Consider the following 115,343-nt stretch of genomic DNA (forward strand, 5'->3'; position numbering starts at 1 on the left):
GGGTCCTTGGTGACGAAGACATCGCCCCCGGTCACCTTCGTGATCGACTCAAGCTCGGCCTTGCTGACGCCCTCGCCGATGCCGATCATGATGACCTGGACCGGTCGCTCCGGGTCGGCGATCTGCTTGAGCTTGGCGAGCAACTGCTGCTGGTTGAGGCCGTTGTCGTCCTCGTTCTTGCCGTCGGTGAACAGCACGATGGAGTTGACCCGACCGGGCTGCCAGTTTTCCTGCACCGCCTGGTACGCGGCAAGCATCGTGTCGTAGAGGCCGGTGTCGCCGCTGGACGGCTTCACCGTGGCGAGTGCCCCCTCCAACTGGGCCCGCTGGCTGGAGAGCGGCCCGATGGGGATCAGCTGGCGGTAGTCCCGGTTGCCGACCAGCTTGGTGGAGAAGGTCCACAGGCCGATCGACCAGGAGTCGTCGAAGAGGCCGAGGCCGCGGCGTGCCGCCTCCACGGTGACCTCCTCCCGGCTCCGGTTGTTGGCCGACGGCACCGGGTCCCTCATCGAGCCGGAGACGTCGATCACGGCCAGCATCCGGCCGGACTGGGTGGCGATCGACCAGCTGGACACGACCCGCTGGATCGCGGCCGGGTCCAACCCGCCCGCGGCGGTGCCGCCGTTCGCCGGTGCGGTCGGCGCGCCGCCGGACGGGCTCGGGGCACCCTGCGGTGCCTGGAAGCCGGCACCCCAGTTGCCGTCCGGCGCGCGCAGCGACTGCGCCGCGAGCCGGTCCCGGAAGTTGGGGCTGGTGAGCAGCTCGAACAGCACCCGGGCCGCCGACGCCTTACTCGGCTCGATGCCGGGCAGCACCGCGTACGGGTAGTCCAGCGGCATCGGGGCCGGCTCCATGTAGAGCGCGGCGAGCGGCACCGGCGGCTTCTTGCTGTTGTAGGCGATCACGTCCTCTTCGGACAGCGCCGCCGCGCCGAGACCGCTGGCGATGGAGGTCGCGTCGTTGGCGGTCGGGAAGCGTGCCAACAGGTCGTTGCGCAGCGAGGAACGCCCGGTGGCAAGTGCGCGGAGCGCACCGACGGTGTTGCGCTGGGCGTCACCGCCCGCGCCGTTGGCGGCGGCGGTCAGCGAGAGCAGGCCGGACAGGCCGGCGGCGTCGCGGGTCGGCTCGACGATCCCGGTACGCAGCGGCGCGTTCGTGTTGTTGAGCTGCTTGAGCAGGTCGGTCCAGTTGAACTTCTTGTCCGGCCAGCCCAGCCGGGTGGCGATCGGCTCGGGCATCGCGACGACGATGGGGCTGCGCGCGATGGACGCGCCGTTGGTCGGAGCGAACGCGGTCGCGTCCTTCTTCAACCGCAACAGCCAGGTCGAGGAGTCCGGCACCCACACGTCCGGGCTGACGGCCGTGCCGCTGGCCTGCCCCACCCCGGCGAGGACCGCGCCGTGCTTGGCCGCCACCACGGCCGCCACGTCGACCGGGTCGGACGCGGAGACATCGACCCGGATGCAGGTCGGGCCCACCGCAGCGCCGTCCTTGACCCACTGGGACGCGGCGGCGTCCACCGCGGGCGCCAGCTCGGAGGCGACAGCCACCGCGAGTCGGATCTCCCCCGAGCAGTTGGACTGGACCAACTCTCGGTAGCCGAACCACGCGCCAGTCGTGACGACGAGAACCGTCGCCATCGCAGCGGCGGCTGCTAGGTGGAGTTTCGAACGCATGCGATGGCGGCCTGCTGACACGGTGACCATCTTGCGTACAAGGTGCCGTCTCTGCCACATCCGTTCGGACGAAAGTTACGGAGGAGAAACAGTTAACCACTATTTAGCAACACAGCGTGACGCGCCAGCCCCGAGGTGTTGCCAAACCCTCACCGCAGCACACAGGTCGGACTCGGCACCAGCACCGGCTCCCCGACCGCCACCGGAACCCCGGTCACGACGTCGCGCCGGAAGATCCGCACCATGTCCGCCCGTTCGTCGGCGACGTAGAGGTGCTCCCCGATCAGCGCGAAGTGCCGGGGCCACTCACCGCCGGTGTCCACCTCTGCCACCAACTCGGGCAGCTCGCCGGCCAGGGTGAAGGCCGCAAGCGTCCCCACCCCCCGGTTGGCGACATAGAGAAACCGGCCGTCCGGGCTGACCGCGACCTCCGACGGTTGGACATGGCCGGACCGCTCGCTCGCCTCGACCCGACCCCGCTGGTGCAACGCGCCGTCCCCGGTCAGCTCGTAGGCGGTGACCGAGGCGTCCAACTCGCCGACGAGGTAACAACGTCGTCCATCCGGGTGCCGGGCCAGGTGCCGGGGCCCGGTGCCGGGCGTCGTACGGATGCGTGGCGCGCGGGGCACCAGCCGCCCGGTCGCGGCGTCCAGGTCGTACCGGTAGACCGAGTCGGTGCCGAGGTCCACCGCGAGCAGCGGCCCCCGGCCCGCCGCCGGGGAGACCATGTGGGCGTGTGCGTGGTCCTGCCGCTCCGGGTCGGGGCCGTGCCCCTCGTGCACCACCAGGTCGCTGCGCTCGCCGGGCACACCCCGCGGGTCGAGTGGGAAGACCGCGACGCTGCCGCTGCCGTAGTTGGCCGCCACGAGGTGGCCGCCGTCGGGCGACACCGCCAGGTGGCAGGGCTCGGCCCCACCTGTCGACCGGCTGCCCAGCGGATCCAGCCCGCCGTCCGGCGCGACCCGCCAGGCGCTGATCTCCCCGTCCGTCAACTCGTTGACGGCGTAGAGCACCGGGTGGGTGGGGTGCCGCGCCAGGAAGGAGGGGGACGGGGTGACCGCCACCGTGCCGAGCGGGGTCAGCGCCCCGGTCGTCGGGTCGCGGTGCGCGGCGACGATGCCGCTGCCCCGCCCACCGCTCTGCGCGGTGTAGCCCCCGATGTGGACGACCTCACCCTGACCACTCACGTCCCACTCCTCCGCCGGCGTCCTGCGCTGATCCAATCAGAGGCTGCCCGCATTGCCCGCCGGTTAACCGGCTTTGCCGACCGGACTTCAGGCCGTCGGCACCGGCTCCCCGCGCTGCCGGGCGACATGCTCGACCAGGGAGATCAACACCATCTTTCCGGACTGCCGGTCCCGGGCGTCGCAGAGCACCATCGGCACGTCCGGGTCCAGGTCGAGTGCCCGGCGTACGGTCTCCAGGTTGAAACGACGGGAGTCGTCGAAGCAGTTCACACCCACCACGAACGGGATGCCACGCTGCTCGAAGTAGTCGATGGACGGGAAACAGTCGGCCAACCGGCGGGTGTCGGCGAGCACCACCGCGCCCAGTGCGCCGAAGGCCAACTCGTCCCAGAGGAACCAGAACCGGTCCTGGCCCGGCGTACCGAACAGGTAGACCTGCAGGTCGTCGTTGATGGTGATCCGGCCGAAGTCCATCGCCACCGTGGTGGTCGACTTGCCCTCCACCCCGGAGATGTCGTCGGTGCCGACCCCGGCGCCGGTCAACACCTCCTCGGTCTGCAACGGACGCACCTCGCTGAGGGCACTGACCAGCGTCGTCTTGCCAGCCCCGAAGCCACCCGCGATGAGAATCTTCAGTGCCAGCGGGATGGTGGTGCTGGTGCCCGCATGGTCATAGCGCACGGAGTCCACTGACCACCGCCTTGAGGATGTCGTCGTCGGGAATGATTCCGGCGGCCGGGGGCTCGTGCACCGCGACCAGGCCCGCACCCAGAAGATCACCGAGGAGCACCCGGACCACACCGACCGCGAGGTCCAGTTCGGCTGCCAACTCGGCCACCGACACCGGCCGGAGGGCCAACGCGATCAGCCGTCGATGCTCCGGGAGCAGGTGCGGATGCTCCGCCGCGTCGACGTCCGATCCCGCCAACACGAACGCGACGAGGTCGAACCCATCGACGGCGGAGCGTACCCGCCCTTTGGTGAGCGTGTACGGGCGCACTACCGGGCCGGCCTCGCCGTCCAGCCACTCGTGCTGCGGCCCGGGCGGCTCAGCCCGCATCACCGGCTCCCGCCGACGATCGGGGCGGCGCGGCGAGGCTCTCCCCCACCCGGATGACGAGCATCGCCATCTCGTACGCGACCAACCCGATGTCCGCGTCGGCGTCGCTCACCACCGCCAGGCAGGCACCCTGCCCGGCGGCGGTGACGAAGAGGTACGCCGACTCCATCTCCACCACGGTCTGCCGGACCGGCCCGCCGTCCACGTGCCGGCTGGCGCCCCGGGCCAGGCTGGAGAAGCCGGCGGCGAGCGCACAGAGGTGCTCCGCGTCGGAGCGTTCCAACTCGGCCGAGCAGCCGAGCAGCAGACCGTCAGCGGACAGCACCACCGCCTCCCGGGCGGCTGGCACCCGTTGCACCAACTCGTCGAGCAACCAGTCCAGGCCGGCGCTCTGCTTCGTCGATTGCCGCACTAGGCGTCCCTCTCAGTCGCGGTCGGGGGTTCGGGGGTCGTCGCCGGGCCGGCAGTGCCGGCCGGCGCAGCCCGGTCGGCCGGCACTGCCGGCGTCGTCGGGGCGGGCGGGGTGGTGACGGTGGCGCGTCCCCGCGCCGTGCCGGCCTGGAGGGCCGCCATCACCCGGCGCACCTCCTCGGGAGAGCGGGGCGCCGGGGTGTCGGTGACCGTCGACCGAGGCTGGGCGACGGGGGTACGACGTCGTACCCGGCGGGGCAGGCCGTCCAGTTCCTCGTCCACGGTCGACCCCGCGTCGACAGTCACGCCACCCGGGGTGGGTGCTCCGGCGGGCGGTGCGGTGACGGCGCGGGAGGCCGTGGGTGGGCGGGTGCGGGACACGGTGCCCCGGCGAGCCGTCCGAGCCAGCCGCCGGGCCGGGTCGGCCGACGCGGCGACAGGTGTGGCGGGGTCGGGGCCGGGCGGTGGCTCGGCGGTGACCAGGTCGGCGGGGATCAGCACCACCGCGATCACCCCGCCCTGCTCGGAGGGGCGCAGTTCGACACGGACACCGTGTCGGGCCGCCAGCCGGGCCACGACGAACAGGCCGAGTCGGGCGCTCTGCGCCGGGTCGAACTCGGGCGAGCTGGCCAGCCGGGTGTTGGCGGCCTCCAGCGCCGCGGCGGACATGCCCAACCCCTGGTCGGTGACCTCCAGGGCGTACCCGTTGGCCACCTGCTCCCCGGTGATGGTGACCCGTGTGTCCGGCGGGGAGAAGGCGGTGGCGTTCTCGACCAGCTCGGCGAGCAGATGGATGACGTCGCCGACCGCCCGGCCCAACACACCGGCGGGCTGCGTGGCGGTGATGTCCACCCGGTCGTACGCCTCGACCTCGGAGATCGCGCCGCGAACCAGGTCGACGATCGCGACCGGGTTCCGCCAACCGCGGCCCGGCGCGGAGCCGGCAAGGATGACCAGGTCCTCGGCGTGCCGGCGGAGCCGGGTCGCCAGGTGGTCGACCTGGAACAGTTCGGCCAGCTCGTCCGGGTCCTCGGCGCGGCGCTCCATCCGGTCCAACAGGTGCAACTGACGGTGCACCAGGCTCTGGCTGCGTCGGGCGATGTTGAGGAAGACCTCGTTGAGCCCCCGACGCAGGGTGACCTCGTCCACGGCGGCCTGGACGGCGGTGCGCTGCACCTCGGTGAAGGCACGCCCGACCTCGCCGATCTCGTCGTGGCCGTACTCCAGTGGCGGTGCCTCCCGGGCGACGTCCACCTGCTCGCCTCGACGCAGGCGGGTCACCACGTCCGGGAGACGATGCTCGGCCAACTCGAGCGCGGCGGTGCGGACGCCGCTGAGTCGCTGGACCAGCGTGCGGCCGAGCCGCAGCGCCACCAGCACCGAGACCACCACGGCGACGAGCCCGAGCACGCCGGCGGCGGCGAGCCGCACCAGGATGCGTACCGCCATCGGCACCGAGCGGTCGGTGAGGCCGTCGGCCTCGGCAAGCTCGAAGTCGCGCAACTGCTGCTGCACCGTGTCATGGCTGGCCTGCCAGGCGGCCGCGTCGACAGGCGGTCGGCCGGACCGGTTGGCCAGGACCAGCGCGTCCTGCATCGTGCGCAGCCGGGTGAACGCCTCGCCCTCGGTCAACCGTTGGTACGCGACCCGGCCGGCCTCGGGCAGGTCGGCCACGGCGTTCTCGGTGAGCCACCGTTGGTTGCCGATGGCCTGTACGAGTTGGGTGTGCTCCCCCTCGGCGAACCGTCCGGCGCTCAGCGCGCCGGTCACCAACGCGTCGCTCTGGCCGAGCAGCTCCCGGGAGCGGCCCAACGCGGTGAGCGCCAGTGCCTGCCGGTTGAGGTCCGGGTCGTCGAGGGTCGCCATCGCGGAGAACGCCTGGAAAGCCGCGGTGACCATGCCGCTGTACAGGCCGATCGCGCCGCTGCGGTCCAGACTGCGGTCGTCGATGAACTGCCGGCCGGCCGGCAGCGCCGCCAGGGCGGAGACCAGGTGGTCGATCCGGGCCTCCAGCGGATCGTCGGCGGCGTCGCGCAGGGCTTCGCCGTCGACGCGGCGGCGCAGCTCGGCGACTGCCCGGTCGGTGCGGGCCCGTTGCTCGGCCAGGACGGGCAGCCGGGTGGTGCCCGCGAGTTGCACCACCGAGAGTCGGCGCTCCCGTTGCAGCTCGGTGACCACGACCTCGCCGGGGCGACCAAGGTCGTAGAGCAGGGTGCGGGCGGAGAGCAGGCCCAGGGCGGGACCGAAGGTCAGCGTGGTCGCGAAGATCCACAGCGCCAGGAGCGCGGTCACCGGCGCGACGACCAACGCGGTCAGCTTGGAGCGGATCGGCCAGTCGCGGGTTCTCATCAGACCTCGCCCGTACAGGGGTGGCAGGAGGGGTGCCGGCACCGCCGGGCAACGCGTCGGCCGGCGGTACGCCCGGCGTGACGCCGGACACCGGCGCGGGCGCCTTGGGCAGGATACGTAATCGTGGGCGGTTGCACTACCGCCCGTCGCGCCGACATCGACGCTCCGAGATGTGCCTCACAAGGCGACGGACGATCGACGCGTTTTCTGGACTGGCTCAGGTCTACGCCGGTGGGCGGAGCCGCGGCCCCTCCACAGCACCTCTTCCCGCTCTCGCCCGCAAGCCGCCCAGGAAAGTACCCCCGATCGGGATTGGCGATCAGTGCGCGGAGGGAATACCAGGTGACGAAGGAGGAGCCATGTCGCCCACGCAGGTAATCGTCATCGTGCTCGTCGTGCTCGTGATCGTCGCGGTGCTGGCGGTGGCCGTCCGGTCGCTCAGCCGCCGTCGCGCGCTGCGCGACCGGTTCGGGCCGGAGTACGACCGGGTGGTGGAGGAGCAGGACAGCCGGTCCGCCGCCGAACGCGAACTGCGCGACCGGGAACGCCGGCACGCCGAGCTCACGCTCACCCCGCTCAGCCCGGAGTCCCGGGCCCGCTACAGCGCCGCCTGGGAGGAACTCCAGGTGCGCTTCATCGACTCGCCCGGCGAAACGGTTGGCGACGCGGACGAACTGGTCACCCGGCTCATCGAGGAGCAGGGCTATCCGACCGGTGACTTCTCCGACCAGATTGCCCATCTCTCCGTCGAGCACGCTCGCACGCTCACCAACTACCGCGACGCGCACGACATCCACCTGCGCAACTCCCGGGGCGAGGCCAGCACCGAGGAGCTGCGGCAGGCCGTCGTGCACTACCGGGCACTCTTCGCCGACCTGCTCGGCGAGGAGCCGGTTGGCCGCCGTACGCCCGAACAGCGCCACCACCCGGACCACGACTCCACGAGCCGCTGAGGAGGCCACCGATGCGCCAGGAAGAACAGCAGGCGAGCAGCGATCACCCCGAGGCCGTCCGGTCCGCGCCCGTCCCGGTGCCTCCCACCGGCGACCGGGCCGGCCGCTCGGACGTCCCTGAGGACGCCCTGGACGACCGGGGCACCTTCGACGACCGGACCGCCCCGAACGAGCGGGACGCGTCGAACGAGTGGACCGCCCCCGACGAACGCGCCGACGACACCGCACGCGTCGACGACACCGAGCGGACCGACGCGACCGATCGGGCCGACGACACCGCACGTGCCGACGACACCGACCCGCGCCACCGGCGGGACGACCGGTCCGCCGACGAGGGCGGTTTCCACGAGCCGGGGCCACTGCCGACAGCGTTCGGCGCCACCACCGTCGCCGACGCGGTGGCGGCCTCGGCGCTGGCCAGCCCACACCCGCAGGATCAGCCGGACGCCCGGGCCGAGCGGACGGCCCAGCCGGGCGATGGTGCAGAGGACGGCGAGCGTGAGGGTCTGCGCGCCGACCCGACGGCCGACCTGCACCGCAGGGATGTCGCCCCGGGCACCGACCCCGACGCCGTGACCGCCGGCGCGGCCGGTTACGGCAGCGCGACGCCGGAGATGGTCGATCCGGACGCGGACGGCGAGCCGGTCGACAGCGAGGGCGACGGCACGCTGGGAGCCGCCGGGACGTCGCGACCCGCCGGGTCGACAGTCGCGGCCGAGCCGGCCACGCTCCTGGACAGCGACACCGCGCAGGGCTTCCGGGACCGCTGGCGAGACGTGCAGCTGCGTTTCGTCGACGACCCGCACGCGGCGGCCGGCGAGGCGCAGTCGCTTGTCGAGGAGGCCATCCAGGCCCTCTCCTCGGCACTGGCCGCGCAGAAGAACACGCTGGGCGGGTGGCAGGACGCCGGCTCGGCCGACACCGAGCAACTGCGGATGGCGGTGCGCAACTACCGGGACTTCCTGGACCGCGTACTGGGTCGCTGAGCGACACACGCAGGGCGCCCCGGCCGGTCGGCCGGGGCGCCCCCTCGCGCTGGGGGACCGGCCCGATTCACCCGAAACCACCTCCACGGACGTCGAGGCGTGAAACCGTCCGCACAGGGGTAATACGGCGCGCGCGGCTAACAGCGCGGACCGCGGGACGAGGGGTGACGGGATGGACGGCGACGGTCTTCGGCTCAGCATGAACGGCCTGGACTACCTGATCCTGGCGCTGTACTTCGTCACCGTCCTCGGGGTCGGCATCGCCGCCCGCCGGGCGATCCGGACCAGCGTCGACTTCTTCCTCTCCGGCCGGTCCCTGCCGGCCTGGGTGACCGGGCTCGCCTTCGTCTCGGCGAACCTGGGCGCGTTGGAGATCATCGGCATGGCCGCGAACGGCGCCCAGTACGGCGTCATGACCGTCCACTACTACTGGATCGGCGCGGTGCCGGCGATGGTCTTCCTGGGCATCGTGATGATGCCCTTCTACTACGGGTCGAAGGTCCGCAGCGTGCCGGAGTACCTGCGGCTGCGGTTCAACCGCCCCACCCACCTGCTCAACGCGCTCAGCTTCGCCGTCGCCCAGGTGCTGATCGCCGGGGTCAACCTCTACGCGCTGGCCCTGGTGATGCAGGCACTGCTCGGCTGGCCGCTCTGGACCGCGATCGTGGTGGGCGCGGCGATCGTGCTGGCGTACATCACCATCGGTGGTCTGACCGGCGCGATCTACAACGAGGTGCTCCAGTTCTTCGTCATCCTGGCCGGCCTCATCCCGGTCACCGTGATCGGCCTGGTCAAGGTCGGCGGGGTGAACGGCCTGATGGACGCGGTACGCGACTCCAAGCTCGGCGAGGCGGGTCTGCACGCCTGGCAGGACACCGGCAGCACGGCCAACCCGCTGGGCGCGCAGTGGATCGGCATCGTCTTCGGCCTCGGTTTCGTGCTGTCCTTCGGCTACTGGACGACGAACTTCGCCGAGGTGCAGCGGGCGCTGTCGGCGAAGAACATGAGCGCCGCGCGTCGTACGCCGATCATCGCCGCGTACCCGAAGCTGTTGATCCCCCTGGTCACGGTCATCCCCGGCCTGGTGGCCCTGGTGACGGTGAAGGGCCTGGGCGCGGAGAGCGGCGACCTTCAGTACAACAACGCGATCCCGCTGCTGATGCGCGACCTGCTCCCCAACGGCGTACTCGGGGTGGCCGTCACCGGTCTGCTCGCCTCGTTCATGGCCGGCATGGCGGCAAACGTGAGTGGCTTCAACACCGTCTTCACCTACGACATCTGGCAGGCGTACATCCGCCGCGACCGGCCGGACGACCACTACGTGCGGGTCGGTCGCTGGGCGACGGTCGCCGCTGTGGTGATCGGCATCGGCACGGCGTTCATCGCGGCCGGGTTCAGCAACATCATGAACTACATCCAGGCGCTCTTCTCCGTCTTCAACGCCCCGCTGTTCGCCACCTTCATCATCGGCATGTTCTGGAAGCGGATGAGCGCGCTCGCCGGCTTCTGGTCGCTGCTGCTGGGCACCCTGGTGTCGCTCAGTCTCTACCTGCTCTACAAGGGTGGCGTCATCGACTTCAACTCCGACCTGGAGGAGAGCTTCTGGGGCGCCGGTCTCGCGTTCGTCACGGCGGTGGTGGTCGCCGCGATCATCACCCCGCTCACCGCGCCCAAGCGCGACGAGGAACTGCGCGGGCTGGTCTACGGCATGGGCGGCGTCGACCTGAAGGGTGACGTGCTCGCCGGGGACGCCGTCTGGTACCGCTCCCCCGTGCTGCTCGGTGTGATCGCGGTGGCGCTCGCCGCCCTGTTCTACGTCCCGGTCTTCTAGGAAAGGAGTCGGCAGATGAGCGACGACGGCCAGCCGGCACAGGACCCGCTGATCGACGAGTCGCAGGCGGAGCAGCGCCGCTCCGCCGCGGCCCGGCTGTTCGACGTCCGCCGGGTGATCGGTGGCCTCTTCGTGGCGTACGGGATCATCGTGACGTTGATCGGCATCTTCGACAGTGCGGCCGAGATCGACAAGGCCCAGGGCGTCCGGATCAACCTGTGGGCCGGGTTGGTGATGCTCGTCTTCGGCCTGCTCATGCTGTTCTGGCAGTGGCGGCGCCCGGCGGAGCCGCCGGCCCCCAACGAGCAGCAACCCGGCGCCTGACGCCGGACCTGGCCGGCAGGAGCATGAGCCCGCCCCGAGAGGGTACGCGAGGGGATCAGGCACCGTGTCGGACACAGGAGGCACCACCATGACCGATCGCGATCGCCAACCGCCGTTGGAGGACAGCCTGGAGGTGGCCGCGGCGGTGGACGATGACACCACCGTCCCGCAGTTGCGTGGCGGGGGCGGCCCCGACCACGACTCCCCCGGCTTCGCCGAGCCCCGCGACCGGCCGGACGACCTCGCGCCGGACACCGACGAGCTGATCGGCGACCCCTACGCCGCCGGCTCGGGGGCGACCGGGACGGGCACCGGCGCCGGCGGCGACAACATCCGTACCGGGGCCGAGCAGCCCTGGGAGCCGGAGGACCTGGTGATGGCCCGCGGCCAGGACCTCACACCGGAGAATCTGGACAAGGCCCGCCGTGACCTGGCCGAGCAGGGTCGGGCGGCAATCGAGCGCACCGTGCCCTGACCAGGGCACAAGGGGGGGTCCCCGACCCGACCTGTGACGGTCGGGCCGGGGACCCGGGGGGACCTGCCGCCGGCAGTGCCTCACCTACTGCCGGTGGCGGGTGGTTGTTGACGCGTTCCGGTCAGAGCGCCGGGTACGCGTTTTGCATGAGCTGCCGGAACTGGGCGGAGAACCACGCACCGGAGATCGGCGCGTCTGGCAGGGCCCCGGACGGGTTGAAGCCGTTGCGGGCGTTGCCGCCGTACGTCGGGTCACACATCCGGTCGAAGCCCTTGCCCTCGTTGTTCGGGATCTCCTTGCTGGAGCCGTCCGACTCACCCGGCGGCTTCACCCAGACGTACGCGTCGATGCCCGCCGCCGGGTTCGCCCGGGGCCGCTCACCGAGACCGGCGCCAGCCTGGTTGCACCAGTTGCCGAGGTGGGCCCGGCGGTCGATGCGACCACCGTTGACGTAGGTGTCCACGCTGGTCATCGCGCCCGGCCCGGTGGGCCGCGCGGAGCCGCCCCAACCGTTGCGGGACGTGTCGATCAGCATGCCGATGTTCGAGTTGAAGCCCAACGAGACCAGCTTGGTCCGGAACGCCTGGGCGAAGGACAGCTCGTCGACGTAGTAGTTCCAGTCGACCCACTTGGCCTGCCGCACGGTCTGACCGTTCACGTTGTCGGTGACCTTGAAGTACGGCTCCTGCAACGCCGAGTAGTTGGAGGTGTTGGTGATGAAACCGTGCACGTTGTTGACAGTGCTGCCGGAGGCGACGGCGGCGGTCTTCATGATCTCGGCGCTCGGGCCGAAGTTGCTGTCCCAGCCGAGCCAGCCGTGGTGGCCGGCGTCGATGTAGTTGTAGACGTTGCCGATGGCGCCCAGCTTGGCCAGCGCGTAGCCGACACCGTTCACGTACGCGCCGTTGGCCTTGACCGTGTCACACATGACCGTGCCGCCGGGCTGACCCGAGGTGTTGGTCACGATGTTCGGCAGCGAGTCGATCTCGATGACGTTGATGATGCGCAGGTTGCGGTACTTCGCGTCGCCCTGGATCGCGGCGATCGGGTCGATGTACTGGGCCTTGTACTTGGGCAGCTCGTCCGGGCCCAGCTCGCCGTTGGAGGAGAGGGCGGAGCAGTCCCGGCCGGGCAGGTTGTAGATCACGAACTGGATGTAGCCCGCGCCCTGGCGCAGCGCCTCGTCCAGGTGGTCACGCACGCCGAACGCGCCGTTCGAGCTGCTGTCCGGGGTGCCGTTGATCGCGGCGATCCGGTCCAGCCAGATGGCGGTGGGGTTGTTGGAGATCCGGCTTCCGCCCGGCTCGGCGTCCGCCTTGGCCTTCCACTCCGGGTTCACGTAACCCGGGACCCCGACGTACGGGTTGTCCACCTTCTGCCCCGGCGGCGGGCTCGTCGGCGGCGCGGAGGTCGGCGGCACGTCGGTCGGCGGCGCGGACGTCGGCGGCACGTCAGTCGGCGGCGCGGAGGTCGGGGTGACACCGCCGTTGCAGACCACGCCGTTGAGGGTGAAGGAGGTCGGCTTCGGGTTGCTGCCGCTCCAGGCGCCGTTGAAGCCGAGGGTCGTTGACGCGCCGGCGGCGAGGGTGCCGTTGTAGGACATGCTCCGGGCGGTCACCTGGCTGCCGGACTGAGTGAACGTGGCCGACCAGCCCTGCTGCACCCGCTGGCTGGAGTTGGCGAAGGTCCAACCCAGCGTCCAGCCGTTGACCGGGTCGCCGAGGTTCTTGATGGTGATGCTCGCGGTGAAACCACCGGCCCAGTCGTTCGTCGTGTAGCCGATCTCGCACTGCGTCGCGGCCTGCGCCGCCGTAACCGGAATCGTTACCAACCCACCGGCGACCAGGGCACCCGCGCCGGCGAGCGCGAGGGCCCGGCGTGGGCCGGACAGCCTTCTCCACACATTCATGCCACTGATCTCCTTGGGCGAGACCGGGCCCACGTACGGCCCGGCGGGACGGCCCGGTGAACGTCCTGCACGGACGGTCGCCGGCGCCAACGGGGTTCTTTCGGGGATGCCCGACCCGGACGGGCGATGGTGGTGGTGGTGCACGACCGACACGGCGGCCGGTCGAACGGCGGCGGGATGTCGCCCCGGTGAACCGGGTGCCCTCGACTGCCTGCCTCGCGGCGTGGCTCCCCGAACCGCGTGCGCCGATTCTTACATGGGAGCGCTTCCATGGCAATGGCTCGATGCGTGGCGGCGAGGTCAGCGCGCGGCTCGGTTTCGGACGATACCCCCGAGTTCGCCCGTGCGGCACGTAGCGGACCGGTCCCGGCGCTACCGGATGGCCACGCCGGGTGCGGCACGACGGGCGAGGAACGCCCTACCACGCCCGGGGAAGCCCGGGGTGCCCGAGAAGACGTGCACCGCACGGAAAGCCGCGTAGCACCCCTTCACCTCTTACCCCTACCAAAGGTCAAAACGCGAATCTTTCACTTCATAAGTCATGAAACCGTCTAACGTCGGTCTTAGCTCGGTTGTCGCCGGGCGCAGGACAACAGGGATGGAGTGACGCAGGTCATGGCTAAGAAGATGCTCGGGAAGGTCGTTGCGGGTGCCGCGCTCGGCGGCGCATCGCTCCTGGTGTTCGCACCGGGGATCGCCTACGCCAACGGCCACGACGACGGTAAGGACCACGACGGCAAGGTCTATGCCAAGCCGCACGTCGTCAAGGCCGGCGAAGAGGTCAAGCTCCTCGAGATCTGCCCGGATCGGCAGGAGCACGCGTTCGTGTGGTCCAAGGTCACCGGCAAGGTCAAGCTCGACCCGGCGAAGGAAGACCGGGGCGAGGACCGCGAGTGGGGCGAGGAGGAGGACTCCTACGACCACGAAGACGGCAAGGACGAGCACGGCAAGGACGACGAGGGCAAGGACGAGCACGGCAAGGACGACAAGGGCAAGGACCACGAGGGCAAGGACGAAAACGGCAAGGACGACAAGGGCAAGGACGAGCACGGCAAGGACGACAAGGGCAAGGACCACGAGGGCAAGGACGAAAACGGCAAGGACGACAAGGGCAAGGACGACGAGGGCAAGGACAAGTCGCAGCCCGGCGGCCAGGGTGGCGGCGCTGCCGCCGACGCCTACGAGGACGAGGGCAGCAAGGACTGGAAGGGCGAGGAGCACGGCCAGGACGCGGATGACAACCGCGACGAGAAGGACTGGGGCTCCAAGGACGAAGGCAAGAAGGACTGGGAGTCCAAGGACAAGGACGAGTACGGCTCGGACGAGGGCCGCGACGAACACGGCTCCGACAGGAGCTGGGAGTCCAAGGACAAGGACGAGCACGGGTACGGCTCGGACAAGGGCCGCGACGAGCACGGCTCGGACAAGAGCTGGGAGTCCAAGGACAAGGACGAGCACGGGTACGGCTCGGACGAGGGCCGCGACGAACACGGCTCCGACAAGGGCCGCGACGAGCACGGCTCCGACAGGAGCTGGGAGTCCAGGGACAAGGACGAGGACGAGTACGGCTCCGACGACCGCCGCGACGAACACGGCTCGGACAAGAGCCGGGAGTCCAAGGACAGGGACGAGCGCGGCTCGGACGAGGACCGCTGGGAGAAGGAGCGGGAGTTCGTCTACTACGGCGAGGCCAAGATTGACAAGGACGCCAAGCCGGGTCGCTACGAGCTCAAGGGTTCGTGCGGCGAGGGCGAGCTGGTCGTGCTGCCGCACGGCGGTGTCGACGGTGGTGACGGTGGCGTCAGCACCGGTACCGACCGTGGCCTGGCCACCGGCGGGGCGGGTCTGCTCGGCGCTGCCGCGCTGGGCGGGATCGTGCTGATGCGTCGCCGGCGGACCGATGGTTCGCTCGTCTGACGTGACGACGACACGGGCCGGCGGCCGTCACGGGAGACCGTGGCGTGCCGCCGGCGCGGCCGTCGTCGTCACCATGGCCATGATCGGCGCTGGCATGATCGGCGCCGCCCTGAAGACCACGCCCCCGGCCCGACCGCCGCAGCCGCTGGCCCAGGCCGGTCCCACGGTGAGCGGGCCGGCCGTCACCGCCACCGCCAACCCGCCGGCCGACGGACAGTTCGCCGAGGGACAGCCCGCCGGCCAGGGGGACGTGCCGGCCGGGCTGGCGCGTTCCGTGCCGACCAGCATCGAGATCCCCCGGATCGGCGTCCAGGCGACGATCATGTCGCTCGGCACCAACCCGGACGGCACCGTCCAGGTTCCCCCGTTGGAGCAGGCCGACCAGGCCGGCTGGTACGAGCCGGGCGCGAGCCCCGGTGAGACCGGTAACGCGGTCATCGTCGGGCACGTGGACTCGGCGAAGCTCGGCCCGGCGGTCTTCTTCGACCTCGGCGCTCTCGTTCCAGGCGACACGATGACGGTGCGGCGGGCGGACGGCCGGCCCGCCACGTTCCGGGTCGACTCGGTGGCGTCGTACCCGAAGACGGCCTTCCCCACCGAGCTGGTGTACGGGCCCAGTGACCGGCCCGGCCTGCGGGTGGTCACCTGCGGCGGCCAGTTCGACCAGGCCGCCAAGAGCTACCAGGACAACATCGTCGTCTTCGCCACTCTGGCGGGGTGACCTGCGGCGAATGACGGCGGTCCGGCCGGTCGGGGGTGACCCGACCGGCCGGACCGCGTCCGGCGTACCTGACTCAGGCGGCTGCGGAGGTCCGCACCAGGGTGCGGATCTGGCGCAGCAGCACCGACAGGGCGGCGAGGTCCGCCCGCGACTCGTCGAACTCCCCCATCGCCCGCCGGGCGCGGTGGATCGAGGTGGCGTTCGACTGCTCCCACTGCTGCACCCGCTCGTGCGGCGGCAGGTCCTCCGGAGTGGAGCCGAGCACCTCCGCGGTGAGCGCGGCCAGCGCGGCGTACAGGTCGTAGCGCAGCGCCATCCGGGCCAACGTCTGCCAGCGGTCCTCCCGAGGCAGCAGGGAGATCTTCGACAGCAGCGAGTCCACCCGGAACAGGTCGGACAGCACGAAGTAGACCGAGGCCACCTCGCTGACGTCCCGCCCGCTGGCGTTCGCCGTCTCCACCACGTCCATCAGGCCGAAGCTGTACATCAGCCGGGTCGCCCGCTCGGCCAGCTCGCGGGGCAGCCCACGATCGGTCATCGAGTCCATGTGCGCGGCGATGCCCTGCCGCTCGTTGCCGTAGAACAGGTCCTCCAGCCCCGGCAACAGCCGGGTGACCCCGTCGCGCAGCCGGGCGATCTCCGCCGGTACGTCGATCGGCGAGCGCCGGTTGGACACCAGCCACCGCACCGCCCGGTCGAGCAACCGGCGGGTGTCCAGGTAGACGCTCGTCTGCAACTCGGGCGCGACCTTGTTGTCCAGCGCCTCGACCGCGTCCCACAGCTCACGCAGCCCGAAGACCTCGCTGACCACTACGTACGCCCGGATCACGTCCGCGGCGCTGGCCGCGGTCTCCTCGACCACCCGGAAGATGAACGAGATGCCACCCCGGTTGATCGCCTCGTTGACCAGCACGGTGGTGACGATGTCGCGGCGCAGGCGGTGCCGGCCCATCCGGTCGGCGAACCGCTCGCGCATCGGCGTCGGGAAGTAGTTGACCAGGACGTCGGTCGTCCACTCCTCGTCGGCCAACCCCTCGGTGAGGATCTCCCGTTCCAGGACGATCTTCACGTACGCCAGCAGCACCGCGAACTCCGGCGCGGTCAGGCCCGATTCGCTGCGGACCGCCAGCTCCTCGTCCGGAGGCAGCGCCTCCAGCGCCCGGTCCAGCCCACCCGAGCGTTCCAGCTCGTTGATCATCCGGCGGTGCACCGGGAGCAGCGAGGCGGCCTGGGCCTGGGCGTTGTTAATGGCCCGAGCCTGGTCGTAGTTGTCCCGCAGCACCAGCTCCGCGACCTCGTCGGTCATCCCGGCCAGCAGCTCGTCCCGCTCGGCCGTGGTCAACTCGCCGTCGGCCACCGCCGTGTTCAGCAGGATCTTGATGTTCACCTCGTGGTCGGAGGTGTCCACCCCGGCCGCGTTGTCGATGAAGTCGGAGAAGATCCGGCCACCGGTCAACGCGTACTCGATCCGGCCGAGCTGGGTCCAGCCCAGGTTGCCGCCCTCGCCCGCGACCCGGCACCGCAGGTTGCGCCCGTCCACCCGGATCGCGTCGTTGGACTTGTCGCCCACCTCGGCGTTGGTCTGGGTGGACGCCTTGACGTAGGTGCCGATGCCGCCGTTCCAGAACAGGTCCACCGGGGCGGTCACGATCGCCTTCATCAGCTCCTGCGGCGACAGGTGCGTCACGTCGTCGTCCAGGCCGATCGCCGCCCGGACCTGCGGCGTGATCGGGATGGACTTCGCGGTACGCGGGAAGATGCCGCCGCCGGCCGAGATCAGCTCCGGGTTGTAGTCCTCCCACGAGGACCGGGGCAGGTCGAACAGGCGCCGCCGCTCCGCGTACGAGGTGGCCGCGTCCGGCTCCGGGTCGAGGAAGATGTGCCGGTGGTCGAAGGCGGCCACCAGGCGGATGTGCTCGGACAGCAGCATCCCGTTACCGAACACGTCGCCGGACATGTCGCCGACACCGACCACCGTGAAGTCCTGGGTCTGGGTGTCCAGGCCCAACTCCCGGAAGTGGCGCTTGACCGACTCCCAGGCGCCCCGGGCGGTGATGCCCATCTTCTTGTGGTCGTAGCCGGCGGAACCGCCGGAGGCGAACGCGTCGCCCAGCCAGAAGTTGTGCGCCGTGGAGATCTCGTTGGCGATGTCGGAGAACGTCGCGGTGCCCTTGTCCGCCGCCACCACCAGGTACGGGTCGTCGCCGTCGTGCCGGACCACGTCCTCGGGCGGCACGATCTGCCCGCTGACGATGTTGTCGGTGACGTCCAGCATCGCGCCGACGAACTCCTGGTAGCAGGCGACCGCCTCGTCCCGGTCACCCGGCTTCTGCTTCAGCACGAAGCCGCCCTTGGCGCCCACCGGCACGATCACCGTGTTCTTCACCATCTGCGCCTTGACCAGACCCAGCACCTCGGTCCGGAAGTCCTCCCGACGGTCCGACCAGCGCAACCCGCCCCGGGCCACCGGCCCGAACCGCAGGTGCACACCCTCGAACCGGGGCGAGTAGACGAAGATCTCGAACTTCGGGCGCGGCGCGGGCAGGTCCGGAATGGCCTGCGGGTCGAGCTTGAACGCCACGTACGCCTTCGGCCGCCCGTCGGCGCGCTTCTGGTAGAAGCTGGTCCGCAGGGTCGCCTCGATCAACGTCAGGTACGAACGCAGGATCCGGTCCTGGTCCAGGCTGGCCACGTCGTCCAGCGCGCCCCGGATCGTCTCCACCAGCTCACCGCTGCGCTGCTGCCGCTGCTCGGCGCTCAGCTCACCCGGTGCGAACCGGGTCTCGAACAACTCCACCAGCAGGCTCGCGAGCTTCGGGTACGCGATGAACGTCTGCTCCATGTAGTCCTGTGAGAAGACCGTGCCGGCCTGCCGCAGATACTTCGCGTACGCCCGCAGCACCACCACCTGCCGCCAGGTCAGCCCGCCGCGCAACACCAGCTCGTTGAACCGGTCCACCTCGGCCTCGCCGCGCCAGGCCGCCGCGAAGGCGTTCTCCACGTGCGGGCGCACCTCGGCCAGCTCGTGGTGCCCCTCGGGCAGCATGAGGCCGAAGTCGTACAGGTAGACCCGCCCGTCGATCCGGTCCACCTCGTACGGGTGCTCGTCGACGACCCGCACACCGAGGGAGTGCAGCACCGGCAGCACGGCGGAGAGCATCATCGGCTCGCCGTACCGGTAGACCTTGAACCGGACGTCCATGGCCTCGGCCAGGTCCGCGCCGGGCACCCGGGTCCCGGGGCGGGGTGCGAGCTGCTTGCGGAACAGGTGCATCTCCAGCTGGCCGGGCTCCTCCAGCAGCTCCAGCTTCGCCAGGTCCTTCATCGCCTCGTACGGCGTGTGCCCGTCCTTGTAGCCCTCCGGGAACGCGTCGGCGTACCTGGTGAACAGGTGCTTGGCCTGCTCGTCGCCGAGCTTTCGCTCCAACACCAGCCGGTAGTCGTCGTCCCAGAGTCGGGTCGCGTCGGCCAGCTCCTCGGCCAGCAGGTCGGCGTCGATCTCGCCGGGTGGCCGGGTCGGGTCGGTACGCACGATGAAGTGCACCCGGGCCAGCATCGACTCGGTGACGCGGGTGGTGTAGTCCACCCCGACACCGTTGAGCTCGCGCAGCAGGATGTCCTGCATGCGCAGGCGGTTCTGGGTGGTGAACCGGTCCCGGGGGAGGTAGATCAGGCAGGAGATGAACCGCCCGTACGCGTCCCGGCGCAGGAAGACCCGCAGTTGCCGGCGACCGGCCATCCGCAGCACGCCGATCACCGCGTGGTAGAGGTCGTCGGTCTTGATCTGGAACAGCTCGTCGCGCGGGTAGGTCTCCAGGATCTGGATCAGATCCTTGCCGGAGTGGCTGCGCCGGCTCAGGCCGGAGCGGTCCAGCACCTCGGCCACCTTGCGGCGCACCACCGGCAGCTCCCGGACGCTTGTCCGGTACGCGGCGGTGGAGAACAGGCCGAGGAAGCGCCGTTCGCCGATCACCTCGCCGGCCTCGTTGAAGATCTTGAAGCCGATGTAGTCCAGGTACGCCGAGCGGTGCACGGTGGCCCGCGAGTTGGCCTTGGTGATGATGAGCAGGCGCTTCTCCAGCACCTTCTCGTGTGCCTCGGGTGTCATCGACGCCAGCGGCCGGGCGTCCGGCGCGTCGGAGCGCAGGATGCCCAGACCGGTGCCGAGAACCGCTTCGAGGGCCTTGCCGTCGACCGGGTCCGCCGCGTCGCCGCCCGGGGCGTCCACCAGCCGGTACTCGCGGTAGCCGAGGAAGGTGAAGTGGTCGTGGGCGAGCCAGCGCAGCAGCTCCACCGAGTCGGTGATGTCCTTCTCCGGCACCGGCGGGCGGTTGTCGGAGGTGCGCGCGGAGGCCAACTCGTCGGCGAGCGCGAGGGAACGCTGACGCATCTTCGGCCAGTCTTCCACCGCCTCCCGCACGTCGGTGAGCACCCGCTGAAGCTCGCGGCGCAGCCGGTCCCGCTCGGCCGCGTCCCGGACCGGGTCGATCTCGATCCGCATCCAGCTCTCGATGATGTCGCCGGCGATCGCGTCGTCCGGCTCCACGTCGGCGGAGACCTCGGTGAGGCGGCCCAACGGCTCCCGCCGGACCACCACCAGCGGGTGCACCAGCAGGTGCACGTCCAGGTGGTACGAGTTGAGCAGCGCGGTCACCGAGTCGACCAGGAACGGCATGTCGTCGGTGACGATCTCGACGACCGTGTGGTGCTGGTCGGCGTGCGGTTCGTGGATCCGCAGCTTCAACTCGCCCGGCACCCGCTGTTGGGCGAGGTCCCGGTGTGCCCGGGCCGCGTCGAGCATCTCTTCCGCCGTGAAGCCGACCAGTTCCTCGTCCGGTGCGAACCGCCAGAAACGGCCGACAAGTGTCGCCGCGTCGTGGTCGTCCCCGGCGAGCGCGACAGCCTGGGCCACCAGGCGCTCCGCGTTGGGAACGGGTTCGTCGAGCTCGGCGTCCTCCACGTCGTCGGCCAATGCCTCGGTCGGCAGGCCCAGATCGTAGATGGTGTCGATGCTCGACCCGGTCAGCCCGGTGACTCCCGTGTCGAGCCGGCCGTAGCCGTCCCCGTCGGTCGCCGAATCGAAGCTGTCGTCGTCCCGGCCGGAGTCATCCTGCCGGAGGTCGGGTTCCGGTTTGATCGCCGGACGCCGGTCCATCGGTGCCACTCCCCTCGACCCACCGCGTTGTGGGTCACTCTGCCGCCCAGCCTAGGCCCTGCCGTTGTACGCCTTCGTCGGCGGACCACTGGCCAGACGTCCGGATCGGGACTTTGTCCTTTCACCCGTTGCGGGTCCGAGGTTGGCCGGCTGCGGGATACCCCGCCACGCGATGTTCATCACACTGGCCCGGCCCGTCTTTGAGCGCGCCCACCACCGTGGGGGACGTTGGGGACGCCTTCGGCGTACTACCGTGCGAAGGCGCTCCGAGATCGGAAGGACCAGCTTCATGCCCTCGTCGTACCCCCGGCCCCACCGGCCGAACCCCGCCCGCCGCGCGCTCGCCGGCCTCACCGCGGCGCTGCTCGCGGCCGGTGTGCTGGCTGGCTGCTCGGGTGACGACGGGCCGGAGCGCACCGTGGACGCCTTCCTCGCCGGCTGGCGCAGCGGCGACCTTCAGGCGGTCGGCCTGATCGACCCGACCGGCGACAAACTGCCCTCGGCTGAGGTGAGTCGCGAGATCAAGGAACTCTCCGGTGAGCTGGCGGCCACCCCGCCCACACTGACGCGTCGCGGCGAGCCGAAGGTCACTGCGGACATCGCCACCACAACCGTGCAGGTGGAGTGGAACCTCCCCGGCCAGACCCGCTGGACGTACGACCGGGAGGTGCGCCTCGCCCAGGGCGACGGCGACCAGTGGCAGGTGATCTGGGAGCCGAAGGTGGTGCAGGAGCAGCTCAGCAAGGGTGACCGGCTGGCGGTGCGCCGCGACGCCAGCACCCGTGCGGGGGTGCTGGACGCCGCCGGGCAACCGATCGTGGCCCCCCGCCCGGTGGTGCGGGTCGGTGTGCAGCCCGACGGGGTCACCGACATCAAAAAGCTCGTGAAGGATCTCGACGCGGCGTTCCGGGCGATCCGCCCGGCGCTGGTCCCCGCTGTCGACCTGGCCGACCTGCCCGAGCGGGTCGCGAAGGCCGACCCGGGAGCGTTCGTCGAGGTGGTGTCGCTTCGCGAGGAGGCGTACCTACAGATCAAGCCCCGCATCTACGACCTGCCCGGCACCAAGTTCACCTCCGACAAGATCGACCTGGCACCGACCCGGGAGTTCGCCCGTGCGCTGCTCGGCACCGTCGACCCGGCGCAGGCCGACGACCTCGCCGCACACCCCGACCGGTACGTCGTCGGCGACCTGGTCGGGCACGGCGGGTTGCAGGGCCGCTACGACGAACGGCTGCGCGGCGCCCCCGGTCTGACCGTGGTGGTCGAGCGTCCCACCGAGGGCGGCAAACTCGAACCCACCGGCACCGAGTTGTTCCGCCGTGAGCCGCAGCCCGGTCAGGCGCTCAAGACCACGCTGGACGTCGCCGTCCAGAACGCCGCCGACGGGGCACTGCGCGCCGAGCCACAGCGGTCCGCGCTGGTGGCGCTCCGGATCAGCGACGGTGCGGTGCTCGCCGCCGCGAACGGTCCCGGGCCGGCCGGGGAGAATCTGGCCTTCGACGCTCAGGTGCCGCCCGGCTCCACGTTCAAGATGGTCAGCACGCTGGGCCTACTGGACCGGGGCGCGGTCACCCTGGACGGGCCGGTGGCCTGCCCGAAGACCTTCACCGTGGACGGTCGGTCCTTCAAGAACTCCGACAACTTCGAGCTCGGCTCGGTGCCGTTCCGCACCGACTTCGCCAAGTCCTGCAACACCGCGTTCGCCTCGCTTGCCCCGAAGCTCGGCGGCGACGGGCTGGCCGCCGCCGGCCGCTCGGTGGGCCTGGAAGGTCAGTGGGACGTCGGCACCGACGCCTTCACCGGCAAGGTGTCCACCGGCGGCAGTCCGGCCGAGCAGGCGGCGGCATCGTTCGGGCAGGGCACGACGCTGGTCAGCCCGCTGGCCATGGCCGGTGCCACCGCGGCGGTCGCCCGAGGCCGCTTCGAGCAGCCGAAACTGCTGATCGACCCGGCGCCGGCCAAGCCGGCCCCGCCGGGGGAGCAACTCAAGCCGGAATCGGTCGCGGCACTGCGCGCGATGATGCGCGAGGTGGTCACCACCGGCACCGCGAGCGCCCTGAAGGACGTGCCGGGCGAGGTCTACGGCAAGACCGGCACCGCCGAGTACGACGACAACCCGGCACACACCCACGCCTGGTTTGTCGGCTGGCGGGGCGACGTGGCGTTCGCCGTCTTCGTGGAGAAGGGCGGCGCCAGCACGGCGTCCGCCGTCCCGATCGCCGAGCGCTTCCTCCGCGCCCTCCCCCGGTCCTGACACCAACACCGCTCAGGCGTTGATCCACTCGGTTTGCTGAAAGGCGCGGTATCCCGGCCACTCCGACACCGCGACTTCATTGAAACCGAGTCGATCATGGCCCGGCCGGGCGGCATTCGGATCAGGCGGTGTCGGCTTTGTGGTGTTCCGGGGCGCTTTCTGCCGGTGGGACGGGTCGGCGGAGCAGACCTGGGCCGGCCGAGGCTGGTGGGCCGACCGGCTCCCGCTCGGCCGTGACCGGGAGATGAGCCACGCCCTCGGCGGAGTCACCGCCGAATCGGCCGGAAGCAGCAAGCGCACCGTCGGAGCGGTCGATGCCGGCCCGGTCGACGTCGGCGGCTCCCGGGTCGGAGGACCCGGCCTCCGTGAGCGGCGTGGCGTCGACGGCCGAGTGCCACGAGGTGGCATCGGCGAAGGACGCCGCGCCGCCGATCACGCCAGCCACCCCACCGACCCGCTCGGCACGGTCCACCCCACCGGGCCGCTCGCCCCGGTCGGTGGGCGCGCCGCGCCGGGGGCCGGGAGTCGGCCGGGACGACAGCAGCCGGGGCGGCACCGCCTCCGGGGCGGTGACCGGGGCCAGGCCGGCGACCACGGTGTTGACGATCTCGGCCGCGTACGAGCCGTCGGGGTCGTAGTCGGGGTCGAAGACCGTCAACTCCACCCCGAGGCAGTGCGGGGTGTCGACAAGGCCGGCGAGCAGGATCTCCAACTCGGCGAAGGCGATCCCACCCGGGTCGGGGGCGTCCACGGCGGGCATCACCGCGGGGTCGAGCACGTCCACGTCGATGTGCACCCAGTAGCCCGCGCAGTCGGCGAGTTGCTCGTGCGCCCACTGGGCCGTCCGGGCGGCGCCCTCGGCCCGCAGCGCCGGCACCGGCCGGGTGGTGATCCCGGCGGCCTGGAGGTCGAGCCGGTATTCGTCCTGGGCTCGGATGCCGAGCACCACCACGTCGATGTCACGGAAGTAGGGCCGTCGCCCCTCGATCGCGGCCAGGTCGGCCTGCCCCCGGCCGGTGACGAGGGCCAGGTCCTCCCCGGCGGCCGCGCCGACGTACGAGGCATTGCCGGGGTGGCGGAAGTCGGAGTGCCCGTCGACGAAGACCAGCCCGATCCGCCCGCCGACGGCCTCACCGAGGCGGTGCATGGCCAGCGCCGAGCCGAGCAGCACCGAGCAGTCGCCGCCCAGCACCACCGGGAACTCGCCCCGGTCGATGATCGAGCCGATCCGTTCGGCGAGGGCCAAAGAGTAGTCGGCGATCTCCCGGGCGTGGCACACCCCGTCGCCGGGGCGCCAGTCGCCCGGGTCGTACCGGGCCGGGGTGACGCAACCGGCGTCGCGGGCCCGTAGCCGGGCCAGCAGTTCGTGGTCGCGCAGCGCGCCGGGCGCCTTGGCACAACCCGGGACCGACGTGGTCGTCGGTGGCCGCAGACCGAGATTTGTCGGCGCGTCGAGGACGGCGATCCGGCGCATCATGAGCTCCCGTCCTCGTTGGTCGGGCGGGCCGGCCGGAACGCCGGCCCGCGCTGGCGTGCTACGAACTCAGAACAGGGCGCTGGCCAGTGCCCGGCGTGCCGAGGCGACGGCCGGGTCGTCCGGGCCGGCGATGGAGAAGAGCGAGACCAGGTGCTGGCGGGCCGTCTCCCGGTCCTCACCGGCGGTGCGCCGGACCAGCCCGACGAGCCGGGCGTACGCCTGCTCGGCCAGGCCGCTGAGCACCTCGATGTCGGCGGCCAGCAGTTGGGCGGCCACGTCGTCGGGGGCGCTCTCGGCGGCGGCCAGCGCGGCGGCCGGGTCCGCGCCGGCTACCCGGCGAGCCACGCCGACCTGGGCCAACCCCGCCGTGGCAGCGGCGTCCGCCGGGGCATCGGCCAGAATCTTGCGGTACGCCTGCTCGGCGGCGTCCAGATCGCCACTCATCAGGGCGTCGTCCGCCTCGTCGAGGCGGGGATCCTCCGGCTCGGCCACGGTCACGCCGCCGGCCTTGAGCACGGCCTGGATCCACTGCCGCAGTTGCGCCTCGGGCACCACCCCGGAGAAGGCGTCGACCGGCTGACCGCCGACGACCGCGTAGACCATGGGGATGCCCTGGACCCGGAACATCTGGGCGATGCGCGGGTTTTCCTGCACGTCGACCCGTGCCAGCACCCAGGTGCCGCCGCCCTCGGCGTTCAACTGCTCCAGGACCGGGGCGAACTCGTCGCTCTCCGGGAAGCCGGCCGCGCCGAAGAACACGACGACGGGCACGGCCATCGACCGTTCGAGCACCTCGGACTGGATTGTCGCCTCGGTGACGTCGACGATTGCGGTGCTGCCGCCGGCGGCGGGCGCGCCGGGAGTGCCGTTGGATGGGCCGCCCTGCGGGGGCGTGCCGGGGCGCGTACTTGCTGGTGCGGGGCCACGCAGCGTGCTGAGGTCGACCGCGCCGCGGGTGAAGATCGACGAGGTGATCCGTGGGTCGCTCATGGTTACCTAGTCTCGCACGTGAGCCCCCGATCTCAGGTCACCCACAACCCCGACGTTGCAACTCTCACCCCGCCCCAACCCCCCGCCCCCCACCCCCGCGATCTTGCACTTTCTGTCGCCCATACGCGGCATTCACCCCTTTTACGGGGACAGAAAGTGCAAGATCGCGGGATTAGTGGGGGCGGGTTAGAAGCGGGCGGGCTCTCGGTGGGTGCCCCATTCGGCGCGTAGGGCGTCGCAGATCTCGCCGAGGGTCGCCTCGGCGCGTACGGCGTCGAGCATGGCGGGGATCATGTTCCCGTCGGTGCGGCTGACCTCGACCATCCGGGCCACCGCCGCGCGGACCGTCGACTCGTCCCTCGCGCTCTTGCGCTCGGCGAGCACCCGGCGCTGCTCCAGCTCCACCTCGTGCGAGATGCGCAGGATCTCCAACTCCTTGGCGACCGTGCCGGTGTGGCAGTTGACCCCGACGATCTTCTTGTCGCCCTTCTCCAGGGCCTGCTGGTAGACGAAGGCCGACTCGGCGATGTGCCCGGTGAACCAGCCGTCCTCGATACCGCGCAGGATGCCCGAGGTCATCGGGCCGATCTGGTGCGGCCCGTCCCCGCCGAGTTGCCGGATCCGGGCGAAGATCTCCTCCGCCTCGGCCTCGATCTTGTCGGTCAGCGCCTCGACGTACCAGGAGCCGCCGAGCGGGTCGGCCACGTTGACCACACCCGTCTCCTCCATCAGCACCTGCTGCGTGCGCAGGGCGATCTCGGCGGACTCGTCGGTGGGCAGTGCCAGGGTCTCGTCCAGTGCGTTGGTGTGCAGCGAGTTCGTGCCGCCGAGCACCGCGGCGAGAGCCTCGACGGCGGTGCGGACGACGTTGTTGACCGGCTGCTGCGCGGTCAGCGACACCCCCGCGGTCTGCGTGTGGAACCGCAGCCAGAGGGCCTTCTCGCTGGTGGCGCCATAGACGTCGCGCAGCCAGCGCGCCCAGATCCGGCGGGCGGCGCGGAACTTGGCGATCTCCTCGAAGAAGTCCAGGTGCGAGTCGAAGAAGAAGCTCAGGCCCGGCGCGAACACGTTCACGTCCAGCCCGCGCGAGAGGCCCAACTCCACGTACCCGAAGCCGTCGGCCAGGGTGTACGCCAACTCCTGCGCGGCGGTCGAGCCGGCCTCGCGGATGTGGTAGCCGGAGACCGACAGCGGCTTGTAATGCGGGATCTCGGCCGCGCAGTATTCCATCAGGTCGCCGATCAGGCGCAGGTGCGGCTCCGGGTCGAAGAGCCACTCCTTCTGCGCGATGTACTCCTTGAAGATGTCGGTCTGTAGCGTGCCGTCCAGCTTGGACAGGTCGGCGCCCTGCCGCTCGGCGGCGACCAGGTACATGCAGAACACCGGCACGGCCGGGCCGGAGATGGTCATCGAGGTGGTCACGTCGGCCAGGTCGATGCCGTCGAAGAGCGCCTGCATGTCGGTGGCGGTGTCGATGGCGACGCCACAGTGGCCGACCTCGCCGAGCGCCTGCGGGTCGTCCGAGTCGCGGCCCATCAGCGTCGGCATGTCGAACGCGACCGAGAGGCCGCCACCGCCGGCACCGAGGATCATCTTGTAGCGCTCGTTGGTCTGCTGGGCGTTGCCGAAGCCGGCGAACTGCCGGATCGTCCAGGTCCGGCCCCGGTATCCGGTCGGATACAGACCCCGGGTGTACGGGTACTCACCCGGCCAGCCGATCCGCTCGAAGCCCGGATACGCGCTGCCCTCGGGCGGCCCGTAGACCGGCTCCACCGGCATCCCGGAGAGCGTGGTGAAGTCCGCGTCGCGCTTGCGCGCGGCATCGTACCGGGCCTGCCAGCGCGCCCGTCCGGCGTCGATCTCGTCGGCGTCCATGAGCAGGGCTCCTCCTCGGGTCCTCGACTGCACGTCGAGTGTAGGACCCTCACCTGAACGATCGCTAAGTCCCGTCGTACCGACGGGTAACCAGCGACCGGGACGCCCCGCCGCGCGCTAGGCGGTCGGCCCGCCCATCGCCACGTCGTCGACCCGGATGTTGACCTCGTCGACCCGCAGCCCGTACGCCTCGACCGCCTCGGTGACCCGGGCCCGCACCTGACCGGTGATCTCCGGTACCGGCTGGCCGGCCTGGATCACCAACACCAGGTTGACCACGGCCGCGTCCCCGGTCACGTGCGCCGAGCAACCCCGCCGGGCATCGCCCACCTGGTCCAGCCCGACCCGGTCGAGCACCGAGTTGAAGAAGCGGGCCACGTCCCCGCCCAACTCGGCCACGCCGGGCACCGCGCGGGCGGCCGCGACGGCGATCTTCTCGACCACCTCGTCGGAGACCTGCGTCGTTCCGCCGACCCCCGCCGACGCCGTGGTCAGCTCCTGCGTCGCCTCGTGCTCCATCGCAACTCCCCTGGTCCTCGCGCCACCGCCCGGCCCCACCGCCGTGGGGCGCTGCGAGCCTACAAGGACGACCTACCGCCAGGGTGTCCCCGGTGGACGGTCAGCGGGCGAGCTGGGCGAGCAACTCGTCCGCCGCCGTGTACGGGTCGATCGCACCCTCGGCGACCCTGGCGGCGAGCGTGCTCAGCTCCGTACCGTCGCGCAGGGAGCCGATCCGGGCGCGGAGGGTGCCGAGCGCGATCGCCTCGACCTCGGCGGCGGCCCGCGCCTCCTGGCGGCGGCGCAGCTCGCCGTGCTCGACCAGCCAGCCCCGGTGCTTGTCGATCGCCGCCGCGATCTCGTCGATGCCCTCGCCACGCGCGGCGACCGCGCGGACCACCTGCGGCCGCCACTGCCCCGGGCCGCGCTCGCCGAGGGCGATCATGCCCTGGATGTCACGGACGGTGGCGTCGACGCCGTCCCGGTCGGCCTTGTTGACCACGAACACGTCGGCGATCTCCAGGATGCCGGCCTTGACCGCCTGGATCGCGTCACCCATGCCGGGGGCGAGCAACACCAGCGTGGTGTCGGCAAGCGAGGCGACCTCCACCTCGGCCTGCCCGACGCCGACGGTCTCCACCAGCACCACGTCGCAGCCGGCGCCCTCCAGGACCCGGACCGCCTGCGGCGTCGCCGCGGCCAACCCGCCGAGGTGACCCCGGCTGGACATGGACCGGATGTAGACGCCCGGATCGGTGGCATGGTCCTGCATCCGCACCCGGTCGCCGAGGATCGCTCCCCCGGTGAACGGACTGGACGGGTCGACGGCCAGCACACCGACCCGGTGCCCCTGCGCCCGCAGCGCGCGGACCAGCTCGTTCGTGGTGGTCGACTTGCCCACCCCGGGCGAACCGGTCAACCCGACGACCTGGGCCTGCCCGGCGTACGGCGCCAACGCGGCGGCGATCGCCGGCAGCAGCGCGTCGCCGTTCTCCACAAGGGTGATCAGCCGGGCCACCGCGCGAGGATCACCCGCGCGGGCCCGCTCGACAAGCATCGGTACGTCCCGACTGCGGCGCACCGACGTGGTGCCCCCGGACGGGACGTGCGCGGCCGCCTCGCTCACCGGGCTGACTCAGCCTTGCCCGGCACGTGGATGATCAGCGCGTCGCCCTGGCCACCGCCACCGCAGAGGGCCGCCGCGCCGGTGCCGCCACCGCGCCGCTTCAGCTCCAGCGCGAGGGTGAGGACGAGACGTGCGCCGGACATGCCGATCGGGTGCCCCAGCGCGATGGCGCCGCCGTTGACGTTGACCCGGTCCGAGCTGATGCCGAGGTCCCGGCTGGACTGCACACCGACCTGCGCGAACGCCTCGTTGATCTCGACCAGGTCCAGGTCGGCGACGCTCAGCCCACCCTTCTTCAGAGCGTGGTTGATCGCGTTGGACGGCTGCGAGTGCAGGGAGTTGTCCGGCCCCGCCACGTTGCCGTGCGCGCCGATCTCGGCCAGCCAGGTCAGCCCCAGCTCGGTGGCCTTGGCCTTGCTCATCACCAGCACCGCCGCGGCGCCGTCGGAGATCGGCGACGAACTGCCGGCGGTGATGGTGCCGTCCGCGGCGAAGGCGGGGCGCAGCTTGGCCAGCGACTCGACAGTGGTGTCCGGGCGGATGCCCTCGTCCTCGCTGATCACCAGCGGGTCCCCCTTGCGCTGGGGGATCACCACCGGGGCGATCTCGTCGGCGAAGTGGCCGTTCTTCTGGGCGGCGGCGGCCCGCTGGTGACTGGCCGCGGCGAACGCGTCCTGCTCCTCGCGGCTGATGCCGAGCCTGGTGCCGAGCCGCTCGGTGGACTCGCCCATCGAGCAGCAGTCCCACGCGTCGCTGAGCCCGTCGTGCGCCATGTGGTCCTTGACCACCACGTCGCCGTACTTGTAACCGGTGCGCTGACCCATCAGCAGGTGCGGGGCGTTCGTCATCGACTCCATGCCACCGGCCACGACGATGTCGAACTCGCCGGCACGGATCAGCTGGTCGGCCAGGGCGATCGCGTCCAGACCGGAGAGGCAGACCTTGTTGATGGTCAGCGCCGGCACGGACATCGGCACGCCCGCCTCGACCGCGGCCTGCCGCGCCGGGATCTGGCCGGTGCCGGCCTGCAGCACCTGCCCCATGATCACGTACTGGACCTGGTCGGGGCTGACCCCGGCACGCTCCAGCGCGGCCTTGATGGCGACCCCGCCCAGCTTGGTGGCCGGGAGGTCCTTGAGGTTGCCCAGCAGCCGACCCATCGGGGTCCGCGCGCCGCTGACGATCACCGAAGCCATGCCTGCCTCCGAGAGGGGGTGCCGTGCTGTACGCCTGAACGATGGTTCGGCCAGACTAGCGCCATGACTGAGAACTCCCCCGCCGAGCCCGGTGCCGACTCCGTCACAGACATCGGGCTTCGCAAGATTGACCACGTCGGGATCGCCGTGGCCGACCTGGACGCCGCGATCGACTTCTACCAGCGCACGTTCGGGATGCGCTGCGTGCACGTCGAGACCAACGCCGAACAGGGCGTACAGGAGGCGATGCTGGCCGTCGGGCCGACCACCGAGGGTGGCTGCGTGCAACTGCTGGCCCCACTCACCCCGGAGTCGACGATCGCCAAGTTCCTGGACCGCAACGGGCCGGGAGTCCAGCAGGTCGCGTACACGGTGGTGGACATCGACGCGGCCTGCGCGGCGCTGCGCGCGCGGGGGATGCGGCTGCTCTACGACGCACCACGGCGCGGCACCGCGGACAGCCGGATCAACTTCGTCCACCCGAAGGACGCGGGTGGCGTCCTCGTCGAACTCGTCGAACCCGCCCCCACCCTCCACTGACCTCCCGCGCCTCACCGGCGCCGGCAAGATCCGCACAACTTCAGGGATGTTGCTGCCTCCGCCGCACTTGAGGCAGCAACATCCCTGAAGTTGTCGCCTCGCGCGCCGCGCCCCGCGGGGGCCCGCGCGCGTCCAGCCCTCGCGCCCGTCGGCCGCGCGCGTCGGTGCGCGGTTGGCGGGGTGGGCGGGCACCTTCACGCATCGGCGGATGCAGTTTTTCACAGAGGACTTCCCGGCTTAGCTACCGTTCAGTAACGTCCGCCCCCACCGGAGCACGACCGGTGCCGGATGTGTCGAATGCCGACATGGCGGTCGTGCCCACCGGCCCCGACGATGGCAGCACCCGGGCCCGTGCGGGTGCGGACGAACCGGAGGTCACCGTGCAGGACATCCTCGATGTGATCATGGCGGCGGAGGAGTCGAACGATCCGGACCGCGAACTCGCCGGCGTCGCCGGGCTGCCCGTACCGGAGAGTTACCGAGGCGTCGTGGTCCGCGCCGAGGAGGCCCGGATGTTCGACGGCGTGCCCACCCGGGACAAGGACCCGCGCAGGGCGCTGCACGTGCAGGAGGTGCCGACGCCGGAGTTGGCACCGGGCGAGGCGTTGGTCGCGGTGATGGCGAGCGCGATCAACTACAACACGGTGTGGACCAGCATCTTCGAGCCGCTGCCCACCTTCACGTTCCTCCGGCGCTACGGCCGGGTCTCCGAGCTGACCCGGCGGCACGACCTGCCGTACCACGTGGTCGGCTCGGACGCGGCGGGCGTGGTGCTGCGTACCGGCCCCGGGGTGACCCGGTGGGCGCCCGGCGACGAGGTGGTGGCGCACTGCCTCTCCGTCGAGCTGGAGGACGCCGCCGGACACGACGACACCATGCTCGACCCGCAGCAGCGGATCTGGGGCTTCGAGACCAACTTCGGTGGGCTGGCCGAGCTGACCGTGGTCAAGGCCAACCAACTGATGCCCAAGCCGCGTCACCTGAGCTGGGAGGAGGCGGCCAGTCCCGGACTGGTCAACTCCACCGCGTACCGGCAGCTCGTCTCGCACCACGGGGCCAACATGAAACAGGGCGACGTGGTGCTGATCTGGGGCGCCTCCGGCGGCCTCGGCGGGTACGCCACCCAGATGGCACTCAACGGCGGTGCGATCCCGGTCTGTGTCGTCTCCTCGCCGGAGAAGGCGGAGCTGTGCCGCCGGATGGGTGCGGACCTGGTCATCGACCGCGCGGCGGAGGGTTTCCGCTTCTGGAAGGACGAGGTGACCCAGGACCCGGACGAGTGGAAGCGTTTCGGCGAGCGGATCCGCGAGCTGACCGCCGGCGAGGACCCGGACATCGTCTTCGAACACCCGGGGCGGGAGACGTTCGGCGCGAGCGTCTACGTGGCCCGGCGCGGTGGGACGGTCGTCACCTGCGCCTCCACGAGCGGTTTCCAGCACCAGTACGACAACCGCTACCTCTGGATGCACCTCAAGCGGATCGTCGGCAGCCACTTCGCCAACTACCACGAGGCGTGGCAGGCCAACCGCCTGGTCGCGCTCGGCAAGGTGCACCCGACGGTGTCCCGCACCTACTCCCTGGAACAGACCGGGCAGGCCGCGTACGAGGTGCACCGCAACGCCCACCAGGGCAAGGTCGGCGTGCGGTGCCTCGCACCGACGGACGGCCTGGGCGTACGCGACGGAGAGCTGCGGGCCCGGCACGAGGACGCGATCAACCGGTTCCGGGGCCACTGACCGGCACCGCCGGCCTTCGGGGCGCTGAGCCCGGCCACCGGCCGGACGGGTGAGCCCTCGATGACCATTGCGGTGATCGGCCATTGTTCTTCCGCTCCCATTAGCGGAAAACCCGCCCGGACTGAACAAAGGACCTCGGGGTAACCCCGGGGCCCTTTTTCACGTCACGCTGCGTGGCGTCCGACCCGCCCGGGACCTGCCAAGATCGCCGATTGGCCCCACCCCGTCGATGGTGGCAGTTGACCATGTAAAGAGGCCACGAAAGCTGCGCACCGCTCTTGCGAAGCACCCTGGGGCGTCTGCCAGTATGTCCCAATGCCCCAGCAGCAGTCCTCCCCTCTCGCGTTCTTCGATAACGCGAACTCGCAGCCAGACTTCACCGTCGGCCTGCGCGGTTACAACACCCACCAGGTCGATGACTTCCTCGGCCGGATGACCGCCGCGCTGACCCAGTCCGAGCAGGCCCGTGCCGAGGCCGAGCAGCGGATGAACGACGCCCAGCGTCGACTCCGCCAAGCCGAACAGCGCATGAGTGCGCTGGAACAGAAGCTCACCGACACGAACAAGCAGCTCGAAGAGAACAGCCGACCGACCCTCTCCGGGCTCGGCACCCGCGTCGAGCAGATCCTCCGGCTCGCCGAGGAGCAGGCCAACGACCACCGCAACGAGGCCAAGCGCGAGTCGGAGGGCATCCTCTCCGCCGCCCGCCTGGAGGCCCGCGAGATCACCGACAAGGCCCGTGCCGAGGCCGCGGCCATGAAGGCCAGCGCCGAGCGCGAGGCGGGCAACCTGCGCACGGCCGCCGAGCGCGAGGCCGCCGAGGTCCGGGTGCAGGCCCGCCGCGAGGCTGACACGCTGCGCGCCGACGCCGACCGCGAGACCAAGCAGCTGCGTACCGTCACCGCGCACGAGGTGGCCGAGCTGAAGTCGACGGTCGAGCGGGAGGTGGCAACCCTTCGGGCCACCGCCGAGCGGGAGATCACCCAGCAGCGGGCCAAGGCCGCGCGTGAGGCCGAGGAGAAGCGCGCCGAGGCCACCAAGCTGCTCACCGACGCGCGGGACAAGCGCGACAAGGACCTCCAGGCCCTGGAGCTGCAGCTGGCCGAGCGCCGCGAGAAGGCCGAGCGCGAGGAGTCCGAGCGGCACGCCGCCCAGGTCGCGCAGACCCAGAAGATGGTCAGCGAGGCCGAGCAGCGCGCCCGCGCCGCCCAGGAGCGCGCGAAGGAGATCGAGCAGCGCGCCGAGGCCCGCCGGGTCGAGTCGGAGCGCAACGCCGCCGAGACGATCGACAAGGCCAAGGCGCACTCCGAGAAGACGCTCAACGAGGCCAAGGCCGAGTCGCAGCGCCTGCTCACCGAGGCGCGCACCGAGGCGGAGCTGACCACGCAGGCCGCCCGCCGCGAGGTCGAGGACCTCACCCGGCAGAAGGACGCGGTCACCTCGCAGCTGGGCCAGATGCTCTCCGGGCTCGCCGGCATCGTGCCGGGGATGCCCGCGGCCGCTCCGGCGGCCAAGCCGGAGGCCAAGAAGACCGAGGGCGGTCAGGACCGGGTGCCGGCGGAAACCGCCGGCTGACGCGCGGCGTCAGGTCGGGGCATCGACGGCGCGAGGTGACACCGGGTAACCGGTGTCACCTCGCGCCGTATGCGTTTCCCAGCCCGTGGTATCCCGCGCTCGCGACGGAGTGAAGTAGCTCGCACAAGGCGCGTCCGTATCGCCCCAGCAGGCCCTGTTGCGTGTGAGGATGGGGGCATGTCGCACGGCGAGGAACTGTTCGCTCTCGGCGGGGACGTGACGACGGAGCCCAGCTTCGAGTCCGCTCTGCGGGGGTACGAGAAGAAGCAGGTTGATCGGTATGTCGCGCGTGCCGAGCACGAGATCGCGACCCTCGCGTCCGAACGGGAACAGGCGTATACACAGATCCACAAGCTCGCCGGCCAGGTCGAGGTGCTCCAGCGTGACCTGACCCAGGTGCGCAAGCAGATGAACGTGGTCGACCGGGCCTCGTTCAAGCATCTCGGCCCGCTTGTCGACTCGATCGTCACGCAGTCCGAAGAGCTGGCCGAGAAGATCGTGGCCGATGCGAACGTGGAGATCGAGGCCCGTCGTGCCGCGGCCGAGCACATCATCGAGGAGGCCCGCGAGCAGTCCGCGCGGGCACTGAAGGACTTCGAGATCGCCCTCGCCGCGCGGCGCTCGGAGGAGGAGCGGCACAGCGCCGCCCGCCGGGCCGAGGCGGACGCCACCCTGCGGTCCGCCAAGGACGAGGCGGCGCAGTTGCGCAAGGCGGCGCAGGACGCGCTGGCGAAGGCGCAGCAGGAGGCCACCCAACTACGGGACACCGCCAAGGAGATCCACACCCGGGCCCAGCAGGAGTCGACCAAGCTGCGCGAGTCGGCCCGCGAGACGTTGGCCAACGCCCGGCAGGAGGCCAGCGACCTGCGCGAGGCCGCCAAGGAGGTGCACGCCAAGGCCCTCCAGGAGGCCAAGCGGCTCACCGACACCGCGACCGAGGCCGGCCGGGCCACGCACGCCAAGGCCCAGCAGGAGGCCAAGCAGATCATCGACGACGCGTCGATGGCGGGCCGGGCCACCCGCGCCAAGGCGCAACAGGAGGCGGAGCGACTGACCACGCAGGCCTCCGAGGCGGCCAAGCGCAGCCGCGCCGAGACCGAGGCGTACGTGCAGCAGACCCGTGCGCAGACCCAGCAGGAGCTGGGCGCGTGGCGGGCCGGCGTGGAGCAGGAGGTCAACTCGCGTCGCGAGGCGGCCGACCGGGAGTTGGCGCAGCGACGGTCCACTGCCGAGCAGGAGTTCGCCGAGCGCCGCGATGAGCTGGACCGGCAGCACGAGTCCCGCCAGCAGGAGCTGGAGACCGGGTTCGCCAGCCGTCAGCAGGAGTTGGAGGCGGGTTTCACCACCCGCCGCGACGAGTTGGAAACCGAGTACACGAGCCGCAAGAACGAGCTGGAAACCGAATACTCCACGCGCAAGAACGAGATCGAGCAGGGCGCGGCCGGGGTTCGCCAGGCGGCCGAGCAGGACGCGGCGGCGCTCCGCCAGCGTTCCGAGGCGGAGGCCGCCGAGTTGCTGAGCCGGGCCGAGACCGAGGCCAGCGACAAGCGCCGCGAGGCCGACGAGCACGTCGCGGCGTCGCGTCGGCAGTTCGAGGAGTACGCGGCCACCACGCAGCAGCACCTGGCCACCACGCAGCAGCACCTGGCGGCCACCCAGCAGGAGTCGGCGGCGGGGCGGCAGCAGTTGGCCCAGGTGATGTTGGAGATCGCTCAGGCCCAGCAGCAACTCGCTGACCTGCGGCAGGAGACGTGGAAGTCCCGGCAGGAGTCCGACGAGCTTCAGCGGCGGATGGCCGAGCTGCGGTTGCAGAGCGTCGCCGGCCCGATCGACGGCCCGACCGCTGGCGATGGGGTGAGCAGGGGCGCGGCCGACGATGGTGACAAGCGCACGACCGCCCCCGACACGGGCACGACCGTCTCGGGCACGGCGACCACCGACACGGGCACGACCGCTCCCGGCACGGCGACCACCGACACGGGCACGTCGTCCGGGTCGGGTGCGGCCACCGGCCTCAAGACCGAGCCCGCCGACACCCGGCAGCCGGTGAACGCCGCGGCCGAGGGGCAGTCCACGACCCGGCCGGTGGCCGAGCCGGTGACCACCGTCGACGGAGGCGCGGCCAGTGCCGGGGTGGACGGGGAGCCGACCGTGGCCGCCGTTCCGGGCGAGGGTGGCCGGGGCGCCAAGCCGACCAAGATCACCAGCACCGGTGAGAACGGCAAGCGACCCAGCAAGCCGACCACCGACGAGCGCAGCGCCAAGCCCAGCAAGGTCACCATCGAGAAGGACTGACGGGTACGCCGCCAACCGCATGATCGACACGACAGCAGTGAAGTCGGGGTGTCCGGGTTATCCGGACACCCCGATTTCGTGAAAGGCGAGTGGATCAGCGTCCCGGCCGGAGCTGGGCCGCCCGTCGGCCTTTCCGGACCGTTCAATCCGGCCCGAGGTGCCGACGGTGGTTGGGTGGGGCACGTGGAACACCAGATTGACGGTCTCGTGGTCGGTGGCGACCATGAGGTGGCTACGCTGCTGGCGCGCTGGGCCGATGATCAGAAACGGTGCGTTGTCCCGCCGCCAGTCGATCGAACTGATGAAGGAAGTTGTGACCTCATGGACCTGACCGGTGCACGCTGGCGCACGCCCAGCCGTGGCGGCAACGGAGAGTGTGTCGAGGTGGGGATGCGGGACAGCAGGGACCCGACCGGCCCGGTGCTGGTGTTCGCGCCGGCCGTGTGGCGGGCGTTCGTGACCGCCGCCCGTCGCCCCACCCCCTGAGCCGGGAGGTCCCTGGTGCCGCAGCACGACCCGTCCGGCGACAACCCGGACCTGACCACCGGTCCCCTACCGGCGGAGACGCCGCCCTCGGCGGAGACACCACCGCCGGTGCCGGTCCCCGCTCCGGGCACCGACCCCGATGAGGCGCTGGCGGTCCCGTCCGGCAAATTCGGCACACCTGGGCGCCCGCTGCGCCGCAACAGTTTCCTGATCGGCTTCACCGGCGGGCTGGGCGTGCTGCTGGCGTACACCCTCTATCTGGGGATTCGCAATGCCGGCGGCATCCTGGTGCTTGTGGTGATCGCGCTCTTCCTGGCGGTCGGCCTCAACCCGGCGGTGGTCCGGCTACGCCGCTGGGGCGTGCCGCACGGCCTGGCGGTGGCGGCGGTCGCGCTGACCGTGGTGCTGCTGCTCTGTGGGGGCGTGTGGGCGCTGGTCCCGCCGATCGTGACGCAGTCGGGGCAGTTCATCGACCAGATCCCGAACCTGCTCGCGGAGTTGCGGCGCAGTCCGACGGTCAGTGACCTGATGGAACGGTACGACGTGGTGGAGCGCGTGCAGGGCGCCGCCAACGCGGACACCGTCGGCCGGGCGCTCGGCGGGGTGCTGGGCGGCGCTCAACTGATCTTCGGCACGGTGTTCCGGACGCTGACCGTGCTGGTGCTGACCATCTACTTCCTGGCCTACTTCAACAAGCTGCGCTCCCTGGGCTACTCGTTGGTGCCCCGGTCGCGGCGGGAGCGGGTGCAGCTGATCGGCGACGAGATTCTGGCCAAGGTCGGGGCGTACATGGTGGGTGCGCTGAGCATCGCGGTGCTGGCCGGCGCGACCACGTTCGTCTTCGCGCTGATCGTCGATCTGCCGTACCCGTTCGCGCTGGCCGTGGTGGTCGCGGTGACCGACCTGATCCCGCAGATCGGCGCCACCCTCGGCGCGGTGATCGTGAGTCTGGTCGGCTTCGCCACCGACCTGCGGGCCGGCATCGCCTGCGCGGTCTTCTTCCTCATCTACCAGCAGGTGGAGAACTACCTGATCTACCCGAAGGTGATGCGGCGTTCGGTGGAGGTCAACGAGGTGGCCGCCCTGCTGGCCGCGCTGCTCGGGGTGGCGTTGCTGGGCGTGGTGGGCGCGCTGATCGCCATCCCCACGGTGGCCGCGCTACAGCTGATCCTGCGCGAGGTGGTGCTGCCCCGGCAGGAGACCCGCTGACCCGCACGCCGCGGGGCAGACCCGCCGCGCCGCCGCGCCCGCCGCGCGACGGTCAGTCGGCCTTGCCGGCGGCGGGGCCGGGGACGGCCGTGTCGGCGAACGAGGCCACCGTCCGGTCGGCGTACGCGCTGACGTCGCCGGACTCCATGGGGCCGTCCCAGGTCGTCGGCAGTGGCACCTCGACGGCCGGGTTGACCCGCCGGACGATCTCGTCGAGCACCGTCTCCGCGTCGCCCACCCAGAGGTGCTTGGCGCCCGGCACACCGACCACCTCGGCCTGCGGCACCGCGGCGAACCGCTCCCGCGCCTCGGTCGGACGCAGGTAGTCGTCGAACTCCGGCACCAGCGCCGTCAACGGCCGACCCGAGGTGGCCCAGGTGGCCAGGTCCGCAGGTGTCGAGAAGCGCAGCGGCGGGGAGAGCAGGATGGCCCCGGCGATCGCCGGGTCGCAGCCGTACCTCAGGGCCAGGTCGGTGCCGAACGACCAGCCGACGAGCCAGATGTTGGGCAGCTCGGCGAACTCCGCGTACTCGATGGCGGCGGCCACGTCGTACCGCTCGCCCACCGCGCCGTCGAACGCTCCCTCGCTGGTGCCGCGCAGGCTGCTGGTGCCCCGGGTGTTGAACCGCAGCACGGCCAGGTCGGCGAGGGCGGGCAGCCGCCAGGCCGCCTTACGGAAGACGTGGCTGTCCATCATTCCGCCGTGGGTGGGCAGCGGATGCAGGCAGACCAGGGTGGCCACCGGCGGCCGGTCGGCCGGCAGGGCCAGCTCACCGACCAGCCGCAGACCGTCGGCGGTGTGCAGCTCGATGTCCTCCCGGCGGCCGGGCAGGATCGACGACGCGCGAATCGCTGTGCTCACCGCCCAAGTCTGTCGCGAAGTCACCGCCGCCGCCCGCCCAGGCGCAAACAGCGTGATCCAGGTCGCTACGCCGCGGCGTGCGGCACCCCGGCGGGCCACCGGGCCGTCGCGCGGGACACCCCGGCCGAGTCGCTCAGTAGCGAGGCGTGCCCCGGCCGCGTTGCACCGCCGGCCCGCGCCGGTCCCGGGCTCGCCAGCAGCCGCTGTGCCAGTGCCGTCGGTCGGTCAGGTCACCCAGGCCGTCGGCCGGCCAGGCCACCAGGTGCGCCACTCCGGGTGGGATCTCCTGGTCACAGCCGGGGCAGCGGTACGTCTTGACGGACGCCCCGGCGCCGATCCCGCGTACCTGCCAGGCGCCGTCGGCCCACTGCTGCACCGAGGCGACACCCTGCCGGACCCGGTCGGCGTCCAGGTTGGCGTTCTCGTCCCGGCGAGGGCGATTGCGACGGGGGCTCACAGTCACCAAGCGTACGGTCCGTCTGGCGGAGCGGCCCGGCCGGTCACCAGGACGTGGGCTCGTCCAGCGGCTCGGCGACCTGCGCCCCGCCCAGCACCGTCGCCGCGTCCTCCTCGTCGTACCCCTGTGCCGGCCAGCCGAAGTTGGCGGTCAGGTGGGCCTTGGGAAAGCCGAGCAGCTCGAGTTCTCCGCTCCGGCGGTCGACATGCGCCGGTTTGCCACCGACGGTCCGGTTTCCCTCGGTGCGGGCCCCGGCGATGCCGACGGCGTACTGCAACTCGACCTGGATCGCGCCCGGGCTGCCCCCGGAGACCATCATCTGCACGCCGAACGCCGCCGGGAACGGTGCCACAGTCACCTCGCACCTCGTGAGCCGTGTGCCCGCCGGCAGCGTGGTGAGCCGCAGCGGGCCACCGCAACGGTGCGCCTGGTCGAGCCGCAGCGCGTCGGCCACGGCGAACAGGTCCCGCTCGTCCGGGCCGCTGCCGCTGGCCCGCGCGTACACCCCGGGGGCGGGTTGCCAGTGTCGCAGCCACGCCAGCACGCCGTAGGGCCCCTCGGCGTGCGACACCGACCCGTCGTAGACGCCGTCCTTCACCAACTCCGGCACCAGGGCCGGCAGGCCCTGGGCGCGCAGGGGCAGGGCGTCCGCGGAGGCGGCCAGTTCCAGGGTGACGGCGCGCCCGTCGATGTCGAGCCGCGCCATCTCCACGCCGCTCTGCACCGACCAGGAGATGTATCGGGGGCCGTCCGGGGCGAACCCGAAGTGCAGCACGTCCGGGTCCGCGCCGACCAGGTCGGGTCGGGCGGCCGCACCCGCTACGCCGTCGAGCCGGGGCGGCGTCACGGCCTGCACCGCGTCACCCGGCAGGCCCAGCCCTGGAATGACGACGTCCAGGCCGGAGCCGGAGAGGTTCACCGGGCCGAGGGCCACACCCGCGCCGAGTACGACCACCCCCAGCACCGTGGCAGCGGTGGTGCGGCGGCGGCGGCGGATCCGGGCCCGGCCCCGGGACACCGCGACGGCCAGCAGCCGATCGGTGTCCACGGTGCCCTCGGCGTGCTCGCGCAGCGTCTGGTCGATCCGCTGGTCGAGGTCTGTCACGGTCGGCTCCCGTTCGTGGCCGGGGCACCGCAGCGCTCCCGGAGGTTGGCGAGCGCCCGCATCGCGTGGGTGCGGACGGTGACCGGTGAGCAGTCCAGGATCTGGGCGATGGTCTGGTCGTCGAGGTCCTCGTAGTAACGCAGCACCAGCACCGCCCGCTGACGGTCGGGCAGGCCGAGGATCAGCCGCCACATCTCGTCCCGATCGGCCGCCTCGCCGCCGAGGTCGCCACGGTGCGCCCGCTCGGCGAAGGACCCGACGACCAGCTCGCGACTCGATCGTCGGCGCCACCAGGAGTTGTTGGCGTTGACGAGCATGCGACGCACGTACACGTCGGGCCGGTCGGCGCGGGCGATCCTGCGCCACCGCACGTACGCCTGGGACAGCACCTCCTGGGTGAGGTCCTCGGCCCGGTGTTCGTCACCGGTCAGCAGCCGGGCGAGCCGGACCAGCGCCGGTCCCCGGCTGCTGACGTACTCCTCGAAGGTCACACCCTGCAGACGCCCTGGGTGCCCCGTGGCGTTTACCCGCTCAACGGTGCGAGTGGTCGCGGAAACCGCGACGGGCCTTGCGACCCAGGTAGCCGGCGGTGACCAGATGCTCCAGCAGCGGCGCGGGCGCGAAGCCCGGCTCGCGCAACTCCAGGTACAGCTCGCGCTGGATCGCCAGCGCGACGTCCAGCCCGACCACGTCGAGCAGCTCGAACGGGCCCATCGGGTAGCCACAGCCCAGCTTCATGGCGTGGTCGATGTCGTCGGCCGTCGAGTAGCTGGCCTCCAGCATCTTCACCGCGTCGTTGAGGTAGGGGAAGAGCAGCGCGTTGACGATGAACCCGGACCGGTCCTCGCAGACCACACCGGTCTTGCCGAGCGTGGCGCAGACGGCGCGGGCGGTGGCGGTGGCCTCCGGGGAGGTGCGGATCGTGCGGACCACCTCGACCAGGGGCATGACCGGCGCCGGGTTGAAGAAGTGCAGCCCCACCACGTCGGCCGGTCGGTGGCTGGCCATCGCCACGTCGATCACCGGCAGCGAGGAGGTCGTGGTGGCCAACACCACGCCCGGCTTGCAGATCTCGTCGAGGCTCGCGAAGAGCGCCTTCTTCACGCTCAACTCCTCGACGACCGCCTCGACCACCAGGTCGACGTCGGCGAGGTGGTCGAGCGCCGCCGACCAGCTGATCCGGCCGAGCGCGGCGTCCCGGTCGGCCTCGGCGAGCCTGCCGCGCACCACGCCCTCGTTCAGCGAGGTCCGCACCGCCTCGCGGAGCGTCGCGGACTTCTCCAGGCCACGGGCCACCGACACGACCTCGTAGCCGGCCTTCGCGAAGACCTCGATGATCCCGGTGGCCATCGTTCCGGAGCCGACAATGCCCACCTTCGCGATGGCGCGCGCGCCGTCGGCGAGCGCCGACTCCGTGGCCGGCGGCGTCGCCTCATCCGGTACGACCACCGGCGAGCCGGGCCGTTCGTAGGTGTAGAAGCCCCGACCGGACTTCCGGCCGAGCAGCCCCGCGGTCACCATCTGCTTGAGCAGCGGCACCGGGGCGTGCCGGCGGTCCCGCCCGCCGCGCCGGTACATGGTGTCCAGGATCTCGTACGCGGTGTCCAGGCCGATCAGGTCCATCAACGCGAGCGGGCCCATCGGCAGGCCGCAGCCGAGCTTCATCGCGGCGTCGATGTCCTCCCGGGCGGCGTAGTGCGACTCGACCATGGCGACCGCGTGGTTGAGGTAGCCGAAGAGCAGCGCGTTGGCGATGAAGCCGGCCCGGTCGTTGATGGTGACGTCGACCTTGCCGAGGCGGGTGCAGAGCGCCTCGACGTCGGCGACCACCTCGGGTGCGGTGACGACCGTGCGGACCACCTCGACAAGCTTCATCACCGGCGCGGGGTTGAAGAAGTGGATGCCGATCACCTGGTTGGGCCGGGTGGTGGCCACCGAGATCTCGGTGACGCTCAGCGACGAGGTGTTGGTGGCGAGGATGGCCTGCGGCCGGCAGACCCGGTCCAGCTCCGCGAAGATCCGCTGCTTGAGGTCCAGGTGCTCGGGCACCGCCTCGATGACCAGGTCGACGGAGTGCAGCGCGTCCAGCCCGACCGCGAAGTGCACCCGCTCGTGCAGGGCGTCGCGGTCCGCCACGGCGAGCTTGCCCTTGGCGACCGCCCGGTCGGTGGAGCGGGTCAGGGTGGCTCGGCCGCGATCCAGCGCCGGCTCGGAGATCTCGACCGCCACCACGTCGATACCGTTGCGGGCGAAGACCTCGACGATGCCGGCACCCATGGTGCCCAGCCCCACCACGCCCACGGTGCTGAACTCGCGCGCCACGATCGGCCTCCCCAGACACTCCGCACGGCCCCTGAACGGCCGCTAAGGCTATGCGCGCGAGTCTGCCACGCGACGCATGGTTGTCGAGACGCCGTGGCCTATTTCACCGCGGCGACGTGACGCGACCCTACGCGGCGGGACCGGTGGTCAGGGCCAGCAGTTCCGCGACGAACTCCGCCGGGCGCTCCAGGTGCGGGCTGTGCCCGCACCCGGGCAACACCACCTCGTGGTACGTGCCGCCGGCCGCCGCGTACCGCTCCAGCACCGACCGGGTCTGGCCGATCATCGGCTGCGGCGGGCAGACCTCCTCGCCGGGCCAGCCGGGCACGAGACCCAACGAACCCAGGTACCCCAGGTCGAACAGCGAGGTGTCCGAGACGATGACGTCGGCGTCGCCGCGTACCCAGGTGATCGGAGGCTTCGCGGCGACGGCCACCAGCTCGTCGGCGAGCCGGAAGTGGGTCGGCGCGAGCGCGTTGAGCACCCCGCGCGTGCCCGGGGCGGTGCCCGGCCAGTTCTCCGACGGCTCCGCCGTGCCCGGGTAGTTGTCGTCCCCGGTGGCGGTGGAGAGCACGGTGTCCAGCAGCAGGTCCTCGTCGTCGCCCAGCGCGGCGGGATCGGCCACATAGGTGGCTCGCAGGACGGCGCGTGGGCTGGCCGGAGTGTCCGCGCTCCGGTCGCCGGCGGCGAGCAGGGCGACGAAGTCCGGATTTGCCGTGCCGGCGCCGGTGCCGGCGAAGTCGGGGGTGGTCGGCGTGCCGGTCAGGTCGCGGGTGCCACCGAAGCCGTACGGGGAGACCGGCGCCGCGAGCAACAACGCGCCCACCCGGTGTGGGTTGTCGACGAGCAGTCGCATCGCCACTCCCCCACCGAGGGAGTGACCGACCACCACCGGGCGGGTGTCGCCGGCACCGAAGAGCGTCGGGTCGTCCAGCAGGGCGGCCACGTCGTCGGCGAAGTCCCGCAGGCCGCGGGTGGCGTCCACCGGGGCCGTCGCGGAGTCGCCGTACCCCCGCAGGTCGGGGGCGACCACCCGCAGCGTCGGCGGCAGCCGCCGGACCAGCGGCTCCCAGAACAGCGCGGACGAGCAGTTGCCGTGGATCAGCAGCACCGGGGTGCCGTCCGGCGGGCCGGCCACCCGGACCGCCTGGGTGATGCCGTTGGCCGTCACGATCCGCTGCTCGGTTTCCATCCGCGGCATGCTGCCACGCCCGCCGGGGCCGGTCCAGGTGCCGAGGAGCCACCCCGGGTGCGGCCCAGGTGTGGGCCGCACCCGGGTCTCCGGTCAGCGCCGGGCGCCCGGCTGCGTGGCCAACGGCAGCGGAAGGGTCGGTCGGACGTCCCGCCGGGACGGCCCGAAGCTGAGCCCCACCGGGTCGGTGTGTGCCACCCCCGGGTCGAACAGGCGCAGCTCGGTACGGCCGAGTCGGATCACGTCGCCGTCGGAGAGCCGCTCCACCTCGGTTATCCGGCGGTCGTTGAGCCAGGTGCCGTTCGTCGAGCCAAGGTCCCGCAGCGACGGGCCCTCCGGGGCCAACCACACCTCCGCGTGGCGGCGGCTCAGATGCGGGTCGCTGATGACGACGTGACCGGTCGGCGCACGGCCGACCACCTGCGGTTGGACTCGAAGTCGGAAGCTCGCTCCGCGCATCGGCCCACCCGCCACCGTCAACAGCGGCATAAGTTCCGGAAGTTCCTCCATGGACACTCAGCCCTCCACCCCACACCGTCACTCCGCGCGTCAGCCTGCCACCAGACGGTAATCATCGATACCGACCGGCCGGTCAGCTCCTCGTCACCTCCCGGCCACCTGCCGTTCGACGGTTCGGGCGGACCGCGCTCGTCACCAACGGCCTGACCTGCCCTGATAAACGACCAGGCGAAGCGGCCCGATGGTGGGCCGGACGGTTACGATCCGGACCTACCGGTGAGTAATCCTCGGGTCTAGACTTCCGCCATGACGGCTGTGCGTGTCCCGGGTCTTCCGATCATCGAGGCGGGTCGGCTCGTCTCCACCAGCCCGGCCACCGGCGCCGAGGCCGGCCGCTTCCCCGTCGCGACCGAGGCCGACGTGCGGCGGGCCGTCGAGGACGCCCGCGCCGCCGGCGGGTGGTGGGCCGGGCTCGGCTTCACCGACCGCCGCGAACGGATGCTGCGGTGGCGTGCCCTGCTGGCCAAACGCATCGAGGAGCTGGCCGAGCTGGTGCACGTCGAGGGTGGCAAGCCGGTCGCCGACGCCATCGTCGAGGTCGTCACCGCGATCGAGCACATCGACTGGGCCGCCCGCAACGCCAACCGCGTGCTCGGCCCGCGCCGGATGCGGTCCCGGCTCATCCTCGCCGAGTTCTCCGCGCACCTCGAATACCAGCCGTACGGCGTGGTCGGCGTGATCGGCCCGTGGAACTATCCGGTCTTCACGCCGATCGGTTCCGCCGCGTACGCGTTGGCCGCCGGCAACGGCGTGGTGCTCAAGCCCAGTGAGTACACGCCCGCCGCCGGCCAGTGGCTGGTGGACAGCTTCGCCGAGGTGGTGCCCGAGCAGCCGGTGTTCGCCGCCGTGCACGGGCTGGGCGACGTTGGTGCCACACTGTGCCACTCCGGGGTCGACAAGCTGGCCTTCACCGGCTCGACCGTCACCGCCCGCAAGGTGATGGCCGCCTGCGCCGAGACGTTGACCCCGGTGCTGATCGAGGGCGGCGGCAAGGACGCCATGATCGTCGACAGCGACGCCGACTTGGACGCCGCCGCCGAGGCATGCGTCTGGGGCGGCATGACCAACGCGGGCCAGACCTGCATCGGCATCGAACGGGTCTACGCCGTCGACTCGGTCTTCGATGCCTTCGTCGACAAGGTGGTCACCCGCGCCGGTCGGCTGACCGTCGGGCCGGAGGGCACCGACCTCGGCCCGATCACCATGCCCCAGCAGATCGACATGATCCGCCGGCACATCGACGCCGCGATCACCTCCGGCGGACGCGCGGTGCTGGGCGGCCCGAGCGCGGTGCAGCCGCCGTACGTCCACCCGACGGTGCTCGTGGACGTCCCGGAGGAGTCGGCCGCCGTTCGCGAGGAGACCTTCGGCCCCACGCTGACCATCAGCCGGGTCCGCGACGCCGACGAGGCCGTCACCCGCGCCAACGCCCTGCCGTACGGCCTGGGAGGTTCGGTCTTCGGCCGGCGGCGCGCGGTGTCCATCGCGCGGCGGCTACGCTCCGGAATGGCCTCGGTCAACTCCACCCTGACCTTCGCCGGCATGTCCACCCTGCCGTTCGGCGGGGTCGGCGACTCCGGCTTCGGGCGGATCCACGGGGAGGACGGGCTGCGCGAGTTCGGCCGGGCCAAGGCGGTCACCCGGCGGCGGGCCCGATCGCTGTTGCCGTCGATGACCTTCGAGCGCACCCCGACCGACGTGGCACGACTGGTCAAGGCCATCAAGCTGATGTACGGGAGATGAGTGTCGGATAACCGATCTCGGCGAAGATCAGCGTATCGGCATGTTTATACGCGGTGTCGACGGCGGTACATTGCGTTAAATGGGCCCCAATCGATTGCGCTACCGCCTTGTCGACAGCGACCAGTCGTGGAGTGCGCGGCGGCGTCGGCACCGCTCGGACTGGTTGGCACGCACCTTTCCCGAGATCGGCGACATGCACGTGGTCGATCTGGGCGGTCGGCTCGGCACCTGGCACCGCGCGACAGTCCGGCCGGCCCGGGTGACGGTCGTCAACCTGGAGCGGCCGCCCGCCGTCGTGCCGGACTGGGCCCACGTCGAGCAGGCCGACGCCTGCAACCTGCCTCCGCGCATCGCCAAGGGTGACTACGACCTGGTCTTCTCCAACTCCGTGCTGGAGCACGTGGGTGGGCACGAACGACGGCTGCGCTTCTCCGCCGCCGCCCGGGCGATGGCCGACCGGCACTGGGTGCAGACGCCCTACCGCTATTTCCCCATCGAGCCACACTGGATCGCGCCCGGGATGCAGTTTCTCCCGGTGCGACTGCGCACCGCGTTGGCCCGGCGTTGGCCGTTGGGGCACAAGCCGACCCGCAGCCACGACGCCGCCATCCACCAGGTGCTCTGGACCGAGCTACTGGACCGTTCGCAGATGCGCCACTACTTCCCCGACTCGACGATGCTTGTCGAGCGGGCGTTCGGCCTGCCCAAGTCGTTGATCGCGGTGCGTAACGCCGGGTGAGCCGATCAGAAGAGCGTCAGTTCGTCCTTCTCGATGCCCCGCAGCCGGTCGTAGTTCACGACCACGCACCGGATGCCCCGGTCGGCGGCGAGCACCCGGGCCTGCGGCTTGATCTCCTGGGCGGCGAAGACCCCGGCCACCGGGCTGAGCAGCGGGTCACGGTTCATCAACTCGAGGTAGCGGGTCAACTGCTCCACACCGTCGATGTCGCCCCGCCGCTTGACCTCGACGGCGACCGCACCGGCGTTGGCGTCCCGGCACAGCAGGTCGACCGGGCCGATCGCCGTCATGTACTCGCGGCGGACCAGCGTGAACCCCTCACCCAACGCACTCGGGTTGGCGGCCAACAACTCCTGTAGGTGCGCCTCCACCCCGTCCTTGCGCAGGCCCGGGTCCACACCCAGTTCGTACGAGGTGTCCTGGAAGATCTCCTCCAGGGTGATCCGCAGCTCCTCGCCGGCCTTGTTGACCACCCGCCACACGCCGGGGGCCTCCTCCAGCCGACATGGCGGGCTCATCCAGTTCAACGGCTTGTAGGCCCGGTCGTCGGCATGGATCGACACCGACCCGTCCGCCTTCACCATCAGCAACCGGGTGGCCGGCGGCAGGTGAGCCGAGAGCCGTCCGACGTAGTCCACCGAGCACTTCGCAATGACCAACCGCACCCGACGAGGGTAGCCGAGGACCGACCGGTCGCCACCGAGCGGCACTGGCGCGTCGATGCGATGCTGAGTTCGTGTTCGAAGTCCTCACCGGCACCGGCCTCGCCGCCTCAGCGGGGTTGAACGCCTACATACCCCTGCTCGCCCTCGGCCTACTCGGTCGCTACACCGACCTGATCGACCTTCCCAGCGGCTGGACCTGGCTCGGCAACGGCTGGGTCATCGTCATCCTGGCCGTGTTGCTCGCCGTGGAGATGGTGGCCGACAAGGTGCCGGTGGTCGACCACGTCAACGACGTGGTGCAGACCCTGGTCCGACCCACCGCCGGCGGCCTGGCCTTCGGCGCCGGCTCCTCGTCGGAGACGGTGACGGTCAGCGACCCGGGGAGCTTCTTCTCGTCCCACCAGTGGGTGCCGGTCGCCACCGGCGTGCTGCTGGCCCTGGGCGTGCACCTGCTCAAGTCCGCGGCCCGTCCGGTCATCAACGCCACCACCGCCGGGTTCGGTGCGCCGGTGGCCAGCACCGCCGAGGACGCCACAAGCGTGGTGGTCTCCCTGGTGGCGATCATCCTGCCGGTGCTGGTGCTGGCGTTCCTGCTCGGCCTGGTGGTCTTCGTCTACTGGTTCCTCCGCCGGCGCTCCGAACGCCGCCGGGAACGCGAGGCGGCCCGCGCCGCCGGCTTCCGCGTCTGATGCTCGATCGCTGGGCGGCGGATCGGCGGTCCGCCATACCGAGGCGGCCCGGGATGACAAAAGCCTAGGATCGGGGCAAAGACCTAGAGGAGGCTGGCATGACCGCAGCGTTGGAGATGCCCCGGGTCCAGGAGTGTGTGGTCGCCGCGTGCGCGTACAACCAGTCGGGTGACTGCCACGCCTTCGCGATCACGATCGGCAGCATGGACCACGCCCACTGCCACACCTTCGTCGAGTCGCCCGTCCGGGGTGGCGTGGACGGCCTGACCGCCCAGGTCGGCGCCTGCCAGCGGGCCGACTGTCGGCACAACGAGCAGTTGGAGTGCCACGCGCCCTCGATCAGGGTCGGCCCGGACAACGACCTGGCCGACTGCATGACCTACGCCGGCCGCTGACCCACCGACAGCAGTCAGGGCAGGTCGTTGGCGCGTCGGATGACAGTCACCAGGTCGTCGATGATGCCGGTGAGGGCGAAGTCCTTCGGGGTGAACACCCGGGCCACACCGGCTGCCCGCAGGGTGTCGGCGTCACCGGCGGGGATGATGCCCCCCACGACCACCGGCAGGTCGTCCCGGCCGGCGGCGCGCAGCCCGTCCAGCACGGCGGGCACGGCGGCCAGATGCGATCCGGAGAGCACGGACAGCCCGACCAGGTCGACGTCCTCCTCGACGGCGGCGGCGACGATCTGCCCCGCGGTCAGCCGGATGCCCTGGTAGACGACCTCGAAGCCGGCGTCGCGGGCGCGTACCGCGATCTGCTCCGCGCCGTTGGAGTGCCCGTCCAGCCCGGGTTTGCCGACCAGCAGCCGCAGCCGGCCGCTGCCCAACTCCCGGGCGGTGGCGGTGACCCGCTCGCGGACGGCGGCCAGGCCCGGGTCGCCACCGCTGCCGGCGGCACCGGCCAGGCCGGTCGGCGCCCGGTACTCGCCGAAGACCTGCCGCAGCGCCCCGGCCCACTCGCCGGTGGTCACACCGACCCGCACGCACTCCAGGGTGGCGGGCATCAGACTGGTGGTGGTCGCGGCGTCCGCACGGAGCCGGGCCAGGGCCGCGTCGACGGCGTCCGCGTCCCGGTCGGCACGCCACCGGTGTACGCCGGCAGCGGCGGCCGCCTCGACCGCGGGGTCCACCCGCTCGACGGCCTGCGCACCGGCGGCGGTCAGCGGGGAGGGCTCGGTCTCGGCGTACCTGTTGACGCCGACGACCACGTCGGCGCCGGACTCCATCCGGCTGCGGCGCTCGGCCAGCGAGGCGACCAACGCGCTCTTGAGATAGCCGGACTCCACGGCGGCGACCACACCACCCGACTCCAGCACCTTGTCCAACTCGACCCGCGCTCCGGTGACGATCTCGTCGACGAGCGCGGTCATCACGTGCGAGCCGGCGAAGAGGTCGGGGTATTCGAGCAGATCCGACTCGTACGCCAGCACCTGCTGCATCCGCAGCGACCACTGCTGGTCCCACGGGCGGGGCAGTCCGAGCGCCTCGTTCCAGGCGGGCAGTTGCACGGCGCGGGCCCGCGCGTCGCGGGACATCGTCACCCCGAGCATCTCCAGCACGATGCGCTGGATGTTGTTCTCCGGCTGCGCCTCGGTGAGACCCAGCGAGTTGACCTGGACGCCGTAGCGGAACCGCCGTTGTCTGGCCTCGGTGACCCCGTACCGGTCCCGGGTGATCTCGTCCCAGAGCACGCCGAACGCGCGCATCTTGGCGATCTCCTCGACGAAGCGCACACCGGCGTTGACGAAGAACGACACCCGCTGCACCACGTCGCCCATCCGCTCGGCCGGGACCTGACCGGAGTCGCGGACCGCGTCGAGCACGGCGACCGCGGTGGCCAGCGCGAAACCGACCTCCTGCACGGGCGTCGCGCCGGCCTCCTGGAGGTGGTACGAGCAGATGTTGACCGGGTTCCACCGGGGCATCTCCCGCAGCGCGTACGCCACCACGTCGGCGGTCAGCCGCAGCGACGCGGCCGGCGGGAAGATGTACGTCCCCCGGGACAGGTACTCCTTGACGATGTCGTTCTGCGTGGTGCCGGCGCAGCGGGTCAGGTCGGCGCCCTGTTCCAACCCCACGGTGCCGTAGAGGGCGAGCATCCACATCGCCGGGGCGTTGATGGTCATCGAGGTGTTCATGTCGGCGAGCGGGAGACCGTCGAAGAGCGCCCGCATGTCGCCGAGGTGGGCCACCGGCACGCCGACCCGGCCGACCTCACCGGCTGCCAGCTCGTGGTCCGGGTCGTACCCGGTCTGGGTGGGCAGGTCGAAGGCGACCGAGAGACCGGTCTGCCCCTTCGCCAGGTTGCGGCGGAAGAGGGCGTTGGTCGCGGTGGCCGACGAGTGGCCGGCGTAGGTGCGCATCACCCACGGCCGGTCCCGCTCCGGCAGCCGCCCCGGATATGCCGTCTCATCCATGGCCGGAGTTTAAGTTACCCCTCGGTAAAACGGGTTGTGGAAAACCACACACGTCCATGTCGGGGTTGTCCGGGTGGCAAACGCCCGAGATGGCGCGCACCGCCACACCCCGGGGCACCGGGCCGGCCTGGTCAGGCGCACACTTGGCGACATGGATGACGAGCTGGCCATCTCCGTGCGGGGGCTGCGCAAGGCGTACGGCGACAACGTCGCGGTGGCGGGCGTGGACCTCGACGTCCACCGCGGTGAGGTGTTCGCGTTGCTCGGCCCGAACGGCGCCGGCAAGACCACCACGGTGGAGATCCTGGAGGGTTACCGACGCCGCGACGCCGGCGAGGTCACCGTGCTCGGCACCGACCCGGCGCACCCGGACGCCGACTGGCGCTCCCGCGTCGGCATCGTGCTCCAGGGCACTGGCGAGTTCGACGAGCTGACCGTGGCCGAGGTGATCCGGCACTTCTCCGGCTTCTATCCGGACGCGGACGACCCGGACAAGGTGATCGAGCGCGTCGGGCTGGCCGACAAGGCGACGGCCCGTACGCACAGCCTCTCCGGTGGGCAGCGGCGTCGCCTGGACGTGGCGCTGGGCATCATCGGTCGCCCCGAGCTGCTCTTCCTCGACGAGCCGACCACCGGTTTCGACCCGGAGGCCCGCCGCGAGTTCTGGGAGCTGATCCGCGACCTCGCCGCCGCCGGCACCACCATCGTGTTGACCACCCACTACCTGGACGAGGCGGAGGCGCTCGCCGACCGGGTCGGCGTGATCGCCGGCGGCCGGCTTGTCGCGGTGGCCGCCCCCAACGAGCTGGGCAACCGGCAGGAGGCCCTGGCGACGGTTTCCTGGCGTACCCCGGACGGGGTGCTGGAGAGCACGCAGAGCGCGACGCCGACGGCCCTCGTGGCCGATCTGGCCGCGCGCCACGGCGGCGAGGTTCCGGGGCTCACGGTGACCCGGCCGACCCTGGAGGACGTCTACCTCACCATGATCGGACACGCGCGATGACGACCACGACGAAGCCGGCGACGCCGGTCGCCGCGACCCGCAGCCGTCGGCCCGGTGCCGGCGCGCTCGCCCTGCGCCAGGGCCGGCTGGAGATCACCCAGTTCCTGCGCAGCCGGGAGTCCGTGGTCTTCACGATGGGTTTCCCCATCATCATGATCCTGATCTTCGCGTCGATCTTCGATGGCACGATCGGCGGCGGGGTCAAGTTCACGCAATACTTCATCACCGGCATGATCGCGACCGGCCTGATGACGGTGAGCTTCCAGAACCTCGGCATCTGGATCCCGATCGAACGGGACCGGGGCGTGCTCAAGCGCTACCGGGGCACCCCGATGCCCAAGTGGGTCTGGTTCGCCGGCAAGGTGATCATGGTGGTGGCGATCGGCATCGCCGAGACCGCGCTGCTGCTGGCCGTCGCGGTGGCGCTGTTCGACCTCGACCTGCCGGGCACCGCCGGCAAGTGGTTGACCTTCGGTTGGGTCGCCGTGCTCGGGGTGACCGCCTGCACGCTGTGCGGCATCGCCATCTCGTCGCTGGCCCGCACCGCCCGCAGCGGCTCGGCGGTGGTCACTCCGGTCGCCCTGGTGCTCCAGTTCATCTCCGGGGTGTTCTTCGTCTTCACCGACCTGCCCACCTGGATGCAGCAGGTCGCGGCGCTGTTCCCGCTCAAGTGGATGTGCCAGGGCCTGCGATCGGTCTTCCTGCCGGAGAGCTTCGGCGCCCAGGAGCCGGGAGGCTCGTTCGAGCTGGGGCGGGTCGCCCTGGTGCTGGCCCTGTGGTGCGTGATCGGTGTGGTGCTCTGCCTGACCACCTTCCGCTGGACCACCAAGCGCGACGGCTGACCTGCCGACCGGGGCGGGCGCCCGCCCCGGTCGCCACGGTTCAGTACGTGTAGAAACCCTTGCCGGTCTTGCGGCCCAGGTCACCGGCGGTGACCATCCGCTGGAGCAGCTCCGGCGGGAAGAACTTCTCGTCGGCCGTGTCGGCGTAGATGTTCTTCATGGCGTGCAGCAGCACGTCCACGCCGGTCAGGTCGATGGTGGCCAGCGGGCCCATCGCGTGCCCGAAGCCCAGGCGGCAGGCCGTGTCCAGGTCCTCGGCGGACACCACACCGGACTCCACCAGCTTGGCCGCCTCCGCGACCAGCACGGTGATCAGCCGGGTCGTGACGAAGCCGGCGGTGTCCCGGTTGACCACCACCACCGTCTTGCCGACCTCCTCGGCGAAGGCCCGTGCGGTGGCCAGCGTGGCGTCGCTCGTCTTGTAACCGCGGACCAGCTCGCAGAGCTGCATCATCGGCACCGGGGAGAAGAAGTGGGTGCCGACCACCGCCTCCGGCCGCTCGGTCACCGCGGCGATCTGGGTGACCGGAATGGCCGAGGTGTTGGTGGCGAGCACCGCGTCGGCCTTGCAGATCTTGTCGAGGGCGCGGAACACCTCGTGCTTGATCTCCAGCCGCTCGAAGACGGCCTCGACCACGATGTCCGCGTCCGCCGCCGCTTCCAGGTCGGTGGTCGGGGTGATCCGGGCCAGCGTCGACTCGACCTCGGACGCCTCGATCTTGCCCTTCTCGGCGAACTTCTCCAGTGACTTCCGGATGCCGCCGAGCCCTCGGGTGGTGGCCGCGTCGTCCAGGTCGCGCAGCGTCACCTGCCAGCCCGCCTGCGCCGCCACCTGGGCGATGCCGGAGCCCATCAACCCGGCCCCGACGACCGCGAGTCGACCCGCCATCTACTTCTCCCTCGCTGCGATTGAGTGCCTGCCTGCACCCTAGTCGGCGAGCCTGAACGATGGCTAAGCCCGGTGGGCGTCAGATCTCCAGCGACGGCTCCTCCGGCGTGGTGCCCCGCTCCACCGCCACCCCGAGCGCCCGCAGGTCGGCCACGAAGTCCGGATAGCCCCGGTCGACGTGATGCACGTGCGAGACCTCGGTGACCCCCTGCGCACACAACCCGGCGATGATCAGCCCGGCACCGGCCCGGATGTCGGTCGCCTGGACCGGGGCACCGGAGAGCCGGCCCCGCCCACGGACCACCGCGTGGTGCCCGTCGGTCTTGATGTCCGCGCCGAGCCGCATCATCTCGTTGGCGAACATGAACCGGCCGTCGAAGATGTTCTCGGTGATCAGGGAGGCGCCGTCGCTGACCGCGGCCAGCCCGATCGCCATCGGCAGCAGGTCGGTGGCGAAGCCTGGATACGGCAACGTCACCACGTCCACCGCCCGGGGCCGGTCGTCCATCCGTACCCGGAAGCCGTCCCCCCGGGTCTCCACCAGGCCGCCGGCCGCGACCACCTTGTCCAGCGCGACCTCCAGGTACGCCGGATCCAGCCCGGTCACCGTCACGTCGCCCCGGGTCATCGCCGCCCCGAACGCCCAGGTGCCGGCGACGATCCGGTCCCCCACCGTGGCGTGCCGGACGGGGTGCAGACCCGGCGCTCCGGTGATCCGCAGGGTGGACGTGCCCGCGCCGGAGATCCGGGCGCCCATCTGGTTGAGCATCGTGCAGATGTCGACGATCTCCGGCTCCCGGGCCGCGTTGTCGATCATCGTGACGCCCTGGGCCAGCACCGCCGCCATCACCAGGTTCTCGGTCGCGCCAACGCTGGGAAAGTCCAGCACGATCTCCGCCCCACGCAGCCCGTGCGGAGCGGAGGCGATGACGAAGCCGTGTTCACCGGAGATCTCCGCGCCCATCCGGGTCAGCCCGGAGATGTGCATGTCCAGCCCCCGTGACCCGATGGCGTCGCCGCCGGGATGGGCCACCCGCACGAACCCCCGGCGGGCCAGCAGCGGGCCGAGCACACAGATCGACGCGCGCAACCGGCGGACCAGGTCGTAGTCGGCGTCCGCGCCGGGCTGCTCGGGCACGTCGATGGTCACCGAACGGGACCGGGCCACGCCGCCGCGGGCGACCATCGGGTCGACCGGGTCGTCCGCGTCGAACCGGACGTCGCAGCCCAGCCGACGCAGCACCTCACCCATGATCGCGATGTCGGTGATCCGGGGAACGTTCGTGATCACGCTGCGGCCCGGGGCGAGCAGCGCCGCCGCCATCAACTTCAGTGCCGAGTTCTTGGCACCGACCACGTGCACGGTGCCGGCCAGCCGGACGTCACCGTGGACCCGAATGACGTCGACGTCGTTGACCGCCGGGTCGCCCGCGTCGCCGGGGCCCACCACCACCGGCCAACTGGGGGCGCTGTCCGGCCGCGCCGGGATCGTCAGGTCGGGAATCCGTAGGCTGTGCGTCATGGCCGTCCACCTCACGCGCATCTACACCAAGGCCGGCGATGCCGGCATGACCAGGCTGAGCAACAACGAGCAGGTGCCGAAGACCGATCCACGGATCGCCGCGTACGCGGATGTCGACGAGTGCAACGCGGCGATCGGCGTCGCGCTCGCCCTGGGCGGGCTCGACCAGGAACTGCGGGCCGTGCTGGGGTCGGTGCAGAACGACCTGTTCGACGTCGGCGCCGACCTGTCCACCCCTGTCGAACCGGAGCCGAAGTACCCGCCGCTGCGGGTCACCGAGGAGTACGTCGAGCGCCTGGAGGGCTGGTGCGACGAGTACAACGCACGCCTGAGCAAGCTCGACTCCTTCATCCTCCCCGGCGGCACCGCGGGCGCGGCGCTGCTACACGTCGCGCGGACCACCGCCCGGCGTGCCGAACGGGCAGCGTGGGCGCTGGTCAGCCACGATCCGGAACGAACCAGCACGCTCCCGGCAAAGTATCTCAACCGGCTCTCCGATCTGCTCTTTATCCTGTCAAGAACGGCAAATCCGGCGGGAGACGTGCTATGGGTGCCGGGCGGCAAGCGCTAGACCGTAGGCGCACCGCGCCCCGTCGAGGTGCGGGTTCCCAATCTGCCCGCCCCCACGCGTAGCCAGCGCCGACTCCTCGCCGAGCAGGCCGCTCCTCGGCCCGAGCCTCAGTGGGCCAGCCCGACCACCACTCCTCGCCCGCAGCCTCGGTGGGCCAGGCGGGCCTTGGCGGGCCTGGGCGGGCCTGGCGAGCCTCGGCGGGCCTCGGCGGGCCTTGATCAACTCCGGTTTCATGATGTCGGGGTGTTTCAGCTACCAGGACACCCCGACATCAAGAAAACCGAGTCGATCAACCAGCCCCGACAGCCGGGAGGGCGGGACTCGGCTGCATCGGCAACGGCAGGTGTTGAGAAACCGCGCCAGACCGACGCACAGCGACAAGAACGGGTTTCCGGGGGAGCCCGCCCGGCGCAGGGATCAAGCCTGACCGCCCGGAGCCGGGTGGGTTCCCCCGGAAACCCCAAGCACAACTCAGGCAACCCCAAGCACAGCTCAGGCAGCCGGCCAATCCTGGGAGGCCATACGCGGCGAGACCGCCCCCGGAGGGGCGGCCTCGAGCCAAGACAGGAAACCGGTCACGGTCGACCGCGCCATGGCGATCTCCACCGGTGCGTGGTGACTGGTACAGCGGAGGATCACCCAGTCGGCCGGCATGGAGAGCCGTTCCTGACCCTCCGGCAGTCGGCGGCGCTCGACCGCCAGCCCCTTGCGGGAGAGAACCCGCTTGGGCCGGATCGCGAAGCTGAACATCCTGTACCACCGCAGCTCGTCACCGGCGAACCGGCCGAAGCCGGGCGACCAGCCACGGCCGTCGAGCATGGTGGTGACTCGGACGCTGAGCCGGATGATGCCACCGCTGCGGGTGACGAGTGCTCGTCGGACGAAGAGGGTGAGAAGCGCGCCGAGGATGACGACAACGCCGATCCCGATTCCTTCGACGATGTCCATCCCCGGTGTGGCTCAGCGGCTCTGCGCGGAGACCGGGGTTGCGCTCTCGGCCAGCACGATGACGCCGTCGGCGCTCACCGAGAGGAAGCCGCCGGCCACCTCGTAGGAGACCTGCTCACCGCCGGCGAGCTTGATGCGGACCTGACCGGGCTCCGCGAGCTGGCCGAGCAGCGGCGCGTGTCCCGGCAGGACACCGAGCTCGCCTTCGGTCGTCCGGGCGACGAGCATCTCGGCGTCACCGGACCAGACCTTCTCCTCGACGGCGACGAGCTCGACGTGAAGCTGCTTTGCCACGCTGTCTCCTTGCTGCGGCGACGGATTGTCGAAAGTCTAGCCTGACGCGCGGGCGCTCCCAACGCGGGTGGCGAGAACCGCGTCACGACTACTTGGTCTTGTTGACGAAGTCCGGATGCTCCAGCAGGAAGGGATCGAGCTGCTCGCTGTGCAGGGCGGTGAAGAAGTCCGCAACTTCCGGCTGGAACTGCTCGCCGAGATAGGCGCCTCTGCTGTTCGTGAGTCCACCACCGGCAAGCTTGATCATTTGGATGGTGTTGGGGCGGATGTCCTTCAGGGCGAGCCCGAAGTCGACAACGCTGCTCCCCCGACCGTTGAAGATCAGCGACTGGCCGGCGGCACGGAGCACCTTGTCCAACTTGAGCGGGTTGGCCACGACGTCGGCGCTGAACGCCTGGCCGACCATGGCCTTGACGAACTGCTGCTGGTGGCGCTGCCGGCCGTAGTCGGAGTCCGGGACGCCGTTCTTCGGGTAGCGCTGCCGGACATAGTCGAGGGCCTGCCACCCGCTGAGGTGTTGGTTGCCCTTCTTGTAGACCGCCTGCGGGCCGACGTAGCCCTCGCCGTAGGTCTTGCCCGGCCGCGGCTTACCGTCGGGCTGCTTGTGCTCGGACTTGACGTCGCGCTCGATGTACATGTCGACGCCGCCCATGGCGTCGACGATCTTCTGGAAGCCGGAGAAGTTGATGATGGCGCCGGCGTCGAACCGCTTGATGCCCGTCACGTTCTGCACGGTGGTGGCCAGCAGCTCGAAGCCGCGGGCCGCGTCGGGGTTTCCTCCCGGCACCTGGCTGCCGAACGACATCGCAGCGTTGATCTTCGTGGTCTCGCCGGGGAAGTCGGCTCTCTTGAACGCCGGGATCGGCACGTAGAGGTCGCGCGGCAGAGAGAACAGGTAGGCCCGGTCCATCGACGCCGGCACGTGCAACACCATGATCGAGTCGGCCAGCGGCGCGGCCGTCGGCGTACGCGGGTCGATGCCGACGAGCAGGATGTTGAGGGGGCCCTTGATGTCGCTCTTCTTCGGCTGGGCGCCGGCGGCCTGGTCGCCGAAGAGGTCCGCCTTGCCGACCGCGCCCTCGTAGCGGGCCATCAGGACCTCCGCGCCGACAAGCACCGCACCGCTGAGCACGACCAGCACGGTGCCGAACACGGTGCAGAGCCTGGCCCAGCGCGGGACGCCCCGCCAGACGGACGACTTGCGGCCACGCTTGCCGGCCTTACCCACGAGCAGCTCCGTTCGTTACGCCCACACGAGGGAAGACGGGCGCACCTCGTCGAAAGGTTCGAAGATCAAACGCTCGTTCGGGTGAGCGTGCGGATCGACCGTATCTCGGGTGCACGGAACGAACGACCCCGAGTAACGGACCGCGACGATGGTAAGGCGCGAAGGTGAACAAAAGACTGCCCCGGCATTGCCGGGGCAGTCTTTTTGTTACGGGTCGAATCGGGGCTTGTCAGCCCTTCATCAGCTCCTCAGCCTTGCGCTCCAGGTCCTCGAGACCGCCGCACATGAAGAACGCCTGCTCGGGGAAGTGATCGTACTCACCCTCGCTGATCTTCCGGAACGCCTCGATGGTCTCCTTGATCGGGACCGTCGAGCCCGGTACGCCGGTGAACTGCTCCGCCGCGTAGGTGTTCTGCGAGAGGAAGCGCTCGATCCGCCGGGCCCGCGCCACGGTGATCTTGTCTTCCTCGGAGAGCTCCTCGATACCGAGGATGGCGATGATGTCCTGCAGGTCGCGGTAGCGCTGCAGGATCCGCTTCACCTCGGTGGCGACCTGGAAGTGCTCGTTGCCGACGAACTCCGGGGCGAGGATCCGGGACGAGGACGCCAGCGGGTCCACGGCCGGGTAGATGCCCTTGTCGGAGATCGACCGCTCCAGGTTGGTGGTCGCGTCCAGGTGGGCGAACGTGGTGGCCGGGGCGGGGTCGGTGTAGTCGTCCGCCGGCACGTAGATCGCCTGCATGGAGGTGATGGCCTGGCCCCGGACGGAGGTGATCCGCTCCTGGAGCTCGCCCATCTCGTCGGCCAGGGTCGGCTGGTAACCCACGGCGCTCGGCATACGGCCGAGCAGGGTGGACACCTCGGAACCGGCCTGCGTGAAGCGGAAGATGTTGTCGATGAAGAGCAGCACCTCCTGCTTCTTCACGTCCCGGAAGTACTCCGCCATGGTCAGCGCGGAGAGCGCCACCCGCAGCCGGGTGCCCGGCGGCTCGTCCATCTGGCCGTAGACAAGCGCGGTCTTGTCGATGACGCCGGACTCGGTCATCTCGGCGATGAGGTCGTTGCCCTCACGGGTGCGCTCACCCACGCCGGCGAACACCGAGGTACCACCGAAGTTGCGGGCAACCCGGGTGATCATCTCCTGGATGAGCACCGTCTTGCCCACGCCCGCGCCGCCGAACAGGCCGATCTTGCCGCCCTTGACGTACGGGGCGAGCAGGTCGATGACCTTGATGCCGGTCTCCAGCATCTCGGTCTTCGGCTCCAGGTCCGCGAAGGCCGGGGCCTTGCGGTGGATGCCCCACCGGTCGTCGGCCTCGAACGTTTCGCCCTCGGTGAGGTTGAGCACCTCGCCGATCGCGTTGAACACCTTGCCCTTGACCGCGTCGCCCACCGGCACCGTGATCGGCTCGCCGCGGTCGCGCACCTCGGCGCCACGGACCAGGCCGTCGGTCGGCTGCATCGAGATGGCACGGACCAGGTTGTCACCCAGGTGCTGGGCGACCTCCAGGGTCAGCGTCTTCTCACCGCCGGACAGGTTCACCGTGACGTTGAGGGCGTTGAACAGGGGCGGCATGGCGTCGCGCGGGAACTCGGCGTCGACGACCGGGCCGATGACCCGGACCACGCGACCCGTGGCCGTCTTGGTCTCTACTGGTGCAGTCATCACACTTCACTTCCCGACGCGGCCAGCGCGTTGGCGCCGCCGACGATCTCGCTGATCTCCTGGGTGATCCCGGCCTGGCGAGCCGAGTTCATCTCGCGCGTGTACTTCTCGATCATCTCTTCGGCGTTGTCGGTGGCGCTCTTCATCGCCCGCCGCCGTGCCGCCGACTCACTCGCCGCCGACTCGATCAACGCCGCGTAGATCCGCGTGTTGATGTACCTCGGCAGGAGCGCGTCGAGCAGCGCCTCCGCCTCCGGCTCGAACTCGTACGCCGGCAGCAACCCCTCGGAGCGCGGCCGGTCCTCCACCTGCATCGGACCAATGATCTTGGTAACCGGGTTCTGCGTCATCAGCGAGTGGAACTCGGTGTAGACGATGTGCAACTCGTCGACGCCGAGCACCCCGTCCGCTCCGGCGCTGCCGTCGGCGTCGTCCGCACCGGCCGTGAACGCCTTGATCAGCGTCTCACCGACGGTACGGGCGTCCTCGAACGACGGCTGCTCGCTGAAGCCGGTCCAGTTCGCCTCGATCGGCCGGTTGCGGAACCGGTAGAACCCGACGCCCTTACGCCCGATCACGTAGAGCACCGGCTCCTTGCCGTCCGCCTTGAGCCGCGCGATCAGCGACTCCGCCATCCTGATCGCGTTGGAGCTGTAGCCGCCGGCCAGACCACGGTCACTGGTGACCAACAGGACGCCCGCCCGCCGCACCCGCTCGCGCGGGGTGAGCAGCGGGTGGTCGATCCGAGCGTTGGACGCCAGCGCCGTGAGCACACCGGTGATGGCCTGGGCGTACGGCAGGGACGCCTGCACCCGGGCCTGAGCCTTGGCGATCCGGCTCGTCGCCACGAGCTCCATCGCCTTGGTGATCTTCTTCATCGACTTCGCCGAGCGGATCCGTTGACGAAGAACGCGTACCTGGGCGGCCATCAGATCAGCTCTCGGCCGGGCGGTCGGTCGCGCTGTCGCGGAAGCGGGTCACCGTCTCGCGGTTCTCGTCGCCCTCAAGCGGTGCGGCCGGCGCGTCGTTGACCTTGCGCTCGTCGTCCTTGTTGAGGAAGACCTGCTTGAACTCGGTGATCGCGGCGTCCAGGGAGCCGACGATGTCGTCGCCCCACTGGTTGTCGGCGATCCCGGCCAGCACGCCCTGGTGCTTGTGCCGCAGGTACTGGAGGAACTCCGCCTCGAAGCGACGGACCTCGCCCACCGGGATGTCGTCCAGCTTGCCCTCGACACCGGCCCAGACCGAGACGACCTCCTGCTCGACCGGGAACGGCGAGTAGTTCGGCTGCTTGAGCAGCTCGACGAGGCGTACACCGCGGTCGAGCTGGGCCCGGGAGGCCCGGTCCAGGTCGGAGGCGAAGGCGGCGAACGCCTCCAGCTCGCGGTACTGGGCGAGGTTGAGCCGCAGCGAACCGGCGACCTTGCGCATCGGCTTCACCTGCGCGGCGCCACCGACCCGGGAGACCGAGGTGCCGACGTTGATCGCCGGACGAACGCCCTGGTTGAACAGGTCGGTCTCCAGGAAGATCTGGCCGTCGGTGATCGAGATGACGTTGGTCGGGATGAAGGCCGAGATGTCGTTGGCCTTCGTCTCGATGATCGGCAGACCGGTCATCGAGCCGCCACCCAGCTCGTCGGAGAGCTTCGCGCAGCGCTCCAGCAGGCGGGAGTGCAGGTAGAAGACGTCACCCGGGTACGCCTCACGGCCCGGCGGGCGACGCAGCAGCAGCGACACGGCCCGGTACGCCTCGGCCTGCTTGCTCAGGTCGTCGAAGACGATCAGGACGTGCTTGCCGCCGTACATCCAGTGCTGCCCGATGGACGAGCCGGTGTACGGGGCCAGGTACTTGAAGCCGGCCGGGTCGGACGCCGGGGAGGCCACGATGGTCGTGTACTCCATCGCGCCGGCCTCTTCCAGCTGGCCCTTGATCGAGGCGATCGTGGAGGCCTTCTGACCGATGGCGACGTAGATGCAGCGGACCTGCTTCTTCGGGTCGCCGGTGCGCCAGTTGTCCCGCTGGTTGAGGATCGCGTCCAGGGCGACAGTGGTCTTACCGGTCTTCCGGTCACCGATGATCAGCTGCCGCTGGCCCCGACCGATCGGGGTCATCGCGTCGATGGCCTTGATGCCGGTCTGTAGCGGCTCGAACACCGACTGGCGGGACATCACGTTCGGAGCCTGCAGCTCCAGCTCGCGGAAGCCCTCGTTGGCGATGTCGCCGAGCCCGTCGATCGGCTTGCCGAGCGCGTCGACCACGCGGCCGAGGAAGGCGTCGCCGACCGGAACGGAGAGAACCCGCTCGGTGCGCTTGACGCGCTGCCCCTCCTCCAGCTTGGCGGAGTCACCGAGAACGACGACACCGATCTCCCGGACGTCGAGGTTCAACGCCACGCCGAGCGTGCCGTCCTCGAACTCCAGGAGCTCGTTGGTCATGGTCGAGGGCAGGCCCTCGACGTGGGCGATACCGTCGCCGGTGTCGGCGACGGTGCCGACCTCCTCGCGGGAGACGTCGGACGAGTAGGAAGAGACGTAGCGCTCCAGGGCGCCGCGGATCTCCTCCGTCGAGATGGTCAGCTCGGCCATCCTCTGCTTCCTTAAAATTCAGGGGCCCGGGATACCTAGTACCGACCGGTCCGAATGGCGTCTGTCATTCCGGGCGCTGAGCGGTCCAGCCACCCCAAAGCTGGGCGGCGAGGCCGCTCAGCTACTGGGCGGCGAAGCCACCGCATTGCTGGGCGGCGGGCCGCTCAGCGCTTCGCGAGCGCGTTGCGGGTCTCGTTGAGGCGACGCAGGATGGTGCCGTCGTACAGGTCGGAGCCGACCCGAACGCTCACTCCACCCAGGACGTGGGGGTCCACCGTCTGCTTGACGGAGACCTCTCGACCGTATATCGCGCTGAGGCTCGCACCCAGCCGGCGCTCGTCCTCGTCACTCAACGGGGCCGCGACTGTCACGTACGCCACCTGCCGGTCACGTCGCTCGGCGGCGAGCTCCACCAGCCGGGTGAGCGCGCCGGTGAAGGAGCGCCCTCCGTACCCGCCGAGTGCGACCTCGACGAGGCGGACGGTGACCGGACGGGCCTTGTCGGCGAGCAGCTCGCGGGCCAGGGTGGCCCGCTGCTCGACCGGGGCGACCGGGTCGGCGAGCGTGTTGCCCAACGCCGACTGACCGGCCACGACCTGACCGAAGCGGAACAGCTCGTCCTCGACCTCGCCCAGCTCGCCGGCCTTGTCGGCGCTGGCGAGCAGCGCCTCCACGCCGAGGCGCTCGGCGCCGTCGAGCAGCTCCGATGGTGCCGACCACCGGCCGGCGACGAGCGACACGAGCAGGTCGAGTGCGTCCGCGCCGATCCGCCCGCCCAGCATGTCGCCGAGCAGGGCACCGCGGTCCTCGCCGGACCGGGACGGCTCGGAGAGCGCCCGACGCAGCCGCGGCTCACGCCGCAGCAGGGTCGCCACGGAGAGGATGGCGTCGGCGGTGGAGGTCACCGCCGACGGCTCCGCGCCGCGGACGTACGCGTCGAGGCGCTCGGCCGCGACCTTGTACGACTCCCGGCTGGCGGCCTGCATCAGCGGGCCCCCGTGCTCTCGAGGCCGCTCAGGAACCGGTCGACGGTGCCCTTGCGTCGCGCCTCGTCGGCCAGCGACTCGCCAACGATCTTGCTGGCCAGGTCCACCGCGATGGTGCCGACCTCGGCGCGCAGCTCGCGCACGATGGTGGCCCGCTCGGCGGCGAGTGCGTCCTTGCCCGCCTGGATGACCCGGTCGGACTCTTCCCGCGCCTTGGCGAGGATGTCCTGTCGGATCCCCTCGGCGTCGGCCCGCGCGTCGTCACGGATCTTGGCGGCGTCGGTCCGGGCCTCAGCGAGCTGGGCACGGTACTGCTCGAGCAGCTGGTTCGCCTCGGCCTGGGCGGCCTCGGCGCGCTTGATGCCGCCCTCGATCGCGTCAACCCGGGCCTGGAACGTCTGCTCCATGCGGGGGAAGACGAACTTCATCAGCACGAAGCAGAGCACGGCGAAGGCAACCGAACCGACGATCAGCTCCTGCCAGAGCGGGACGATCGGGTTGTGGGCCGTCTCACCACCCTCGGCGGCAAGGAAGTGCATGGGAAACCTCCCGGTCAGAGGGGCTGGATCAGCCGGCGGTGCCGGACCAGACGAAGCCGAACGCCACACCCAGCAGCGCGAGGGCCTCGATGACGGCGAAGCCGATCCAGACGTACGGCAGGGTCATCCGGGACGACTCCGGCTGGCGGGCGGTCGACTGGATGTAGGCGGCGAAGACCAGGCCGACGCCGATGCCCGGGCCGATAGCCGCGAGGCCGTAGCCGATGGCGGCGGTGCTGCCGGTTACTTCGGCGAGAACGCTAGCGTCCATTGGTGGTTCCTCCTGGTAATCACGCGTGACTGTCACGCGGGACGACAACGGTTGGTGCGAGGTGGATCAGTGCCCGTCGGCGAGCGAGCCCTGCACGTAGCTCGCGGACAGCACCGTGAAGACGTATGCCTGTAGGACGATGACCAGGAACTCGAGGAAGGTGAGCGCCACGGTCATCACCCAGGACAGCACCGACACCGGCGCCAGCCAGGCGTTCGCCTGGATCATCGCGAACCCGCCGAGCGTGAAGACCAGCAGGATCATGTGACCCGCGAACATGTTCGCGAAGAGACGGACGGCCAGGGTGAACGGCCGGAAGAGGAAGGTCGAGGCGAACTCGATCGGAATCAGGATCGGCAGGATGTACCACGGAGCCGGCGGGATCATTGCCGACTTGAAGTACTTGAAGAAGCCGTGCTTGCGGATGCCGATCCAGATGAACATCACGTAGCTGATGGCGGTGAGGATCACCGGGAACGCGATGTGCGAGTTCGGAGAGATCTGGAACACCGGCACGATCGCGAACAGGTTCGTCACCAGGATGAAGCAGAACAGGGTAGTGAAGTACGGAGCGAACCGCACACCCGCGTGCCCGATCATGTCGACCGCGATGTTGTTCCGCACGAAACCGTAGATCGACTCGGCGAGCCACTGCTTCTTGGTCGGCACGAGCTGCGGCTTCCGGTACGTCGCCAGGAAGAAGATGATCAGGACGCCGACCGCGATCCAGACCATCGCCGTGATCTTGGTGAACCAGTACGATTCGTGCGCGCCCCAGGGCAGGATGCTGGGCAGGTAAAAGTCTTCCACGCTGGGTGGGAATACCGCCTGGCCCGCTGCCAGAACGTTCGCCTGTCCGAACACCGCGTCCCTTCCTAAGTAGGCGTGCCGAGTCGGCGGACGACCAGGATGATGCCCCCGGTCATGCCGAGCACGACGCCGATCCCGGTGGCGATGCCGCCGGTCTCGAGCCACTGGTCGACCAGCCAGCCGACGAAACCCCACACGAGCATGCCTCCGATGAGGTAGCTGAGCGCAGTCCAACCCTGACCGGCGCCGGACGGAATGTCGTCCGGTTCGCCGGCGGGACGGGGGGTTTGGTCACCAGCCATGACGGGGCGAACGATATCAGCCGGGAAGACGAGGCTGTGCCTCACCCCCCGCACAACCGTCGTTGTGTGGGCACTTCGTGGGCTCCGTCGTCTGTGGGCACGGTACTCCCCTTCCGCCCGTCGCAAAATGACCGGAGGCCGACACGTTGCCACGCGTCCGACAGGTGGGACGGCCGGGTCGTGGCCAGGTCAGTCCCGCGGTCGGCGAGCGTGCACCGTGGTCAGCCACCAGATGTGCACCGCCGTCCACACTGCCACCCCGGCGACGATACCGAGGCAGAGCGGGATCAATCCGGCCCAACCGGCCGAGGCCACCGCCACCATCACCACACCCAGAAGGGTGAACTTCACCGCGTACAGGCCCAGCCCCAGCGGCAGCAGCAACTGTGGGTTGATCTGGTCGGCCCAGGCCAGCACCACTGTCGTGAGGGTGTAGCTGAGCACCGTCACGCCCACGCCGGCCGCCGCGCCGAGCGCGGCCGTCGCGCCGTCGGTCACCCCGCCCACCACCGCGGCGACCACCGCCAACGCCGCCGACGCGCCCAACAGGACCGGCAGGTGCCGCAGCCGCCACCGCCGGTCGGTCTCGGGCGCGACCACCCCGGGCTCAGCCACGGGGGTACGCCGGAAACGCCGCGACCAGCTCGGCCACCTCGGCCCCGATCCGGGTCAACTCGTCGGCGCCGCCCGGTGCTCCGGGATCGGCGCGTACCGCGCGGGTGATGAGGGTGGCCACCTGCCGCAGCTCCCCCTCCCGCATGCCCTGGGTGGTCACGCTCGGGGTGCCCACCCGCAGGCCGGAGGCCACCATCGGCGGCTGCGGGTCGTACGGGATGGCGTTCTTGTTCAGGGTGATCGACGCGGCGTCGCAGCGTCGCTCGGCCTCCGCGCCGGTCACCCCCACCTCCCGTAGGTCGATCAGGGCGAGATGGGTGTCGGTGCCACCGGAGACGGGGCGCATCCCCTCGTCGGCCAGCCCGGCCGCGAGCGCCTGGGCGTTGCTGACCACCTGCCGGGCGTACGTCTGGAACTCGGGCTGGGCGGCCTCGCGCAACGCGACCGCCTTGGCCGCGACGGCGTGCATCAGCGGGCCGCCCTGGGTGAACGGGAAGACCGCCTTGTCGATCCGCTGGGCCAGCGACTCACGGCAGAGGATCATGCCGCCGCGCGGGCCGCGCAACACCTTGTGGGTGGTCGCGCAGACGACGTCCGCGTACGGCACCGGGGACGGGATCGCCCGGCCGGCGACCAGGCCGATGAAGTGCGCGGCGTCCACCATCAGGTACGCCCCGACCTCGTCGGCGATCTCCCGGAACCGGGCGAAGTCGATCAGACGGGGGTACGCGGTCGCGCCACAGATGATCAGCTTGGGGCGGTGCGTCCGCGCCAGATCCCGTACCTCGTCGTAGTCGATCAGTTCGGTGTCCGGGCGGACCGGGTAACCGACCGGGTGGAACCACTTGCCGGAGAAGTTCACCCGGCTGCCGTGGGTGAGGTGCCCACCGTGCGGCAGGTCCATCGCCAGCACCGTGTCCCCCGGCTGCACCAGCGCGGCGTACGCGGCCAGGTTGGCGCTCGCCCCGGAGTGCGGCTGGAGGTTGGCGTGCTCGGCACCGAAGAGCTCCTTGGCCCGGGCGATGCCGATCTCCTCGGCCCGGTCCACCTCGGCGCAACCGCCGTAGTAGCGCCGGCCCGGATAGCCCTCGGCGTACTTGTTGGTGAGCGTCGAACCGAGCGCGGCAAGCACCGCCGGCGAGGTCAGGTTTTCGCTGGCGATGAGCTGCAGGCCACCCCGCAACCGGTCCAGCTCGCCGAGGACCACCCCGGCGATCTCCGGGTCGGTGGCCCTGAGCTGGGCGAAATCCGGCCCCCAGAAGGTGCTCGTCTCGGTCTCCACAGCGAACGAGTCTAGGGGGCCGCACACTGGGACCTGTGAGATGCCTGGTCACCGGAGCCACCGGATACATCGGCGGGCGGTTGACGCCGCTGCTGCTCGCCGACGGTCACACCGTGCGGTGCCTGGCCCGCAAGGCGGTCCGGCTGCGCGATGTGCCCTGGGCCTCGGCGGCCGAGATCGTCGAGGGGGACCTGAGCCGGCCGGACACGTTGCCCGCCGCCTTCGCCGACGTGGACGTCGCGTACTTCCTGGTGCACTCGCTCGGCCGGCCCGACTTCGAGGCGGCCGACCGGGCGGCGGCGACGAACTTCGCGGCGGCGGCCCGCGCGGCCGGCGTACGCCGAATCGTCTATCTGGGTGGTCCGGAGCCGGCGTCCGACGCGGAGGTCCCCTCCCCGCACCTGCGGTCCCGCGCCGAGGTGGGCCGGATCCTGCTGGTCAGCGGTGTGCCCACGGCGGTGCTCCGGGCCGCGGTGATCATCGGGTCCGGCTCGGCGTCGTTCGAGATGCTGCGCTACCTCACCGAGCGGCTGCCCGCCATGGTCACCCCCCGCTGGGTGCGCAACCGGATCCAACCCATCGCGGTCCGCGACGTGCTGCGCTACCTGGCCGGCTGCGTCGACCTGCCGCCGGAGGTCAACCGGGGCTTCGACATCGGCGGACCGGACGTGCTGACCTTCCGCGAGATGATGCAGCGCTACGCCCGGGTGGCCGGGCTGCGCCGGCGGATCATCGTGCCGGTCCGCCCGCTCACCCCGTCGCTGTCCGCACACTGGGTCGGCCTGATCACCCCGGTGCCGAACGCGATCGCCCGGCCCCTGGTGGAGAGCCTGATCCACGAGGCGGTAGCCCACGAACACGACATCGTCCGGTACGTTCCCGACCCGCCCGGCGGGCTGACCGGCTTCGACGACGCGGTGGCGCTGGCGCTCGCCAAGGTCCGGGACGCCCAGGTGGAGACCCGCTGGTCGACCGCGAGCGGCCCGGACGCGCCGGCCGAGCCACTGCCCAGCGACCCGGGCTGGTCCGGCGGCACCGCCTACACCGACGTCCGGGAACGAACTGTGGACGCGCCGGCCGCCGCGCTCTGGCGGGTCATCGAGGGGGTCGGCGGCGAACACGGCTGGTACTCGTTCCCACTCGCCTGGTCGGTGCGCGGCTGGCTGGACCGCCTGGTCGGCGGGGTCGGGCTGCGGCGCGGCCGACGGGACCCGCACCGCCTCCAGGTCGGTGAGGCGCTGGACTTCTGGCGGGTCGAGGAGATCGTCCCCGGCGAGCTGCTGCGCCTCCGCGCCGAGATGCGGCTGCCCGGACGGGCCTGGCTGGAGATGCGGGCGCTGCCGGCCGAGGGTGGCCGCAGCCGCTACCAGCAACGCGCGGTCTTCCTGCCCCGCGGCCTGGCCGGACACGCCTACTGGGGCTCGGTGGCGCCCTTCCACGCGCTGGTCTTCGGGGGGATGGCCCGCAACATAGCCCGCAACGCCGAACAAACTCCCTGATCGGCAGTCGGGTCGGGTTGGTCCCTGTCGCGCGGCGAAGGGGCACGGCAGACCACCCCCACCCCTGCCCCCTTTGCTCTGCACCCCGATATGCGCCGGTCACGTAACGTAGCCGTCGCATCCGCGGGTGCAGAGCAAAGGGAACGGTGGAGGTTGGTCCCTGTCGCCTCTTACGTACGGTTCGCTGTCGAGTCAGTTGCCGGTGCGGGCTTTGGTTACCTGGTAGGCCGTGCGTTCGCTGGGGGGTACGAAGTCGCGGATCGGTTGGTCGCGCAGGGCGGTGGCGAGCACCTCGCCGACCGCGTCCACCATTCGCGCCTGGACGGCCTGCCCGACCGCGTCCCGGGGGTCGTCCGGGTTCGCCGCCATCGAGGCGACCGCGAGCTGCGGTGTGAACGCCACGACCGTCTCCGTCTCGTACCGTTCCGAACTGCCGGTCTTGCCCGCCACCGGTCGGCCGAGCCGCGCCCGTAGACCGGGTGCGGTGGCACCGTCGCAGCGCCCGTACATCGACTGGTCGCCGACCGGACAGCGGGCCGCGTCGGTGGCGGCCCGCGCCACGTCGGCGTCGAGCACCTGTCGGCAGTCCGGCTTGGCGGCGTCGACCGGCCGGCCGCCCGAATCGGTGATCGACACCACCGGCAGCGGCGCGCACCGGATCCCCTCGGCCGCCACCGTGGCGTACGCGGTGGCCAGGTCCAGCGGCGTGGTCGCGGCGACGCCCAGGGTGAACGGGCCCCAGTCCTTCGCGCCGTAGCGGGCCAGCCGGGCGTCGGCGTCGGCCCGGAGCACGATGCCGAGTCGCTCGGCCATCTCCACCACCCGGTCGGCGCCGACCTTCTCGGTGAGCCAGGCGAAGTACGTGTTCACCGACCGGCCGAACGCGCTCCACATGGTGCGGGGGCCGTCCATCGCCGACGGGCTGGCGTTCGTCGGACACCAGTGGCCGTCACAGCTCGCCTCCCCGGTCACTGGGAAACGGGTGAGCAACTGGGTGGGGGCCACGAAGTCGGTCGACAGCGGCAGGCCCGCCTCCAGTGCGGCCAGCATGGTGAAGAGCTTGAACGTCGAACCGCCCTGGTACCCCTCGATCGCACCGCCGCCGGCGATCAACTGGTTGACCGTGTTCGGGCGGTTCTTCTGCCCGACCGGGTTGTCCCGCACGCTGTAGGCGCGGTTCACCGACATGGCCAGCACCCGCCCGGTGCCCGGTTGCACCACAGCGGTCGGCACCGTCTCGGCATCGGTCGGCTGGTAGATCTTCTGCACCTGCTCGGTGGTGGCCCGCTGCACCCCGGGGTCCAGCGACGACACGATGGAGAAGCCGCCCCGGCGCAGCGCCCGCTGCCGCTCGTCGGCCGTCGCCCCGAACGCGGACTGGCTGCTCCACCATCGGGTGAACCAGTCGCAGAAGAACCCCCAGTCGTTGTGCGTCTCGGGCACCGCCGTGCAGTCGTTCGGGGTCTCGCTGGGCCGTAGCTGCAATGGCTCGGCCCGCGCCGCCGCCGCCGCGTCCGCCGGCACCTGCCCGGACTCCACCAGCCGCTCCAACACGTACTGCCGCCGCGCCAGCGCGCTGTCGGCGTCGCCGTTAATCGGGTCGTCGCTGTCGGGCGAGCGGACCAGGCCGGCCAGCAGTGCCGCCTGGGCCAGGGTCAGCTCGGCGGGAGACCGGGAGAAGTAGCGCTTGCTGGCCGCCGCGATGCCGTACGCCCCGGCGCCGAAGTAGGCGATGTTGAGGTAGCGGGTGAGGATCTCCTCCTTGTCGAGTTCGCGTTCCAACGCGAGCGCGTACCGCATCTCCTGGAGTTTGCGGGCGGTGGTGACCTCGGTGGCCGCCACGCGCTGCGCCTCGGTCAGCCGGGGGTCGCTGCTGAGCACGTTGCGGACGTACTGCATGGTCAGCGTGGAAGCGCCCTGCCGGGTCTGACCGTCGCGCCGGTTGACGGTGAACGCGCGTACCACGCCTCGCAGGTCCACACCGCTGTGCTGGTAGAACCGGACGTCCTCGGCGGCCACGATCGCCTGGCGCATCACCGGGGCCACCTCGTGCAGCGGCACGTCCACCCGGTCCTCCTGGTAGAAGGAGGTGATCAGGGTGGTGCCGTCGTTGGCGTAGAGGTTGGAACGCTGGGCGGTGGGCGGCGTGCGGAGCGTGTTCGGCAGTTCCGAGTACGGCGTGGACAGGGCGCTGAAGCCGATCCCGAACACCAGCGCCGCCGGCAGGGCGGCCGCGGCCAGCACCAACCCGGCGAGTACGCCGGCGATCACCACGGTCAGCAGTTTGTTGAGATGGGCCCGGATCATCAGCTCTCCCCGCAGGAGCCGGTCACGCTAGGACCCGTTCAGAATGACCCGCAACGCCCCTTTCGCCCCGGGTTTTCCCCAAACCCGGAGGAAACTCGCACCGCGCTCAGGGCAGCAGCGCGCCGGCCAGCGGGTGAACCGTCTCCTCGATCTCGTCGGCGACCCGGCTGAAGCACTGGTCACCACGACCCCACGGGTCGTCCAGATCGTCTGTCGGCAGCGCCGAGGCGCCCACCCGGGCGTCGTGAGCCGCGGCCACCAGGGCCACACCCCGGGCATACACGGCCTCCGGGGTCGCCTCGCCCGGCGGCAGCGCGGCGGCGTCCACCGCGGCCAGCAGCCGACCGAACTCACCCAGGACGAACGTGCGGGCCGCCGCGTCCGGTCGCAGCGCCACCACGTACTCCTGCTGGTCGGCCGTGGCGGTCAGGACCAGGTCGGCGGCGTCGATGTGGTCCGAGCGCAGCTTGCGCGCGGCGAACCCCTCCACGTCCCCACCACGGCCGGTGACCTGCCGGGCCGCCGGCGGGTTCATCTCCTCACCCGCGTGCCAACCACCCGTGCCGGCGCTGTGGCTGTGCACCAGCTCGTCGGCCTGGGTCGGGTCCTGCGCGCGCCGGGTCAACCGCTCCCGCACCGCGAGGGCGAGCAGCCGTTCCGCCATCGGGGAGCGGCAGATGTTGCCCATGCAGACGTGCAGGACCGTGAACGGGGGCACTCAGACCCCCCGGACGTCGACGAGGTCCGGCACCACGTCGCGCAGTTTCTCCAGCGGGATCGCCCCGGCCCGCAGCAGTTGCGGCACCTCGCCGGTCAGATCCACGATCGTGCTGGGCACCGGGTCCGGGCACGGCCCGGCCTCCAGGTAGGCCCGCACCGAGTAGCTGAGCTGGTCCCGTGCTTCCTCGGCGGTCACCGCGGCGGGCTGACCGGTCTTGTTGGCCGACGAGACCGCCATCGGGCCGGTCTCGCGCAGCACCTCGAGGGCCACCGGGTGCAGCGGCATCCGCACCGCCACCGTGCCCGTCTTGTCACCCAGGTCCCACTGCAGGCTCGGCGAGTGCTCGACCACGATCGTCAGCGCACCCGGCCAGAACGCCTCCACCAGGTCCCGTGCGGCGGTGGGCAGCGAGAAGACCAGCCCGTCCAGGGTGTGCCGCGAGCCGATCAGCACCGGCGGCGGCATCTGCCGATCCCGGCCCTTGGCATCCAGCAGGGCCTTGACCGCGTACGGGGTGAAGGCGTCGGCGCCGATCCCGTAGACGGTGTCGGTGGGGAGGACGACAAGCTCGCCGTTCTTGACCGCCTCGATCGCCGCGGCGATGCCGCGGTCCCGATCGGCGGGCGACCGGCAGTCGTAGAGCATCACGAGGAGTCAGTCTGCCACGCCGCCCCGGCCGGGGCGTGCTGGCCGTCCGCCCGTCGGGACGCGGTGGCGTAACGGGGGCGTCCGGTGAGGTCCAGATGCTCCGCGACGGCGGTGAATCCACAGTCCTCGGCCAGCAGGCCGGGGACCGCCGCGCCGTGGGTGTCGTCGTGCTCGACCCCGAAGACGCCGCCCGCGCGCAGCAGCACCGCCGCCCGGCCGACGACCGGACGGATCACCGTCAGGCCGTCCGCGCCGCCGAAGACCGCCTCGGCGGGGTCGTGCCCGGCCACCTCCGGCGGGACCACCACGTCGTCGGGCACGTACGGCGGGTTGCAGAGCAGCACGTCCACCGAGCCCACCAGCGCCGCCAGCAGGTCCGGGGCGGTCACGTCGGCCTCGACCACCTCGATCGGCCGGTCCCCCGCCCCGGCCCGCTCCGCCGCGTTGCGCCGCAGCCAGACCAGCGCCTGCGGGGACCGTTCCACCGCGATCACCCGCGCCCCCGGCACCTCCTGTGCCACCGCCAGCGCGATCGCGCCCGAGCCGCTACAGAGGTCGACCACCACCGGGTCGACCCGCCCCCGGGCCTGCTCGATGCCCCAGCCGGCCAGCAACTCGGTCTCCGGCCGGGGCACGAAGACACCCGGGCCGACCGCCAGGTCGAGGTGCCGGAACCCGGCCCGCCCGGTCAGGTGCTGCAACGGCTCGCGCGCGGCACGCCGACGCGTCAGGCCGTCGAGCCGCGCCACCTGCTCGCCGCTGAGGTCGTCGGCGAGCGCCAGCCGACCACGGGGCACCCCCAGCACGTACGCCGCAAGCACCTCGGCCTCCACCCGGGCCGAGCCGACCCCGGCGGCGGCGAGGGCACGGGCCGCTCGGGCCACCGCGGCCGACGGGCGGACGGGGCCTGTCCCTTCGGGGGGGTGTTGCGGCAGAGTGGTCACGCGATAATCATGATGCGTCGCGGGCGGCGCGACCAACGGGTGCGCGGACGGCGCACACGACAGGAGGTTGGCGGGTGGGCTGGCTCGACCGGGTCGATGACCAGGTTGATGCCCTCACGCGCGCCCGCGCGTTGCAGGAGGCCAGCCGCTCCGCGGAGTCGTACGTGCTGCTGGAGCGTGTGATCCGCAGCACCACCGACCCGGCGGCTCGGGCGGACGCGATGGTGCAGCGCCTCTCCGCGCTGATCAATCTCGGTCGGACGGCGGAGTTCACCCGGGCCATCGAGGAGGCGTCGGCGGCCGTCCGTGATCTCGCCGAGCCGTACCTGCACGGGCACCTCAACGCACTCGCCGCCCTCGCCGCACACCACCAGGGCGCACTGGACCGCTGCGTCACGCACCTCGTCCGAGCCGCCCGGGCGCTGGGGGCCGTCGAGGACCCGGACCGGGACACCGCGTGGGGCTGGCACGACCTGGCGATGGCGTACAGCTACCTCAGCTTCCACGGGTACGCCCTGGGGGCCATCGAGCGGGCCCGGCAGCTCGGGCTCACCGCCGGGATCCCCGAGGAGACGTTCGCCGCACCGGGCATCCGACTGCGCAACGCCGTGGCACTCGACCACAACGGCGACAGCGACGGCTGCCTGCGGGTGCTCCGGGACGTGGCCGCCGACCTGGCCCGCTTCGTGCACTCCGGGCGGGCCGGCCGGCTACGCCCGAGCAGCCTCGCCGCGTACGGCTACGCGGCGGCCCGGCAGGCCGCGCTCGGCGACCAACTGGAGACCGACCGGAAGACCGAACCGGCCCGCCTGATCAGCCACGGCGGGGACAGCGCCCGCGCCCGCGACATGCGTCAGCTCGGGCAGGTGTGCCTCGCCGTCGCCGACGGGCGTCCGATCGAGGCGGTCACCCGGCTGGACACCATCCACGTGTCGAACGAGACGCTCGGGGCGGCCGAGCCGGCCCGTCTGCGCAGCATCGCGCTGGCCTGTGCCGGGGACCACCCGGCGGCGCACCGGGCCGACCGGCTGGCGTTCCGGCTCGCCGCCCAGCGCAACGACCGGCTGCGTGACGTCTACATCGACGGCATCGCCGCCCGGATCGACCACGAGGAGATGCGCCGCGAGGCGGCACGGTTCGAGGGCGAGGCGTTGACCGACCCGCTCACCGGGCTGCCCAACCGACGCCGGCTGGAGCGCTACATCACCGCGGTGGTCAGGCGGGGCGAGCGGGTGGTGATCGGCGTCTGCGATCTCGACGGCTTCAAGGCGGTCAACACCCGTCACGGGCACCACTCCGGTGACCTGGTGCTCCAACGCATCTCCGGGGTGATCAACCGGGTGATGCGCCGGGGTGACTTCGTGGCCCGCTACGGCGGTGACGAGTTCGTGGTCGTCCTGCCGGACACCGGCATGACCGAGGCCGCCGAGGTGGCCCGCCGGATCGAGGCCGCCGTCCGACTCGAAGACTGGGAGTCGCTGGTGCCGGGGACCCCGGTCGGGGTGAGCATCGGCTTCGCGGAGGTCTCCGGCGGCGGGCTGCGGGACGCGCTCAGCGTCGCCTTCGAGCAGGCCGACCGGGAGATGCTCCGCGCCAAGTCCCGCCCACGCGCGAGCTGATCGCCCGCACGCCCGCGGCGGCGCGTCCGGCCGGATGGCCGCCGGGTGCGGTCAGCGGCGGGTCAGTTCGGTGTCGCCGGCCAGCCGGGCCGCGCGGTCGGCCTCGGCGAGCGCGTCCAGCACCCCGTCCAGGTCGCCGGCGAGCGCCAGATCCAGGTTGTACGCCGTGTAGCCGATCCGGTGGTCGCTGATCCGGTTCTGCGGGAAGTTGTAGGTGCGGATCCGCTCCGAACGGTCCACGGTACGCACCTGCGCCTTGCGGGCGTCCGAGGCGGCGGCGTCGGCCTGCTCCTGGGCGGCGGCGAGCAGCCGGGCCCGTAGGATCCGCATCGCCTGCTCCCGGTTCTGCAACTGGGACTTCTCGTTCTGACAGGAGACGACGATGCCGGTCGGCAGGTGGGTGATCCGCACCGCCGAGTCCGTGGTGTTCACCGACTGGCCACCCGGGCCGGACGACCGGAACACGTCGATACGCAGGTCGTTGGCGTCGATGGTGACGTCGACGTCCTCGGCCTCGGGCAGCACCAGCACGCCGGCGGCGCTGGTGTGGATGCGGCCCTGCGACTCGGTGACCGGGACGCGCTGCACCCGGTGCACGCCGCCCTCCCACTTGAGCCGCGACCAGACGCCGTTGCCGCCCTCCGGCACACCCTTGGTCTTGATCGACAGCGAGACGTCCTTGACCCCACCGAGGTCGGAGTCCTGTGCGTCGATCACCTCGGTGACCCAGCCGTGCCGCTCGGCGTAGCGCGTGTACATCCGCAGCAGGTCAGCGGCGAAGAGCGCCGACTCCTCACCACCCTCACCGGCCTTGATCTCGACGATCACGTCCTTGGCGTCGTGCGGGTCACGCGGGATGAGCAGCTCGGCGAGGCGCTCCTCCAGCATCGGCAGGGACGCCGCGATCGCCTCGGTCTCGGCCGCGAAGGACGGGTCCTCGGCGGCCAGCTCACGGGCCGCGGCCAGGTCGGCGCGGGCCTGCTCCAGCTCACCGGCGGCCTTGTGCAGCGGCACCAGCTCCGCGTAGCGGCGACCCACCCGGCGAGCGGTGGCCTGATCGGCGTGGATGGCCGGATCGGCCAACCGCTTCTCCAGCTCCGCGTACTCGTCGAGGAGGCCGGCCAGACGCTCGCTGCTCATGCTGCGGATGCTCCTTCGACGGTGCGATGCCGGCATGGTCGGGCCGAAGGCCGGCCGCCGGGTGCGTAACAGGGCACAACGCGGACGGCGCCCGCGCCCGGTGGGAAACCGGACGCGGGCGCCGAACGAGGAGTTACTTGGCCTTCTTGGCCTGAACCTTGGCGTACTTCTGCTGGAACTTCGCGACCCGGCCGGCGGTGTCGAGAACGCGCTGCTTACCGGTGTAGAACGGGTGGCAGGCGCTGCAGGTCTCGACGTGGATCGCCCCGCCCTTGGCGGTGCTGCGGGTCGTGAACGTGTTGCCACAGGAGCAGCTGACCTCGGTGGTCACGTACTCCGGGTGGATGTTTGCCTTCATCTCGCCTCGGTCCTCTCGTTGGTGGTCGCCGGGTCGCCGTCATCACTCGTCGCGCCGTACACGACGGGCTCGGGCGTGAACCGGAACCGGTGGCCGATTGACAAGTGTGCCATGGGCCTGAGCCGACCCGGTAATCGGGCCGCACACCTCGTCCGGGATCGTCAACACGTGCTCCCCCCACCGCATTCCCGCCGCCCGACGGGGCATTCGCCCACCCGGCGGGCCGCCGCCACGTGACCCACCGGGGGTACGCGCAATCCCGTACCTCGGTCTGCGCCTGCGTGCCGGCGGCGCCCTCTGAGGGCCGCCTCTCGGGTACGACGAAGGGGCACGGCCGCGCTGGCCGTGCCCCTTCGTCGTCGGTCATCCGGGACCTGTTACTCCCCCGGCGTCGACTTCGCGATCTGCATCAGGAACTCGATGTTGGTGCGGGACTGCTTGAGTCGGTCCAGCAGGAGATCCATCGCCGCCTGCGAGTCCAGCGAGTGCAGCACCTTCCGGAGCTTGTGGATGATGGCCAGCTCCTCGGGTGCGAGCAGGACCTCTTCCTTACGCGTACCGGACGGGTTGATGTCGATGGCCGGGAAGGTCCGCTTGTCGGCGATCTTCCGGTCCAGCTTCAGCTCCGCGTTGCCGGTGCCCTTGAACTCCTCGAAGATGACCGTGTCCGCCATGGACCCGGTCTCCACGAGCGCGGTGGCGATGATGGTCAGCGACCCGCCGTTCTCGATGTTGCGGGCCGCGCCGAGGAAACGCTTCGGCGGGTAGAGCGCCGTGGAGTCGATACCACCCGACATGATCCGGCCGCTGGCCGGAGCCGCCAGATTGTACGAGCGACCGAGCCGGGTCACCGAGTCGAGCAGCACGACCACGTCGTGGCCAAGCTCGACCAGGCGCTTGGCCCGCTCGATGGCCAGCTCGGCCACGGTGGTGTGGTCCTGCGGCGGACGGTCGAACGTGGCCGCGATGACCTCGCCCTTGATCGACCGCTGCATGTCGGTGACCTCTTCGGGCCGCTCGTCCACAAGCACCACCATGAGGTGGCACTCCGGGTTGTTGCGGGTGATCGCGTTCGCGATCGCCTGCAGCACCATCGTCTTACCCGCCTTCGGCGGCGACTGGATGAGTGCCCGCTGGCCCTTGCCGATCGGCATGACCAGGTCGATGACCCGGGTGGTGAGGATGTGCGGCTCGGTCTCCAGGCGCAGGCGCTCCTGCGGGTAGAGCGGAGTGAGCTTGTAGAACTCCGGCCGGCGCCGCGCCTCCTCCGGCTCCATCCCGTTGATGGTGTCCAGCCGCATCAGCGGGTTGTACTTGTCGCGCCGCTGGTCGCCGCTGTTGCCGCCCTCGCGGGCCGCCCGCACCGCACCGGTGATCGCGTCACCGCGGCGCAGGCCGTACTTCTTGATCTGGGACATCGAGACGTACACGTCGTTCGGGCCGGCCAGGTAGCCGGTGGTCCGGACGAAGGCGTAGTTGTCGAGCACGTCGATGATGCCGGCCACCGGGACGAGCACATCGTCCTCGCTGACCTGCGGCTCGCGGCCGCCGGTGTCGGTGCCGGTCTCGGTGCGCTCGCCGCGCCCGCGGCGACGGTCCCGGAAGCGGCTGCGCCGGCCACGCCGGCCGCCGCCCTCGCCGTCATCGTCGTCGCTGTCCCGCTCGACACGCTGACCACGGTCGTTGCGGTCGTTGCGGTCAGCGCGGTCGTTGCGCTCCGGACGGTCGTTGCGCTCGGCACGCTCGCCCCGGTCGGAACGCTCAGCGCGGTCGTTGCGCTCGCCCCGATCGGCACGGTCGCCCCGGTCGTTGCGCTCGGCACGGTCGGCGCGCTCGCCCCGGTCGGCACGCTCGCCCCGATCGGCACGGTCGCCCCGGTCGGGACGCTCGGCGCGGTCGGGACGCTCGGTGCGCTCGGCGCGCTCCGGACGCTCGGCCCGGTCCCGGCGATTCTCGCCGCGGTCGGTCCGCTCGCCGGTGCCAGCCTCTTCGGTACGCGCCTCTTCGGTGCGGGCCTCGGCCGGACGTGCCTCAGCGGGACGCGCCTCGGTCGGACGGGTCTCGGTCGGACGGGTCTCCGCTGCCGCGGTCCGGCTCCGCCGGGTGCGAGTGCGGCCTTCGGTCTCGGCGGCCGGCTCGGCGGGCGCCGGCTCGGCGCCACGCCCTTCGGCTGCCGGCCGGTCGGCGGTCTCCCGCACCTCGGCACGCACCCCCTCGCGGGTCGGGGCGGCCGCGGCCGCGACCTCGGCCCGCGGTCGAGGGGTCCCGGCGGCGTTGCCGCCCTGCCGCTCGGAGATCGCGGCGATCAGCTCGCCCTTGCGCATGCGAGCCGTGCCGGAGATGCCGAGCGACGCAGCCAGGCTCTGCAGCTCTGGCAGCAGCATCGCCGACAGACCGGTGCCGCTACGCCGCCGACGGGCGGGAGCGGCGGCGGTGGCATCGCCAGCGACGTTGGAAACATCCGACGTCACGTCGGTGGTGTCGCTCAATGGATTCCTTCCCTCGATAAAGGCCGGGACTGCCCGGAGTCGGAGCTCAGGTGGCCGGGCGGCCTCGGTGCACCCGCCTCGCAAGGACGCGTCGCGGGAGTCTGTGACACAGCAGCCGGTCGGTATCCCGACTCACCAACGTCGGTGAGCAGGTCTCGCCGTCTGCGGCGACCTGTGGAATCTGCGGTGCGGCGTGGGCCTTTGGCAGGGGTGTGACGGGCTGACCGCCGAGTAGCTTCGGGGGTGCGCCGCCTCGCAGGAGATCGCGTGCTTCGCGGCTGTGCTAGGTCTAGAGCGTAATCAACTCTTCCGACCTGCGGCAACAGGGTCCCGCTCGGCGTGTCCCAGTCTACCCCGAGCCACCCGCGCACCGCTGACGTCTATCGGTAACTGCCAAATCTGCCAGTCTGTTCCCACCGGGAAGCCCGCCGGAGGCTCGCCGAACGCCAGCACGGTGGGGCCGGCACCACTCACCACAGCCGCCACATCCGCCGCTCGCAACGCTCTGACCAGGGAAGATGTGCCTGGCATCCCGGGTGCGCGATAGTCCTGGTGGAGCCGGTCGACGGTCGCCGGCAGCAACAGGGTCGGGTCGGCGGTGAGCGCGTGCACCAGCAGCGCCGCCCGCCCCGCGGTCAACGCGGCGTCCTGATGCGGCACGGTGGCCGGCAACGCGGCCCGCGCGGCCGCGGTCAGCCCCCGCTCCGCCGGGACGAAAACGGTGGGCCGGACCCCGTCCGCGACTGGCAGGGACACCGCCCGCGCGCCCCCCGGCTCGGACCAGGCCACCGTGAAGCCTCCGAGCAGGCACGGCGCGACGTTGTCGGGATGGCCCTCGATCTCGGCGGCCAGCCGGAGCGCGGCCGCGTCGTCCAGCCGGTGCTCCCCCTCGGTGACCAGGGCACGGGCCAGCAGCACCCCGGCGACGATCGCGGCGGACGAGGAGCCCAGACCGCGCGCCTGGGGGATCCGGTTGACGCACTCCACGCTCAGGCCCTCGGGGTGGGCGCCGAGCACGTCGAACGCGGCCCGCATGGCCCGCACCACCAGGTGCTGGTCGTCGGCCGGCAGCTCACCGGCGCCCTGCCCGGTCACCGTCACCCGGACCCCGCCCGACGCGACCTCGGCGGCCACGTCGTCGTAGAGCCCGAGGGCGAGACCCAGCGCGTCGAAGCCCGGGCCCAGGTTGGCGCTCGTCGCGGGAACCCGGACACGGACCGGCCCGGCGGTGAAGTTCGTCGGCACGCGCTCATGCTAGGGCGTGTGTCAAAGTCCTCGGTCGAGCCGCGGCGGAGTCCAGGCGGCGGTCCGGCGGTCGTCGTCTCGTCCCGCCGCAGGCCGGCCAGGGGCTTTGCCACACACCCCAGGGCTCGGCACCGACGGTCCGACGGCTGTCCGCAACCTGGGATCGACAGACTCAGCCGGCCGGGCTCGGCACCGGGTCCGCAGCCGGGTCGCTGAGCGTGAGTCGGCGGGTGGCGATCCGCCAGCCGACCGCGTACACGAGGGTGATCAGCCCGCAGCCGGCGAGCACCACCCGTTCGTCCACCACGTCCACCACCAGGGCCACCGCCAGTTGGCTCACCGAGATCGCCAGCGTCGCGAGCATCATGTCGGTGGCGAAGACACGCCCCCGCAACCGGTCCGGGACTTCGCCCTGCAGGGCGAAGTTCGACATCACCCAGTTGCTGCCACCGGCGAAGTGCGCCACGAAGACCAGCAGCAGCACCAGCGGAAACCAACGCGCCACCGACGCGCCCAGATAGGACAGCCCGTAGAGCGACATCGACAGCGCGAGGCCCGGCAGCAGCCACGCCCGCCTGGTGAGCACCCGACGCATCAGGATCGGCCCCACCAACGCACCGGCCCCGCGCACCGCGAAGAGCAGGCCGGCGCCGAGCGAGCCGACACCGTACACGCTGGCCAGCAACGGGAAGACGGTAAGCACGCCGTTGCCCAGGCCCACCGCCGACTTCACCGTGACCAGCGCGAGCACCCGGGGGCGATGACCGATGTAGCCGAGCGCCTCGCGGACCGCGGCCCAGGTCCGCTGGGGCGGCAGGTCGGTGTCCCGTGGTGCCTGCAACGGCCGGCGGATCCGCGTGGCGAGGGCCGCGGCCAGCACCAGGCCCGCCGCCGCCACCCAGAAGCAGGCGTACGGGCCGGCAGCGGTGCTCAGGACACCGCCGAGCGACGCACCGACCACGGTCATGGTGCCCCAGGCCGAACCGGCCACCGCGTTACCGGCGGCCAACTCGTGCGGCTCCAACACGTTGGGCAGTGCGGCCTGGGCGGCCGGCGAGTAGAACGCCTTGGCCACCGCGACCACCCCGATCGCGACGAGCGCCAGCCACGCCGTTCCGGCACTGCGCACGCCGAGCAGGAGCAACACACCCACCAGGGTCGCCACGTTGGCGCCGATCATGATCTTCCGGCGGTCGACACGGTCGGCGATGGTTCCGGTGTACGGCAGGAGCAGCGCCACGATGCCGGTGTCCACCGCCAACACCAGCGCGCCCCAGACCCCGCTGCCGGTCAGCTGCGGCAGCAGCACCAGAAGCGGCACCATGACGAACCAGTCGGCGCCGAAGACCACCAGTTCGGCCAGGAAGAGATTGCGGAAACTCCGATTGCCGGTCAGGACCGAGAGGGTGGACGCCACGGAGCGGGACCCTACCGGGTCGGTGCGGGTGTCGGCCGCACACCCGCTGCGAGCAGCGCGGAGACGGTGACGAAGGTGAAGCCCCGCTCCCGCAGCCCGATGATCATGTCCGGCAGGCCGCGGAGCGCGACCAGACGTCGATGGTCGCCGACGTCGTGCCCGAGCACGATCGTCCCCGGCCGGACCTCGGTCGTGATCCGCCGGGCGTGGCCGGCCGGGTCGTCCGGAAACTCGCGCTCCACCATCTGCAGCGACCAGAGCACCAGTCGATAGTTGAGCCGCGCCGCGGCGTGCAACACCGCCCCACCCAGGTGACCGTACGGCGGGCGGACCAGTTGGGGTGCGCTTCCGGTCGCGTCGGTGATCGCGTCGTGGCTGCGGCTCAGGTCGTCGTACACCTCGGCGGCGTCCATCTGCGCCAGGTCACGGTGTTGCCAGCTGTGGTTGCCCACCTCGTGGCCGCCGAGCCGACCGCGGACGACGTCGGCGTGCCGCTTGGCCTGCGCCCCGACCAGGAAGAAGGTGGCCGGCACCTGGTGCTGGGCCAGGGCGTCCAGGACCATCGGGGTCCACTGTGGCGCCGGACCGTCGTCGAAGGTGAGTGCCACAAGCCGTTGCCCGGTCGGCACCGACCAGATGACCGCCAGCTCGCCGGAGCCGACTCCCCGCCCGTTACCGAGCGTGGCGCTGGCCGGGCCTCCGGCGAGCGGCAGCCGGCGATGGGTGCTCCGCCACCCCTCGGATGCCCCCACGCCGACGGCCACGCCGCCCACCAACAGGGCGCTCCGGCGCAGCACGTCGCGCCGGGACCAGCCGCGCGCGCCTTCGCTCATCCGTCCGCCCCACTCTGCACAGCACGTCCACCAGACCACTAGGAGTATGCAAGACGTGACACAAAGTGTAGGTTCAGATCCCCCATCGGAGTGTCCCCGTGCCGGGTAGCCGCAACGCCCCCGGCGGAGACCGCCGGGGGCGTTGCGCAGTGCCTGTCGGAGTCGGTCCCTACTCGGTCGACTCCGACGGGGGCAGCGGCGAGGTACGGCTACGGGGCAGCCGCAGCACCTCGAACTGGTCCGTGCCGTCCACCAGCGCACCCGACGGGGCCCCTTGCCCGGCCGACGGTGCGGTCCCGGCCGTCGCCGGGACGGACACGTCACCGGGCACCGCCACCTGGTTCGGGCTCGTCGCCTCGTCGGTCTCCGCCGCCGTCACCGCCGCCCCGCCGGAGCGCCGCCGGTCGCGGCGGGCGCGCAGCGACTCCTTGGTGTGCTCCACCATCGTGTAGAGCGTCGGCACCAGGATCAGGGTGAGCAGCGTGGAGCTGAGCAGACCGCCGATCACCACCACCGCCAGCGGCTGCGAGATGAAGCCGCCCTCGCCGGTCAGCCCGAAGGCCATCGGCAGCAGCGCGAAGATGGTCGCCACGGCGGTCATCAGGATCGGGCGCAGCCGACGCCGGCCACCCTCGACCACCGCCTCCCGGACCCCCATGCCCTGTGCCCGGTACTGGTTGATCAGGTCGAGCAGCACGATCGCGTTCGTCACCACGATGCCGACGAGCATCAGCACACCGATCAACGCCGGCACGCCGAGCGGCGTCCCGGTGACCAGCAGCAGGCCGATCGCGCCTGTCGACGCGAACGGGATGGAGATCAGCAGGATCAGCGCCTGGGTGAGGCTGCGGAACGTGGCCACCATGATCAGGAAGACGATCGCGATCGCCACCAACACCGCCAGGCCCAGATCACCGAAGGCGTCCGCCTGGTCCGCGCTGACGCCACCGATCGTGAAGCTCGCGCCCGGCACGTCGATGGCGTCCAGCCGCTTCTGCAGCTCCTTGCTGGTCGCGCCCAGGTTCGAGCCGGTCGCCGCACCGGTCACCGACACGCTGCGCTCACCGTCGATCCGGGTGACCTGCTGCGGTCCCTCGCCCTGGGTGACATCCGCGATGTCGTCCAGCTTGACCGAACCCACCGGCAGCGCCCGCAACTGCTCCACCGTCATCGGCGGCTGCGAGCCCAGCCGGAGGACGACGTTCTGCTGCTGCCCGTCGAGCGCGACCTCACCCAACGGCGCTCCCCGGAACGCCTGCGACACGAGCTGCCCCACGGCGGCCTCGGTGAGCCCGGCCCGACCGGCGGCGACCCGGTCGACAGTCACGTCGACCCGCGGCACCCGCTCGGCCAGGCTGGTGGAGACGTCCTCGACGTCCGGGACACCGGCCATCGCCGCCCGCGCCTCCTCGGCGGCCCGGGTCAGCGCCTCCGGGTCGCTGGCCTGGACGATCACCTCAAGCTGGCTTGTCGACGCCTCCTGACCGCCACCGAAGCTGATCTCACCCACCCCGGCACCGAGCCTGTCGAACTCCTTGCGCAGCACCTCACGCATCTGCTTCGCGTCGGTGTCACCGTCGAGCGCCAACGACCAGTTGGCCACGTTGTTGCCGCCGCCACCCGCCCACGGGTTGTCCCCCGCACCGGCGGTCACCTGGTACGTCTCGACGCCCTTCGTGGCCGACAGCACCGACTCGACCTGCTTGGCCGCCGCGTCGGTGGCCGCCAGGCCACTCCCGGCCGGCAGCTCCTGGCTCATGTTCAGGGTGTCCTGGCCGGAGTCGTCCAGGAAGTTGGTCTCCAGCTTCTGGGCCAGGCCGAAGGTGCCGAAGAGCACCAGCAGACCGAGCCCCACGGTGATCCACCGGGTCGACCGCTTGCGGGTGGCGAACCCGACCACCGGCAGGTACGCCCGCTGCAACGGGCTGCGCAGTTCCTTCTCCTCCGCGACACGTCGCACCGCCTCGTCGTCCGCGGTGCCGCCACGCGGCTTGAGGAACCAGTACGCGAGCACCGGGATCACGGTCAGCGACACCAGCAGCGAGGCGAGCAGCGCCACCGTCACGGTGATCGCGAACGGTGCGAAGAGCTGGCCCACGAACCCGCCGACCAGCGCGATCGGCGCGAACACCGCCACCGTGGTGAGGGTGGACGCGGTCACGGCACCGGCCACCTCCCGGACGCCGGTGACGATGGCGTGCCGCTTCTCCTCGCCGTACTCCAGATGTCGTTTGATGTTCTCCAACACGACGATCGAGTCGTCGACGACCCGGCCCACCGCGATGGTCAGCGCGCCGAGGGTGAGCAGGTTGAGCGAGTAGTCGCCGATCCACAGGGCGATCAACGCCACAAGCACGGAGAGGGGGATGGAGACCGCGGTGACCACCGTCGAGCGCACCGACAGCAGGAAGACGAGGATGACGAGAACCGCCATCACCAGGCCGAGCAGACCCTCGGTGGTCAACGACTCGATCGACTTCTCCACGAACGGCGCCTGGTCGAAGACGACCGTCAGCTCCGCGCCGGAGGCGTCCTTCAGGTCGGCGAGCCGGTCGCGGATCTCGTGCGAGATCTGCACGGCGTTGCCGTCCGGCGCGGCGGTGACCGCGATGCCGAGGCTGTCCTTGCCGTTGGTCCGGGTGATCGCGGTGGCCGGAGCGAGCTGCTGCTCCACAGTCGCCACGTCACCGAGGCGGACCGGGGACGCGCCCGGGGTGATGACGATGCCGCGCAGGTCCTCCAGGCTGGCGATCGGCGTACCGACCTGCACCGGAAGGGTCAGCCCGCTGTCGGTCACCGCGCCGGCTGGAACCGCCACGCCGTTCGTCTTCAGCGCCGCGCCGATCGCCGTCGGCTGCACCTGCGCCGCGGCCAGCTTCGCCGGGTCCGGGGTGACCACCACGAGGTCGTCGCGGGTGCCGGTCACCTCGACCGTGCGGACCCCCTCGATGCCCTCCAGCTCCGGCACCACAGTCGCGCGCAGCTTCTCGGCCAGCGCCCGCTCGTCCGCGGCGCCGGCCGCGGCCAGCACCACCGCCGGCAGGTCGTCGGTGCTACCCGCGATGACCTGGGGGTCGACGCTCGACGGCAGCTGGGCGTCGATCCGGCTCAGCGCGGTCTGCATCTTGTTGACCACGTCGTCCAGGTCGGTGCCGAACTCGTACGTCACCTGGACGGTGGCCGACCCCTCGCGGGACGTGGAGGTGACCTTGTCCAACCCCGGGATGCCCTGGAGGGCGTTCTCGATCGGCTCGGTCACCTGCGACTCGACGATCTCGGGGCCGGCACCGGGGTAGGCGGCCACGATGAACGCGGCCGGGAACTCGAGCGACGGCAGCAGTTGCTGCTTCAGCGACGGAACGGCGAACGCTCCGAACGCCGTGGTCACCACCGCGATGAGGGCGATCAGCCCTCGGTTGGCGAGGCTGAATCTGGCGAGCAGCGACATCGGCCTGGTTCACTCCTGAACGAGAATGCGGGCGGGGATACCCGAAAGTGTGCCGGATTAGATCACCGGAACCCCCGCCGCCCCCGGCGCAGTCCCACCGCCGACCGCCGGCCCGTCCCGCACGGGCGGCCGACGGCGCGCGGTCAGGCCAGGTCGAGGGCGCGGGCGGCGGCCATCGGGTCGTTCGCGATGGTCAGCGGCGCAGGGGCCGTGGAGATCGCCCATTCCGGGTCCTTCAGGCCGTGGCCGGTCACCGTGCAGACCACGGTCGAGCCGGGCGGCACCGCGCCCGCCGCGGCCTGCTGGAGCAGGCCGGCCACGCTGGCCGCGCTGCCCAACTCCACGAAGACACCCACCTCGCGGGCGAGCAGCCGGTACGCGGAGAGGATCTCCCGGTCGGTCACCGCGGCGATCAGACCACCGGAGGTGTCCCGGGCGTCCAACGCCTTGGTCCAGCTCGCCGGGTTGCCGATCCGGATCGCGGTGGCGATCGTCGACGGCTCCGGCACCACCTGGCCGGTCACGATCGGGGCCGCGCCGGCGGCCTGGAAGCCGTACATCTTCGGCGCGCGGGTGGTGGCGCCGGCGGCCCGCTCCTCCGCGTAGCCCATCCAGTAGGCGGAGATGTTGCCGGCGTTGCCGACCGGCAGGCAGTGGATGTCGGGCGCGTCACCGAGCGCCTCGACGATCTCGAAGGCGGCGGTCTTCTGGCCGTGCAGCCGGTCGATGTTGACCGAATTGACCAACGCGACCGGGTGGTCCTGAGCGAGCTTCGCGGCGAGCGACAGGCAGTCGTCGAAGTTGCCACTGACCTGGAGCAGCTTCGCGCCGTGCACCAGGGCCTGGGCCAGCTTGCCCAACGCGATCTTGCCCTGCGGCACCAGCACCGCGCAGGTCAGCCCGGCCCGCGCCGCGTACGCCGCGGCGGAGGCGCTGGTGTTGCCGGTGGAGGCGCAGATGATGGCCTTGTTGCCGGCCTCGACCGCCTTGGACACCGCGAGGGTCATCCCCCGGTCCTTGAAGGAGCCGGTCGGGTTGGCGCCCTCCACCTTGAGGTGCACGTCGCAGCCGATCCGCGCGGACAGCACCGGCGCGGGCAGCAGCGGGGTGTTGCCCTCGTGCAGCGTGACGACCGGCGTGGCCGCGGTGACCGGCAGCCGATCCCGGTACGCCTCGATCAGACCCCGCCACATGTCGTTCTCCTCGCCTCTGACACTGCGCCGACCGCGCATCGGGCCACCTTGGACCAGCCTGCCGGAGTGGCCAACGGCACACCCCGGCTTACCCACCTGGCGGGACGCGCGAGCCAGCCCCACCGATGGTGTCAACGAATCAGGCGCCGCCCTCGACCCGCAAGACACTGGTCACGGACCGGACAATGTCCAGGCCGCGCAGCTCGCCAACCGTCGCGGCGAGCGCGGCATCCGGTGCGACGTGGGTGACGATGACCAGCTCGGCGTCGCCGTCACGACCGGGCGACCCACTCGCCGAACCCTGCCGCACCGTCGCGATCGACACGTCGTGCCGGGCGAACACGTTCGCCACGGAGGCCAGCACACCGGGACGGTCGGCCACGTCGAGGCTCACGTGGTAGCGGGTCAACGCCTCGCCCATCGGCCGGACCGCCAGGTCGGCGTACGCGCTCTCGCTTGCCGCGCGCACCCCGGCGAGCCGGTTGCGGGACACCGCGACCACGTCACCGAGCACCGCGCTGGCGGTCGGCGCACCCCCGGCGCCCCGACCGTAGAACATCAGCTGCCCGGCCGCGTCCGCCTCCACGAAGACCGCGTTGAAGGCGTCGCCGACGCTCGCCAGCGGGTGGCTGCGCGGGATCATCGCCGGGTGCACCCGGACGCTGACGGTCTCCCGGCCGGTGCGGTCGACGCCCCGGGCCGCGATGCAGAGCAGCTTGATCGTGCAGCCCATCGCCTGGGCGCTGGCCATGTCCGCGGCGGTCACCTCGGTGATGCCCTCGCGGTGCACGTCGGCGGCGCCGACCCGGGTGTGGAACGCCAGCGAGGCGAGGATCGCCGCCTTCGCCGCCGCGTCGAAGCCCTCCACGTCGGCGGTCGGGTCGGCCTCCGCGTACCCCAGGGAGGTTGCCTCCTCCAGGGCCTCGGCGAACCCGGCGCCTGTCGCGTCCATCGCGGAGAGGATGAAGTTGGTGGTGCCATTGACGATGCCGGTGACCCGGTTGATCCGGTCACCGTGCAGCGACTCGCGCAGCGGGCGCAGCAGCGGGATCGCGCCGGCCACGGACGCCTCGTAGTAGAGGTCGCCACCGCCCTCGGCCGCCGCCTCGTGCAGGGCCACACCATCCTCGGCGAGCAGCGCCTTGTTGGCGGTGACCACGCTCTTGCCGGCCCGCAGCGCCTCGACCAGCCAGCCTCGGGCCGGCTCGATGCCGCCCACCACCTCGATCACCACGTCGACGTCGTCGCGCTTGATCAGGCCGAGCGCGTCGGTGGTGAACAGGGCCTCGTCGACCGGAAGATCACCCCGATCGCGGCCGAGCCGCCGGACGGCGATGCCGGCGATCTCCAGTGGAGCGCCGATGCGGGCGGCCAGGTCGGCCGACTGCTCGTGCAGCAGCCGGACCACCTCCTGGCCGACCGTGCCGCAGCCGAGCAGCGCCAAGCGCACAGGTGACGTCATCCCACATCCAATGCCAGCAGATCGTCTTCGGTCTCCCGCCGGACGATCAGACGCGCCTGGCCGTCGCGCACCGCGACAACCGGCGGCCGGGGCACATGGTTGTAGTTGCTGGCCATGCTCCGGCAGTACGCACCGGTGCCGGGCACCGCGACAAGATCTCCGGGCTGCACGTCGGCGGGCAGGAATTCATCCTTCACCACGATGTCCCCCGACTCACAGTGCTTTCCCACCACGCGGGCGAGCAACGGCTGCGCGGTCGACGCGCGGGAGGCCAGCGTCGCCGAGTAGGACGCGTCGTAGAGCGCGGTACGGATGTTGTCGCTCATCCCGCCGTCGACGCTGACGAACGTGCGGATGCCTTCGAGCTCCTTGACCGTGCCCACCTCGTAGAGGGTGAACACGGCCGGCCCGACGATGGCCCGCCCCGGCTCGATCGACAGGTGCGGCACGGCCAGGTTCTCCGCCGCGCACTCCGAATCGACGATCTTGCGCAGTCGCTTGGCCAGATCCTGCGGAGTGGCCGGGTCGTCCTGGGTGGTGTACGCGATGCCGAAGCCGCCGCCCAGGTCCAGCTCGGGAAGCTCCACCCCGCGCGCGTCGCGGATCTGGGCCTGGAGGGCGAGCACCCGGCGGGCCGAGACCTCGAAACCACTGGCGTCGAAGATCTGCGAGCCGATGTGCGAGTGCAGACCGCGCAACTCCAGCACACCCTCGTCGAGGATCTTGAAAGCGGCGTTCGCGGCGGCACCACCCGCGAGGGAGAAACCGAACTTCTGGTCCTCGTGGGCGGTGGCGATGAACTCGTGGGTGTGCGCCTCGACGCCGACCGTGACCCGGACCAGCACCCGGGGCCGGACCCCGCGCTCGCGGGCCAACGCGGTGAGCCTGTCGATCTCGGTGAACGAGTCGACGATGATCCGCCCCACCCCGGCGTCCAGCGCCCGGGACAGCTCGGCGACCGACTTGTTGTTGCCGTGGAAGCCGATCCGCTCCGGCGGCATCCCGGCCGACAGCGCGGTGGCCAGCTCACCCCCGGTACAGACGTCCAGGTGCAGCCCCTCCTCGGCGATCATCCGGACCACCGCCCGGCACAGGAACGCCTTACCCGCGTAGAAGACGTCCTCGGTCGGGAAGGCCGCCCGGAACTCACGGCAGCGTGACCGCAGGTCGGCCTCGTCGAGGACGTACACCGGAGTGCCGAACTCGGCCGCGATGTCGCGGACGCTCAGGCCCGCGACGGCGACCGCGCCGTCCGCGCCGCGCGTCACCGACCGCGGCCACAGCGCCGGCAGCAGGGCATTGACATCCTCCGGGGTACGCAGCCAGGCCGGCCCCCGGTTGTTGATGTCCGCGTGCAGCGCACCCGCCTCATGAGCCCTCATGTCACATCCTCTCCGGTGCGGAGACGCCCAGCAGGCGCAGCCCGTTGGCGACGACCGTGCGGGTGGCGTTGTTGAGCCAGAGCCGGGCGCGGTGCAGGTCGGTGATCTCCTCGTCGCCGCGCGGCAGGACCCGGCAGTCGTCGTAGAACCGGTGGTAGGCCGGTGCGACGTCCTCCTCCAGGTAGCGGGCCACCCGGTGCGGCTCGCGCAGTTCGGCGGCGGTGGCGACCACCGCTGGGAACTGGGCGAGCGCCTTGAGCAGCTCGTTCTCCTTCTCGTGCGCGAGCAGCTCGGGGCGGAACGTGTCGGCGTCACCCGCGAGCAGCCCCACCTCGGCGGCATTGCGGGCCACACCCGCCGTCCGGGCGGCCACGTACTGCACCTTGTAGACCGGGTTGTCGTTCTTGGCCCTGGTCCACAGCTCGATGTCGATGTCGATCGGGGAGTCGCTGGAGTAGCGGGCCAACGCGTACCGGGAGGCGTCCACCCCGATCGCCTCGACCAAGTCCTCCAGGGTGATCACCGTGCCGGCCCGCTTGCTCATCCGCATCGGGGCGCCGTCGCGCAGCAGGTTGACCAGCTGCCCGATGAGGATCTCCAGGTTGCGCTCCGGGTCGTCGCCGAAGCAGGCGGCCATCGCCTTCATCCGGCCGATGTAGCCGTGGTGGTCGGCACCCAGCATGATCACGACCCGCTCGAAGCCGCGCTCGCGCTTGTCCAGGTAGTAGGCGCAGTCCGCGGCGAAGTACGTCCACTCGCCGTTGGACTTGCGCAGCACCCGGTCCTTGTCGTCGCCGAAGTCGGTGGTACGCAGCCAGGTGGCGCCCTCGGACTCGTAGAGGTGCCCCTGCGCGCGCAGCCGGTTCAACGCCAGGTCCAACTCGCCCCGGTCGTGCAGGTCCTTCTCGTTGAAGTAGGTGTCGAACTCCACCCCGAAGTCGCGGAGCGAGGAGCGGATCTCGTCGAACATCAGCGCGACGCCCTCGACCCGGAAGACCTCCTGGGCAGCGGCGTCGTCGAGGGTCCGCACCTCCGGCCGGCGGGCCTGCACCTCGGTGGCGATCTCGGCGATGTACGCCCCGCCGTAGCCGTCCTCCGGCACCGCCTCACCCCTGGCCGCGGCGAGCAGCGAACGGGCGAACCTGTCGATCTGCGAACCGGCGTCGTTGAAGTAGTACTCCGTGCCGACGTCGGCACCGGTGGCCCGCAGCAGCCGGCTCAACGCGTCGCCGACGGCCGCCCAGCGGACCCCGCCGATGTGCACCGGCCCGGTCGGGTTGGCCGAGACGAACTCCAGGTTGATCCTCTCGCCGGCGAGCCGGTCGCTGCGGCCGTACTCCGCACCGGCCTCGACGATCACCCGGGCGAGCTGACCGGCGGCGGCCGCGTCGAGCCGGATGTTCAGAAAGCCCGGGCCGGCGATGTCGACCGACTTGACGCCCACCGACCGGCCCAACTCGTCGGCCAGCGCGGCCGCCAACTCCCGGGGCGGAACACCCACCTTCTTGCTCAACTGCAAAGCGAGGGTCGAGGCGTAGTCGCCGTGCTCGGGATTGCGCGGTCGCTCCACCACCGTGTGCTCCGGCAGGGCCGCGTGGTCCAGGCCACGCTCGGCGAAGACGGCGTGGGCGGCGGCAAGGACGACCGAGGCGAGTTCTGCAGGAGTCACCCAGCCATGTTATCGGGGGTAGACTCGGGCACTCGGCGGCTACCCTGCGCGTCATCCGGCCCGCCATTCCCCTGACCGACCGACTTGACGAGGCACGATGAGCATCAGCACCCCCGGTGGCCCTGAGCGCCGCCCGACCGTGGTCAGCACCGGGAAGAAGCCGGCCGCGGGCCGGCCGGCGCCCGGCGCCAAGGCCGGTTCCGGCAAGCCGGCGGGCTCCCCGCGGGCAGGCGGCAAGGGCCCGCGCAAACCGGTCACCCCGGTCAAGGTGAGCCAGGGCCGCGCCTGGGGCCCCATCGCGCTCTTCGTCGCGGTGGGCGTGCTCGCGGCCGGCATCATCGGCTACGGCGCCTACGCGGCGTTCCAGGGCTCCAAGCCGTGGGACAAGCGGGCCAACGCCATCGACGGCATCGTCAACATCCGCAAGACCGACGGGGAGAGCCTGAAGTACGAGTCGCACAAGTCGGGCCCGCTGACCTGGAAATACTCGCCGCCGGTGGGTGGCGTGCACAACGCCGCCTGGCAGAACTGCATGGGCGACGTCTACGACGCCCCGATCGCCAACGAGCACGCGGTGCACAGCCTGGAGCACGGCGCGGTGTGGATCACCTACCGCCCCGACCTGCCCAAGGACCAGGTCGACAAGCTCGCCGGCAAGGTGCGCGGCGTCGAGAAGATGCTGATGAGCCCGTACGAGGGCCTGGACAAGCCGATCTCGCTGCAGGCCTGGGGCTACCAGCTCAAGCTCGACAACGCCGACGACTCGCGGATCGACGAGTTCATCAAGGACCTGCGGGTGAACGCCTCCGCCGAGGGCCCGACGGCGCTGTGCAACACCGGCATCACCGCCACCGGCACCACGCCGCGTGAACTTCAGCAGCAGCAGCCACCCCAGCAGTAAGGACGCCGATGACGGCCCCCGCCACCACCGACAACGAGTACGACGACACCCCGGCCGTCCCGGACGAGGACGGCCGGGCCCCGGCGTCGCGCTACGGCGTGCTGGCGCTCGCCATCATGGTGGTGGTGGGGCTCCTCCTCGGGTACGCCGGCGGTCTGCTCACCCCGCGACTCACCCGGCCGGGTGACGCGTCGGTCGAGGCGGGCTTCGCCCGGGACATGACGACCCACCACGCGCAGGCGGTGGAGATGAGCCTGATCGCGTACCGGTCGGCGACCCTTCCCGAGGTGCGGCAGATCGCTGTCGACATCGCCACCGGCCAGCAGGGCGAGATCGGCGCCATGCAGACCTGGCTGCGTGAATGGGGTCTGAGCCCGACCGGGTCGCGGCCGCCGATGTCGTGGATGTCCGACGGTGCCCGCCTCAAGGACGGTCTGATGCCGGGGATGGCCACGCCGCAGCAGATGACCGCCCTGCGCGACGCGCGGGGCATCGAGGTCGACAGGCAGTTCCTGACCCTGATGTACGACCACCACCTCGGCGGCATCCACATGATCGACGCGGCGCTCGACGAGACCGACAACGCCGAGGTGGTGCGGGTGGCAAAGACCATGAAGGCCACCCAGCAGACCGAGTTGAACAACCTCCGGCAACTCCAGGCACAGGCGGCCAAGGGCTAGCCCCGACCAAGACGGCCGCACCCGGGCCCGCGCCACCGCCGCTCATCGGCGCTGGCGCGGGCCCGGCCCCTGTCACCCCCGCCCCGATCCCCGACCCCCGACCTCTCGCTCCCATTACCCGGCCATCTGCCACCCCGCGCACCCCGGACCATCCCGAGCGACCCAAGCGACCCGAGCACCCAAGCGACCGGGGCGACCGGGGCGACCGGGGCGACCGGGGCGACCGGGGCGACCGGGGCGACCGGGGCGACCGGGGCGACCGGGGCGGCCGGGGCGGCCGGGGCATGATCGACTCCGCTTCAAGGAAACCGGGCCATCGACACGACCCGGACGCCCCGACTTTCAGGAAGCCGAGTTGATCAGCGCGGCATCTGCCGGCTTGCGCCCCGCCACCCCGCCAGCCGCCGGCTGCCAACCGGCCGATGATCGACTCCGCTTCAAAGAAACCGGGCCATCGACACGACCCGGACACCCCGACCTTCAGAGACCCGAGTCGATCAGCACGCACCTACGCCAATGCCCGCCGGCCTCCGACACCCGACACCCGACCCTGCCGCCGGCCCCCGACCCGGCCACCCCGCAACGGCGACGCCGCCACCGCGCCACCGCGCCCCGGCCACCCGGCCACCCGGCCACCCGGCCACCCGGCCACCCGGCCCGATGATCGACCCCGCTTCAAGGAAGCCGGGCCATCCGCGCGACCAAGACACCCCGACTTCCAGAAAGCCGAGTCGATCAACGCGGCATCTGCCGGCTTGCGCCCCGCCGGCCCACCAGCCCGCCGGCCCACCGGCCCACCACCCCGCTGGCCCACCACCCCGCCACCCCGCCGGCCCACCACCCCGCCGGCCCACCAGCCCGCCGGCCCACCAGCCCGCCAACTGCCAACTGCCGACTGCCGACTGCCGGCTGCCGGCTGCCGGCTGCCGGCTGCCGGCCTGCCCGATGATCGACTCCGCTTCAAGGAAACCGGGCCATCCGCGCGACCGGGACACCCCGACTTTCAGGAAGCCGAGTTGATCAGCGCGGGCGTCGGTGGGGTTGTGACATGAATGGCCGGTGTTGTCGCTTATGAGTGGTTTGCGCGGCACGGGCGATTACGTTGCTTAGAGAGTTTTCTCCGCACATATCGTGACCAGTTGCGATTCGTGCTCGTTGCCCAAGACGTGGGGGTTGCACTCAGAGACGCACGGCGTTCGGTCACCAGCTGGTGCCGACGCCACACGATCGGCGGTGACGGGGCGGTGGCAGCCGTCCGTCGCGGACAGCGGCAGGGCGAGCCGGGAATGCTCAGCCGCGAACAGGAACTCGACCTGATCGACACACTGCGGGGCGTCCACCCCGACGAGTTCGGCCTGGACGAAGAGCTGTGGACAAGGCAGAGCCTCACCACGCTCATCAGCCGCCGATTCGATCTGCCGTTGGACGCTGGAGCGGTCGGGGCGTACCTGCGAGCCTGGGGGTTGGGTCCGCGCGAGCCGCGCGAGCGCGCCTGCGGGCTCTGCGTCAGCGCGGTCGAGCGCTGGGTGCGCAGCGAGTACCCGGCGATCACCCGGGCCGCCCAGGAGCACCTCGCGGAGGTCTACTGGATCGGTCGGGTGCGGCTGCGCGGCACCATGCCGGCGGCCGACGTGATCTCCGCGGTGTCGTCCCGTGGCCGGGTGCGCTTCATGATCACCACACCGACTGTCGACCCGCCGCTCCCCCGCGACTTCGTGCTGCGGCTCAGCGGTGAGGAGCAGCGCACCGTGCATCTGATCGTGGACGGCTCCTGGCCGCGCAACGAGTGGCCACGCCGGCTGCCACGGCGAATCGTCCTGCACCCGCTGCCCAGTTGTGGGCGGGCGGTCGCGGCCTGAGCGCGGAGGTGAGCCACTCGCCGACACGATCGGCTCACCCGATACCGATTCGGCGTACGGGGAGTGGGTTTGCTAGTCTTCTCCAGTCGCTGAGCCCCCGTAGCTCAGGGGATAGAGCACCGCCCTCCGGAGGCGGGGGCGCAGGTTCGAATCCTGCCGGGGGCACCAGAAAAGAATCGCCGGGCGCAGGAGCGTGATCGCTCCCCGCGCCCGGTTTTTTGCGTCCGCGATCACACAAGATCAAGAATGCGGTCGTGCTGTTTGTCGCTCTGCTCCTCGCCGCGCTGATCGGGGCCGCCACCGCGACGGTCCTCGCCGTCCGTGGGCTCCGCGCGGTGTTCCGGAAGAACGAACGACTGCGGGCGGCGGCGCTCCTCGCCGGTGCGGCCACGGTCGGCGTGTACGCGTGGGGCCTGCTCCACCTCGGGCACGCGGTGCTGGGGGCGGAGGACGGTGGGGCCGGCTCGTTCCCCATCGCCCCCTGTCGCGAGGCCGGGCCGCAGTGGTCAAGCCAGGTCGACGGGTACGACGTCAGCTACCTGCCGCTGCGCTTCGAGTGCCACCTGAGCGGTGGCGGTGCCTACGTCACCTCGGCGGTGCCCGGGTACGTAACCCCGACCACGATCATCCTCGGGCTGATTGCCGCCACCTGCGGAGCCCTCGCGACCAGGACGGCGGAGAGAACCCGACCGTCAGTCCCGTGAACCGAAAACCTCAGCCGCCGACGTACGCAGCCAGGTGCTCGCCGGTGAGGGTGGAACGGGCGGCGACGAGGTCGGCGGGTGTGCCCTCGAAGACGACCCGACCACCGTCGTGGCCGGCACCGGGGCCGAGGTCGATGAGCCAGTCGGCGTGCGCCATGATCGCCTGGTGGTGCTCGATGACGATCACCGACTTGCCGGCGTCGACGAGGCGGTCCAGCAGGCCGAGCAGTTGCTCGACGTCGGCCAGGTGCAGGCCGGTGGTCGGCTCGTCGAGGACGTAGACGCCGCCCTTCTCGGCCATGTGGGTGGCCAGCTTGAGTCGCTGCCGTTCGCCGCCGGAGAGGGTCGTGAGCGGTTGGCCCAGGCTGAGGTAGCCGAGCCCGACGTCGGCGAGCCGGTCGAGGATGGCGTGCGCGGCCGGCGTACGGGCCTCGCCGGCACCGAAGAACTTCTCGGCCTCGGTCACCGACATCGCGAGCACCTCGCTGATGTCGCGACCGCCGAAGCGGTATTCCAGCACCGACGCCTGGAACCGCTTGCCCTCGCAGTCCTCACATGGTGCCGCGACGCCGGCCATCATCCCCAGGTCGGTGTAGATGACGCCGGCGCCGTTGCAGCTCGGGCACGCGCCCTCGGAGTTGGCGCTGAACAGCGCCGGCTTCACACCGTTGGCCTTGGCGAACGCCTTGCGGATCGGGTCGAGCAGGCCGGTGTACGTGGCCGGGTTGCTCCGCCGTGAGCCACGGATCGCGCCCTGGTCGATCGACACCACACCCGCACCGGCGGGAAGCGACGAGTGCACGAGCGAACTCTTGCCGGAGCCGGCGACACCCGTCACGACGACGAGCACGCCGAGCGGGACGTCGACGTCGACGTCCCGGAGGTTGTTGGCCGTCGCGCCACGGATCTCCAGCTTGCCGGTGGGCGTACGCACCGTCTGCTTGAGGGCCGCCCGGTCGTCGAGGTGGCGACCGGTGCTGGTGCCGCTGGCGCGCAGGCCCTCCAGGGTGCCCGTGTAGCAGATGGTCCCGCCGTCCCTGCCGGCCCCGGGCCCGAGATCGACGACGTGGTCGGCGATGGCGATGGCCTCCGGCTTGTGCTCCACGACAAGCACGGTGTTGCCCTTGTCGCGCAGTTGGAGCAGCAGCTCGTTCATCCGTTGGATGTCGTGCGGGTGCAGCCCGATCGTGGGCTCGTCGAAGACGTAGGTGACGTCGGTGAGCGACGAGCCGAGGTGGCGGATCATCTTGGTGCGCTGGGCCTCGCCGCCCGACAGGGTGCCCGACGGCCGGTCGAGCGAGAGGTAGCCCAGCCCGATCTTCTCGAACGAGTCGAGGAGGTGTTGCAGCCCCGCCAGCAACGGGGTCACCGACGGCTCCTTGATCCCCCGGACCCAGGCGGCGAGATCACTGATCTGCATGGCGCAGGCGTCGGCGATGTTCTTACCCTGGATCTTCGACGACCGGGCCTCCTGGCTGAGCCGGGTGCCGTCGCAGTCGGGGCAGGCCGTGAAGGTCACGGCCCGTTCCACGAAGGCGCGGATGTGCGGCTGCAACGCGTCGATGTCCTTGGCGAGGAAGGACTTCTGGATGGACGGGATCAGGCCCGCGTACGTCAGGTTGATCCCATCGATTTTGATCTTGGTGGGCTCCCGGTGGAGCAGGTCGTGCTGCTCCCGCTTGGTGAACGTGCCGATCGGCTTGTCCGGGTCGAAGTAGCCGCAGCCACGGAAGATCCGGCCGTACCAGCCCTCCATGCTGTAGCCCGGGATCGTGATCGCGCCCTCGTTGAGCGAGAGACTGTCGTCGTACAGGGCCGACAGGTCGATGTCGTTGATCGAACCCATGCCCTCGCAGCGCGGGCACATCCCGCCGAGCCGGGTGAAGGTCGCCTTCTCGGTCTTCGTCCTGCCCGCGCCACGATCAACGGTGATGGCACCGGTGGCCTTCACCGAGGGGACGTTGAAGGAGTACGCGTTGGGCGGGCCGATCTGCGGCTGACCGAGCCGACTGAACAGGATGCGCAGCATCGCGTTGGCGTCGGTGGCGGTGCCGACCGTGGACCGGGAGTTGGCGCCCATCCGCTCCTGGTCCACGATGATCGCCGTGGTCAGGCCGGCCAGCAGGTCGACCTCGGGCCGGGCCAGCGTCGGCATGAAGCCCTGCACGAACGAGCTGTAGGTCTCGTTGATCATCCGCTGCGACTCGGCGGCGATGGTGCCGAACACCAACGAACTCTTACCGGAGCCGGAGACACCCGTGAACACCGTCAGCCGACGCTTGGGGATCTCGACGCTGATGTCCCTCAGGTTGTTGACGCGTGCGCCCTGCACCCGGATCAGGTCGTGACTGTCGGCAACGTGTGGCGCGGACGGCTGAGGGGCCGTGCTCATCGTGTCTCCATCTGTCGGGCGCGGACGGTCAGCGCACTTCCTGGATGCGGATCAGATTGCCCGCCGGGTCGCGAAAGGCGCAGTCCCGTACGCCGTACGGCTGCTCGGTCGGCTCCTGGACGACCTCGGCGTCGGTGGCCTCCAGGGTGGCGAAGGTGGCGTCGAGGTCGGAGGTGGCCAGGTTGACGCCGAAGTAGCTGCCCTTGGCCACCAGTTCGAGGATGGTCTGGCGCTCGTCGTCGGTGATGCCGGGGGTGGCGGCCGGCGGGTGCAGGACGATCGACGTCCCGGGCTGGCCCGCGGGCCCGACCGTGATCCAGCGCATCCCCCCGAACCCGACGTCGTTGCGAACCTCGAAACCGAGGACGTCGCGGTAGAAGGTCAGGGAGGCGTCCGGGTCGATGTGCGGGAGGAAGCTCGAATGAATGGTGATGTCCATGGCCGTCACGCTAGTTGTGGCTCCGCGACCTGCGCTTCTCGATTCCTGATCGGTCTGGTCACCTGTTTCGCCACGCAGGACGGCAGCCCCGCCGTCGCCTGCCCCACCTGCCGCCGGTAGACGCTCGGCGGCACACCGACCAACTCGGTGAAGCGGGTGCTGAAGGTGCCCAACGACGAGCAGCCGACCGCGAAACAGACCTCGGTGACACTCAGGTCGCCACGACGCAGAAGCGCCATCGCGCGCTCGATCCGCCGCGTCATCAGGTAGCTGTACGGAGATTCGCCGAAGGCGAGCCGGAACTCGCGGCTCAGGTGCCCGGCCGACATGTGCGCGCCCCGGGCGAGCGCCTCGACGTCCAGCGGAGACGCGTACTCCCGGTCGATCCGGTCGCGGACCCGGCGCAGCCGCGCGAGGTCGGCGAGTCGCTGGGTCGCATCGGGTTTGCTGCTCACCTGGGAAATCGTGCCACAACCCACCGACAATCGGCCGCTCGCCGGGCGCGGGCGGAGGCCGACGAGGCTGGTCAGCCGGCCTCGCGGCGGGCGCGGGCCCGGCGCTTTCCCTCGTGCATGGCCTGCACCCGGGCCACCGGGATGGTCCGGCCCTCGGCGACCAGGTCGGCCGGGAGCGACTGCGGGGCCGGCAGCAGCGCGGCCCACGGATCGTCGTCACCGAGCAGCGCCGGCACGGTCCGGATGGTGAAGTCGGCCGGGGTCACCTCGGTCAGGTCGGCCCAGTCGACCGGGAAGGACACCGGCATGCCGGGGCGCAGCCGCGGGCTGTACGTGGCCACCACCGTCGCCCCGCCCGCGCGGGTGGCGTCCACGAAGACCCGGCCGCCCCGGTCCTCCTTGATGTACGCGGTGGTGGCCAACGCCGGATCGAGCCGCTCGGCGCGGACGGCCAGCGCCCGGGTGGCGGCGGCCAACTCCTCCGCCGTGGGTTCGTCGGCCACCGGGACGAACACGTGCACGCCCTTGGCCCCGCTGGTCTTGACCGCACCGGCCAGGCCGGCGTCGGCGAGTGCCTGGCGGACCAGCAGGGCCGCGGCGACCGCTGCCCGGAAGCCGTCGCCCTCCGGCGGGTCCAGGTCGAGCACCAGGTGCGTCGGGCGCTGCGGATCCGCCGCGGTGGCCAGTGTCGGGTGGTATTCCACCGCGCGCTGGTTGGCGAACCAGAGCAGGGTGCGCCGGTCGTCGCAGAGGGCGTACGAGATTTCCCGGTGCGACGCCTCCGCCCAGACCGGCACCCGGCGGACCCAGTCCGGGGTGTAGCGGGGCAGGTTCTTCTGCATGAAGGGCGGCTGGCCGGGACGGACCCGGATCACCGACAGCGGGCGGCCCCGCACCTGCGGGAGGATCCGCCCACTGACCGCGTCGAGGTAGTCGACCAGGTCGCGCTTGGTCGCGTCGTCACGGTCGGACAGCGGCTGGTCCAGGTTGGTCAGGGCCACGCCGTCCCGGGTCTCGTCAGCCTCGCTCACCCGACCACCTTCGCGGCCCCACCGCCGTCGGTCAACCTGCCCTGCCGATCGGCCCACCGCCGTCGGTCAACCCGCCCTGCCGATCGGCCCACCGCCGTCGGTCAACCCGCCCTGCCGATCGGCGCGGTGCCGGCGGTCAACCCGCCCTGCCGATCGGTCCGGGCGGGTCGGGCGCCGGGCAGCGTGGTCAGTGCCACCAGCAAGGCGGCGACCACCAGGGCGGCGGCCGCGACGAACGCCATCCGGTAGCCACCGGCCAGCGCGGCCGTCTCGCCCCAGCCGTCGGCCAGCAGGCTGTCGCTGCGGGCGGCGGCCAGGGTGGCAAGCGCGGCCAGACCGACCGCCCCACCGACCTGCTGGGTGGTGTTGGCCAGGCCGGAGGCGAGCCCGGCGTCCGTGTCGGTCGCGCCGGCCATGGCCAGGGTGGTGACCGCCGGCAGGGTCAGACCGCCGGCCATCCCGAAGACCAACATCGCCGGGAGTACGTCGGCGAGGTAGGCGCCGTCGGTGGGCAGCCGGGCGATCAGCAGGAAGCCGACGGCTGCCAGGCCCAGCCCGACCAGCAGCACGGTCCGGGCACCCCAGCGGGCGATCAGCCGGCCGGCCAGGCCGAGTGACACCACCGCGATCACCACCGGGGTGGGCAGGAAGGCCCAGCCGGTCGTGGCCGCGTCCAGCCCGAGCACCAGTTGCAGCTCCACGGCGAGCAGGAACTGGAAACCGAAGTACGCGGACACCATGAGGAACTGCACGGCGTTCGCCGCCACCAGACCCGGGACGCGCAGCACCCGACCCGGCAGCAGCGGGGTCGCCGCCACCCGTTGGCGGAGCACGAACCCGCCGAGCAGCAGCACCGCGAGGGCCACCGCGCCGACGGTGCGTGGGCTGGTCCAGCCGTGTTCGCCGGCCCCCACGATGCCCAGCACGGCGGCCATCAGACCGGCGGTGCCGAGCAGTGCGCCGGGCAGGTCCAGGCCGGCCCGCAGGCCGATGCCCCGTTCGGCGGGGAGCCGGCGGACGGCCGTGAGCAGGATTGCCGCACCGATCGGCAGGTTGACCAGGAAGATCGCCCGCCACCCTGCCGCGTCGGTGAGCACCCCACCGGCGACGGTGCCGACCGATGCGCCGGCCGCTCCGGTGAAGCTGAAGACGGCGATCGCGCGGGCGCGCTCGGCCGGCTCGGGATAGAGCCGGACGATCATGCCGAGGCTGACCGCCATGGCCAGCGCCCCACCGATGCCCTGGCCGAACCGGGCGGCCACCAGCAGGGCCGGCCCGCTGGCCACCACGCAGGCCAGCGAGGCGAGGGTGAACAGCGCGACGCCGGCCAGGAACACCCCCCGCCGGCCGAGCAGGTCGCCGAGTCGACCGGCGAGCAGCAGCAGCCCACCGAACGCGACCAGGTAGGCGTTGACCACCCACGCCAGGCCGGCTGCGGTGAAGCCCAGGTCGCGCTGTACGGCGGGCAGCGCCACGGCCACGACTGTGCCATCCAGGATGATCATCAGGCTGCCGGCACAGAGTACGAGCAGCGCCGGCCAGCGGGACGCGACGACGCGGTCCATGAAACCCCTCCTTGGTGCACGATTTGTTACCGAGGTCATCGTCTGTGACCATGAACCGGAGCGGAAGGAGGCACTGTGATGTCCCAGAGGAACAGCGATGTGACCGCGCTGGTCGAGGCCGAGCTGACCTGCGCGGGCGAGAACGTGCCGTTCACCCCGGGCCAGGCTCGGGCGTGCACCGTCCGCGAGGTGCTCGACCGGGTCGGCGGCAAGTGGAGCATCGGCGTCCTGGTGGCCGCCTCACACGGGCCGGTGCGTTTCACCGAGCTGGAGCGGCACATCGAGGGGATCAGCCGCCGGATGCTCACCCTGACGCTGCGCAACCTGGAACGGGACGGCCTGCTGCACCGCCGGGTCTACCCGACCGTTCCGCCCAGGGTCGAATACACCGCCACCCCCATGGCCCTGGAGCTGTACGAGTCACTCGTCGCGCTGACGGCCTGGGCCGAGCGGCACCGTCGGGCCATCGCCGAGGCGCGGACCAGGTACGACGCCGAGCACGCCGGGTAAACCAACGCCGGATGTGGGGAACGCCACCGCGGAGGTCTGACCGATCGGTCAGGATCTGACCGATCGGTCAGGCATGCTGGTTCACGGAGGTGGACCAACGATGGCCAGAGTGGTGTCCGAGACGCACGGCGAGATCCTCGCCGCGGCGGCACGACGGTTCGCGGTCACCGGCTACCGGGGCACCTCGCTACAGGACATCGCCGGCGAGGTCGGCTGCTCCAAGGCCACCGTGCTCTACCACTTCGCCAACAAGGAAGCCCTGCTCGCCGAGCTGATGGCTCCCGCGATCGGTGTGCTGCGCGACCTCGACGACCAGCTCACCGGCCTGACCGGAGCACCCGCCCAGGAGGTCGCCGCGATCGGCTTCGTCGACCTCGCGGTCCGGTTCCGGCGGGAGATCGCGGTGCTGCGCGGCGAGTTCCCCGAGCTGCTGTGCCAGCCGGCCTTCGCGCACATCCAGCAGATCTCGGACCGGCTGCGCGACGCGCTGGCCGGGCACTCCGACCGACCGGGTGCCCGCATCACCGCGCTGGTGCTGCTCGCCGGCATCTCCGAGGCGTGCGACGAATTCGTCGACATGCCCGACGACGAGTTGCGCCCCGCCCTGCTCGCCCTCGTCCGGCGGGCCGTCGAGCCCGTCGGGTCACCCCTGCTCCCAGCACCAACGACCGAGGACAAGGACTCCTGATGGCCACCCTGCTCTACCGGCTCGGCCGGGGCGCGTTACGCCGGCGTCGACTCGTCGTCGCGCTCTGGCTCGTCGTACTCGTCATCGCCGGCCTGGCCGCGGCGACCCTGCGCGGCCCGACGGCGAGCAACTTCACGATGCCCGGCACCGAGAGCCAGCGGGCGCTCGACCTGCTCGCCGAGCAGTTCCCCGCGGCCAGCGGCGCGACCGGCACCATCACGGTCAAGGCGCCGGCCGACGGTCAACTGGCCACCCCCGAGGGCAAGGCGGTGGTGCAGGAGCTGGTCCAGGAGGCCTCGACCCTGCCCGGCGTGGTCGGCGCGGTCAACCCGCTCCAGATCGGCGCGGTCTCGCCCAACGGTCGGTACGCGCTGGTCCAGGTCCAGTTCGCCAGCGGCGGCGACGAGGTGACCGACGAGCAGCGCACCGCGTACGAGAAGGTCGGTGCCGCCGCCGAGGCGAAGGGTTGGCAGGTGGCCCCGGGTGGCGAGGTGCTGGGTGGTGAGCCGGAGATCGGCTCCACCGAGGCGCTCGGCGTGCTCGTCGCCGCGATCGTCCTGATCATCACGTTCGGTTCACTTGTCGCCGCCGGGATGACAATGCTCAACGCGCTGATCGGCGTGGGCGTCGGCATGGCCGGCCTGTTCGCGCTCAGCGGCGTCATCGAGTTGACGAGCACCGCGCCGATCCTGGCGCTGATGCTCGGCCTCGCCGTCGGCATCGACTACTCGTTGTTCATCACCTCCCGGCACCGGCAGAACCTGCTCGACGGCCTGTCCCCGGAGGAGGCGGTCGGCCGAGCGGTCGGCACCGCCGGGTCCGCGGTGGTCTTCGCGGGCGCGACAGTGGTCATCGCGTTGGCCGGACTGGCCGTGGTGAACATCCCGTTCCTCACCGTGATGGGTCTCGCCGCCGCCGGCACGGTCACCGTCGCGGTGCTCGTCGCGATCACCCTCCAGCCGGCACTGCTCGGCTTCGCCGGTCGCCGGGTGCTCCCCCGCCGACTGCGTGCGGTCGCCACCGACGGCACCGACACCAGCGCCGGTGTCGACCACTCCGACGACACCAACCGGTCGGCCGTCGAGGACGAGTCCCGGTTCGGGTTCCGCTGGGCACGGTTCGTCACCCGCTTCCGCGTACCCGTCATCCTGGTCGGTCTGCTCGGCCTGGGCCTGCTCGCGCTGCCCACGCCGGACATGCGGCTGGCCCTGCCGGGGGCCGCGACGGCCGCCGTCGGCTCACCCGCCCGGGTGGCCAACGACCTGACCGTCGAGGGTTTCGGAGCGGGCTTCACCGGCCGGCTCGCGGTGGTGGTCGCCGGTGACACGCCACAGGCCACCGCGACCGCCGTGCCGCAGGTCACCGCCCTGCTCCAGCGCACCGAGAACGTCCTCGCGGTGGCTCCGGCGCAGCTCAGCCCGGATGGTCGGACCGCGCTGCTCGGCGTGGTGCCCAAGACCGGCCCGACCGCCGAGGCCACCGAAACCCTGGTGCACGACATCCGTGGCGCGGTGGGCGGGATCCGCGACGTGGACGTGCTGCTCACCGGTGCCACCGCGATCGGCATCGACGTCTCCGAGAAGCTCTCCGACGCGCTACCGGTCTACCTGCTGCTGGTGGTCGGGCTCTCGGTGCTGCTGCTGATGCTGGTGTTCCGCTCGCTGCTGGTGCCGGTCAAGGCCGCGTTGGGCTTCCTGCTCACCGTCGCGGCCACGTTCGGCATCACGGTGGCGGTCTTCCAGCAGGGGCACCTCGCCGACCTGGTCGGCCTGGACACGCCGGGTCCGCTGATCAGCTTCCTGCCGATCCTGCTGATCGGCATCCTGTTCGGGCTCGCCATGGACTACGAGGTGTTCCTGGTGTCCCGCATGCGGGAGGACTTCGTGCACGGCGAGTCCGCCCGGCAGGCCACCATCAGCGGCATGGGGCATGGCGCCCGGGTGGTCACCGCCGCCGCGCTGATCATGATGTCGGTCTTCGGGGGCTTCGTCTTCCTGGAGGACCCGGTGATCAAGTCGATGGGCTTCGCGCTCGCGGTCGGCGTCGCCATCGACGCGTTCGTGGTCCGGATGACAATCGTCCCGGCGGTGATGTCGCTTCTGGGTGCCCGCGCCTGGTGGCTGCCGAGCTGGCTCAACCGCGCCCTACCGAACGTCGACATCGAGGGCGAGGGCCTCCGCACCCACCTGGAGGACCGCACCCCCACCCACGTCTGACCCCGAGACTCCACCCGGCCGGTGACTGATCGTCAGACGCCGGCCGGGTAGGTCTCCATCTCGCCGGGGGCGGCCGGGACCGGCAGCGGGTGCAGAGCGGTTGTCTCGTCGCACCAGATGAACGCGTCGTAGCGGTCACCGAGCCGGGTGGGCACGTAGTTGCCCCAGGACTCGAAGGACGGGTCGTAGACGACACCGATCGCCCGATGGTCCGCGGTGTCGGTAACCCAGCCGGGCTGGTCGTCACCGCCGAAGACCAGCACCGCCCGGTCCGGCATCAGTTCGTGCAGCCGCCGCTCGATCGACCCCTCCCGGGCCGGCGGCACCACCATCGGCTCGGGCGGCGAACCCCACCGGGGTGCGGCGATCACCGTGCCCCGGTAGCTACCGAAGCCGATCAGCGCCACCGCGTCGTCGCCGTGGCGTTCCCGGGCCAACTGACCAATGTTGACCATCCCGTCCGCGGCCATGTCGGTGGCCCGCGCGTCCCCGACGTGCGTGTTGTGCGCCCAGACGATGCCCCGGGCGTCCGGGCCGTAGCGGTCCAGCAGCCGGTCCAGCGTGTCCTGCATGTGGGTGTCGCGGATGTTCCACGAGTCCGGCCCACCGGCCACCATCGCCCGGTAGTACCGCTCCGCACCGGCCACCACCTCCGCGTTCTGCCAGGCCGAGAAGCGGTCCGGGCCGTCGGAGAGGGCATGTTCACGGGTCCGGGCGAGCAGCCGGACCACCTCCTCCTCGCAACGGGCGGAGACGAACCGGCTGGCCGCGCCGTACTCCTCGACTCTCTTCCCGTACGGCTCGAAGCACCGGTACGCGTCCTGCGCCGCCTCCAGCGACGTCGGGTCCTCCTCCCCCAGATAGTCGAAGATCGCCTGCATCGACTCCCAGAGGCTGTACACGTCGAGCCCGTGGAACCCGGCGCGTTGCTCCGGCGGCCGCTCCAGGTTCCAGGCCCGCAACCAACTGGCGAACCTGGCCACCTCGGCGTTTGCCCACATCCAGGTCGGCCACCGCTGGAACTGGTCCAGCGCAAGCTGCGGTTGGAGTGCGCCGTCCGGCGCGGCGGTCACCGAACGGTGCACCCGGTCACAGTCCGGCCAGTCACCCTCCACCGCGACGAAGGAGAAGCCGCACTCCGCGACCAACCGACGGGTGAGCTGCTCACGCAGCCGGTAGTAGTCGTAGCTGCCGTGGGTGGACTCGCCGATCATCACCACCCGGGCGTCCCGAACGCGCTCCAGCAACGGGTCGAAATCGCTCGGCGCGCCGAGCCGCTGAACCAGCATGCCAGCGGCTACCCGACCCCCGCGGGGACAAACCGTGGGCGCGCCGCGGGCCGACACGCCGGCCGCCGGGCCGTCGTGGGTGCCGACCGAGCCGGTGTACGACCACCGCGAGCGGGTAGCCGGCCGACATGACCGTCACCGGCGTGCAGTTGCAGGAGTACCTGGCCGGACTCGACTACCCGGTTTCCCGGGAGGACCTGATCCGCTGGGGCCAGGAGAACGGCGCCAGCACAGAAATGTTGCAGATGTTGCAGTCGCTACCGCCCGAACAGTTCAACTCACCAGACGAGTTGAACGCCGCCCTAACCACGCTCCCGTAACCCCCGGCCCCGCCCGTCGGCCCCGCCCCATCGGCCCCGTCGTCGACCCCGGTGATCATGAGGTTATTGCCGTCCGGCACGGCGTGTCGCGCCGCTAACCCCATGATCACCGGGGCTGACGGGTGGGGGCGGGGGCGGGGGTCAGGGGGTGGGGGTCAGGGGGTGGGGGTCAGGGGGTGGGGGTCAGGGGGTGGGGGTCAGGGGGTGGGGGTCAGGGGAGCGGGACAGTGCGGGATTCGGCGCGGGCGGTTTCGGCGGCGGCCAGGATGCCGACGACCTCACGGCCGAAGCGGACGTCACAGCGGTGGTCGCGGGTGCCGGCCCGCACCTGCTCGACGAGCTGGTCGATGGCGACGCCGAACGCGGTCGCGGCGTCGTTCTCGCCGAACGGCACGGTCTCGATGCCGTTCTCGCCGTAGAAGACGAACTCCCGGGCCATCGACTCGGTCGGGGCGTCCAGCGAGAGCGAGGCGCTGCTCGTGGCTCCTCCCTCGTGGGTGAGCAGCAGATGCACCATCCCGCTCGGTCCGTCCATGGCCGCGACCTGGGTCACCCGGCCCAGCACCGGAAGGAGGATGGAGAGCGCGTGCGGGGCGATGTCCCAGAGCGCGCCGTGCTCCCGGCGCCACAACGATCCGCCGTACGGGCTGCCGTCCTGGAAGATCGAGGCGAACGCGGTGGTGCGGCCGTGCTGCCAGCCCCCGACGGCGGCGGTGGCGGCGAGGAAGGCCGTCACGTTCGGCTGGAAACGCTGGGTGAAGAACACGACCGAGGCGACCCCGGACTCCTCGGCGGCGGCCACGACGCGGTCGGCGTCGGCCACGCTGAGCGCCAGCGGCTTGTCCAGCAGCAGGTGCCGCCCGGCGGTGGCCGCCCGGGTCGCGATGTCGGCCTGGATGTCCGGCGGCAGCGCGACGGCGACCGCCTCGCACTGCGCGATCAGCGCGTCGACGTCGGCGTAGGCGGGCACCCCGTACCGCTCGGCCAGCGCGGAGGCCCGCTCCGGGTTACGCCCCCACACCCCGACCAGTTCCGCGTCCGGATGTGCGTGCAATGCCTTCCCGTGCGTCTCGATCGCCCAGTGACCGGTGCCGAACAAACCGAACCGCAGCACGTGTACCTCCGCTTTTTCCCCACCCCGCGGCAACGCCACGGCCGTGATCCACGCTAGTCGCCCTACCAGCCACGACGGCGGCGGGTTCGACCAATCGACGCTGCCCGACACGGACCGCCCAGGGCAACGCCACGTCCGATTGCCGCCAGACGCGCCGGGGTCGGCGCGGCAGTGTGGATGGCATGCCGAGCACGAATTCAGCACCGACAAGCGGTCCCGTCGACTTTGCCCACTGGTACGACTTCGCCGAGGGCGGACCCGTGCACCGTGGGCTGTTGCCCTATCCGTCGGCGGCGCCCGCGCCGTTCGAGGTCGCTCGCTGGTCGGTTGCCCCGAACACGTCCAACGACCTCGATGTCCATCGGTCGCGCGAGGTGTGGATCATCGTGTCCGGCACCGGAACGCTGACCTTCGGCGACCAGACGAGCGTTCTGCGATCCGGCGACGTCGCGGCGTTCGACAGCAGGGTGCCGCACCAGATCCGCAACGACGGGCCGGACCCGCTCCTTGCCGTCTCCGTCTACTGGTTGCCGGACAGCGACTGAGGCCCGTGCCGGTCGCCCGAACCACCCCTCGGCGGACGCCTCCCGAGGCGGGTACAGCCCTTTACTACGACGGTTAGTAGGCTGTGCCGGTGACCGAGGCAACGACCGGCTGGGGCCGGTGACCAGCATGGGTGCCGACTCACCGGTGGACGGGCTCGTCGCGACGGTGTCGATCGTGCTGTCGCTGCTCGTGGCGGTGTGGGCACTGGTGGCGGCGGTGCGCCAACGGCCGCCGGACCGGTTGCAGTTCGTCGGCCTGGCCGTACTCGAAGTGGCGTTGTTGGTGTTGACCGTGCTGGCGCTCGTCGCGGTCGGCGGCGGGGACCGGCCCGGTGAGCCGGGCGCCTTCTTCGGCTATCTGGTCACGCTGGTGTGCCTGCCGCCGCTGGCCTGGGTGCTGGCCCGGATGGAGCCGACCCGCTGGGGTTCGGCGATCGTCTGTGCGGTCTGCCTGGTCACCCCGGTGGTGGTGGTCCGGTTGCAGCAGACCTGGGAGGTGCTCGGTGGGTGAGACCCGACCGGCCGGTCGCGCCACGAACGCCGGCCCGGGCCGGCTGCTGATCGCGGTCTACCTGCTCTTCGCCATCGCGGCGACGAGTCGGGCGGGCCTCCAGATCGCCACCAAGTTCGACGAGGCGCCGGTGGCCTACCTGCTGTCCGGGGTAGCCGCGCTCATCTACATCGTGGCGGCGGTGGGGTTGGCCCGCGCCGGGCACACCGGCCGACGGGTCGCGTTGGCGTGCTGTTCCGTGGAGCTGGTCGGGGTGGTCGCGGTCGGCATCCTGAGCCTGGCCGACCGGGAGCTCTTCCCGGACGAGACAGTCTGGTCGAAGTTCGGCAGCGGGTACGGCTACATCCCGCTGGTGCTGCCGGTGCTCGGCCTGCTCTGGCTCTGGCGCACCCGCCGCACCACCGCCTGACGCGACAGCCGTCCGGGTCACCACCGCCTGACGCGACGACGGGGGCACCCCTTCGCGAAGGAGCGCCCCCGTCGGGAGTACGGGGTCAGTCCCGGGGGCCGCCGGCAACGTAGATGACCTGACCGGAGACGAAGCCGGCACCCTCGCTCGCCAGGAACGAGATGGTGTGGGCGACGTCCTCCGGGAACCCGGGACGACGCACCGGGATCTCGGCCGCCGCGTGCTTCTTGAAGTCCTCGAAGTCGACCTTCATGCGGGCGGCGGTGGCCGCGGTCATGTCGGTGACGATGAACCCGGGTGCGACCGCGTTGACGGTCACCCCGAACGGCCCCAGCTCGATGGCGAGCGTCTTGGTGAAGCCCTGGAGGCCGGCCTTGGCGGCGGCGTAGTTCGCCTGGCCCCGGTTGCCCAGGGCGGAGGTGCTGGAGAGGTTGACGATCCGCCCCCACTTCCGGTCCACCATGTGCTTCTGCGCGGCCTGGCTGAACAGGAACGCGCCGCGCAGGTGCACCCCCATCACCGTGTCCCAGTCGGCGTTGGTCATCTTGAACAGCAGGTTGTCGCGGAGCACACCGGCGTTGTTGACAAGCACGGTGGGCGCGCCAAGCTCGGCGGCGACCCGGGACACCGCCGCCTCGACCTGATCGCGGTCGGACACGTCGGCACCCACACCGAGCGCCCGGCCGCCGGCGGCGGCGATGGCGTCCACCGTCTCCTTGGTGGCCGCCTCCTCGATGTCGACCACGGCGACGGCCATTCCGTCGGCGGCCAGCCGTCGGGCGGTGGCCGCGCCGATACCGCGTGCGGCTCCGGTGACGATGGCGACGCGGGGCTCCTCCGACATGATTACCTCCCGGTAACGTGGGGTCGATCGAAGGAGCTTAACCTTCCACTGCTAGTTATCGGCGATGACCATGCTTTGATCCAGGAAGCAGCCTTGACGCCGCCGGCACCGCGCGCGGCCGTACCGAGCTGACCGTCTCCGCCGCGCGTCTGCCCGGCGTCACCGGTGGTGGCAGCATCCGACTCCGGCAGACCGTGCTCCGCGCCTTCGGCGTGCGCTGATCGGCACACCGCGACGAGGGCGTGACATCGTCCGGTGCGCACGCGTGGGGAGACCGCGCCGAGCGGCGCGGTCTCCCGGTCAGCTCAGAACGCGCTGCCCCGGCAGAGCCGGATCCAGCGGTAGCCGTGGCCGGAGACCTTGACGGCACCGAGCTTGCCCAACTCGCCGTAGCCACGGTCGGTGAGCACGTCGATCGGCATGTCGGCCTCCGGTTCGAGACTGCTCAGGTCCACCTCGACGTCGTCGGTGCCGAGGTTGTGCACGAAGACCATGGTTCCGGTCGGTCCGTCCGCCCGGTGCGCCAGCACTCCGGCCGGCATCGCCACGTCGATGTGGGTGGTCGAGCCGGAGCCGATCTCCGGGGCCTCCCGCAGCGTACGGATCATGCGCTCGAACCAGGCGAGCAGCGACTTCGGGTCGCCGCGCTGGGCGGTGACGTTGACCGTCTGGTAGCCGAACTCACCCTTGTCGATCACCGGGCGGACCAGCTTCTCCTCCTCCGCCGTGGAGAAGCCGGCATTCGGCTTGTACGACCACTGCATCGGGGTACGGATCGCCTCCCGACCGGGCAGCGACAGGTCCTCGCCCATCCCGATCTCCTCGCCGTAGCGCAACACCGGCGTGCCGCGCATGGAGAACTGGAGGGCGTACGCCAGCTCGATGCGTCGCCTGTCGTTGCCGAGCATCGGGGCGAGCCGGCGGCGGATGCCCCGGTCGTAGATGCGCATGGTCTCGTCCGGGCCGAACTGCGCGTACACCTGGTTGCGTTGTTCGGTGGTGAGCCGGGACAGGTCGATCTCGTCGTGGTTGCGCAGGAAGGTGGCCCACTGCCCACCGACGGGCAGCTTCGGGGTGTCGCGGAGCGCCTCGATCAGCGGCTCCGGGTCCTCGCGGGCCAGGGCGAGCATGAGTCGACCGTTGAGCATGAAGTCGAAGAGCATGTGGATGCGGTTGCCGGACCCGCTGCTGTCGCCGAAGAACGTCGGTAGCTGGTCCGGCTCGACGTTCGCCTCGGCCAGCAGGACGGCGTCGCCGCGGCGCCACTGCACGTGCTGGCGCATCTCGGTGAGGAACTCGAAGTCCTTCGGGGAGTTCGGGTTGCCCGGTTCGGTCAGCTCGATGATGAACGGCACCGCGTCCATCCGGAAGCCGGAGACGCCGAGCTGGAGCCAGAACGACATGATCTTCTTGATCTCGTCCCGGACCTGCGGGTTGGCGAAGTTGAGGTCCGGCTGGAACTTGTAGAACCGGTGGTAGAACCACGCCTTGGCGGTCCGGTCGTAGCTCCAGGTCTCGTCCTGCTCACCCGGAAAGACCATGCCCTGGTGCCGGTCGTCCGGCTCGGTGTCGGACCACACGAACCAGTCGCGGTAGGGCGAGTCCGGCGAGGATCGGGCGGACTGGAACCACGGGTGCTCGTCGGAGGTGTGGTTGACCACCAGGTCGATGATCACGCGGATGCCCCGGTTCTGTGCCTGGTGCAGCAGCTCGGCGAAGTCGCCGAGGGTGCCGAAACGCGGGTCCACGTTGTAGAAGTCGGTGGCGTCGTAACCGTCGTCGCGGTTGGGCGACGGGTGGATCGGGTGCAGCCACAGGCAGGTCACCCCGAGCCGGGCCAGGTAGTCCAACCTCCCGATCAGCCCACGGATGTCACCGACCCCGTCGCCGTCGGAGTCGGCGTACGTGTCGATGTCGAGGCAGTACACGACGGCTTCGGAATACCAGCGGTCACCCATGCGGGAGAGACTTCTCCGATCGATCACCGCGGCAAACCCTTGGTTATCGTGCCTGTCATGGGAAACGACCTCGTACCGCCGAGCGAACCGTTGGACTGGTCTGCGGGCCGGTGGCTGCACCCACCGGTACGCGTCGAGGAGGGCCCCGCCGGTGCGCTCGTCGTCGAGCCGGCCGCGGACAGCGACTTCTGGCGGCGGACCAGCTACGGCTTCGTGCACGACAACGGCCCGGCCCTGCTGGCGCCGCTACCGGTCGGCACCGCCATGGAGGTGAGTTTCCGGCTCGACTTCTCGGCGCAGTTCGACCAGGCCGGTGCGCTCGTCCGCGTCGACGAACGCACCTGGACCAAGGCCGGCGTCGAGATCAGCGACGGGGAGGCGCAGGTCGGCGCGGTGGTGACCCGGGAGTTCTCCGACTGGTCGGTGGCACCGGTGCCGCAGTGGCCGGGCCGCGAGGTGACCGTCCGGGTCAGCCGGGCCGGCGACGCGCTTACCGTCCGCGCCCGCGCCGACGACGAGCCGTGGCGACTGGTCCGGCTCGCCCCGCTGGATCCGGCGGCCGAGGCCGTGGCGGGCCCGTTCTGCTGCGCGCCGTCGCGTGCCGGCCTGAGCGTGGTGTTCACCGGCTGGCGGCAGGGTCCGGCGGACACCGCCCTGCACCCCGAGGTATAGCAATCGCCTTTATTGGGTAAGACCCTCCGATCCCCGACAGCCGACCGGAAGGACGACCCATGGCGTACGCCCAGGCTGGCGACCCGTCCGAATTCACCGGGTTGACCGGTTGGGTGGCCTCGGTGATCGAGGTGATGGGCCCGGTCGGCGTGGCGCTGCTGGTGGCGCTGGAGAGCATCGTCCCGCCGATCCCCAGCGAGATCGTGCTGGCGCTCGCCGGTTTCCTGGCGCACGAGGGCAAGTTCAACGTCTTCGTCGTGGTGTTCGCCGCGACGGTCGGCTCGTTGGTCGGCGCGCTGGTGCTCTACTGGCTGGGCGCGGCGCTCGGCGAGGAACGACTCAAGCGCTGGTTGGACCACATCCCGCTGGTGGACAGCGACGACCTGGAGAAGGCCGACAGGTGGTTCGAGCGGCACGGCCGGTGGGCGGTGCTGATCGGCCGGGTGGTCCCGGTGGTCCGCAGCCTGGTGTCCGTGCCGGCCGGGGCCAACCGGATGCCGTTGGGTGAGTTCATCCTGCTCACCACCATCGGCAGCGGTGTGTGGAACGCTCTCATCGTCGGAGCCGGTTACGCGCTCGGGCGCCGCTGGCAGGATGTGGAGCGCTACAGCGACTGGTTCAACTACGCGATCGGCGCGGTCTTCGTGGTGATGGTGGCCGGTTGGGTGATCCGCAAGGTCCGCAAGCGTCGGGGGCGCGACGACCGGCGGTCGGTGACCGCCGGTCGCTGATCGGCTACCGGTCAGCCGGCGACGGCACGGCCTGCGGCCGGCGGAGCACCGCCTGTTCGGCGGCCGACCACACGCTCGTGGTCACCAGGTAGATGACCGCGGCGAGCGGCAGCACCAGCGCCACCAGCACCGTCGTGAACGGCAGCAGGGGCAGCAGTCGCCCGAGCACCGCCGCGCCCGGCCCCTCGGTGGGGGTGCCGGCCACCGTGCCGACGGCCGCCGACGCCCGCCGGGCCCGCCGCGACGACCACCAGGCCACCGCCAGCAGCACGGCCAGCAGTACGGCGAAGAGCGGGCCGGCCGCCCCGGCCACACCGTCGCCGAGATGGTGGCCCAGTGGCACCCCGGCCAGCCGTTCGTCGAGCAGCCCGGTGCCGCCCTCGCTCGTGGTGAACAACCGGTACAGGACCAGCAGGAACGGCGCCTGAAGCAGCAACGGCAGACAGCCGGCGATCGGGTTGGCCCCGGCACTCCGGTACAACGCGAACACCTCGCGCTGAAGCTTCGCCGGGTCGTCGGCGTACCGCCGCTGGAGGTCACGCACCTGCGGGGCGAGCGCGGCGCGGCGTCGCTCGCCGCGGACCTGCGCGACGGTGAGCGGCGAGATCAGCAGTCGGACGGCGATGGTGAACAGCACGATGGCGGCGGCGGTCGCCATCCCGCCGGCCAACGGTTCGAGCAGGTCGGTGAGCCAGGACAGCGCGGTGCCGGCAGCGGCGACAGCGTCGTGCAGTGGTGCGAAGGCAAGCATGGGAAACCCCTCGGTCCGATTCCGGTGGGGCCCAACCCCGGGCGGTGTCCGCTCGACAGGGGGGCCGGTGACGGCGGGATCGGCCGCGCGGCGGCGTGGCGCTACGCGGCCGAACCGAGCCCGGGGGCACGGGGACGTGGGCGGCCGGCGGCGTCCGGGTCGATCTGTCGGGGCACCCGCCGAGCACGGGACCGGGCTCGCAAGCCGGCCCAGCGCGGCCCGGTGCCCGGCACACCCGCGCGGCCGAGCACCCGCGCCGCGAGCACCACGGCGAGCAGCACCAGGGCGGTCAGCGCGGCACCGGCCAGCAGGTCGGTCGGACGGCCGGCGAGCAGGGTGAGCTGGGCGAACGCGGACAACCACGCGACCCCGACAACCCCCAGTGACACCGGCACGGGCTCAGCATAGGACCCCCTGTCACGTCGTCCCGGCGAAACCGGCGGCACGCTCCCGCACCACGGGCCATCGCCACGTTTCCCGGCATCGCCACGTTGGGTAACCAAGCAGCAGACCGATGCGGACGGACCGCGAACGGTAGGAACGGACGGTGGTGGCGATGACCGGTCAGGTGGCGGAGGCGCCCAGCGAGGCGGCTGGGGCGACCGGATTGCTCACCGTGGGCGTCGAGGAGGAGTTCCTGCTCGTCGACCCGCACACCGGGGCCGCGGTCCCGGCCGTCGACCTGGTCATGGAGCAGGTGCCGGCCGAGCTTCGCGGGCAGGTGGAGCGGGAGTTCCAGACCAGTCAGATCGAGATCGGCAGCCCGCCCGGCCTGGAGCTGTCGTCGATCCGGCACTCCCTCGGCGTGCTGCGTCGGGCGCTCGCCGACGCCGCCGAGCGGGCCGGCGTACGTCTGCTCGCCATCGGCACCGGCCCGGTGGACGGCCCGGTGCCGCCGGTGGTGGACAAGCCCCGCTTCGACCGGATGGTCGAGCGGTTCCGGCTGCTCGTTCCCGGCCCCGGCAACAACGGCATGCACGTGCACGTCGGCGTTCCCGATCCGGAGACCGGTGTGCAGGTGCTCAACCACGTACGCCCCTGGCTGCCGATGCTGCACGCGATGACCACCAACTCCCCGTTCTCCCGGGGTGAGGACACCGGCTATGCGAGT

Annotated in this window: 101 protein-coding genes and 1 tRNA gene (2 of these 102 only partly in view); 38 read left to right on the plus strand and 64 right to left on the minus strand. The window is 71.2% G+C overall.

The window, feature by feature from the left end; translation table 11 throughout:
- The 6 genes from ACGFIW_RS11430 to ACGFIW_RS11455 form a co-directional block, all read right to left on the minus strand.
- Positions 1-1,697: the 5' portion of a substrate-binding domain-containing protein gene (locus tag ACGFIW_RS11430; RefSeq protein WP_393313163.1), read on the minus strand. It extends 61 nt beyond the left edge of the window; the window shows 1,697 of its 1,758 coding nt (coding positions 1-1,697); the start codon lies at positions 1,695-1,697; its stop codon lies off the left edge, out of view.
- Positions 1,698-1,825: 128 nt separating this feature from the next.
- Positions 1,826-2,863, minus strand: coding sequence for a lactonase family protein (locus tag ACGFIW_RS11435; protein WP_393313166.1), 1,038 nt, complete (start codon positions 2,861-2,863; stop codon positions 1,826-1,828).
- Between the two features lie 87 nt (positions 2,864-2,950).
- Positions 2,951-3,553, minus strand: coding sequence for an ATP/GTP-binding protein (locus tag ACGFIW_RS11440; protein ID WP_357554918.1), 603 nt, complete (start codon positions 3,551-3,553; stop codon positions 2,951-2,953).
- Positions 3,534-3,923, minus strand: coding sequence for a DUF742 domain-containing protein (locus ACGFIW_RS11445; RefSeq protein ID WP_357554917.1), 390 nt, complete (start codon positions 3,921-3,923; stop codon positions 3,534-3,536). Before ACGFIW_RS11445 ends, ACGFIW_RS11440 begins: the two co-directional genes overlap by 20 nt.
- On the minus strand, positions 3,913-4,335 hold the full coding sequence (locus tag ACGFIW_RS11450; protein ID WP_393313171.1) for a roadblock/LC7 domain-containing protein: 423 nt from the start codon (positions 4,333-4,335) through the stop codon (positions 3,913-3,915). Before ACGFIW_RS11450 ends, ACGFIW_RS11445 begins: the two co-directional genes overlap by 11 nt.
- Positions 4,335-6,683, minus strand: coding sequence for a nitrate- and nitrite sensing domain-containing protein (locus ACGFIW_RS11455; protein ID WP_393313174.1), 2,349 nt, complete (start codon positions 6,681-6,683; stop codon positions 4,335-4,337). The genes ACGFIW_RS11450 and ACGFIW_RS11455 overlap by 1 nt, the downstream gene beginning before the upstream one ends.
- A 359-nt stretch (positions 6,684-7,042) precedes the next feature.
- On the opposite strand from ACGFIW_RS11455, the gene ACGFIW_RS11460 reads away from it, so the two are divergent.
- The 5 genes from ACGFIW_RS11460 (at position 7,043) to ACGFIW_RS11480 (ending at position 11,252) form a co-directional block, all read left to right on the plus strand.
- On the plus strand, positions 7,043-7,636 hold the full coding sequence (locus tag ACGFIW_RS11460; protein WP_393313176.1) for a hypothetical protein: 594 nt from the start codon (positions 7,043-7,045) through the stop codon (positions 7,634-7,636).
- 11 nt (positions 7,637-7,647) lie between these two features.
- Positions 7,648-8,622 (plus strand): hypothetical protein, encoded by a 975-nt coding sequence (locus tag ACGFIW_RS11465; RefSeq protein WP_393313179.1) that lies wholly within the window; start codon positions 7,648-7,650, stop codon positions 8,620-8,622.
- A 172-nt stretch (positions 8,623-8,794) separates the two neighbouring features.
- Positions 8,795-10,453, plus strand: coding sequence for a sodium:solute symporter family protein (locus tag ACGFIW_RS11470; protein ID WP_393313182.1), 1,659 nt, complete (start codon positions 8,795-8,797; stop codon positions 10,451-10,453).
- A gap of 15 nt (positions 10,454-10,468) precedes the next feature.
- Entirely contained in the window at positions 10,469-10,777 is a 309-nt protein-coding gene (locus tag ACGFIW_RS11475) for a hypothetical protein (RefSeq protein ID WP_393313185.1), read from the plus strand.
- A gap of 88 nt (positions 10,778-10,865) precedes the next feature.
- Positions 10,866-11,252 carry a hypothetical protein gene (locus tag ACGFIW_RS11480; protein ID WP_393313188.1) on the plus strand — a complete coding sequence of 129 codons (387 nt, stop codon included), beginning with the start codon at positions 10,866-10,868 and terminating at the stop codon, positions 11,250-11,252.
- Positions 11,253-11,373: 121 nt separating this feature from the next.
- Here the strand turns inward: ACGFIW_RS11480 and ACGFIW_RS11485 are convergent, their stop codons facing one another.
- Entirely contained in the window at positions 11,374-13,161 is a 1,788-nt protein-coding gene (locus ACGFIW_RS11485; RefSeq protein WP_393313191.1) for a glycoside hydrolase family 6 protein, read from the minus strand.
- Between the two features lie 615 nt (positions 13,162-13,776).
- Between ACGFIW_RS11485 and ACGFIW_RS11490 the strand changes: the two genes are divergently transcribed.
- Both ACGFIW_RS11490 and ACGFIW_RS11495 read left to right on the plus strand, forming a co-directional pair.
- Positions 13,777-15,078, plus strand: coding sequence for a hypothetical protein (locus tag ACGFIW_RS11490; protein WP_393313194.1), 1,302 nt, complete (start codon positions 13,777-13,779; stop codon positions 15,076-15,078).
- A 1-nt stretch (position 15,079) separates the two neighbouring features.
- On the plus strand, positions 15,080-15,799 hold the full coding sequence (locus ACGFIW_RS11495; RefSeq protein WP_393313197.1) for a class F sortase: 720 nt from the start codon (positions 15,080-15,082) through the stop codon (positions 15,797-15,799).
- A 73-nt stretch (positions 15,800-15,872) separates the two neighbouring features.
- Here the strand turns inward: ACGFIW_RS11495 and ACGFIW_RS11500 are convergent, their stop codons facing one another.
- On the minus strand, positions 15,873-20,954 hold the full coding sequence (locus ACGFIW_RS11500; RefSeq protein WP_393313200.1) for an NAD-glutamate dehydrogenase: 5,082 nt from the start codon (positions 20,952-20,954) through the stop codon (positions 15,873-15,875).
- A gap of 289 nt (positions 20,955-21,243) precedes the next feature.
- Here ACGFIW_RS11500 and ACGFIW_RS11505 point away from each other — a divergent pair, with 289 nt between their 5' ends.
- Entirely contained in the window at positions 21,244-23,208 is a 1,965-nt protein-coding gene (locus ACGFIW_RS11505; RefSeq protein WP_393313203.1) for a penicillin-binding transpeptidase domain-containing protein, read from the plus strand.
- A gap of 121 nt (positions 23,209-23,329) precedes the next feature.
- On the opposite strand, the gene ACGFIW_RS11510 is transcribed toward ACGFIW_RS11505, so the two are convergent.
- From ACGFIW_RS11510 to ACGFIW_RS11535, 6 genes are all read right to left on the minus strand, one after another.
- Positions 23,330-24,685: an arginase family protein gene (locus tag ACGFIW_RS11510; protein ID WP_393313206.1), complete on the minus strand. Its 1,356-nt coding sequence runs from the start codon at positions 24,683-24,685 to the stop codon at positions 23,330-23,332.
- A gap of 66 nt (positions 24,686-24,751) precedes the next feature.
- Positions 24,752-25,675 (minus strand): tetratricopeptide repeat protein, encoded by a 924-nt coding sequence (locus tag ACGFIW_RS11515; RefSeq protein ID WP_393313209.1) that lies wholly within the window; start codon positions 25,673-25,675, stop codon positions 24,752-24,754.
- 186 nt (positions 25,676-25,861) lie between these two features.
- Positions 25,862-27,550: a methylmalonyl-CoA mutase gene (locus ACGFIW_RS11520; RefSeq protein WP_393313212.1), complete on the minus strand. Its 1,689-nt coding sequence runs from the start codon at positions 27,548-27,550 to the stop codon at positions 25,862-25,864.
- A 117-nt stretch (positions 27,551-27,667) separates the two neighbouring features.
- The gene (locus ACGFIW_RS11525) at positions 27,668-28,069 is read right to left on the minus strand and encodes an Asp23/Gls24 family envelope stress response protein (RefSeq protein WP_393313215.1); all 402 of its coding nucleotides are present in this window, start codon (positions 28,067-28,069) and stop codon (positions 27,668-27,670) included.
- A gap of 100 nt (positions 28,070-28,169) precedes the next feature.
- Positions 28,170-29,105, minus strand: coding sequence for a methylmalonyl Co-A mutase-associated GTPase MeaB (gene meaB / locus ACGFIW_RS11530; RefSeq protein WP_393314018.1), 936 nt, complete (start codon positions 29,103-29,105; stop codon positions 28,170-28,172).
- Positions 29,106-29,170: 65 nt separating this feature from the next.
- Positions 29,171-30,370, minus strand: coding sequence for an acetyl-CoA C-acetyltransferase (locus ACGFIW_RS11535; protein WP_393313218.1), 1,200 nt, complete (start codon positions 30,368-30,370; stop codon positions 29,171-29,173).
- 63 nt (positions 30,371-30,433) lie between these two features.
- Here ACGFIW_RS11535 and mce point away from each other — a divergent pair, with 63 nt between their 5' ends.
- The 6 genes from mce (at position 30,434) to ACGFIW_RS11565 (ending at position 38,211) form a co-directional block, all read left to right on the plus strand.
- Positions 30,434-30,910 carry a methylmalonyl-CoA epimerase gene (gene mce, locus ACGFIW_RS11540; RefSeq protein ID WP_393313221.1) on the plus strand — a complete coding sequence of 159 codons (477 nt, stop codon included), beginning with the start codon at positions 30,434-30,436 and terminating at the stop codon, positions 30,908-30,910.
- Positions 30,911-31,290: 380 nt separating this feature from the next.
- Positions 31,291-32,646, plus strand: coding sequence for a crotonyl-CoA carboxylase/reductase (gene ccrA / locus ACGFIW_RS11545; protein ID WP_393314021.1), 1,356 nt, complete (start codon positions 31,291-31,293; stop codon positions 32,644-32,646).
- Between the two features lie 315 nt (positions 32,647-32,961).
- Positions 32,962-34,221, plus strand: a complete 1,260-nt coding sequence (locus ACGFIW_RS11550; protein ID WP_393313224.1) for a DivIVA domain-containing protein — start codon at positions 32,962-32,964, stop codon at positions 34,219-34,221.
- A 177-nt stretch (positions 34,222-34,398) separates the two neighbouring features.
- Positions 34,399-36,516: a hypothetical protein gene (locus ACGFIW_RS11555; protein WP_393313227.1), complete on the plus strand. Its 2,118-nt coding sequence runs from the start codon at positions 34,399-34,401 to the stop codon at positions 36,514-36,516.
- A 321-nt stretch (positions 36,517-36,837) separates the two neighbouring features.
- Complete coding sequence (locus ACGFIW_RS11560) at positions 36,838-37,002, plus strand: DUF397 domain-containing protein (protein ID WP_393313230.1); 165 nt, start codon at positions 36,838-36,840, stop codon at positions 37,000-37,002.
- A gap of 15 nt (positions 37,003-37,017) precedes the next feature.
- On the plus strand, positions 37,018-38,211 hold the full coding sequence (locus tag ACGFIW_RS11565; protein WP_393313233.1) for an AI-2E family transporter: 1,194 nt from the start codon (positions 37,018-37,020) through the stop codon (positions 38,209-38,211).
- A gap of 52 nt (positions 38,212-38,263) precedes the next feature.
- Here the strand turns inward: ACGFIW_RS11565 and ACGFIW_RS11570 are convergent, their stop codons facing one another.
- The 7 genes from ACGFIW_RS11570 to ACGFIW_RS11600 form a co-directional block, all read right to left on the minus strand.
- Positions 38,264-39,073, minus strand: coding sequence for an alpha/beta hydrolase (locus ACGFIW_RS11570; protein ID WP_393313235.1), 810 nt, complete (start codon positions 39,071-39,073; stop codon positions 38,264-38,266).
- Between the two features lie 133 nt (positions 39,074-39,206).
- On the minus strand, positions 39,207-39,536 hold the full coding sequence (locus tag ACGFIW_RS11575; protein ID WP_357554894.1) for a hypothetical protein: 330 nt from the start codon (positions 39,534-39,536) through the stop codon (positions 39,207-39,209).
- Positions 39,537-39,573: 37 nt separating this feature from the next.
- Positions 39,574-40,635 (minus strand): hypothetical protein, encoded by a 1,062-nt coding sequence (locus ACGFIW_RS11580; protein WP_393313238.1) that lies wholly within the window; start codon positions 40,633-40,635, stop codon positions 39,574-39,576.
- Positions 40,632-41,126: a SigE family RNA polymerase sigma factor gene (locus tag ACGFIW_RS11585; protein ID WP_393313241.1), complete on the minus strand. Its 495-nt coding sequence runs from the start codon at positions 41,124-41,126 to the stop codon at positions 40,632-40,634. The genes ACGFIW_RS11580 and ACGFIW_RS11585 overlap by 4 nt, the downstream gene beginning before the upstream one ends.
- 40 nt (positions 41,127-41,166) lie before the next feature.
- Positions 41,167-42,957: a 3-hydroxyacyl-CoA dehydrogenase family protein gene (locus tag ACGFIW_RS11590; RefSeq protein WP_393313244.1), complete on the minus strand. Its 1,791-nt coding sequence runs from the start codon at positions 42,955-42,957 to the stop codon at positions 41,167-41,169.
- A 127-nt stretch (positions 42,958-43,084) separates the two neighbouring features.
- On the minus strand, positions 43,085-44,158 hold the full coding sequence (locus ACGFIW_RS11595) for an alpha/beta fold hydrolase (RefSeq protein ID WP_393313247.1): 1,074 nt from the start codon (positions 44,156-44,158) through the stop codon (positions 43,085-43,087).
- An 84-nt stretch (positions 44,159-44,242) separates the two neighbouring features.
- Positions 44,243-44,659: an FHA domain-containing protein gene (locus ACGFIW_RS11600; protein WP_393313250.1), complete on the minus strand. Its 417-nt coding sequence runs from the start codon at positions 44,657-44,659 to the stop codon at positions 44,243-44,245.
- Between the two features lie 255 nt (positions 44,660-44,914).
- Here ACGFIW_RS11600 and ACGFIW_RS11605 point away from each other — a divergent pair, with 255 nt between their 5' ends.
- Together ACGFIW_RS11605 and ACGFIW_RS11610 are read left to right on the plus strand one after the other, a co-directional pair.
- Entirely contained in the window at positions 44,915-46,411 is a 1,497-nt protein-coding gene (locus tag ACGFIW_RS11605; RefSeq protein ID WP_393313253.1) for an aldehyde dehydrogenase family protein, read from the plus strand.
- Positions 46,412-46,490: 79 nt separating this feature from the next.
- Complete coding sequence (locus tag ACGFIW_RS11610) at positions 46,491-47,150, plus strand: methyltransferase domain-containing protein (RefSeq protein WP_393313256.1); 660 nt, start codon at positions 46,491-46,493, stop codon at positions 47,148-47,150.
- Between the two features lie 5 nt (positions 47,151-47,155).
- Here the strand turns inward: ACGFIW_RS11610 and nucS are convergent, their stop codons facing one another.
- Positions 47,156-47,815 carry an endonuclease NucS gene (nucS, locus tag ACGFIW_RS11615; RefSeq protein ID WP_357066911.1) on the minus strand — a complete coding sequence of 220 codons (660 nt, stop codon included), beginning with the start codon at positions 47,813-47,815 and terminating at the stop codon, positions 47,156-47,158.
- Between the two features lie 71 nt (positions 47,816-47,886).
- On the opposite strand from nucS, the gene ACGFIW_RS11620 reads away from it, so the two are divergent.
- Together ACGFIW_RS11620 and ACGFIW_RS11625 are read left to right on the plus strand one after the other, a co-directional pair.
- On the plus strand, positions 47,887-48,504 hold the full coding sequence (locus ACGFIW_RS11620; RefSeq protein WP_393313260.1) for a DUF4126 domain-containing protein: 618 nt from the start codon (positions 47,887-47,889) through the stop codon (positions 48,502-48,504).
- 98 nt (positions 48,505-48,602) lie between these two features.
- Entirely contained in the window at positions 48,603-48,899 is a 297-nt protein-coding gene (locus ACGFIW_RS11625) for a DUF1540 domain-containing protein (RefSeq protein WP_393313263.1), read from the plus strand.
- Positions 48,900-48,913: 14 nt separating this feature from the next.
- On the opposite strand, the gene ACGFIW_RS11630 is transcribed toward ACGFIW_RS11625, so the two are convergent.
- The gene (locus ACGFIW_RS11630; RefSeq protein ID WP_393313265.1) at positions 48,914-50,920 is read right to left on the minus strand and encodes a protein meaA; all 2,007 of its coding nucleotides are present in this window, start codon (positions 50,918-50,920) and stop codon (positions 48,914-48,916) included.
- Between the two features lie 151 nt (positions 50,921-51,071).
- Here ACGFIW_RS11630 and ACGFIW_RS11635 point away from each other — a divergent pair, with 151 nt between their 5' ends.
- Positions 51,072-51,923 carry an ABC transporter ATP-binding protein gene (locus ACGFIW_RS11635; RefSeq protein ID WP_393313268.1) on the plus strand — a complete coding sequence of 284 codons (852 nt, stop codon included), beginning with the start codon at positions 51,072-51,074 and terminating at the stop codon, positions 51,921-51,923.
- Positions 51,920-52,765 carry an ABC transporter permease gene (locus tag ACGFIW_RS11640; protein ID WP_393313271.1) on the plus strand — a complete coding sequence of 282 codons (846 nt, stop codon included), beginning with the start codon at positions 51,920-51,922 and terminating at the stop codon, positions 52,763-52,765. The genes ACGFIW_RS11635 and ACGFIW_RS11640 overlap by 4 nt, the downstream gene beginning before the upstream one ends.
- A gap of 40 nt (positions 52,766-52,805) precedes the next feature.
- Here ACGFIW_RS11640 and ACGFIW_RS11645 read toward each other — a convergent pair whose 3' ends face one another.
- Complete coding sequence (locus tag ACGFIW_RS11645; protein WP_393313274.1) at positions 52,806-53,654, minus strand: 3-hydroxyacyl-CoA dehydrogenase family protein; 849 nt, start codon at positions 53,652-53,654, stop codon at positions 52,806-52,808.
- Positions 53,655-53,733: 79 nt separating this feature from the next.
- The gene (gene murA, locus ACGFIW_RS11650) at positions 53,734-55,176 is read right to left on the minus strand and encodes a UDP-N-acetylglucosamine 1-carboxyvinyltransferase (protein ID WP_393313275.1); all 1,443 of its coding nucleotides are present in this window, start codon (positions 55,174-55,176) and stop codon (positions 53,734-53,736) included.
- Between murA and ACGFIW_RS11655 the strand changes: the two genes are divergently transcribed.
- Positions 55,175-55,747, plus strand: a complete 573-nt coding sequence (locus ACGFIW_RS11655) for a cob(I)yrinic acid a,c-diamide adenosyltransferase (RefSeq protein ID WP_393313278.1) — start codon at positions 55,175-55,177, stop codon at positions 55,745-55,747. The two genes, murA and ACGFIW_RS11655, sit on opposite strands and share 2 nt — an antisense overlap.
- Positions 55,748-56,239: 492 nt before the next feature.
- Here the strand turns inward: ACGFIW_RS11655 and ACGFIW_RS11660 are convergent, their stop codons facing one another.
- The 13 genes from ACGFIW_RS11660 to glyA all read right to left on the minus strand — a co-directional run bounded on the left by ACGFIW_RS11660 (position 56,240) and on the right by glyA (position 67,274).
- The gene (locus ACGFIW_RS11660) at positions 56,240-56,695 is read right to left on the minus strand and encodes a DUF2550 domain-containing protein (protein WP_357246350.1); all 456 of its coding nucleotides are present in this window, start codon (positions 56,693-56,695) and stop codon (positions 56,240-56,242) included.
- 12 nt (positions 56,696-56,707) lie between these two features.
- Complete coding sequence (locus ACGFIW_RS11665; protein ID WP_357066889.1) at positions 56,708-56,989, minus strand: F0F1 ATP synthase subunit epsilon; 282 nt, start codon at positions 56,987-56,989, stop codon at positions 56,708-56,710.
- An 88-nt stretch (positions 56,990-57,077) separates the two neighbouring features.
- Complete coding sequence (locus ACGFIW_RS11670) at positions 57,078-58,223, minus strand: LCP family protein (protein ID WP_393314024.1); 1,146 nt, start codon at positions 58,221-58,223, stop codon at positions 57,078-57,080.
- A 223-nt stretch (positions 58,224-58,446) separates the two neighbouring features.
- Positions 58,447-59,883 carry a F0F1 ATP synthase subunit beta gene (atpD, locus tag ACGFIW_RS11675; protein ID WP_393313282.1) on the minus strand — a complete coding sequence of 479 codons (1,437 nt, stop codon included), beginning with the start codon at positions 59,881-59,883 and terminating at the stop codon, positions 58,447-58,449.
- A complete protein-coding gene (locus ACGFIW_RS11680; protein ID WP_357554875.1) occupies positions 59,883-60,812 on the minus strand; it encodes a F0F1 ATP synthase subunit gamma in 930 nt (309 codons plus the stop codon). Before ACGFIW_RS11680 ends, atpD begins: the two co-directional genes overlap by 1 nt.
- Before the next feature lie 4 nt (positions 60,813-60,816).
- Complete coding sequence (atpA, locus tag ACGFIW_RS11685; protein ID WP_393313285.1) at positions 60,817-62,469, minus strand: F0F1 ATP synthase subunit alpha; 1,653 nt, start codon at positions 62,467-62,469, stop codon at positions 60,817-60,819.
- Positions 62,470-62,633: 164 nt separating this feature from the next.
- Positions 62,634-63,455 carry a F0F1 ATP synthase subunit delta gene (locus ACGFIW_RS11690; protein WP_393313288.1) on the minus strand — a complete coding sequence of 274 codons (822 nt, stop codon included), beginning with the start codon at positions 63,453-63,455 and terminating at the stop codon, positions 62,634-62,636.
- Positions 63,455-63,994: a F0F1 ATP synthase subunit B gene (locus ACGFIW_RS11695; protein WP_393313291.1), complete on the minus strand. Its 540-nt coding sequence runs from the start codon at positions 63,992-63,994 to the stop codon at positions 63,455-63,457. Before ACGFIW_RS11695 ends, ACGFIW_RS11690 begins: the two co-directional genes overlap by 1 nt.
- 28 nt (positions 63,995-64,022) lie before the next feature.
- A complete protein-coding gene (locus tag ACGFIW_RS11700; protein WP_357066878.1) occupies positions 64,023-64,265 on the minus strand; it encodes an ATP synthase F0 subunit C in 243 nt (80 codons plus the stop codon).
- 66 nt (positions 64,266-64,331) lie between these two features.
- Complete coding sequence (atpB, locus tag ACGFIW_RS11705; protein WP_393313294.1) at positions 64,332-65,129, minus strand: F0F1 ATP synthase subunit A; 798 nt, start codon at positions 65,127-65,129, stop codon at positions 64,332-64,334.
- An 11-nt stretch (positions 65,130-65,140) separates the two neighbouring features.
- Positions 65,141-65,377, minus strand: coding sequence for a hypothetical protein (locus ACGFIW_RS11710; RefSeq protein WP_357066874.1), 237 nt, complete (start codon positions 65,375-65,377; stop codon positions 65,141-65,143).
- A gap of 189 nt (positions 65,378-65,566) precedes the next feature.
- Positions 65,567-65,992, minus strand: a complete 426-nt coding sequence (locus tag ACGFIW_RS11715; protein ID WP_393313296.1) for a hypothetical protein — start codon at positions 65,990-65,992, stop codon at positions 65,567-65,569.
- Entirely contained in the window at positions 65,985-67,274 is a 1,290-nt protein-coding gene (gene glyA / locus ACGFIW_RS11720) for a serine hydroxymethyltransferase (RefSeq protein ID WP_393313299.1), read from the minus strand. Before glyA ends, ACGFIW_RS11715 begins: the two co-directional genes overlap by 8 nt.
- A 35-nt stretch (positions 67,275-67,309) precedes the next feature.
- Between glyA and ACGFIW_RS11725 the strand changes: the two genes are divergently transcribed.
- Positions 67,310-68,773: an SDR family oxidoreductase gene (locus ACGFIW_RS11725; protein WP_393313302.1), complete on the plus strand. Its 1,464-nt coding sequence runs from the start codon at positions 67,310-67,312 to the stop codon at positions 68,771-68,773.
- A 192-nt stretch (positions 68,774-68,965) separates the two neighbouring features.
- Here the strand turns inward: ACGFIW_RS11725 and ACGFIW_RS11730 are convergent, their stop codons facing one another.
- The 4 genes from ACGFIW_RS11730 to prmC form a co-directional block, all read right to left on the minus strand.
- Positions 68,966-71,080, minus strand: a complete 2,115-nt coding sequence (locus ACGFIW_RS11730) for a transglycosylase domain-containing protein (protein ID WP_393313305.1) — start codon at positions 71,078-71,080, stop codon at positions 68,966-68,968.
- A 106-nt stretch (positions 71,081-71,186) separates the two neighbouring features.
- Positions 71,187-71,798: a phosphotyrosine protein phosphatase gene (locus tag ACGFIW_RS11735; protein ID WP_393313307.1), complete on the minus strand. Its 612-nt coding sequence runs from the start codon at positions 71,796-71,798 to the stop codon at positions 71,187-71,189.
- The gene (locus tag ACGFIW_RS11740) at positions 71,799-72,446 is read right to left on the minus strand and encodes an L-threonylcarbamoyladenylate synthase (protein ID WP_357067216.1); all 648 of its coding nucleotides are present in this window, start codon (positions 72,444-72,446) and stop codon (positions 71,799-71,801) included. It lies immediately after the preceding gene.
- Positions 72,446-73,393 (minus strand): peptide chain release factor N(5)-glutamine methyltransferase, encoded by a 948-nt coding sequence (gene prmC / locus ACGFIW_RS11745; RefSeq protein WP_393313310.1) that lies wholly within the window; start codon positions 73,391-73,393, stop codon positions 72,446-72,448. The genes ACGFIW_RS11740 and prmC overlap by 1 nt, the downstream gene beginning before the upstream one ends.
- 74 nt (positions 73,394-73,467) lie before the next feature.
- Here prmC and ACGFIW_RS11750 point away from each other — a divergent pair, with 74 nt between their 5' ends.
- The gene (locus tag ACGFIW_RS11750; RefSeq protein ID WP_393313312.1) at positions 73,468-75,012 is read left to right on the plus strand and encodes a diguanylate cyclase domain-containing protein; all 1,545 of its coding nucleotides are present in this window, start codon (positions 73,468-73,470) and stop codon (positions 75,010-75,012) included.
- Between the two features lie 51 nt (positions 75,013-75,063).
- On the opposite strand, the gene prfA is transcribed toward ACGFIW_RS11750, so the two are convergent.
- The 11 genes from prfA to argS form a co-directional block, all read right to left on the minus strand.
- Entirely contained in the window at positions 75,064-76,152 is a 1,089-nt protein-coding gene (gene prfA, locus ACGFIW_RS11755; protein ID WP_393313315.1) for a peptide chain release factor 1, read from the minus strand.
- A gap of 133 nt (positions 76,153-76,285) precedes the next feature.
- Entirely contained in the window at positions 76,286-76,510 is a 225-nt protein-coding gene (gene rpmE, locus ACGFIW_RS11760) for a 50S ribosomal protein L31 (RefSeq protein WP_007464546.1), read from the minus strand.
- A 377-nt stretch (positions 76,511-76,887) separates the two neighbouring features.
- Positions 76,888-78,999: a transcription termination factor Rho gene (gene rho / locus ACGFIW_RS11765; RefSeq protein ID WP_393313318.1), complete on the minus strand. Its 2,112-nt coding sequence runs from the start codon at positions 78,997-78,999 to the stop codon at positions 76,888-76,890.
- Positions 79,000-79,299: 300 nt separating this feature from the next.
- The gene (thrB, locus tag ACGFIW_RS11770) at positions 79,300-80,244 is read right to left on the minus strand and encodes a homoserine kinase (RefSeq protein WP_393313320.1); all 945 of its coding nucleotides are present in this window, start codon (positions 80,242-80,244) and stop codon (positions 79,300-79,302) included.
- Between the two features lie 172 nt (positions 80,245-80,416).
- Positions 80,417-81,661, minus strand: coding sequence for an MFS transporter (locus tag ACGFIW_RS11775; RefSeq protein ID WP_393313323.1), 1,245 nt, complete (start codon positions 81,659-81,661; stop codon positions 80,417-80,419).
- 11 nt (positions 81,662-81,672) lie between these two features.
- Positions 81,673-82,494 (minus strand): polysaccharide deacetylase family protein, encoded by an 822-nt coding sequence (locus ACGFIW_RS11780; RefSeq protein ID WP_393313326.1) that lies wholly within the window; start codon positions 82,492-82,494, stop codon positions 81,673-81,675.
- Positions 82,495-82,663: 169 nt separating this feature from the next.
- The gene (locus tag ACGFIW_RS11785; protein ID WP_393313329.1) at positions 82,664-85,942 is read right to left on the minus strand and encodes an efflux RND transporter permease subunit; all 3,279 of its coding nucleotides are present in this window, start codon (positions 85,940-85,942) and stop codon (positions 82,664-82,666) included.
- 143 nt (positions 85,943-86,085) lie between these two features.
- Positions 86,086-87,135: a threonine synthase gene (thrC, locus tag ACGFIW_RS11790; RefSeq protein ID WP_393314027.1), complete on the minus strand. Its 1,050-nt coding sequence runs from the start codon at positions 87,133-87,135 to the stop codon at positions 86,086-86,088.
- Positions 87,136-87,274: 139 nt separating this feature from the next.
- Positions 87,275-88,585, minus strand: coding sequence for a homoserine dehydrogenase (locus ACGFIW_RS11795; protein ID WP_393314030.1), 1,311 nt, complete (start codon positions 88,583-88,585; stop codon positions 87,275-87,277).
- Positions 88,586-88,593: 8 nt separating this feature from the next.
- Positions 88,594-89,979, minus strand: coding sequence for a diaminopimelate decarboxylase (lysA, locus tag ACGFIW_RS11800; RefSeq protein WP_393313332.1), 1,386 nt, complete (start codon positions 89,977-89,979; stop codon positions 88,594-88,596).
- Between the two features lies 1 nt (position 89,980).
- Positions 89,981-91,648 carry an arginine--tRNA ligase gene (gene argS, locus ACGFIW_RS11805; protein ID WP_393313335.1) on the minus strand — a complete coding sequence of 556 codons (1,668 nt, stop codon included), beginning with the start codon at positions 91,646-91,648 and terminating at the stop codon, positions 89,981-89,983.
- A 97-nt stretch (positions 91,649-91,745) separates the two neighbouring features.
- On the opposite strand from argS, the gene ACGFIW_RS11810 reads away from it, so the two are divergent.
- The 5 genes from ACGFIW_RS11810 to ACGFIW_RS11830 all read left to right on the plus strand — a co-directional run bounded on the left by ACGFIW_RS11810 (position 91,746) and on the right by ACGFIW_RS11830 (position 95,792).
- On the plus strand, positions 91,746-92,549 hold the full coding sequence (locus ACGFIW_RS11810; protein WP_393313338.1) for a DUF3105 domain-containing protein: 804 nt from the start codon (positions 91,746-91,748) through the stop codon (positions 92,547-92,549).
- Between the two features lie 8 nt (positions 92,550-92,557).
- Positions 92,558-93,229 (plus strand): DUF305 domain-containing protein, encoded by a 672-nt coding sequence (locus tag ACGFIW_RS11815; RefSeq protein ID WP_393313340.1) that lies wholly within the window; start codon positions 92,558-92,560, stop codon positions 93,227-93,229.
- Positions 93,230-94,395: 1,166 nt separating this feature from the next.
- The gene (locus ACGFIW_RS11820) at positions 94,396-95,088 is read left to right on the plus strand and encodes a winged helix-turn-helix domain-containing protein (protein WP_393314033.1); all 693 of its coding nucleotides are present in this window, start codon (positions 94,396-94,398) and stop codon (positions 95,086-95,088) included.
- A 93-nt stretch (positions 95,089-95,181) separates the two neighbouring features.
- Positions 95,182-95,256 (plus strand) — tRNA-Arg (locus ACGFIW_RS11825).
- A gap of 86 nt (positions 95,257-95,342) precedes the next feature.
- A complete protein-coding gene (locus ACGFIW_RS11830; protein WP_393313343.1) occupies positions 95,343-95,792 on the plus strand; it encodes a hypothetical protein in 450 nt (149 codons plus the stop codon).
- 10 nt (positions 95,793-95,802) lie between these two features.
- On the opposite strand, the gene ACGFIW_RS11835 is transcribed toward ACGFIW_RS11830, so the two are convergent.
- The 5 genes from ACGFIW_RS11835 to ACGFIW_RS11855 form a co-directional block, all read right to left on the minus strand.
- Positions 95,803-98,184, minus strand: a complete 2,382-nt coding sequence (locus ACGFIW_RS11835) for an ATP-binding cassette domain-containing protein (RefSeq protein WP_393313346.1) — start codon at positions 98,182-98,184, stop codon at positions 95,803-95,805.
- Between the two features lie 28 nt (positions 98,185-98,212).
- Entirely contained in the window at positions 98,213-98,623 is a 411-nt protein-coding gene (locus ACGFIW_RS11840) for a VOC family protein (protein WP_393313349.1), read from the minus strand.
- Between the two features lie 5 nt (positions 98,624-98,628).
- Complete coding sequence (locus tag ACGFIW_RS11845; RefSeq protein ID WP_393313351.1) at positions 98,629-99,078, minus strand: helix-turn-helix transcriptional regulator; 450 nt, start codon at positions 99,076-99,078, stop codon at positions 98,629-98,631.
- Positions 99,079-99,149: 71 nt separating this feature from the next.
- Positions 99,150-100,166 carry a DNA polymerase domain-containing protein gene (locus ACGFIW_RS11850; RefSeq protein WP_393313353.1) on the minus strand — a complete coding sequence of 339 codons (1,017 nt, stop codon included), beginning with the start codon at positions 100,164-100,166 and terminating at the stop codon, positions 99,150-99,152.
- Positions 100,167-100,210: 44 nt separating this feature from the next.
- The gene (locus tag ACGFIW_RS11855) at positions 100,211-101,674 is read right to left on the minus strand and encodes an MFS transporter (protein ID WP_393313355.1); all 1,464 of its coding nucleotides are present in this window, start codon (positions 101,672-101,674) and stop codon (positions 100,211-100,213) included.
- Positions 101,675-101,752: 78 nt separating this feature from the next.
- Here ACGFIW_RS11855 and ACGFIW_RS11860 point away from each other — a divergent pair, with 78 nt between their 5' ends.
- From ACGFIW_RS11860 to ACGFIW_RS11870, 3 genes are all read left to right on the plus strand, one after another.
- Positions 101,753-102,184, plus strand: coding sequence for a winged helix-turn-helix transcriptional regulator (locus tag ACGFIW_RS11860; protein WP_393313357.1), 432 nt, complete (start codon positions 101,753-101,755; stop codon positions 102,182-102,184).
- A gap of 100 nt (positions 102,185-102,284) precedes the next feature.
- Positions 102,285-102,872: a TetR/AcrR family transcriptional regulator gene (locus ACGFIW_RS11865; protein WP_393313358.1), complete on the plus strand. Its 588-nt coding sequence runs from the start codon at positions 102,285-102,287 to the stop codon at positions 102,870-102,872.
- Complete coding sequence (locus tag ACGFIW_RS11870) at positions 102,872-105,088, plus strand: MMPL family transporter (protein ID WP_393313361.1); 2,217 nt, start codon at positions 102,872-102,874, stop codon at positions 105,086-105,088. The genes ACGFIW_RS11865 and ACGFIW_RS11870 overlap by 1 nt, the downstream gene beginning before the upstream one ends.
- A 32-nt stretch (positions 105,089-105,120) precedes the next feature.
- Here the strand turns inward: ACGFIW_RS11870 and ACGFIW_RS11875 are convergent, their stop codons facing one another.
- Complete coding sequence (locus tag ACGFIW_RS11875) at positions 105,121-106,377, minus strand: erythromycin esterase family protein (protein ID WP_393313364.1); 1,257 nt, start codon at positions 106,375-106,377, stop codon at positions 105,121-105,123.
- A 128-nt stretch (positions 106,378-106,505) separates the two neighbouring features.
- Here ACGFIW_RS11875 and ACGFIW_RS11880 point away from each other — a divergent pair, with 128 nt between their 5' ends.
- Positions 106,506-106,697, plus strand: coding sequence for a DUF2795 domain-containing protein (locus ACGFIW_RS11880; protein WP_357066810.1), 192 nt, complete (start codon positions 106,506-106,508; stop codon positions 106,695-106,697).
- Between the two features lie 211 nt (positions 106,698-106,908).
- On the opposite strand, the gene ACGFIW_RS11885 is transcribed toward ACGFIW_RS11880, so the two are convergent.
- On the minus strand, positions 106,909-107,811 hold the full coding sequence (locus ACGFIW_RS11885; RefSeq protein WP_393314036.1) for a Gfo/Idh/MocA family protein: 903 nt from the start codon (positions 107,809-107,811) through the stop codon (positions 106,909-106,911).
- A 182-nt stretch (positions 107,812-107,993) separates the two neighbouring features.
- Here ACGFIW_RS11885 and ACGFIW_RS11890 point away from each other — a divergent pair, with 182 nt between their 5' ends.
- From ACGFIW_RS11890 to ACGFIW_RS11900, 3 genes are all read left to right on the plus strand, one after another.
- Positions 107,994-108,356 carry a cupin domain-containing protein gene (locus tag ACGFIW_RS11890; RefSeq protein WP_393313367.1) on the plus strand — a complete coding sequence of 121 codons (363 nt, stop codon included), beginning with the start codon at positions 107,994-107,996 and terminating at the stop codon, positions 108,354-108,356.
- Positions 108,357-108,483: 127 nt separating this feature from the next.
- Positions 108,484-108,867, plus strand: a complete 384-nt coding sequence (locus tag ACGFIW_RS11895) for a hypothetical protein (protein WP_393314038.1) — start codon at positions 108,484-108,486, stop codon at positions 108,865-108,867.
- Positions 108,860-109,276, plus strand: a complete 417-nt coding sequence (locus tag ACGFIW_RS11900; RefSeq protein ID WP_393313370.1) for a hypothetical protein — start codon at positions 108,860-108,862, stop codon at positions 109,274-109,276. The genes ACGFIW_RS11895 and ACGFIW_RS11900 overlap by 8 nt, the downstream gene beginning before the upstream one ends.
- Before the next feature lie 85 nt (positions 109,277-109,361).
- Here ACGFIW_RS11900 and fabG read toward each other — a convergent pair whose 3' ends face one another.
- Positions 109,362-110,120 (minus strand): 3-oxoacyl-ACP reductase FabG, encoded by a 759-nt coding sequence (gene fabG / locus ACGFIW_RS11905; protein WP_393313373.1) that lies wholly within the window; start codon positions 110,118-110,120, stop codon positions 109,362-109,364.
- Between the two features lie 305 nt (positions 110,121-110,425).
- Entirely contained in the window at positions 110,426-112,078 is a 1,653-nt protein-coding gene (locus ACGFIW_RS11910) for an alpha-amylase family protein (RefSeq protein ID WP_393314041.1), read from the minus strand.
- Positions 112,079-112,135: 57 nt separating this feature from the next.
- On the opposite strand from ACGFIW_RS11910, the gene ACGFIW_RS11915 reads away from it, so the two are divergent.
- On the plus strand, positions 112,136-112,750 hold the full coding sequence (locus ACGFIW_RS11915; protein ID WP_393313376.1) for a DUF1349 domain-containing protein: 615 nt from the start codon (positions 112,136-112,138) through the stop codon (positions 112,748-112,750).
- A 59-nt stretch (positions 112,751-112,809) separates the two neighbouring features.
- Entirely contained in the window at positions 112,810-113,481 is a 672-nt protein-coding gene (locus ACGFIW_RS11920; protein WP_393313379.1) for a DedA family protein, read from the plus strand.
- Between the two features lie 4 nt (positions 113,482-113,485).
- Here ACGFIW_RS11920 and ACGFIW_RS11925 read toward each other — a convergent pair whose 3' ends face one another.
- Together ACGFIW_RS11925 and ACGFIW_RS11930 are read right to left on the minus strand one after the other, a co-directional pair.
- A complete protein-coding gene (locus tag ACGFIW_RS11925) occupies positions 113,486-114,232 on the minus strand; it encodes a YidC/Oxa1 family membrane protein insertase (protein ID WP_393313382.1) in 747 nt (248 codons plus the stop codon).
- 101 nt (positions 114,233-114,333) lie between these two features.
- Positions 114,334-114,627 carry a DUF6412 domain-containing protein gene (locus tag ACGFIW_RS11930; RefSeq protein WP_393313385.1) on the minus strand — a complete coding sequence of 98 codons (294 nt, stop codon included), beginning with the start codon at positions 114,625-114,627 and terminating at the stop codon, positions 114,334-114,336.
- A 161-nt stretch (positions 114,628-114,788) separates the two neighbouring features.
- Here ACGFIW_RS11930 and ACGFIW_RS11935 point away from each other — a divergent pair, with 161 nt between their 5' ends.
- Positions 114,789-115,343, plus strand: partial view of a glutamate--cysteine ligase gene (locus ACGFIW_RS11935; protein WP_393313388.1) — the beginning only. It continues 582 nt past the right edge of the window; the window shows 555 of its 1,137 coding nt (coding positions 1-555); its start codon is at positions 114,789-114,791; its stop codon lies beyond the right edge, outside the window.

It is taken from the genome of Micromonospora sp. NPDC048935, from assembly GCF_043197875.1.
GTDB lineage: Bacteria > Actinomycetota > Actinomycetes > Mycobacteriales > Micromonosporaceae > Micromonospora.

What these genes read in the sequence shown, in the direction of transcription:
- ACGFIW_RS11445 (WP_357554917.1), bottom strand. Translation starts at nt 3,923, where the DNA reads ATGCGGGCTGAGCCGCCCGGGCCGCAGCACGAGTGGCTGGACGGCGAG.
- ACGFIW_RS11455 (WP_393313174.1), bottom strand. Translation starts at nt 6,683, where the DNA reads ATGAGAACCCGCGACTGGCCGATCCGCTCCAAGCTGACCGCGTTGGTC.
- ACGFIW_RS11460 (WP_393313176.1), top strand. Translation starts at nt 7,043, where the DNA reads ATGTCGCCCACGCAGGTAATCGTCATCGTGCTCGTCGTGCTCGTGATC.
- ACGFIW_RS11465 (WP_393313179.1), top strand. Translation starts at nt 7,648, where the DNA reads ATGCGCCAGGAAGAACAGCAGGCGAGCAGCGATCACCCCGAGGCCGTC.
- ACGFIW_RS11470 (WP_393313182.1), top strand. Translation starts at nt 8,795, where the DNA reads ATGGACGGCGACGGTCTTCGGCTCAGCATGAACGGCCTGGACTACCTG.
- ACGFIW_RS11475 (WP_393313185.1), top strand. Translation starts at nt 10,469, where the DNA reads ATGAGCGACGACGGCCAGCCGGCACAGGACCCGCTGATCGACGAGTCG.
- ACGFIW_RS11480 (WP_393313188.1), top strand. Translation starts at nt 10,866, where the DNA reads ATGACCGATCGCGATCGCCAACCGCCGTTGGAGGACAGCCTGGAGGTG.
- ACGFIW_RS11485 (WP_393313191.1), bottom strand. Translation starts at nt 13,161, where the DNA reads ATGAATGTGTGGAGAAGGCTGTCCGGCCCACGCCGGGCCCTCGCGCTC.
- ACGFIW_RS11490 (WP_393313194.1), top strand. Translation starts at nt 13,777, where the DNA reads ATGGCTAAGAAGATGCTCGGGAAGGTCGTTGCGGGTGCCGCGCTCGGC.
- ACGFIW_RS11500 (WP_393313200.1), bottom strand. Translation starts at nt 20,954, where the DNA reads ATGGACCGGCGTCCGGCGATCAAACCGGAACCCGACCTCCGGCAGGAT.
- ACGFIW_RS11505 (WP_393313203.1), top strand. Translation starts at nt 21,244, where the DNA reads ATGCCCTCGTCGTACCCCCGGCCCCACCGGCCGAACCCCGCCCGCCGC.
- ACGFIW_RS11510 (WP_393313206.1), bottom strand. Translation starts at nt 24,685, where the DNA reads ATGATGCGCCGGATCGCCGTCCTCGACGCGCCGACAAATCTCGGTCTG.
- ACGFIW_RS11515 (WP_393313209.1), bottom strand. Translation starts at nt 25,675, where the DNA reads ATGAGCGACCCACGGATCACCTCGTCGATCTTCACCCGCGGCGCGGTC.
- ACGFIW_RS11520 (WP_393313212.1), bottom strand. Translation starts at nt 27,550, where the DNA reads ATGGACGCCGACGAGATCGACGCCGGACGGGCGCGCTGGCAGGCCCGG.
- ACGFIW_RS11525 (WP_393313215.1), bottom strand. Translation starts at nt 28,069, where the DNA reads ATGGAGCACGAGGCGACGCAGGAGCTGACCACGGCGTCGGCGGGGGTC.
- meaB (WP_393314018.1), bottom strand. Translation starts at nt 29,105, where the DNA reads ATGCTTGTCGAGCGGGCCCGCGCGGGTGATCCTCGCGCGGTGGCCCGG.
- ACGFIW_RS11535 (WP_393313218.1), bottom strand. Translation starts at nt 30,370, where the DNA reads ATGGCTTCGGTGATCGTCAGCGGCGCGCGGACCCCGATGGGTCGGCTG.
- mce (WP_393313221.1), top strand. Translation starts at nt 30,434, where the DNA reads ATGACTGAGAACTCCCCCGCCGAGCCCGGTGCCGACTCCGTCACAGAC.
- ACGFIW_RS11550 (WP_393313224.1), top strand. Translation starts at nt 32,962, where the DNA reads ATGCCCCAGCAGCAGTCCTCCCCTCTCGCGTTCTTCGATAACGCGAAC.
- ACGFIW_RS11555 (WP_393313227.1), top strand. Translation starts at nt 34,399, where the DNA reads ATGTCGCACGGCGAGGAACTGTTCGCTCTCGGCGGGGACGTGACGACG.
- ACGFIW_RS11560 (WP_393313230.1), top strand. Translation starts at nt 36,838, where the DNA reads ATGGACCTGACCGGTGCACGCTGGCGCACGCCCAGCCGTGGCGGCAAC.
- ACGFIW_RS11595 (WP_393313247.1), bottom strand. Translation starts at nt 44,158, where the DNA reads ATGCCGCGGATGGAAACCGAGCAGCGGATCGTGACGGCCAACGGCATC.
- ACGFIW_RS11600 (WP_393313250.1), bottom strand. Translation starts at nt 44,659, where the DNA reads ATGGAGGAACTTCCGGAACTTATGCCGCTGTTGACGGTGGCGGGTGGG.
- ACGFIW_RS11605 (WP_393313253.1), top strand. Translation starts at nt 44,915, where the DNA reads ATGACGGCTGTGCGTGTCCCGGGTCTTCCGATCATCGAGGCGGGTCGG.
- ACGFIW_RS11610 (WP_393313256.1), top strand. Translation starts at nt 46,491, where the DNA reads ATGGGCCCCAATCGATTGCGCTACCGCCTTGTCGACAGCGACCAGTCG.
- ACGFIW_RS11625 (WP_393313263.1), top strand. Translation starts at nt 48,603, where the DNA reads ATGACCGCAGCGTTGGAGATGCCCCGGGTCCAGGAGTGTGTGGTCGCC.
- ACGFIW_RS11630 (WP_393313265.1), bottom strand. Translation starts at nt 50,920, where the DNA reads ATGGATGAGACGGCATATCCGGGGCGGCTGCCGGAGCGGGACCGGCCG.
- ACGFIW_RS11635 (WP_393313268.1), top strand. Translation starts at nt 51,072, where the DNA reads ATGGATGACGAGCTGGCCATCTCCGTGCGGGGGCTGCGCAAGGCGTAC.
- ACGFIW_RS11640 (WP_393313271.1), top strand. Translation starts at nt 51,920, where the DNA reads ATGACGACCACGACGAAGCCGGCGACGCCGGTCGCCGCGACCCGCAGC.
- ACGFIW_RS11645 (WP_393313274.1), bottom strand. Translation starts at nt 53,654, where the DNA reads ATGGCGGGTCGACTCGCGGTCGTCGGGGCCGGGTTGATGGGCTCCGGC.
- ACGFIW_RS11655 (WP_393313278.1), top strand. Translation starts at nt 55,175, where the DNA reads ATGGCCGTCCACCTCACGCGCATCTACACCAAGGCCGGCGATGCCGGC.
- murA (WP_393313275.1), bottom strand. Translation starts at nt 55,176, where the DNA reads ATGACGCACAGCCTACGGATTCCCGACCTGACGATCCCGGCGCGGCCG.
- ACGFIW_RS11660 (WP_357246350.1), bottom strand. Translation starts at nt 56,695, where the DNA reads ATGGACATCGTCGAAGGAATCGGGATCGGCGTTGTCGTCATCCTCGGC.
- atpD (WP_393313282.1), bottom strand. Translation starts at nt 59,883, where the DNA reads ATGACTGCACCAGTAGAGACCAAGACGGCCACGGGTCGCGTGGTCCGG.
- ACGFIW_RS11680 (WP_357554875.1), bottom strand. Translation starts at nt 60,812, where the DNA reads ATGGCCGCCCAGGTACGCGTTCTTCGTCAACGGATCCGCTCGGCGAAG.
- atpA (WP_393313285.1), bottom strand. Translation starts at nt 62,469, where the DNA reads ATGGCCGAGCTGACCATCTCGACGGAGGAGATCCGCGGCGCCCTGGAG.
- ACGFIW_RS11690 (WP_393313288.1), bottom strand. Translation starts at nt 63,455, where the DNA reads ATGCAGGCCGCCAGCCGGGAGTCGTACAAGGTCGCGGCCGAGCGCCTC.
- ACGFIW_RS11695 (WP_393313291.1), bottom strand. Translation starts at nt 63,994, where the DNA reads ATGCACTTCCTTGCCGCCGAGGGTGGTGAGACGGCCCACAACCCGATC.
- ACGFIW_RS11700 (WP_357066878.1), bottom strand. Translation starts at nt 64,265, where the DNA reads ATGGACGCTAGCGTTCTCGCCGAAGTAACCGGCAGCACCGCCGCCATC.
- ACGFIW_RS11710 (WP_357066874.1), bottom strand. Translation starts at nt 65,377, where the DNA reads ATGGCTGGTGACCAAACCCCCCGTCCCGCCGGCGAACCGGACGACATT.
- ACGFIW_RS11730 (WP_393313305.1), bottom strand. Translation starts at nt 71,080, where the DNA reads ATGATCCGGGCCCATCTCAACAAACTGCTGACCGTGGTGATCGCCGGC.
- ACGFIW_RS11740 (WP_357067216.1), bottom strand. Translation starts at nt 72,446, where the DNA reads ATGCTCTACGACTGCCGGTCGCCCGCCGATCGGGACCGCGGCATCGCC.
- prfA (WP_393313315.1), bottom strand. Translation starts at nt 76,152, where the DNA reads ATGAGCAGCGAGCGTCTGGCCGGCCTCCTCGACGAGTACGCGGAGCTG.
- rpmE (WP_007464546.1), bottom strand. Translation starts at nt 76,510, where the DNA reads ATGAAGGCAAACATCCACCCGGAGTACGTGACCACCGAGGTCAGCTGC.
- ACGFIW_RS11780 (WP_393313326.1), bottom strand. Translation starts at nt 82,494, where the DNA reads ATGAGCGAAGGCGCGCGCGGCTGGTCCCGGCGCGACGTGCTGCGCCGG.
- ACGFIW_RS11785 (WP_393313329.1), bottom strand. Translation starts at nt 85,942, where the DNA reads ATGTCGCTGCTCGCCAGATTCAGCCTCGCCAACCGAGGGCTGATCGCC.
- thrC (WP_393314027.1), bottom strand. Translation starts at nt 87,135, where the DNA reads ATGTGGCGGGGTCTGATCGAGGCGTACCGGGATCGGCTGCCGGTCACC.
- lysA (WP_393313332.1), bottom strand. Translation starts at nt 89,979, where the DNA reads ATGAGGGCTCATGAGGCGGGTGCGCTGCACGCGGACATCAACAACCGG.
- ACGFIW_RS11810 (WP_393313338.1), top strand. Translation starts at nt 91,746, where the DNA reads ATGAGCATCAGCACCCCCGGTGGCCCTGAGCGCCGCCCGACCGTGGTC.
- ACGFIW_RS11815 (WP_393313340.1), top strand. Translation starts at nt 92,558, where the DNA reads ATGACGGCCCCCGCCACCACCGACAACGAGTACGACGACACCCCGGCC.
- ACGFIW_RS11835 (WP_393313346.1), bottom strand. Translation starts at nt 98,184, where the DNA reads ATGAGCACGGCCCCTCAGCCGTCCGCGCCACACGTTGCCGACAGTCAC.
- ACGFIW_RS11840 (WP_393313349.1), bottom strand. Translation starts at nt 98,623, where the DNA reads ATGGACATCACCATTCATTCGAGCTTCCTCCCGCACATCGACCCGGAC.
- ACGFIW_RS11855 (WP_393313355.1), bottom strand. Translation starts at nt 101,674, where the DNA reads ATGGACCGCGTCGTCGCGTCCCGCTGGCCGGCGCTGCTCGTACTCTGT.
- ACGFIW_RS11860 (WP_393313357.1), top strand. Translation starts at nt 101,753, where the DNA reads ATGTCCCAGAGGAACAGCGATGTGACCGCGCTGGTCGAGGCCGAGCTG.
- ACGFIW_RS11865 (WP_393313358.1), top strand. Translation starts at nt 102,285, where the DNA reads ATGGCCAGAGTGGTGTCCGAGACGCACGGCGAGATCCTCGCCGCGGCG.
- ACGFIW_RS11870 (WP_393313361.1), top strand. Translation starts at nt 102,872, where the DNA reads ATGGCCACCCTGCTCTACCGGCTCGGCCGGGGCGCGTTACGCCGGCGT.
- ACGFIW_RS11875 (WP_393313364.1), bottom strand. Translation starts at nt 106,377, where the DNA reads ATGCTGGTTCAGCGGCTCGGCGCGCCGAGCGATTTCGACCCGTTGCTG.
- ACGFIW_RS11880 (WP_357066810.1), top strand. Translation starts at nt 106,506, where the DNA reads ATGACCGTCACCGGCGTGCAGTTGCAGGAGTACCTGGCCGGACTCGAC.
- ACGFIW_RS11890 (WP_393313367.1), top strand. Translation starts at nt 107,994, where the DNA reads ATGCCGAGCACGAATTCAGCACCGACAAGCGGTCCCGTCGACTTTGCC.
- ACGFIW_RS11895 (WP_393314038.1), top strand. Translation starts at nt 108,484, where the DNA reads ATGGGTGCCGACTCACCGGTGGACGGGCTCGTCGCGACGGTGTCGATC.
- fabG (WP_393313373.1), bottom strand. Translation starts at nt 110,120, where the DNA reads ATGTCGGAGGAGCCCCGCGTCGCCATCGTCACCGGAGCCGCACGCGGT.
- ACGFIW_RS11910 (WP_393314041.1), bottom strand. Translation starts at nt 112,078, where the DNA reads ATGGGTGACCGCTGGTATTCCGAAGCCGTCGTGTACTGCCTCGACATC.
- ACGFIW_RS11915 (WP_393313376.1), top strand. Translation starts at nt 112,136, where the DNA reads ATGGGAAACGACCTCGTACCGCCGAGCGAACCGTTGGACTGGTCTGCG.
- ACGFIW_RS11920 (WP_393313379.1), top strand. Translation starts at nt 112,810, where the DNA reads ATGGCGTACGCCCAGGCTGGCGACCCGTCCGAATTCACCGGGTTGACC.
- ACGFIW_RS11925 (WP_393313382.1), bottom strand. Translation starts at nt 114,232, where the DNA reads ATGCTTGCCTTCGCACCACTGCACGACGCTGTCGCCGCTGCCGGCACC.